Here is a 111777-nt window from a genome sequence, read left to right as displayed (position 1 = left end):
GGGCGTCAGGATTGAGGGCACGCACGACCTTGAGCACGAGGTCGCGTTGATGGGGCGTGACGTCCGAGACCTTGTTGACGATCACAACGTCCGCAAACTCGATCTGGTCGGTCAGCAGGTCGGCCAGCGTTCGCAAGTCGCCATCACCCGCCGTCTCGCCGCGGTCGGAGAGGACATCGCGGCTGCCGAAATCCCTCACAAGGTTGATGGCATCGACGACCGTCACCATCGTGTCGAGCCGCGCCACATCCTCAAGCGCGCGGCCCTCCTCATCGCGGAACGAGAATGTCGCCGCGATCGGCAGCGGCTCGGCGATCCCGGTCCCCTCGATCAGCAGGTAATCGAAACGTCCTTCGGCTGCGAGGCGACGAACCTCGGTCAGAAGGTCGTCGCGCAACGTGCAGCAGATGCAGCCATTGGTCATTTCGACCAGTGTCTCCTCCGTTCGCGACAGGTTGGCGCCGCCATCCCGCACCAGGTCTGCGTCGATGTTCACCTCCGACATGTCATTGACGATGACGGCCACCCTCCGACCCTCGCGATTGTTGAGGATGTGGTTCAGCAGCGTCGTCTTGCCGGCGCCGAGGAAGCCGGAGAGGACGGTGACGGGGAGGCGGTGCTCGCGCGACATTCGGCGTCTCATGAGTAATGTTACAACATAACATTATGGGTGCGGGGCGGGCTTGGCAAGCGCCCCATCGGCTTCTCCACGGCTGTTCGGCGTGGAAACCGGGCCCATCGCTTGACTCCGGCGCGCCCCGATGCCAGTCCCGCGCACCTTGTCTGAAGGGCGTCGCGAGGACCGGTCCATGTCAGCCGCATTCACCTTTCCCGGCCAGGGCAGCCAGGCCGTCGGCATGGGCAAGGCCCTTGCCGAAGCCTTCCCCGTCGCCCGCGCGGTTTTCGACGAAGTCGACGCCGCCCTCGGCGAGAAGCTCTCCGCGATCATGTGGGACGGGCCGGTCGAGACCCTCACCCTCACCCAGAATGCCCAGCCGGCGCTGATGGCCGTCTCGCTCGCCACCATCCGCGTGCTGGAAGCCGAGGCCGGTCTCGACCTGAAGCGTGACGCCGCCTTCGTCGCCGGCCACTCGCTCGGTGAGTATTCCGCGCTCGCCGCCGCCGGCACCTTCTCCATCGCCGATGCGGCGCGGCTCCTGCGCATCCGCGGCAACGCCATGCAGGCCGCCACCCCGGTCGGCACCGGCGCCATGGCCGCCATTCTCGGCCTTGAGTTCGATGCCGTGGCGGCGGTGGCCGCCGAGGCCGCGCAGGGCGAAGTGTGCCAGGCCGCCAACGACAATGGCGGTGGCCAGGTCGTCATCTCCGGCCACAAGGCGGCCGTGGAGCGGGCCTGCGAACTCGCCAAGGCCAAGGGCGCCAAGCGCGCCATTCCCTTGCCCGTCTCCGCGCCGTTCCACTGCGCGCTGATGCAGCCGGCCGCCGATGCCATGGCCGAGGCCCTCGCCAAGGTCGAGGTTCGCGCCCCCGCCGTTCCTGTCGTCGCCAACGTGCTGGCGGCGCCCATCACCGATCCGGCCGAGATCGTCCGCCGTCTGGTCGAACAGGTCACCGGAACGGTGCGCTGGCGTGAATGCGTTGCCACCATGGCCGGGGCCGGCGTCACCACCTTCTACGAGATCGGGTCGGGCAAGGTGCTCTCCGGCCTCGTCAAGCGCATTGCCGACGGCGCCACCGGCACCGCCATCGGCACGCCCGACGACGTCGCCGCCTTCAAGGCCGCGCGCGGCTGACCGCCCTTCACGGAGCCAGGATCATGTTCGACCTCACCGGCAAGACCGCCCTCGTCACCGGCGCCACGGGCGGCATCGGCGGCGCCATCGCCGAGGCGCTGCATGCGCGCGGCGCGACCGTCGCCCTCTCCGGCACCCGGCGCGAGAAGCTGGAGGAATTTGCCGGCAAGCTCGGCGAGCGCGCCCATGTCGTGCCGACCAACCTGTCCTCCATCGAGGAGGTCGAGGCTCTGGTGCCAACAGCGGAAAAGGCCATGGGAGGCCTCGACATCCTCGTCAACAATGCCGGCATCACCCGCGACAACCTCTTCATCCGCATGAAGGACGAGGAGTGGGACCAGGTCATCGCGGTGAACCTCACGGCGACGTTCCGCCTGACCCGCGCCGCCGCCAAGCTGATGATGCGCAAGCGCTGGGGCCGCATCATCTCCATCACCTCGGTGGTCGGCGTGACTGGCAATCCAGGCCAGGGCAACTACGCCGCCTCCAAGGCCGGCATGATCGGCATGTCGAAGTCGCTCGCCGCCGAGGTCGCGAGCCGCAACGTCACGGTGAACTGCCTTGCTCCCGGCTTCATCGAGACGGCGATGACCGACGTGCTGAACGACAAGCAGAAGGAGACGATCCTCTCGCGCGTGCCCGCTGGCCGTCTTGGCCGCGCCGCGGAAATCGCCGCCGCCGCCGTCTATCTGGCCTCGGAAGAGGCTGCCTACGTCACCGGCCAGACACTTCATGTGAATGGCGGTATGGCTATGATCTGATTGAGCTTTTGACGTTTGGGGGCACCCGCTGGCAAAACCCTTGGGCCTGTGATAGAGAGCCTTGGGTTCGGCAGGGGGGCTTCCCAGACGATCCGGAATTCACGGCGGAGCGGCACGCCACCTGCACACCATACGACAGCCGCACACCGCATCCGATCGAGAGCGGTGGCTCACCATCGGATGAAACGAGGATAATTCAATGAGCGATACCGCTGAACGCGTGAAGAAGATCGTCGTGGAACAGCTCGGCGTCGAGGCCGAGAAGGTCGTCCCCACCGCGAGCTTCATCGACGACCTCGGGGCGGACAGCCTCGACACCGTCGAGCTCGTGATGGCGTTCGAGGAGGAGTTCGGCGTCGAGATCCCGGACGACGCCGCCGAGACGATCCTGACCGTCGGCGACGCGATCAAGTTCCTCGACAAGGCGACCAACGCCTGATCTGAGCGACAGTCGACATCGATTGTGACGACCGAAGGGCCGGGGAGCTGAGAGCGTCTCCGGCTTTTCTTTCACCGGGGCGGAAAACGGGGTGGCATGATGATGCGGCGGGTGGTTGTGACCGGCATGGGGCTCCTGACCCCGCTCGGCTGCGGTGTCGAGGAAACCTGGTCGCGGCTGATCAAGGGTGAGAGCGGCGCCAAGAAGGTCGAGCATTTCGACGTCTCCGACATCGCCGCCAAGATCGCCTGCCAGATCCCCCGCGAGGGCGCCGGCGCCTTCAATCCCGACGACTGGATGGAGCCGAAGGAGCAGCGCAAGGTCGACGAGTTCATCGTCTTCGCCATGTGCGCCGCCAAGCAGGCTCTCGACGATGCCGGCTGGCACCCGAAGACCTCCGACGAGCAGAACACCACCGGCGTCCTCATCGGCTCTGGCATCGGCGGCATTGACGGCATCGCGGAAGCCGCCCTCATCCTGCGCGACAAGGGTCCGCGCCGCATCTCGCCCTTCTTCATCCCCGGCCGCCTCATCAACCTCGCCGGCGGCTATGTCTCCATCGCCCACGGCCTGAAGGGCCCGAACCACGCGGTGGTCACCGCCTGCTCCACGGGCGCCCATGCCATTGGCGACGCCGCCCGCCTCGTCGCCTTTGGCGATGCCGATGTCATGGTGGCCGGCGGTACCGAATCGCCGATCAGCCGCCTCTCGCTCGCCGGCTTTGCCGCCTGCCGCGCGCTTTGCACCACCTTCAACGACGAGCCGACCCGCGCCTCGCGTCCCTATGACCGCGACCGCGACGGCTTCGTCATGGGCGAGGGCGCTGGCATGGTCGTGCTGGAGGAATACGAGCACGCCAAGGCGCGCGGCGCGAAGATCTATGCCGAGGTCATCGGCTACGGCCTGTCGGGCGATGCCCATCACATCACCGCCCCGTCCGAGGATGGCGACGGCGCCTATCGCTGCATGTCCGCGGCCATCAAGCGCGCCGGCATCACCGCCGCCGACATCGATTACATCAACGCCCACGGCACCTCGACCATGGCCGACGGCATCGAACTCGGCGCCGTCGAGCGCCTGGTCGGCAATGCCGCCTCGAAGATCTCCATGTCCTCGACCAAGTCGTCGATCGGCCATCTCCTCGGTGCCGCCGGCGCGGTGGAGGCGATCTTCTCCATCCTCGCCATCCGCGACCAGGTCGCACCGCCGACGCTGAACCTCGACAATCCCGCCGTCGAGACCGCGATCGACCTCGTGCCGCATGCGGCGCGCAAGCGGTCGATCGAGACCGTGCTGTCGAACTCCTTCGGCTTTGGCGGCACCAACGCCTCGGTCATCTTCCGGGCCGCGGCATAAGGCGGAAACCCGCCTTTCGCCACATTCCCTGCGCATCACTCACCCCGGTGATGCGATATCCCGAGCCGAGCGCAGCGACATGAGCGATACCCCCGGCAACGCCCCGCAGAACGGGCCCCGCCAGGCCATGAAGTCGCCCCGGGCGGCCCTTGAGCCGGAAGCGGCCCCGCCGCCGCCGCCGGCCTCGCGCCATGCGCGGAATCAGTGGGTCGTCATCGGCAATCTCATCGTCACCATCGCGCTGGTGGTGCTGGTCGGCGGCATGGCCGCCTTCCTCTATGCCCGCCAGGCCTTCATCGCGCCCGGACCGCTGCAGCAGGACCGTGCCGTCTTCATCGAGCGTGGCTCGACTGCCGAGACCGTCGCCCAGACGCTGGAGCGCAACGGCGTCATCGACAGCGCGCTGCTCTTCTCGGCCGCCGTCCAGCTCTATGGGGTGCGCAGCGACCTGAAGTGGGGCGAGTATCTCTTCCCCAAGGGCGCCTCGACCGCCGAGGCCCTCGCCATCGTGCTCGAGGGCAAGGCCATCGAGTATCGCGTCACCATTCCCGAGGGCCTGACCTCCGAGCAGATCGTCGGCCGCCTGCGCGACAACGACGTGCTCACCGGCGAAATTGCGCGCATCCCCCGCGAGGGCTCGCTGCTGCCCGACACCTACCGCTTCACCCGCGGCACGACCCGGCAGCAGATCGTCGACATGATGACCCGCGAGCAGCAGCGTCGCCTGCAGGAAATCTGGGCGCGCCGCCGGCCCGACCTGCCGCTGCGCACGCCGGAGGAACTCGTCACGCTCGCCTCTATCGTCGAGAAAGAGACCGGCAAGGCGGAGGAGCGCCCGCGCGTCGCCGGCGTCTTCATCAACCGCCTGACCCTGCCGCGCCCGATGCGCCTGCAGTCGGATCCGACCATCATCTATGGCATTGTCGGCGGCCGCGGCGCCCTTGGCCGGCCCATCAGCCAGTCCGATATCCAGCGCCTGACGCCCTACAACACCTATCAGATCGACGGCCTGCCCCCGACCCCGATCGGCAATCCCGGCCGTGCTGCCATGGAGGCCGTCGCCAATCCGGCTCGGCACCGCGAGATCTTCTTCGTCGCCGACGGCACCGGCGGCCACGCCTTCGCCGAGACGCTGGAGCAGCACAACCGCAATGTCGCCAACTGGCGCCGGATCGAGCGCGAACGCGGCGAGGCGGCGAGCACTGGCGGCGGCACCGCGCCGCCGGCGGCTGCAGCCGACGCGGCTCCCGCTGCACCCGCGACGCCGCCGCGCACGACGCGTTGATGCCCTGCGGCGCTTGACCGCGGAGCGCCCGGACCGTAACGCCGTGCTGACCGGTTGAGCCAGAGGATTCCATGGCCCTGTCCAGCATGACGGGCTTTGCCCGAGCCGAAGGCGTGACGGGAGCGGCCGTCTGGGCCTGGGAGATCAAGTCGGTCAACAGCAAGGGCCTCGACGTGAAGCTCCGGCTGCCCGGCAGCATCGAGGCGGCCGAGCCGGCGATCCGCCAGGCCGTCGCCGCCGCCGTCTCCCGCGGCTCGATCTTCGCCTCACTCTCCGTGAAGCGCGAGGGCGCCACCAGCGAGGTCCGGGTCAACGAAGCGGTGCTCGCCCAGGTCGTCGAGGCCGCCCGCCTTGTCGCTGAGAAACTCGACGCCCGCGCCCCCGCCATTGACGGCCTCCTCGCCATCAAGGGCGTCATCGACGTGGTCGAGGCGGAGGAGACCGAAGAGGAGCGTGCCGCGCTCGTCGCCGCCATCCTCACCGGTCTCGACACGGCGCTTGCCCGTCTCGTCGCCATGCGGCGCGAGGAGGGCAGGGCGCTGGAGGCCGTGCTTGTTGCCCGCCTCGACGAGATCGCCGCCCTCAAGGCCGAGGCTGAGGACAATCCCTGCCGCCGTCCGGAGACGATCCGCGCCCGTATCGCCGAGCAGATCGCAGCCCTCCTCGAGCCCGGCCGCAATTTCGATCCGGACCGCCTGCATCAGGAGGCGCTGATGGTCGCCTCCAAGGCCGATATCCGCGAGGAGCTGGACCGGCTCGACGCCCATGTCGCCGCCGCCCGCAAGCTGCTCGCCGGTGGCGGCGCGGTCGGCCGCAAGCTCGATTTCCTCGCCCAGGAATTCAACCGCGAGACCAACACGCTCTGCTCGAAGTCCAACGACGTGACGCTGACCTCCACCGGTCTCGCGCTCAAGGCGGTGGTCGAGCAGTTCCGCGAGCAGGTCCAGAACCTGGAGTAGCCATGGCCGATCCCGTCACGGCCCGCCGCGGCCTCATGCTCATCCTCACCTCGCCCTCCGGCGCGGGGAAATCGACCCTGACGCGCCAGCTCCTGCAGGAGGAGACGGAGATCGCCCTGTCGGTCTCGGTGACGACGCGCGCCCGCCGCAAGGACGAGATCGACGGCGTCCACTACCACTTCGTCGACCGTCCGGCTTTCGAGCGGATGCGCGAGGCGGGTGACCTCCTCGAATGGGCCGAGGTCCACGGCAATTGCTACGGCACGCCCCGCAAGGCGGTGGAGGACGCGCTCGCCGCCGGCAAGGACGTGCTCTTCGACATCGACGTCGCAGGTGTCCGCCAGCTTGCCGCCATGGTGCGCGAGGACATGGCGACGGTCTTCCTGCTGCCGCCCTCGGTCGCCGAGCAGATCGCCCGCCTCAAGCGCCGCGCCAGCGATGACGACGCGGCCATCCTCAAGCGCCTGCGCACGGCGCGCGACGAGATCGGCCACTGGGCGGATTTCGACTACATCCTGGTCAATGACGATCTCGGCCGCGCCTTCGCCGAGCTGCGCGCCATTCTCCACGCCGAGCGGCTGAAGCAGCGCCGCCGCCCGAAGCTCGAGGCGCTGATCGCCGAACTCGGACGGGATCTCGACGTGATCCTGGGGAACGGCCGTATTCCCAGCTGACCGCGTTCACCCAGCGGTAAGCTGGGCCAGCCTGCAGAAATCGGCGATGGTGAGGTTCTCCGCCCGCTCGGTCGGGTCGAGCCCCGCTTCCTCGATCAGCGGCATCGGGTCGCGACCGAGGCCCTTGAGGCTCTGGCGGATCATCTTGCGGCGCTGGCCGAAGGCGGCGAGCGTGACGCGCTCCAGCGCCTTGACCGGGCAGGCGAGGGGCTCTGGCCGCGGCACGAGATGCACCACGGTCGAGGTGATCTTCGGCGGCGGCACGAAGGCTGACGGGGCGACGTCGAACACCATCTTCGCAGTCGTGCGCCAGCCCGCGAGAACGCCGAGCCGGCCATAGGCCTCCGCGCCCGGCGGGGCGACGATGCGCTGTGCCACCTCCTTCTGGAACATCAGCGTCAGCGACTGATACCAGGGCGGCCAGGCCTCGCCGGTCAGCCAGCCGGTGAGCAGGCTGGTGCCGACATTGTAGGGCAGGTTGGCGACGATGCGGGCCGGCGCGCCGCCGGCCAGCGCGGCGAAATCCACCTTCAGCGCATCGCCCTCGATGACCTCGAGCCGGCCCGGATAGGCGGCCGCGATCTCGGCAAGGGCGGGAAGGCAGCGCGCATCGCGCTCGATGGCGATGACGCGGGCGCCGCCTGCGAGCAGGGCCCGTGTGAGGCCGCCGGGTCCGGGACCGACCTCGACGACGGTCGCACCCTCCAGCGGCCCGGAGGCCCGTGCGATACGGCTCGTCAGGTTGAGGTCGAGCAGGAAGTTCTGGCCGAGCGCCTTCTTCGCCATCAACCCGTGGCGGGCGATCACCTCGCGCAGGGGCGGCAGGTCATCGATGGCGCTCAAGCCGCACCCTTCCGTGCCGCGAGCCGGCCCGCCAGGGCAATCGCCTGGATCATGCTGGACGGCCGCGCCGTGCCGGTGCCGGCGAGCCCATAGGCCGTGCCGTGGTCCGGCGAGGTCCGGATGAAGGGCAGGCCCAGCGTGATATTGACGCCCTCGTCAAAGGCGATGGTCTTCACCGGCGCCAGCACCTGGTCATGATACATGCCGAGCACGGCGTCGTAGGTCTCGCGCGCCGCCGGATGGAACAGCGTATCGGCGGGATGCGGGCCGGTGGCCGCGATGCCGATGCGGTTGAGCTCGGCGACGGCGGGGGCGACGATCTCGATGTCCTCGCGGCCGATCAGCCCGCCCTCGCCGGCATGGGGGTTGAGGCCGCAGACTGCGAGGCGCGGGCGCGCGATGCCGAACCTGGCGACGAGGTCGTGGGCGACGATAGCGCCGGTCTCGACGATGAGATTGGTGGTCAGCCGCTCTGGCACGGCCGCGAGTGGGATGTGGATCGTGACCGGAACGACGGCGAGGCTCTCGCTCCAGATCATCATGACCGGGCGCACCGGCCCGACGCGGAAGGTGCGGGCGAGCTCGCCGAGGAATTCGGTGTGACCGGGATGGCTGAAGCCGGCGGCGGCCAGCACCGCCTTCGAGATCGGCGCGGTGACGATGGCGCCAGCCCGACCCGCGCGGATATGCTCGACGCCGGTGCGGATTGCCTCGATCACCACGCCGCCGGTCTCCGGCGTCGCCTGGCCCGGCCGGTCGTCGATGCCCTCGCCGATGTCGAGCACGGGCAGGCCGAAGGCGAAGGTGTCGTACGTCTCCTCGGGCAGGCAGGGCACGATCGGCACGCCGATGCCGAGCCGGGCGGCGCGCGACTCCATCAGGGCGGCGTCACCGATGACGTAGAAGGGCGGCAGGCGATGGCTCGCCCTGTCCCGCCAGGCCATGAGGGCGATGTCCGGACCGATGCCGGCCGGCTCCCCCATGGAGATGGCGAGGGGTAGCTGCATCAGGATCAGCGGCGCGGCGCGTCGCGGCCGTCACGGTAATTGATGACCGCGTTCTGGCGCAGCCGCGCCAGATAGGCCTCGGAGATGCGCCGCATCTCCGCCGTGGTCATTTCCTCGCGCACCTGGTTGCGCGCGGCGGTGTCGCTGGTGCTCGCCTCCTCCTTGGAGCAGACGGCGATCATCTCGATGCCCTGGCTGGTGCGGCTCGGCGGCGTGAGCTTGCCCACCGCCGTCTGGTCGAGCAGCTGGCGGAAGGCCGGGCTAAGGTCCGAGCCGAGGCGGCGGAACTGCTCGCGCGACGCCGAATCCGGCAGGCGCGAAACCTGCTCCATGTCTGTGGCGCAGCTGGAGAAACGGGCGCGCAGGGCATTCGCCTCGCCCATGCGGCGCTGCACGACGGCTGGCGGCGCATTGGCTGGCACCAGCAGCACCACCGGCCGCAGCACGTAGTTCATCGGGCGGGCGGCGCCCTGGCGCCGGTTCAGGGCGTCGACGAGCTGGGTATCGGTGATGAAGATGGTGCGACCATACCGGGCGCCGATGAGGTTCGACCAGGAGAGGTCAGCGCGCAGCTTGCCCCTGTAGACGCGCGGCTCGATCCCCTGCGAGCGCAGCACCGCGTCGAAGCCGCGCGGATCGATGCCGGACCGCTGGGCGACCTGGGCATAAGCCTGCTCGACCTGCTGCTCGTTGGCCTCGACGCGGAAGCGGCGAGCCTCGGCGAACTTGATGCGGTCGTTGATCAGGTCCTGGAGCGCCTGCTCGGCGGAATGCGGCCGGCCCTCGCGGATCTGCAGCAGCCGCTGGCGCTGCGGGATGTCGAAGCTGGTGATCGGGATGCCACCGATCGTCGCGATGACGCGGCCCTCCTGGGCGCGGGCCGGGGACGGGGCGCCAATGCCAGCGGTGAGCGCCAGGGCAAGGGCGGTGATGGCGAGGGGCCGGAAAGGCAAGGGTCGCACGGACGACATGGCGGGCGCCTCCTTGGACGTTGACGGGTCACGAGCCTGCTGCCTCGCCCAAGAGGGTGGCGCAATCAGGGCAGGCGGTTCATTGCGAGGGGGGATTGAACCAGTTCGAGACGTTCTGCGACAGCGTCAGCTCGCCGATCGTCCGCAGGTTGAACCGGAACATGAAGCGGTGGACGTCGCGCGTCGAGGTGACGGCGCCCTGCGTCACCACCTCGGCGGCGAAGTCACGGGAATAGTAGAAGCCGAGCTGCATGGCATCGTCGAGATAGTTCACGCCGACGGTGAGACCCTCAACCTTGTTCTTCTCGGCAAGGTCGGCGACGCCGGTTGCCGCGAGGTTCTGCCGCTGGAAGGCAAAGCGCGCCGCACCATAGACCGTGAGGGTCTGGGTGAGCGAATAGGACATCGCGGCGCCGACCGAGCTGCGCGCCACCTGGTAGCCGAGCAGCGGCTGCGGGGCGAGATAGCCGAAGGTGCCGGTCAGCGCGAAATCGCCGAAGCGGCCGGTGGCGTCGAACTCGCCGCGCTGAATGGCGAAGGTCCGCTCGTCGAAGCGGCCGCGGGCCGAGAGACGGAAGTTGCGGTCGATCTGGTACTGGATGCGCGCCACATAGTCGGACCGCGGCTTGTCGAGGCCCGAATTGGCACCGGTCGAGGCCATGTCGTTGATGGCGCCCGAGGTGAAGGAGTTGATCCCGAACAGGTGGAGCGACTGGCCGAACAGCACGTTCACCGTCGAACCGTTGGTGAAGCGGTGGGTGAGGTTGAGGCCGTAGTTCATCCGGCCGCCGCCCTCGACGCGGTCCCAACCCGAGAACTTGTTGGCCTGGAACAGGTTGGTGTCGTCGAAGACGAGGCTCTGGGCATCCTCGTTGGGGATGTTGCCGATATTCGTCTCGTTCGGGCGGGCGATGAACTGCACCACCGGCTCGATCGTGGTCGTGCCATAGGGGTTCGCGGCGATCCACGGATAGCGGTAGGTGATGCCGACCGTCGGCATGAAGCGCGTGTAGACGCGGTCGTCCTGGGCGAGGCGCGAGAACGAGCCGAGGACGGCGCTGTTGTCCTTCAGCTGATGATAAGTCACGTCGCCGCGAGCCGAGACGAAGGGCTCCCAGACCTGGCCCATGCCGTCAATGATGCGGCGGCGCCAGGCGACCTCGGCCGAGGCGCGCGAATAGAGGCCGTCGATGCCGTTCACCAGGCAGTTGGCGGGCGTGACGCTGTTGGCAACATTGCGGTTGCAAACAACAAGGGGATCAGCGAGCGGATTGCGCCGCGACGCATCCGCTGCCTCGCGCGTAAGGCTGACGACGCTGGTGCGCCAGGACACCTCGCCGCCGGCCACTGACTGGTCGAGCACCTTGAAATAGTCGAGCACCGGATGGGTGGTCGGCAGGATCTTGTTGTCGGTGTCGGTCGCGGTGATGCCGACATAGCGCGTCGTCGACAGGTCGAACCAGCTGCGCGGGCCCTGCCCACGCAGGAACAACCTGGAATTGGCCTCCGTCTGGCCCGGCAGCATCAGCGAGTAGTCCCGCAGGAAGGCCGTGTCGGACATCAGGTTGAGGTCCCAGCCCACCGACCAGCGCTCGGTCAGCCGGTAGATGCCGGTCGTGTGGATGATGCCGCGGAACTCGCGGTTGCCGACCTCGTTCGTGCCGTTCGAATAGGTGAAGACGCCCGGATCGTTCTGGCGGATGCCGGCGGCGCGGATCGTGTAGTAGCCGCTCTCGAAGCCATGCCGCCACTCGACGACAGGCATGAAGCCCTGCCGGGCGTAGTAGCGCGGCGCAATGAGCAGGTCGTAGTTCGGCTGGATGTTCCAGAAATAGGGAACCTCGACGCCGATGCCGGTGCGGTTGGAGCCGGAGATGCCGGGCATGAGGAAGCCGGAGGCCTTGCGGACGGTCGGATCCGGTGCCCAGAAGCGCGGCATATAGGCGATCGGGATGCCGAACATCTCGAAGCGGCCATCCTCGAAATAGATGGTCCGCTCGGATTCCCGATGGATGATCCGCTTGGCCTTGATCGTCCAGGTCGGCGGCTTCGACTGGTCGGCGCGGCAGGAGTCGCACGCCGTGTACGTCGCCCGCTCGAAGATCGTGGTGTCGCCGTTCTCGCGCGTCACCTCCGCCGCGCCGATGAAGCGGCGGTCCGGCGTCTCGATGTTCAGCGAGCGCACGAAGCCCTGCGTGAACTGCTGGTCGAACTCCATGTCCTGCGCATGGGCAATGACGCCCGATGGCTCGGTGATGCGCACATTGCCGGTCGCCCGGACGCGGCCCGACCGCTGGTCATAGGTGACGACGTCGGCCTCGATGGTGCGGCCGTCATAATAGATCTGGACGCTGCCGCGGGCTGAAACCCGGCCGCTCTGCTCCTCGTAGACCATCTGCCCGGCATTGACCTGCATCGGCGCGCCGCGCTCGGTGCGGGTGAAGCCGAGACCGGCGCCGGGGGCGACCGTTGCGGGAGCTACCGGAGAGCGAACCTGCGGCTGGTTCTGGATCTGCGTGGGGTCGAGGATGAAGAGACGGCGTTCCGCCGGATCGGCGGCGTTCTGCGCGCGCGCGGGTGCAAGTCCGCCCGCTGCGGCGGCCAGCACCATCAGGCTGGCGGCCGCAGTCAGGGCAGAGCGGGCGATTCGGGTCGTGGAAGCCTTAGGGCGGCTTGCTGAGCGAAGCATCAGCCGTCCTCCTGCTTCAGTAGAACCATGAAACCCATCAACGCACCGATGAATGCCGGCGACCACGCGGCCAGGACCGGGGGCACGAGATTCGAGCGCCCCAGATTGCCCGCGAGTTCGGAACCCACGTAAAGCAAAAATCCGGCGACCACGCCACCGAGAATTGTCCGGCCCAATCCGCCGAGGCGCGCGAACCGCAAGGACGCTGCGGCAGCCACCAGCACCATGGCCACCAGGAGGAGGGGCCGGGCGAGCAGGAGCTGGTACTGAAGCTCGAAACGGGCCACTGGCAGGCCGGAGCGGCGGGCGAGTTCGATGAACTGTGGAAGCTCCCAGAACGACACCTGCTCGGGCATGACGAAGCTCTGCCGGACCTGCTCGGCGGTCAGCCGCGTCGCCAGCCTGTAGGTGTCATGGTTCACCGGCTCGGCGCCGACCGGCGTCACCCGCGCCCGGTTGAGCAGCCAGTAGCCATCGCCGAGTTCGGCCCCGTCGGCGTCGATGCGTTCCTTGAAATGGCCGTCGGTGTCGTAGACGAGGATGCTGACACCGCTCAGCCGCTGGCCGCGATCCATGGCCGAGGCGGCGTTGATGACGGCCTGGCCGCCCGGTGTAGCCTGGCGGAGCCAGAAATTGGTGCGCTGTTCCGACAGGTTGCGCCCGAAAAGCTGCGACTCCAGCCTCACGCCGCGTTCGCGGAAGTCCGAGGCGACGGGGTTGTAGACCAGGGCGGCGAAGACGCCGAGCAGCAGCGCCACGACGATGGCGGGCGAGAGGAACTGCCAGGCGGAGAGCCCGGCGGCCCGGGCGACCACCAGTTCCAGCTTCCGCGACAGGCCGAGGAAGCAGAGCATCGCGCCGACCAGCACGGCGAAGGGCAGCACGATCTCGATGAAAGCCGGCACGCGGTAGATGGTGAGGAGGGCGACGAGATGGGTCGGCGCCCGGGTCGGGTCCTCGACGCGGCGCAGCTGCTCGACGAAATCGACGATCAGAACCAGGCCCGCCGTGCCGAGGAAGGTCCCGCCCACCGAGCCGAGGAACTTCCGGGTCATGTAGCGGGAGAAGGTCGAGATCATCAGGCGCCGCCCCCGGCCGTGCGGGGCGTCACCAGGCGCATGAGGCGTTCGCTGAGCTCGCTCGACAGGCGGTTGAGCGCCTCTGGCGTCCGGACGCGGATCCAGCCGAGGGACACCGCCCCGAAGAACAGGATGGTAGCGATCGGCAAGAGATAGACGAAAGGTACGGTGCCGGGTCGCGCCGCTACGAGGCCGGACACGGCAAAGCCGCCGCCGCGGACGGCAGCCATGATGGCGATCGCCCCGGCGATCGCGGCACCGCGGCTTTGCCGCGTGGTGCGAGCCTGTCCCAGCATGGCGAACGCGATACACATCATGGCCAGTGGGTAGAGCGGCGCGGCGAAACGGTCGTGCAGCTCCTGACGGAACCTGCCCCGCCACCGCTCCAGCATGGGATCGGCAGGGTTGGGGTTCATGAGCTCCGACGTATAGCGCTCGGAAGGTCTATAAATCGTTTCGGCGGCCTGGGTGAGCTGCGACAGGTCGAAAGCATAGCGGTCGAAGACGACGATCGAGGTCGCCCCGTCGCGCATGTCGCGGCGCTGCAGGTTGCCCGTCTCCAGCACGAAGAACGTGCCCTGCGGCTGCTCGGTGATGACCCCGCGCTCGGCGACATAGGTCATGTGGACCTGTGGGTCCCGCGTGTCGGAGACGACGATGCCGAGCAGCACGCCGCCCTGTGCGCGGTCGCGGATGTGGAAGGTCAGGCCGCGATCCGCCTGGGTGAACTGGCCGGGGCGCACGATGGCGCTGAGCATGTTGGCCTGCACCTGGGTCAGAAGCAGGCGGAAGTAGCGGATGGAGGAGGGGGTCAGCCACAGCGACAGCGAGCCGACGAAGACCATGACGATGGCGGTGAGCATCAGCAGCGGTTTGGCGATGCGCCAGGGCGGAACGCCCGCCGCCGACATGACGATGAGCTCGGAATCGCCGTTCAGCTTGTTCAGCGTCTGCATGACCGCGATGAACAGCGAGATCGGCGCGATCAGCGCCAGGAGCACGGGAATGCCGAGACTGGTCATCAGGAAGAACAGCGCGATGGTCTGGCCGCTGTTCGTCACAAGGTCGAGCTGGCGCAGCACCTGGGTGATCCAGACGACCAGCGTCAGGATGAACAGTCCGCCGACAAAGGCCAGCGCCGCCTGGCGGAAAATGTAGCGTTCGAGGGATCCCATACCCGGCCCATGCTGCCGCGGGGGACCGCCAACCCCGCCGGAACTCAACCTCCCAGCCAGTAGAGCCCGAACGTGGCGCCGGCAAGGTCGCCCGAAGGCATGACGGCGATTCCCTGCGGCGCGTCTCCCTTGGGCCACAACGTCGCGATAGTGTGAACGCGACGGGATTGCGCCCGATTCGTCCGATCAGCAAGTTCGAGCCCATGCCAGACAGCCTGAAGATCCAGTTCGCCTCCCTTTCCGCCGAGACCGAGGGCGTCGTCGTCGCCCTTGTCGGCTCCGATCTCGCCGTGCCGCCACGCGCCGCGCGCCTTCTCGACAAGGCGGGTGATCTCGTCGAGCGTGCCGCAAAGGCCGACGGCTTCAAGGGTAAGCCCGCCAGCTTCCTTGACATCCTCGCGCCCGAGAAGGTCGCAGCGACCCGCCTGCTCTTCGCCGGGATCGGCAAGGGCGATGGCTGGTCGGAGCTTGATGTCGTGAAGCTCGGCGGCGCCATCTGTGGCCGTCTGCCGGATGCCGCGACCGAGGCGACCATCATGGCCGAAACTGCGGCGGGGCCGCTGTCGGCCGACCAGGCCGCGGACCTCGCGCTCGGCCTGCGCCTACGCTTCTATGCCTTCGACCGCTACAAGACGAAGAAGAAGGACAGCGACGAGGGCGTTCGCAAGCGGACCGTGACCATCCTTGTCTCCGACGAGAAAGGGGCCCGGAAGGCCTTCAAGGCCCGCGAGGCGATCGCCGATGGCGTCGATCTCGCCCGCGACCTCGTCAACGAGCCGCCGAACGTGCTCTTCCCCACCGCCTTCGCCAAGCGCGCCGGCGAGCTCGAGAAGCTCGGCGTCGAGGTCGAGATCCTCGGCGACAAGGAGCTGAAGAAGCTCGGCATGGGCGCATTGCTGGCGGTCGGCCAGGGCTCGGCCCGGGAAAGCCATGTCGTCATCATGCGCTGGGAGGGCGGCAAGGACGGCGAGGCGCCGGTCTGCCTAGTCGGCAAGGGCGTCTGCTTCGATACCGGCGGCATCTCGCTGAAGCCCGGCGAGGGCATGCAGGACATGAAGGGCGACATGGGCGGCGCCGCCGCGGTGGTCGGCGCCATGCACGCGCTCGCCGCCCGCAAGGCCCGCGTCAATGTCGTCGGCCTCATCGGCCTCGTGGAGAACATGCCGGACGGCAATGCCTACCGCCCCGGTGACATCCTCACCTCCATGTCCGGCCAGACCATCGAGATGATCAACACCGACGCGGAGGGACGCCTCGTCCTGGCTGACGTGCTCTGGTACGCCAAGGATCGCTTCAAGCCGAAAGCGATGGTCAATCTCGCGACCCTCACCGGCGCGATCATGGTGGCGCTCGGCCAGGAACATGCCGGCCTCTTCGCCAATGACGACGACCTTGCTGGCAAGCTCTCCGCCGCCGGCCTTGCCACCGGCGAGAAGGTCTGGCGGATGCCGCTGACGGCCGAATATGACAAGCTGATCGACAGCCAGTTCGCCGACATGAAGAACACCGGCGGCCGGCATGGTGGCGCCATCACCGCCGCCCAGTTCCTCCAGCGCTTCGTCGGCGACACGCCCTGGGCCCATCTCGACGTCGCCGGCACGGCGATGAACTCGATCAAGGGCGATCTCAACCGCTCCTGGGGCGGCGGCTGGGGCGTGCGCCTGCTCGACCGGCTGGTGGCAGACGGCTACGAGCGGTGAGGGCCGGCCGCAGGGCCGTGAGCCATGCATAATCGCGGGGACTCGTGACCGACATCCTGTTCTACCATCTGCAGAACCAGCCGCTCGAAAGGGTCTTGCCGGTGCTGCTCGAAAAATCGGTGGAACGCGGCTGGAAGGTCGCGGTCGAGGCGGCCTCGCCCGAGCGGGTCGAGGCGCTCGATGCGCTGCTCTGGACCTATGACGATGCAAGCTTTCTCGCCCATGGCACCGACCGCGAGGCCGATGCGGCGGCGCAGCCGATCCTGATCACCGCCGGGCCGACGCGCGCCAATGGCGCCAGCGTGCGCTTTCTCGTCGTTGGGGCGCCGCTGCCCGAGGATGCCGGCACCTACGAGCGCATCGTCCTGATGTTCGACGGCAATGATCCCGACGCGGTCGATCGCGCGCGCGAGGCTTGGAAAGTCGCCCGCGCCGGCGGCCATGCCTGCACCTACTGGCAACAGGACGAAACCGGCCGCTGGAGCAAGAAGGCGTGACCGGCGAGGTCTCGCCGGGCGATGCCGACGCAGCCCCCGGTTTCATCGATCATGCCGCCCGCAGCGAATTCGCCCGCCTCGCGGCGGTGATCTTCCTCACCGCCATGACCAACCAGCAGTCGGTGCTGCTGGCCGTGGTCTGGGAGGATCTCGGCTTCTCGCCCCGCGACATCGGCCTGCTCATCGCCATCTATGGCGTGCCGCTGGTGGCCATGAGCCTGTTCTCCGGCCCGCTCGCCAACCGCATCGGTATCCTGCAGACGGTCAGGATCGGCGCGGTGCTCACCGTGGTCGGTTTCGTCAGCCTCTATCTGACCCACGAGAGCGTGATCGGCTCGCTCGCCTCGCGGCTGATCCAGGGCACGGGCTTCGCGCTCTTCCACGCGCCAGTCATGACCTATGGCTCGACCCGGCTGACCCGCGATCGCTTCGTGCGCCTCTTCGGCCTGCTCTCGGCCATGGCCCCGCTGCCCTATGCCTTCGGCCCCATCCTCGCCGAGTTCCTCTATCACTGGCTCGGCCACAACGGCTATTTCCTCGCCGGCGCTGTGCCGGGCCTCCTCGGCCTGCCGCTGCTCTGGACGCTCCGGCCCGTCGACAAGACGGAGGGGCCGGTCGGCGGCATCCTCGGCCTGCTGGCGAGCCGCCGCATCTGGCCGCCGCTCGTCGCGGCCATCGTCTATGGCTACATGTTCGGCTTCATCAGCGCCTATGCCGCGCCTTTCCTGGTGGAGCGCGGCATCGTCGTCGGCGCCTTCTTCACCGCCTTCACCGTGTCGATCTTTGCAGTGCGCTTTGGCGGCCTCGCCCTGATCGAGAATGTCGATCGCCGGCTGGTGGTGGCGGGTGGGGCTGTCCTCCTCGCGACGGGCCTGACCATGGTGGCGCTCGCCACCAGCCTGCCCGGCGTCGTTGCGGCCGGCTTCGTTTTCGGCCTCGGCCATTCGATCGGCTTTCCCGTCCTCTCCGCCTGGATCTGCGACGGCACCCCGCCTGAGCAGCGCGCCACGCCCATGGCCGTGTTCAACGCCACCTTCTTCGCCGCCATGACGGTCATCGCCCTGCCGGCGAGCCTTGCCATCGCCCAGGTCGGCTACGTTCCCGTCATGGTGACGCTCTCGGTCTCGAGCCTCGGGCTCGCGGGCCTCCTCGCCATCGCCTGGTCGCGGCGTTTTCGACGCTAGGGCTGGCGCTGCTGACAGGCTGCTGTCACAACGATGTCAGCAGCCCTCCGGCAACCTGCGCCCATGAGACCATCAGACCGACTCTTCCAGATCATCCAGATCCTGCGCCGCTCGCGCCGACCGCTGACGGCCGAGGCCATCGCCGCCGAGCTCGAGACCTCCAAGCGCACGATCTATCGCGATATCTCCACGCTGATCGGCCAGCGCGTACCGATCCGTGGCGAAGCCGGCCTCGGCTATGTGCTGGAGGGCGGCTTCGACCTGCCGCCGCTCATGCTGACATCGGACGAGCTGGAGGCCGCTGCCCTCGGCGCCCGCTGGGTGCAGTCGCGCGGCGATCCGGCACTCTCCCGCGCCGCCGCCGACCTCATCGCCAAGCTCGCCGCCATCGTGCCGGAAAAGCTGCGCGACGTGGCGCTCGACCCTGTTTCGCGCACCGGCCCAGCCTGGGAGCCGACCGAGGACCGCATCGACCTCGCCAAGGTCCGTGGCTGGATCCACGAGGGCAAGAAGATCGCCCTCGGCTATAACGACGAGCAGGGCAGGGCGACCGAGCGCATCATCTGGCCGGTGGCCGTGGGCTATTTCGACAGCGTGCGCCACCTCATCGCCTGGTGCGAGCTGCGCCGCGACTTCCGCTCCTTCCGCTCCGACCGCATCGCCTCGGCGAGTTTCCTCGAGGAGCGCTATCCCGAACGGCCGAGCGTGCTGCGCGCCAGGTGGCGCAAGACGATCAAGGAGAACTGACGGGTCAGTTCAGCCCCCCGCCGCCTCCAGCGCGGCGCTGGCCTCGAGCCAGGCCTCCTCCGCCTCGGCGAGCTGCTTCTCGCGCAGGCCCCGCGTCTTGGCGGCCTGGGCGGCGCTGTCGGGGTGAGCCTCGAAATAGCCGGGCTGGGCGAGGATCCGGTCGATCTTGTCGATGTCGCCGCGCAGCTTCTCCATCGTCGCCTCGACCTCGGCGACGCGTTTCGCCAGCGCCTTGGCCTCGCCGCGCGCCGCCGCCTGCGGCTTCGCTGCGGCCGGCTTCTCGGGCTTGTCACCGGCAGGGGCGGGGCCCGACAGCACGATCTTGCGGTAGTCGTCGAGATCGCCGTCGAAGGTCTTCACCGTGCCGTCGCGCACCAGCCAGAGCCGGTCGACGGTCGCCTCCAGCAGATGCCGGTCGTGCGAGACGATCATCACCGCGCCCGCATAGCCGTTCAGCGCCTCCACCAGCGCGGCGCGGCTGTCGATGTCGAGATGGTTCGTCGGCTCGTCGAGGATGAGCAGGTTCGGCCCGTCGAACACGGCGATGGCGAAGAGCAGGCGGGCCTTTTCGCCCCCCGAGAGCGAGGAGACCTTGGTGTCGGAGCGCTCGCCGGAAAAACCGGCGCGGGCACAGGCCGCACGCACCTTCGCCTCCGGTTCGTCCGGCATGAGGCGGCGCAGGTGCTGATAGACGCTCTCGGCGGGGCGCAATTCGTCGAGCTGGTGCTGGGCGAAATAGGCGATCTTCAGCTTGTCGGCGCGGACAAGGCGCCCGGCCATCGGCTTCAGACGGTCGGAGATCAGCTTGAGGAAGGTCGACTTGCCATTGCCATTGGCGCCGAGCAGGCCGATCCGGTCGTCGTCGTCGATCCTGAGGTCGAGGCGACGCAGGATGGGCGAGCCCTCCTGGTAGCCGACCGACACGCCTTCCAGCGTGATGATCGGCGGCGAGGCCTTGCGCTGCGGCTCGGGGATGATGAAGGGCGGCACGTCGGTTTCGACGATGGTCGTCACCGTCTCCATCTTCTCCAGCATCTTGAGGCGCGACTGCGCCTGCCGCGCCTTGGTCGCCTTGGCGCGGAAGCGGTCGACGAAGCTCTGGAGATGGGCGCGCTTGTCTTCCTGTTTCTTCGCCGCCTTTTCGCGCACCGCGATCTCGATGGCGCGCGACTTGGCGAAGGTCGTGTAGGAGCCCTTCCAGAGCTGCAGCTTGCCCTGGTCGAGATGGAGGATGTGCTCGACGGATGCGTCCAGCAGGTCGCGGTCGTGGCTGATGAGCAGGACGCTGTGCGGGTAGCGCGCGAGATAATCCTGCAGCCAGAGCGTGCCTTCGAGGTCGAGATAGTTGGTGGGCTCGTCGAGCAGCAGCAGGTCGGGGGCGGTGAACAGCACCGCAGCCAGCGCCACGCGCATCCGCCAGCCGCCGGAGAAGTCCGAGCACGGCCGTGCCTGCGCCGCCGTGTCGAAGCCGAGGCCGGCGAGAATGGCCGCGGCCCGCGCCGGTGCCGAATGGGCGTCGATGTCGACGAGCCGCGTCTGGATCTCGGCGATGCGCTGCGGATCGGTTGCCGTCTCGGCCTCCTTGAGAAGCGCGGCGCGCTCCTTGTCGGCCTTCAGCACGAACTCCAGAAGGGAATCCGGCCCGCCGGGGGCCTCCTGCGCGACGCCGCCCATCCGCGCCCGCGACGGCAGCTTGATCGTGCCGGAATCGGCGCCGAGCTCTCCCTGGATGACCTTGAACAGCGTCGACTTGCCGGTGCCGTTGCGGCCGAGGAAGCCGATGCGCGCATCCGGCGGCAGCATCACCGAGGCATTGTCGATGAGCACGCGGCCGGCCACCCGCACGGTCAGGTCGTTGATCTGCAGCATGGGGGGCTTTTGGCGGAGCGGGCCGTCCGATGCAAGCGCAGGCGGTTGGCGCTCATCAACCCAGCTTCGCGGAGGTGCAACGATTCTCGGGCTGTCCCAGGATGGCGGCTGGCGTCTCCTGCCACGTCAACACAGGGAGAACCCGCATTCCTGTCCCATCCCCGGTGTTATGATGAAGGCGACCCAGCGGCTACAGCCGGGCGAAGGCAAACGCATCGAGAGGACGGGGACATGGCATCATCCACCAACAAGTACATTGCCGAATTCATCGGCACCGCCGCGCTGGTCATCATCGGCTGCGGCGTCGTCACCCTCGGCGGGCAGGGGGCCGTGTTCGGCGCCGGTCAGCCCACCTCCGCGCTCGCGACCCTGCCGATCGCCTTCGCCTTCGGTCTCGCCATTGTCGCCATGGCCTATGGCATCGGGCCGGTCTCCGGCTGCCACGTCAATCCGGCCGTCACCGTCGGCGTCTGGATGGCCGGCCGCATGCCGACCTCCGAGGTGCCCGGCTACATCGCCGCGCAGGTCGCGGGCGCCATCGTCGGTGCGGCTGTTCTCTATATCGCCCTCGCCGGCAAGGCCGGCGGCTGGGATGTCACCGCGGCGGGGCTCGGACAGAATGGTTGGGACGCGGCCAAGGGCTACGGCACCGGCTCGGCCATGATCGGCGAGTTCGTCGGCACCTTCCTGTTCCTGGTGACCATCCTCGGCGTGACGTCGAAGGCCGGCTCGCCCGCGATGGCGGGCCTTGCCATCGGCCTGACGCTCACCGCCATCCACCTGCTGCTCATCCCCGTGACCGGCACCTCGGTGAACCCGGCGCGCTCCATCGGCCCGGCGCTCTTCGTCGGCGGCCAGGCCATCGCCCAGCTCTGGCTGTTCATCCTCGTGCCTCTCGTCGCGGCGGCGGCGGCCGGCGCGCTGTTCAAGGCCAAGATTCTGGAGGCCTGACGCCTCCCGAAACGGACGAGGCCCGCCACCGATACATCCTCGGTGACGGGCCCGTACCCGCGCGAGCCGGGTTGGGTGGGGCGACAAGGGGCCCGCGCGACTACTCAGGAAGGCTCAGCGGCAGATCCGGACGTGCCGGACCTCGGGGCCCCAGGGCGTGTCGACCCAGCGGCGCTCGCGCCAGCAGGTCGGCGCCACATAGGCGGGGCGATAGGGACGGTAGAAGCCGTAACCGTAGGGCGGCGGCGGACGGTGCCAGCGCGGGCGATCCCAGCCCGGGCGATCCCAGCCCGGGCGGCCCCAATGCGGCGGCGGGCCGCCCCACTGGACCGGGGTCGCTCCGAAGCCGATGCCAATCGAGACCTGGGCCTTGGCATCATTGGGCGTGGCGGTGACCGCGCCGAGGGCGGCGAGGCCGGCGAGGGCGGACAGAACCATGCGGCGCATCGTGCATCTCCAGTGGCTCGGATCACCTGGGTCCGGAGAGCCCGGTGGCGTCCCCGCGGTGACCATGGAGCGGACATTGCCCCCCAGCCTCTGAACCGGCTCTGATCCCTCTCTTCATCCAGCGTTCAGCTGCGACGCCCTGCGGCGATGCCGGCCACGACGTCGCCACCGCTGGCCCGTTGCGGGCGCGCCGGCCCGCTGCTATGAGCGCGCCCACATCCCGCCGACCCGTTCCCAAGGAGCCATCATGGCCATCGAGCGCACCTTCTCCATCATCAAGCCGGACGCCACCAAGCGGAACCTGACCGGCGCCGTGAACGCCGTCATCGAGAAGGCCGGCCTGCAGATCGTCGCCCAGAAGCGCATCCGCATGTCGCTGCCCGAGGCCCGCAAGTTCTATGCGGTCCACAAGGAGCGTCCCTTCTTCGGCGAACTCGTCGACTTCATGGTCTCGGCCCCGGTGGTCGTGCAGGTGCTCGAGGGCGAGAACGCCGTCGCCAAGTACCGCGAGATCATGGGCGCCACCAACCCGGCCCAGGCCGCCGAGGGCACCATCCGCAAGCTCTACGCCGTCTCGGTCGGCGAGAACTCGGTGCACGGCTCCGACTCCGTCGACAACGCCAAGATCGAGATCGCCCAGTTCTTCTCCGAGAACGAGATCCTGCCGGCCTGATCCGGTTGTCCGGGCGGCCTTCAGGCCCCCGGATGGTCCACAGCTATGCGGAAGGCGGGCTTGAGGCCCGCCTTTTTCGTTGGCTCCGCTTTCTGTAGTCTGGCGTCGTTCCAGCCTGCCGCTGAGCCCCCGGAGCCCGCATGAACGCACCGCTGCGTGTCGATCGCCTGAAGTCGACCTGCCCGCACGACTGCCCGTCCGCCTGCTCGCTTGAGGTGGAGGTCATCGACGGCAAGACGATCGGCCGCGTCCATGGCGATCCCGACCAGAGCTACACGGCAGGCGTCATCTGCGCCAAGGTGGCGCGCTATGCCGAGCGCATCCACCACCCGGACCGGCTGCTCCACCCGCTGATCCGCAAGGGCCCGAAGGGCTCCGGCACCTTCCAGCGCATCTCCTGGGACGAGGCGTTGGCCATGACCGCCGAGCGCTTCCTCGAGGCCGAGAAGCGCTTTGGGGCCGAGACGGTCTGGCCCTACTACTATGCCGGCACCATGGGCTTCGTGCAGCGCGACGGCATCAACCGCCTTCGCCACGTGAAGAAATATTCCGGCTTCTACTCGACCATCTGCACCAACATGGCCTGGTCCGGCTTCATCGCCGGAACCGGCCGCCTCGCCGGCGTCGATCCGCGCGAGATGGCCAAGGCCGACGTGGTGGTGATCTGGGGCACCAACCCGGTCTCCACCCAGGTCAATGTCATGACCCATGCCATGAAGGCGCGAAAGGAGCGCGGCGCCAAGATCGTCGTTGTCGACGTCTATCGCACCGACACGGTGAAACAGGCCGATCTCGGCCTCGTGGTGAAGCCGGGCACCGATGGTGCGCTCGCCTGCGCGGTCATGCATGTGCTTTTCCGCGACGGCTATGCCGATCGCGATTATCTCAATGCCTACACGGACGTACCGGCCGAGCTTGAATCGCATTTGCAGAGCCGCACGCCGGAATGGGCTGCCGCCATCACCGGCCTGACGACGCAGGAGATCGAGGCCTTCGCCAAGCTGGTCGGCGAGAACAAGAAGACCTTCTTCCGCCTCGGCTATGGCTTCGGCCGCCAGCGTAACGGCGCGGTGAACATGCACGCCGCCTCCTGCATCCCCGCCATCACCGGCGCCTGGAAGCACGAGGGCGGCGGGGCCTTCCACAACAACGGCGCCATCTATCATTGGCGGAAGTCCCTCATCGAGGGCCTCGAGGCCAAGGACCCCGCGGTGCGGATGCTCGACCAGTCGCGCATCGGCGCGATCCTCACCGGCGAGGCGAGGGCGCTGCGCCGCCCTGACGGGTCGGAAGGCGCGCCGGTGACCGCGCTGCTCATCCAGAACACCAACCCGGTGAATGTCGCGCCCGACCAGGCCAAGGTCATCGAGGGCTTCGCCCGCGACGACCTCTTCACCGTGGTCCACGAGCAGTTCATGACCGACACGGCGAAGATGGCCGATCTCGTCCTGCCTGCCACCATGTTCATGGAACACGACGACCTCTACCAGGGTGGCGGCCACCAGCACATCATGCTCGGCCTCAAGCTGGTCGATGCGCCCGGCGAATGCCGCTCCAACCACGAGGTCATCACCGATCTGGCCGGTCGGCTGGGTGCGCAGCATGACGGCTTCGCCATGACGCCGCGCGAGATCATCGACTGGACCTTGCAGAAATCCGGCTGGGGCACGTTCGCCGAGCTGGAGGTGACCAATTTCCGTGACGTCCAGCCGAAATTCGAGGAGGCGCACTATCTCAACGGCTTCGCCTATGGCGACAGGAAGTTCCGCTTCAAGCCGGACTGGCCCAACGTGCCCTATGCCAGTATCGGCACGATGGGGCCGGTCGAGACGATGCCGTCGCTGCCCGACCACTGGGCCGTGACCGAGGAGCCGGACGCGACCTATCCGTTCAAGCTCGCGACCTCACCGGCGCGCTCTTACCTCAACTCGTCCTTCGCCGAGACGCCGTCGTCGCGCAAGCGCGAGGGCCGGCCCGAGGTGATGATCAATCCCGCCGATGCCGGGCGCCTCGGCATCGACCACGGCGCCAGGGTCCAGGTCGGATCGCCGCGCGGCACCGTGATCCTCCATGCCCGCATCACCGACCAGACCCGGGCCGGCACCCTCGTCGCCGAAGGTCTCTGGGCCAATGCCGACCATGAGGGCGGCCGCGGCATCAACATGCTGACCGGCGCGGATGCGGTCGCCCCCTTCGGCGGCGCGGCATTTCACGACAACAAAGTGTGGATACGGCTTTACTGAGAAAGTTGACGCTGCGGCAATAAACGCTGGCTAAAATGACGCTAGGGTAACCGGCGATTACGTGAAATCGGGGTCTTCGACTCAAGTTTTATTTGGGTCTTAATCATCCGTTGGGGGCTGGTGATTATCCTGCCCTCATTCGGCCCTCACGAATGATTGCCCCAATGCGTATGGTTTCTGACATTGCCGCCTTCGACGGCGCCGAACGGCGTTCGGAGCCGCGCGTCATCATGAGCCTCGCCGGGACCTGCTCGCTCTCGGCATTGCGGGACGAGGCCGGTCAGCGGCGCGAGTTCCCCTGCCGCGCCATCAACATGTCGAGCCGCGCGCTGATGCTGGCCGCTCCGGTCAAGGCGACGCTCAACGATCGCGCCATCGCCTACATCCCGAGCTTCGGCAAGCTGTCGGGCCGCATCCTTCGCGTTCTCGACGGCGGCTTCGTCATGAGCCTCACCGTATCCGAGGGCGAGCGGGGGAGGATTTCCCGCCACCTCGACTGGATGCAGGAGCACCAGGCCCATGACACCCACGACCTGCGCCTCGCCGCCCGGATCGTGCCGCTGGAGCCCTTCGCGCAACTGGCCTTCGCCGATGGCACGATCCTGTCCTGCCTGATCATGGACATGTCGCTGACCGGCGCGGCGATCTCCGCCGACATGGTGCCGGCCATCGGGACGGTGCTGGCGGTTGGGAAGATCCCGGGACGGGTGTGCCGCCATTTCCCCGAAGGCTTTGCCGTCGCCTTCCTCAAGGAGCAGGAGCCGGGCGCGCTCGAGCACCTGATCTTCGCGCGCTGAAGGCTCAGAGCAGGCTGTACTCGGTCGCGATCATCCGGAGCGCTGCCGGATAGATGCGGTGCTCGACGGCGAGAACCCGCGCGCCCAGCGTCTCCGCCGTGTCGCCGGGCAGCACCGGCACCGCCTCCTGCAGGATGATCTCGCCCTCATCCATCTCCGGCGTGACGAAATGCACCGTCGCGCCATGCTCGGTGGCACCGTCCGCCAGAGCCCGCGCATGGGTGTCGAGGCCCTTGTAGGCGGGAAGGAGGGCAGGGTGGATGTTGATCATCCGCCCGCCCCATTGGCCGACGAACCAGGGCGTGAGGATCCGCATGAAACCGGCAAGGCAGACGATGTCGATGCGCTGCGCCTCCAGCACGGCCTGCATCGCCCGCTCGAAGCCCTCGCGGTCGCGGGGATAGGCCTTGCTGTCGATGGTGGCGGTGGCGATGCCATCGGCCGCGGCGATGGCGAGGCCGCCAGCGCCGGGCACGTTCGACAGGACCAGCGCGATCTCGGCCGGGTAGTCCGGCGCCTTCGCGGCGGCGATCAGCGCCGCCATGTTCGAGCCGCGCCCGGAAATGAGGACCGCGACGCGTTTCCTCGTCACGACGACAGCGTCCCCGTGAAGGTGACGCGCGGCTCGGCCGCAGCCTTGGTGATGTGGCCCAGCACCGCCACGGTCTCGCCGGCGAGGCGGAAGCCCTCGGCAACCCGGTCCGCATCCCCCGCTGCCACCACGACCACCATGCCGATGCCGCAGTTGAAGGTGCGCACCATCTCGGATTCGACAATGCCGCCGACCTCGGCCAGCCAGCCGAAGACTTTCGGCATGGTGACCGCCGAAAGATTGATCGCTGCCCCAAGGCCGTCGGGCAGCACGCGCGGGATGTTGTCGACGAAGCCGCCGCCGGTGATGTGGGCGAGGGCCTTGATGGCGCCAGCGGCGCGGTGGACGCCGAGCACGCTCTTCACATAGATGCGGGTCGGCTCGAGCAGCGCCTCGCCGAGGTTGCGCGACGGATCGAAGGGCGCCGGCGCGTCCCAGGCGAGGCCCGACCGCTCGACGATGCGGCGCACCAGCGAATAGCCGTTGGAATGGACGCCGGACGAGGCGAGCCCGAGAACGACGTCGCCTTCGACAACGCCCCGCGGCAGCAAGGTGCCGCGTTCCGCCGCGCCCACCGCAAAGCCCGCGAGGTCGTAGTCGCCATCGGCATAGAGGCCGGGCATTTCTGCCGTCTCGCCGCCAATCAGCGCGCAGCCGGCTTGGCGGCAGCCGATGGCGATGCCCTTGACCACCTGCGCGCCGGCCTCCGGCGACAGCTTGCCGGTCGCGAAATAGTCGAGGAAGAACAGCGGCTCGGCGCCCTGCACCACGAGGTCGTTGACGCACATGGCCACGAGGTCGATGCCGATCGTGTCATGCTTGCCCGTCTCGATGGCGATCTTGATCTTGGTGCCGACGCCGTCATTGGCCGCGACCAGCACCGGGTCCTTGAAGCCCGCCGCCTTCAGGTCGAAGAGACCACCAAAGCCGCCGATTTCGGCATCGGCGCCGGGCCGGGCGGTTGCCCGCACCAGCGGCTTGATCATGTCGACCATGCGGTTGCCGGCATCGATGTCGACACCGGCCTCTGAATAGGTCAGGCCGCTGGGGCGGGAAGGGGTCTCGGTCACGGCATTGTCTCGCTGATCGTGCCCGATTAGCCCTTGCCGGGCCGCCCCGCAACGGCCAAGCCGCGTGAACGCGTCTTTTCCCCGCCGTCGTAGGTCCTTCGCCGCACCACTTTATCTGCGGGATTGACGCTGCCGGCCCGTCGTCGCATGACCGGTGGAGGAGACACAGGGCATGACAAAGTCGATCACCGACGATCTCAAATCCGGCGCGCTCGTCTATCACCGCCTGCCGCGGCCGGGAAAACTGGAGATCCGCGCCACCAAGCCGCTCGCCAACCAGCGCGATCTGGCGCTCGCCTATTCGCCGGGCGTCGCGGCGGCCTGCGAGGCCATCGTCGCCGATCCGGCCCAGGCGGCCGAACTGACCGCGCGGGCGAATCTGGTCGCGGTCGTCTCCAACGGCACGGCGGTGCTCGGCCTCGGCGACATCGGTCCGCTCGCCGGCAAGCCGGTCATGGAGGGCAAGGCGGTCCTGTTCAAGAAATTCGCCGGCATCGACGTCTTCGACATCGAGATCGATGCCCGCGAGGTCGACCGCATCGTCGATGTCGTCGCGGCGCTGGAGCCGACCTTCGGCGGCATCAACCTCGAGGACATCAAGGCCCCCGAATGTTTCGAGGTCGAGAAGCGCCTACGCGAGCGCATGGGCATCCCGGTCTTCCACGATGACCAGCACGGCACCGCCATCATCGTCGCCGCCGCGGTGACCAACGCGCTCGAGCTCATGGGCAAGTCCATTGGCGACGTGAAGATCGTCGCCTCCGGCGCGGGTGCCGCCGCGATCGCCTGCCTCAACCTCTTGCGCGAGCTCGGGGCCAAGACCGAGAACATCTGGGTCACCGACATCGAGGGCGTCGTCTACAAGGGTCGTGAGAAGCTCATGGACCCCTACAAGGCGGTCTATGCCAAGGACACCAACGCCCGCACGCTCGGCGACGTCATCGGTGATTCCGACATTTTCCTCGGCCTCTCGGCCGCCGGCGTGCTGAAGCCCGACATGGTCCAGCGCATGGCCAAGGGCCCGCTGATCATGGCGCTGGCCAATCCCAATCCCGAGATCATGCCGGAGGAGGCGCGCGCCGCCCGCCCCGATGCGATGATCTGCACCGGCCGGTCCGACTATCCGAACCAGGTCAACAACGTCCTCTGCTTCCCCTATATCTTCCGCGGCGCTCTCGATTGCGGCGCGACCGCCATCAACGAGGAGATGAAGCTCGCCGCCGTGCGCGCCATCGCCGGCCTTGCCCGCGAGGCCCCCTCCGACGTCGTCGCCCGCGCCTATGGCGGCGAGGTCGGCACGTTCGGTGCCGGCAACCTCATTCCCTCGCCCTTCGATCCCCGCCTCATCCTGCGCATCGCGCCGGCTGTCGCCCGTGCCGCCATGGAAACCGGCGTCGCCACCCGCCCGATCACCGATTTCAAGGCCTATGAGGCCGAACTCTCCCGCTTCGTCTTCCGCTCGGGCCTCTTGATGAAGCCGGTCTTCGACAAGGCGCGGCAGAACCCCAAGCGCGTCATCTATGCCGAGGGCGAGGACGAGCGCATCCTGCGGGCCGCCCAGGTCGTGGTGGAGGAGGGCCTCGCCTTCCCCGTCCTCATCGGTCGCCCGGCCGTGGTCGAGCAGCGGCTGGAGCGCTTCGGCCTGTCCATCAAGGCCGGCAAGGATTTCGAGCTGATCGATCCACAGTCCGACCCGCGCTACCGCGACTATGTCGCGACCTACCATGACCGCACCGGCCGCAAGGGCGTGACGCCCGATGCGGCGCGCACCATCATCCGCACCTCGACCTCGGCCATCGCCGCCACGGCCTTGGAGCGGGGCGATGCCGACGCGATGATCTGCGGCGTCGAGGGGCGCTTCAACACGCATCTGCGGCATATTCGCCAGGTGATCGGCCTCAAGGCCGGTGCGAAGGGCCTCGCCGCCCTGTCGCTGCTCATCACCTCCAAGGGCCCGCTTTTCCTCGCCGACACCCATGTCACGGTCGAGCCGACGGCGGCCGAACTCGCCGACATGGCCTGCACGGCGGCCGAGCACGTGCGTCGCTTCGGCCTGGAGCCGAAGATCGCCCTGGTCTCCCATTCGGAATTCGGCAGCTACGATGACGAGCACGTCGAGCGGCTGCAGGCGGCGCTGAAACTCATCTGGGAGAAGGCGCCCGATCTCGAGGTCGATGGCGAGATGCATGCCGATTCCGCGCTGCTGCCGGAACTGCGCGAGCGCGTCTTCCCGAAATCGCGTCTGACGGGTGTCGCCAATGTGCTGATCATGCCGAACATGTCGGCGGCGAACATCGCCTTCCATGTGATCAAGGTGCTGGCCGATGCGCTCCCCGTCGGGCCGATCCTGGTCGGCCAGGCGCGCCCCGCCCATATCGTCACCCCGTCGGTGACGGCGCGCGGCGTCGTCAACATGACCGCCCTCGCGGTGGTCGAGGCCCAGGAGCGCGCCGAGGAGGCCGGTCGCTGATCGTGGGCCCTGCGCGCCGTTCCGCACCATGCCGACGCGGCGGGCAACCGGTCTTGCGCTACCGCCGCTATGCGTGTGTGGATTCCCGTCCCTCGCGTGGCGCTACTCATTGACCTGACGTCAAGAAATACACCGTTAAGCCGGTCCTTCTACAGTCCTTCAAGTCTTACGCATCTCGGCCACTGAATGCCGGGTTCGTGGCATTCGAAGGGATGATCGTGGGAACGGTCGCGGGGCGCAGAGGCCTGGTCTGGTTGGCAGCCGCGTTCGTCGCGGTCCTGAGCCCGGTTGCCGCCTATCTCGGCTCCCAGATCTGGCTCGCCCGCAGCCTGACCGCCACAATCGACACCCGGGCGGGATTGGTCCTGGAGCGGATCGAGAACTCCCTGGAGCGTGCGACCACCGCTCTGCGAGAAGCCCATACACGCAATCTCTATTCCTGCGGTGCGCCGGAGAAGGAGGCGCTGCGCCTGCTCGTCTTCGAGTCGCCCATCCTCAAGGAGCTCGCGGTCCTCGGTCCCGACGGACGGCTCCTGTGCAACAACATCGGCAGCCTTGTGCAGATCTCGCCGGGCTCGACCGCCTATCCAACCCGCGAGCCCGGCCTCGATCTGGCGGTGGCGCTGACCCGTGGCCCCTATGGCCGGGCGCTCCGCCTCCAGATGACCGCGCACACCGGGGACCGCCTCGGCGGCCTTATCGCCGTCGGCCTCTTCGTGCCGAACTCGGATATCCTGCGTTCCAATCTGGGCGTCGGGATCGATATCGAACTCGTTCCCGGCGGAAGGCTGGTCAATATCCGCGGGCCGGGTGCCGTGGCCGGGAGTCCGGACGTCCGCGTCGTCAAGCTCTCCGAGCGTTACCCGATCAAGGTCGAGTACTACGCTTCCGAAGGCGCCTGGGTGAAGGAGAAGGGCTGGATTGTGACAGCCTCTGCCGGCGCCGGTGGCGGTATTGGCCTGCTTTTGGCGCTCCTTCTGCTGGTCGGCGGTCGCGAACGCGGGCCCATGGCCGACATGCACCGCGCCCTGCGCAACGGCGAATTCATCCCGCATTACCAGCCGATCATCGATCTCGACACTGGCCGCATCCTCGGTTGCGAGGTGCTGGTGCGCTGGCGCAAGCCCGACGGCCGCCTCATCCCGCCCGGCGCCTTCATCGGCGAGGCGGAGCGGACCGGTTTCATCTTCCCCATGACGCTCGCGGTCATGCGCCAGGCCGCGGCCGAGCTCGGCCCGACCTATGCCGCGCGGCCCGAGCTCAAGTGCGGCTTCAACCTCTGTGCCGCCCATTTCCGCGACCAGACCATCGTCAGCGATGTGGCGGCGATCTTTTCCCGGTCCGACGTGGCGCTGTCTCAGGTGCTGCTGGAGGTCACCGAGCGCGACCCGCTGCCGGACATGGACGCGGCCCGCCAGATCATTGCTCGCTTCCAGGAGATGGGCGTGCGCGTGGCGCTGGACGATGTCGGCACCGGCCATGGCGGCATGAGCTACCTCTTGAAGCTGCGCGTCGACGTGATGAAGATCGACAAGCTTTTCATCGATGCGCTCGGCAGCGAGCGCCAGTCCACAGCCATCGTCGACAGCCTGATCGACCTGGCCGCCCACCTCAACATGGAGGTCGTGGCCGAGGGCGTGGAGACCTTCGACCAGGTCGAGGCGCTACGCCGCCGTGGCGTCCGGGCCGCCCAGGGCTATGTCTTCGCCCCACCGCTGCCCGGCTCGTCCTTCTGCCAGCTTGTCCAGGCCATGGAGCCTGTCGCCATGCCACAGCCGCCCGTGCGCAAGGCGCTGCGGGGCTGAGGCCAAGGGCAGGGGCCGTCTCCCTCAATCGACAATCCGCGTTCGCAGCGCCAGCGCCGATGGGGCCGCGCCATCATTGTCCTTCCGTGCCCGCCGAAGCACGAAGGCTCGTTGTTCAACGACGCTTCGTCATTGGCGATGATCGGCGTGTGGTGGTTCGCCCCTCACCCGTCCCTCTCCCCGCAAGCGGGGAGAGGGGGCACCAACGTCGTGCTGCGGTTGACGGCGGTTGTGCCTGGCGCTTGGCGACAGAATGGATCGCGACGTCGAAGTCGCCCTCTCGCCGCTTGCGGGGAGAGGGAAGGGTGAGGGGCCCTCGCCGCACCATCGACAGCCCTTCAGCGCCGCTACACCCCAATCGCTTGAATCGGAATCAGAACTTCCGCCGGCCCGGCTAAGTCGCTGATCCGACTCACCCTTCGCCGGTGAATCGGAATCTCAACGACAACCCTGGCCCTCAGCCGCCGCCGCGCCGGAGGTCGGCCTCGATGCGCAGGCCGGAGCCGCCGCCGAGCCGGGCGCGATAGACCTGCACGTTCTCCATCACCCGCTGCACGTAGTTACGTGTCTCGGAGAAGGGGATGCGTTCCACCCAGTCGACCGGATCGACACGGGGATCACGCGGATCGCCATATTTCTGGATCCACTCGCGGGCCCGGGCCCGGCCGGCATTGTAGGCGACGAAGGTGAGTATGTAGCTGCCGTTGAACTCGGCCGCGAGCTCGCCCAGATGCGCTGCGCCGAGGCGGGCATTGTAGGCGGGATCGGAGGTCAGCCGGCCCTGGTCGAAGGGCAGGCCGTGGTTGCGTGCCGTCGCCCGCGCCGTCGCCGGCATGAGCTGGAGCAGGCCCCGCGCCCCGGCATGGCTGACGGCCCGGTGGTCGAAGGTCGATTCCTGCCGGGCTATGCCATAGACGACCGCGCGGTCGATCTCCGGGCCGACATGGGTATAGGCGGGGATGCCCATGGTCGGGAACGCCTGCTGGTCGAAGGGCAGGCCGCGATTGTTGGCGAGCTTGCCGAGGGTCAGGACGCCCTTGGCGTCGCCCGCCCGCGCCGCCACCTCGGCAGCCGCGTGGAGGGTCCCCTGGTCGGAGGCGCGCTGGCCGAGATCGGCAAGGATGGCGCGGGCGAGGTCCTTCTCGTCGATGCGGTAGAGCATCTGCAGCGCCCGCGCATAGGCGCCGCTCGACGGCGTCGTGTCCGACGGCCGGCGGATCGGCAGGTCGGACAGGCCAAGCTTCGCCCGGGCGAGCTGGCCGTAATAGTGCGTGGAGTGCCGGGCCGCCTCGGCGTAATGGGTTCGCGCCGCGCCCTGCGAGCCGGCCGCCTCCTGCGCCCGGCCGAGCCAGTACTGCGCCCGCGACTGCGACATGGGTGTCGTTGCCGCCTGCCGCGCAGCCTCGAAATGCCGCACGGCCGTGCCGGGATCGTTGAGGAAGCGCAGCGCCAGCCATCCGGCATGGAACTCGGCGTCCACGCGGCCCGGGCCGGAGCGTACCGCATGGGTCGCCGCCACCTGATAGGCCGTGCGCGCCTCGCCGGCATCGAGCAGCTTGCGCACCATGGCGCGGCGCTCGGTCCACCAGTCCTCAGCCGAGCCGAGTACGGCGGGATCGCGCGGTGCGCCGACCAGAATCTGCGCCGCCTCGCCGGCGCGGTCCTCGCGCCGCAGCCACTGGGCGCGGGCGAAGAGATAGGCGGGGTCGCGGTGCAGCGAGGCCGGCACCTGGGCCAGCAACGCGCCGCCATTGGCCTCCTGCTCGCCGATGGCGAGGAAGGCGCGGGCCAGGGCCGGCTGGCCGCCGCCGAGCCGCTGGGCGGCGCGCAGGGCGGTCGCCCGCTCGCCGGAATGGAGCATGCGGTCGAGCCGCATCTTGTGGTCGCCGGCGGAGATCTGGCCGCCGAACTCCGCCAGCACCCGGTCCTCGACATCGGCGGACAGGTCGTTGCCGTGCCAGGTCTCGCGGATGAGGCGGACGGCGCGGGCCTGGTCTCCGCCGCGCTTCAGCGCGATGGCGAGCGCCACGCGCCCTTTGGCCGAGGTCGGCTGGCGATGGGCGAAGAACTGGCGAACCGTTGCCGCATCGGCATTGTTCTCCAGCAGCGAGCCCTCGGCGCGCATCCGGATGCGCTGGCTCGCCGGAAAGCTCGGATTCGCCTCGATGAACGCCGAGAGCCGGGCGAAGCCGACGGAATCGTTCGAGCGCAGGATCATCCACTCGGCCAGCGCCTTGGCCACGGGATCGCGGATCTGGTCGCGGGCCGCGGTGGCCTGCTCGACCCGGTTCGACCGCGCGGCCGAAGCCACCTGCCTGAGCGCGCCGATCTCGGCCTCGCTCGCCGTGCCGCCGGACGGCCGCCAGACCTGCTGGGCCGGCGAGATCGCGCCGGTGGTCTCCGGCGTCTCGGCACTGGCGACGGTCACCGTGCCGGCCTGATCGGCTGAGGCCTCGCTCTTGGCGCAGGCGCCGACCAGCAGCGACGACAGCGCGACCCCCGCCAGGAAGCCGAGGCGTGGCACGAGGGGGGCGACGGGAACAGGCGGCACGACGCCGAAAACACGAACGGGCATGGGCAAGGTCCGTCCTGATACGCAACGCGGAGCGGCCTCATCCCATGGGACTGTGGCCTTGAAGAGGTGGTTATCAGGCCGTTTTCCTTGACGCTTCCTTGACGGACCGGGGGCGAACCGGCCGGCGTGGTTAAGCAGGCGTTGACGATGCCACGCCGCAGCCGGGCTTGCAGAGCGTTACGCTCCGTGGTACATAGGACAGTATTCCCATAAATGGGTCTGCTGGTCGCAGGCCCTCTGGTCGCTCAGAACACCGCGTGGTCGCCGCGGTCGATGGCGGCGTCGCCTTCGATCAGGCGGGCATAGAAGTCGATCAGGGTTTCGGTTCCGGTGGAGGGGGTGGCCGCGGCGTCGTACCGGCCGGTTGCCGGATCGAGGACGAGCATCGATTCCGTCGCGTAGTAGCGCCCGATGCGGGCGAGTTCGGCCTTGTCGGCGAGGGCGGGGAAGACACGGCCGAGCGTGCCCAGCCCCCACACGATGCCATCGAGCAGACCGACCGGCACCTGCCGGAAGCGCGGTTCGCGGCCGAGCAGGCGGAACAGCGCCTCGCCCTGCTGGCGCGGGGTGATGGCCTCGCCCGGCCCGCCGATGGGGAGGATGCGGTTGTGCCGGCTCGTATTGGTGAGGCAATCGGCGATGAAGCGCGCGAGGTCGCCGTCGCTGATCGGCTTGCAGGCGGTGAGGCGGCCGTCGCCGAAGACCAGGAAGGGCTTGCCGGCACGGACCCGGTCGACCTGGCCCGACAGCGATTTGAAGAAGGCGGTCGGCCTGACGATCGACCAGGTGAGACCGGAGGCGATCAGCTCCGCCTCGAAGGCGAGCTTGGCCTTCTGGAAGGCGAGAAGCGGCTTCTGCACGCAGATGGCGGAGAGAAGCACGACCTGGGTGACGCCGTGCTTCAGCGCCGCCGCGAGGGCCACGGAATTGGCACGGTGATCGATGGCGGCGGCATCAAGCGGCGCCCCGGTGCGCGAGGCGAGGCAGGTGACGAGGGCATCGAAGGTCTCGCCGCGAAAGCCGTCCTGGGCGAGGGATGCGGGGTCGGTCACGTCGCCGAAGCGCAGCGTCGCTCCGTCGAGCAACCGGGCGCTGTCATCGGCGCCAAGGGTGCCGCCGGCCCCCGCGCGCGGCCGGACGAAACAGACGACCTCGTGGCCGTCCGCGATCAGCGTGCGGGCCGTCGCCCGGCCGATCGTCCCGGTGGCGCCGAGCAGCATGACGCGCTTGCGCGTCAGGGGCGGGGAGGGGGCAGAAGCGGTATCGTCCATCGGAGACCGGTCTTGCGGATCGGAGAGGCCTGCGCCCCATCCATCCGTGGCTGTCGCGGGCGAGCCTACGACAGGGCAGACCTGCGGGCCAATCGCCGTTGCCGCCGCGACGGCCGGTTCGTGAGGACCGTCGCGGCCATGGTCCTCGCCCTCCGCCCTTGACGTTGCCGCCGTTGCAAGGCTTTGTGGCCGCCCTTCCGCGCGCGGGGTGAAAGCCCGTGCCATCCGACCGTTCCGGAGTTCTCCGATGACCCACCTGTTCAAGGGATCGCTGCCCGCCCTCGTCACCCCGTTCAAGGACGGCAAGGTCGACGAGAAGGCCTTCCGCGCCCATGTGAACTGGGTGATCGAAGAGGGCTCCCACGGCATCGTTCCCGTCGGCACCACCGGCGAGAGCCCGACGCTGACCCATGACGAGCACAAGCGCGTCGTCGAATGGGCGGTGGAGGAGGCGCGCGGCCGCGTGCCTGTCATGGCAGGTGCCGGCTCGAACAACACCGTCGAGGCGATCGAGTTCTCCAAGCACGCCGAGAAGGTCGGTGCCCAGGGCCTGCTGCACGTCACGCCCTACTACAACAAGCCGAGCCAGGAAGGCCTCTACCAGCACTTCAAGGCTATCGCCGCTTCGACCGCGCTGCCGATCTTCATCTACAACATCCCGCCGCGCTCGGTGGTCGACATGTCGGTGGAGACCATGGCGCGCCTTGCCGAGATCAAGAACATCGTCGGCGTGAAGGATGCGACGGCGAAGATCGACCGCGTCTCCGCCCAGCGCCAGGCCTGCGGCAAGGACTTCATCCAGCTCTCCGGCGAGGATGGCACGGCGCTCGCCCACATGGCCCATGGCGGCCATGGCTGCATCTCGGTGACAGCGAATGTCGCCCCGCGCCTCTGCGCCCAGTTCCAGGAAGCCTGCCTCGCTGGTGACTATGCCAAGGCGCTGGAGATCCAGGACAAGCTGTTCCCGCTGCACCAGGCGCTCTTCGTCGAGCCGAACCCGGCGCCCTCGAAGGCCGCGCTGAACATCCTCGGCCGCATGTCCGACGAGGTCCGCCTGCCCATGGTGCCGGCCTCCGCTGCCACCCGCGCGACGGTGACGGCGGCGCTCGTCCATGCCGGCCTGATGAACTGACGGGGGCCCTCCGCAACCGTCATGGCCCCCAAGAATGAGCCGAAGATCAAGGTCGTCGCCGAGAACCGGCGCGGCCGTTTCGACTACGAGATCCTCGACACGTTCGAGGCCGGCATCCAGCTGACCGGCACCGAGGTCAAGTCGCTGCGCGCTGCCAAGGCGACGATCGCCGAGAGCTATGCCGGGCCGAACGGGGAGGAGTTCTTCCTCTTCAACTGCAACATCCCGGAATATCTCCAGGCCAACCGCTTCAACCATGAGCCGAAACGGCCGCGCCGCCTTCTCCTCCACAAGAAGGAGATCGGCCGCCTGATCGGCGCCGTGCAGCGCGACGGCCTGACCGTCGTGCCGCTGAAGCTTTATTTCAACGAGCAGGGCCGCGCGAAGCTGCAGATCGCGCTCGCCCGCGGCAAGAAGCTCCACGACAAGCGCGACACCGAGAAGAAGCGCGACTGGCAGCGCGACCAGGCGCGGATCTTGAGGGACCGGGGGTAGCGGGCGGGTCGTCCCACCCTTGCTCCCGCGCGCTGCCTCCGCTCAACTCCCCGAGGAGAACCGCCATGGCCTACAAGCTCGATCACGTCGTCATCCATGTCAGCGACTGGGAGCGGTCGAACGCCTTCTACCGCGACGTCCTGGGGGCCGAGGTGGTGCCGCGCGGCGCCGGCTTCGCCTACAAGATCGGCGACATCCGCCTGAACTGCCACGGACCGGGCATCGGCCACGTCAATGCGGTCGCGAAGGTGCCGGTCATGCCCGGCAATTCCGACATTTGCTTCGAATGGGAGGGACCGATCGCCGGCGCCGCCGCCCATCTTGCCGCCCGCGGCGTGCCGGTCGAGCTCGGCCCTGTCGCCACCAACGGCGTGCGTGGGCCGGCGACCTCCGTCTATTTCCGCGATCCCGACGGCTCGCTGCTGGAATTCCTCAGCTATCACGGCCACTGACGCCAAAAACCCCGGCCGCACGGCGACCGGGGTTCGCGGACAGTGCCGGCGGCAGGGCAGAAGGGGGGAATCCCGCCGCCGCCCGACATCGGGTCAGCGGCAGGATCGCGTCAGGCGGAGGCCTTGGCGAAGTTGGCGGCGGCCTTGTCCCAGTTCACCACGTTCCACCAGGTGGTGACGTAGTCCGGGCGACGGTTCTGGTACTTCAGGTAATAGGCGTGCTCCCACACGTCGATGCCCATGACCACGCCCTTGACGCCGTCCATCAGCGGGTTGTCCTGGTTCGGCGTCGAGACGATGGCGAGCTTGCCATCGCGGCCAACCACCAGCCAGCCCCAGCCCGAACCGAAGCGGCCGACGGCGGCCTGGTTGAACTGCTGGCGCATCTTGTCGAGGTCGCCAAACGTGGCGGTGATGGCCTGGGCGAGGGCACCCGAGGGCTGCTTGGCGCCGCCGGGGGTCATGATGTCCCAGAAGTGGGTGTGGTTCCAGTAGCCGCCGAGCGTGTTGCGCACGCCCATGCGCAGGTTCTCCGGCACGTCGGCGAGGCCGCGCAGCACCTTCTCGGTGTTAGCTGGGGTGAGCTCGCGATAGGTCTGCGCGGCGTTGTTGATCGTGGCGAGGAAGGCCGCGTGGTGGCGCGTGTGATGGATCTCCATCGTCATCTTGTCGATGTGCGGCTCCAGCGCGTCATAGGCATAGCCGAGCGGCGGCAGGGTGAAGGGGCCGGGGGCGGCCTGGGCGAAGACCTTGTGGCTGGCCGGGATGGCCATGGTGGCGCCGACGGCGGCGGCCGTGCCGGCGAGCTTGAGAAGATGGCGACGGTTCATGGGACGCTCCCTTGTGGGTCAGACCTGCTGCGTGGCGGTCATTGCGGCAACACCTGGGCCGCCACTGACGGATGCACAGGGGCTATCACGAGGCCGTGATCTCGGCGGGTCGCGCTGCCGTCAGGAGAGGATCGCGCCCCAAGGCAACCACGGTAGCACGGCGTCGCTGGCAATGGCCACGGCGACGATCCCGAAGCCCAGCGAGACCGGCGGCCAGCGGTCCAGCAGCGCCAGGATCAGGCCGGGCAGGACCAGGGTCACGAGGTAGATCGTCGCGAGAATGGCGCCGAGCATGTGGAAGCCGTCGCCCCGCGATGCGGGCGTCATGACGGTCGCGACCATCGCAGCCGCCCAGAACAGCACCCCGAGACCCGCAAGGACGAGGCTGGCGATGCGAAAGGGGCGGCGGAGAGCGGAGGAGGGCGACGGCGACATGGTGGTCTTTCACGGGACGGCCGCGTCCGGCGCGGCTTTCCTCAGTCGCGGCGACCGCGCCGAAGGTTCAGCCGGCCGCGTCTAGATGGCGCCTGACGGTCCCGAAGACCGCGCGGAACATCTCCGGCGTCAGCACGCCCGTGTTCGTGTTGTAGCGCGAGCAATGATAGCTGGAGAAGACCGTGACCGACCCGACCCGGTGCATGCCGCCATGGGTGAACGGGACGCGCGAGGGGCGCTCGCCCAGCGCCCGCACTGCGCTGTCATGGCCGATCTTGCCGAGCGTCACCACGGCGGTCAGCCGCGGCATGGCGGCGATGGTGGCGGCGAGGAAGCCGCGGCAGGTGGCGATCTCCTCCGTCGTCGGCTTGTTCTCCGGCGGCACGCAGCGCACGGCATTGGTGATGCGCGTGTCGATGAGGGTCAGGCCGTCGTCCGGCCGCTCGTCATAGGTGCCGCTGGCGAAGCCGAAGCCGATGAGCGTCTCGTAGAGGAGGTCGCCGGCCCAGTCGCCGGTGAAGGGCCGCCCCGTGCGGTTGGCGCCCTGCAGGCCGGGCGCGAGGCCGACAATGAGCAGCCGCGCGTCGTCGGTGCCGAAGCTCGGCACCGGCGCATTGTGCCAGTCGGGATGGGCTGCCCGCTGCCGGTCGCGAAATACGACGAGGCGCGGGCACGAGGGGCAGTCACGCCCCGGGTCGCACGGCGACATGCCGGATCAGCGGTCGGCGAAGTCGTCGCTGGCGACCGGGGTGGTGGCGGCGATCGGCCGGGCCGGGCGCGGCCGCTCGCGGATGAAGCCCGGCGTGTCGGTCATCGGCGCACGAACCGGGCGCTCGGACGGGTCGCGGCCGATGCGCTGGCCGAGCTGGGCGAGGTCGATGAACTCGTCGGCCTGGCGGCGCAGCTCGTCGGCGATCATCGCCGGCTGCACGGCAACCGTGGAGACCACCGAAACCTTGACGCCACGGCGCTGCAGCGCCTCGACCAGGTAGCGGAAATCGCCGTCGCCGGAGAACAGCACGATATGGTCGACCCGCGCCGCGATCTCCATCGCGTCGACGGCGAGCTCGATGTCCATATTGCCCTTCACCTTCCGCCGGCCGGTGGAATCGGTGAACTCCTTGGCCGTCTTCGTCACGACGGTGAAGCCGTTATAGTCGAGCCAGTCGATCAGCGGGCGGATCGACGAGTACTCCTGATCCTCGACCAGGGCGGTGTAATAGTAGGCGCGCAGCAGATATCCCCGGGCGCGAAATTCACCCAGCAGACGTTTGTAGTCGATATCGAATCCCAGCGTCTTTGCCATGGCGTAAAGGTTGGCACCATCGATGAAAAGCGCGATGCGCTCGTTTCCGTTCGACATGACGTAACGTCCTATTGCAATCCGGTATGTGCCGAAATCAGCTTGAGGGTGATGAATGACTGCGAAGTGTGGCGGTCGGGGCGTCGAAACACACGAGGATGTCGATAGTTTGGAACGATCCTAAGTCCATAGCTCCATCCTATATCAAGACGATTCTTCGGAAACAATCTGCCAAAAAATAATCTGTTGGAACTAAGGATTGCTGCGTGGGTGACCTGTTCCGTCACGGAAAGCCGGGCAAGTCGCGGCATCTGTGGCCCGTCGCAAGAGGCCCGCGTCGCCGGTCTGCTTGCCCTTCTGTCCTGCCGTCTTGTGTTGGCTCCCCTGAATGGGTATACACCCGCTCTTTCCGGACAACCGCCTGCATGCAGGCTTCGTTCCACCCCTGCCGAAGGATGATCGATGGCTCGCGTCACCGTCGAGGATTGCATCGAGAAGGTCGACAACCGCTTCGAGCTGGTGCTCGTCGCCAGCCACCGCGCGCGCATGCTCGCGGCCGGCGCGCCGATCACCATCGACCGTGATCGCGACAAGAACCCGGTCGTGGCCCTGCGCGAGATCGCCGATGCCACCGTCTCCCCCGATGACCTGCGCGAGGACCTGATCCATTCGCTGCAGAAATATGTCGAGGTCGACGAGCCCGAGGCCGACACCGTGCCGATGATCGCCGCTGCCGGCAGCGCCGCCGACGACGTCGATGTCGCCATGGACCGCATGAGCGAGGAAGACCTGCTGCGCGGCCTCGAGGGGCTGAAGCCGCCGGAGGACACCGACGACGACGAGGGCCTCTGAGCCCTCTCGCCTGTCGCGAGACCATCAGGGCGGCCGAAAGGTCGCCCTTTTCGTTTGGGCCATCCCGTCGCGCCGACCGTGCCGCCCGCTCACGCCAGCGTGCGCTGTCCTTGTCTCCCGCGGCCTTGCCGCCCCCGTGCCTGCCGATGCTATCGTGACGGGCTTGCGACACGAATCCCGGAAGGTCCGTCCACCCCACCATGATGCGGCAATATGAGCTGGTGGAGCGCGTCAAGCGCTACAATCCCCGGGCCGACGAGGCCCTGCTCAACCGCGCCTATGTCTATGCCATGCTGGCCCACGGCACGCAGAAGCGCGCCTCGGGCGATCCCTATTTCTCTCATCCGCTCGAAGTCGCGGCGATCCTCACCGACCTGAAGCTCGACGACGCCACCATCGTCGCGGCGCTCCTGCACGACACGATCGAGGATACCGCCGCCACCAAGGACGACATCCGCGAGAAGTTCGGCCCGGCCATCGCCGAACTGGTCGATGGGCTCACCAAGCTAAAGAAGCTCGACCTCGTGTCGAAACAGGCGGTGCAGGCGGAGAACCTGAGGAAGCTCCTCCTCGCCATCACATCCGACGTGCGGGTGCTCCTCGTGAAGCTCGCCGACCGGCTCCACAACATGCGCACGCTGCACTATGTGCCCCCCGCCAAGCGCACCCGCATCGGCCAGGAGACGCTGGACATCTATGCCCCGCTCGCCGGCCGCATGGGCATGCATGACATGCGCGAGGAGCTGGAGGACCTCTCCTTCCGCCAGATCAATCCGGAGGCCTATGAGGCGCTCGACCAGCGCCTGTCGCGCCAGCGCGACGCGGTGGCCCGCGTCGTCGAGGAGATCGAGACCCAGCTCACCCGCAAGCTCGCCGGCGAGGGCATCAGCGCCGAGGTCACCGGCCGGCTGAAGAAGCCCTATTCGATCTACCGCAAGATGGAGCGCAAGGCCGTCTCCTTCGAGCAGCTCTCCGACGTCGTCGCCTTCCGCATCCTCGTCGACACCATCGCCGACTGTTACCGCGCGGTCGGCATCATCCACACGACCTGGCCCGCCGTGCCGCAGCGCTTCAAGGACTATATCTCGACGCCGAAGGGCAACGACTACCGCTCGCTCCACACCACCGTCATCGGCCCGGAGAGCCAGCGCGTCGAGATGCAGATCCGCACCCGTCAGATGCACGAGGTGAACGAATACGGCATTGCCGCCCATGCCCTCTACAAGGATGGCGACGCCGACGCCGCCCATGCCTTGGAGAGCCGCGCCTATGCCTGGCTGCGGCGCACCGTCGATATGCTCGCCCATGGCGACAATCCGGAAGAGTTCCTCGAACATACCAAGCTCGAGCTCTTCTCCGACCAGGTCTATTGCTTCACCCCGAAGGGCCGGCTCATCGCCCTGCCGCGCAAGGCCAATTGCATCGACTTCGCCTATGCGGTGCATACCGACATCGGCAACCAGTGCTCGCGCGCCCGCATCAACGGTGTCGAGCGCCCGCTCGTCACCGAGCTGCAGAACGGCGACGAGGTGGAGATCATCACCGATGCGGCGGCGACCCCGTCGCCCGCCTGGGAGAGCATCGTGGTGACGGGCCGGGCCCGTTCCGCCATCCGCCGGGCGACGCGCGCCGCCACCCGCAACCAGTATCTCGAGCTCGGCCGCCGCATCGTCCAGCAGCTCTTCGCAAGAGCCGGCAAGCCCTTCTCCGACGAGACGGTGAAACAGGGCCTCAAGCGCCTCGCGCGCTCCTCCATCGACGACGTGTTCTGGGCGGTGGGCCGCGACGAGATCCCCGCCGACGACGTGCTGAAAGCGGTGCATCCGGACTTCAAGAGCGAGGTGCCGCTGGGGCCGAAGCCGACCGCCGAATGGTTCGGGGTGGGCAAGGACACCTCGCTGAAGTTCCAGGTGCCGGAAACGGAGGGTGCCATCCCCATCCGCGGCATCAATTCCGACCTGCCGGTGACCATCTCGCGCGAGGGCGGCGCCGTGCCCGGCGACCGCATCGTCGGCATCCTCACGCCGGGGGAGGGGATCACCATCTATCCGATCCAGTCGCCGGCGCTCGCCGCCTTCGACAACGAGCCGGAGCGCTGGCTCGACGTGCGCTGGGACATCGACGAGGCGCTCCGCACCCGCTACCCCGCCCGCATCGCGGTGAAGTCACGCAACGCGCCGGGTTCGCTCGCCGCGGTGACGCAGGTCATCGCCGACAATGACGGCAACATCGACAACCTGCGGATGCAGCGCTCGGCCGCGGATTACACGAACGTGGTCATCGACCTGGAGGTCTGGGACCTCAAGCACCTCAACGCGATCATCGCGGGGATCCGGGACCTGCCGATCTCGGCCGAGGCCGGGCGGGTGTTTGAGTAGCATCTGCTGCTTTTGACCTTAGTCTCTGGGGATGGTCGGTATATCGGGCGGACCTTGATCACCTAAGTTTCTTCACAGGCATTAGGTGCATGTGTTGCAAAATGCTCGCAAATGTTGAAGTCTGTCATCCACTTAGGAGTGGGTATGATGGCGCGACTCCATACGACCAAAATGGAAGCGGAAGTTGGTGATTTGCTGTTGGACCGAGAGAATCCGCGGACCGGCACAGTGGCAAGTCAATCTGAAGCACTCGAAGCAATTGTACGACTGAACTTCCACCATTTCCGAAACATGATGCTCAGCATCAAAGCCAATGACCTAGATCCTGGTGACAGCTTCTATGTGATTGAAAATGAGGAAGAAAGCGACAGCTTTGTTGTTGTTGATGGGAATAGGCGGCTTGCTGCACTCAAGGTTTTATACAATCCAGCACTGCTAGACGGAACACGCCTTATCGACAGCACAAAGAAGCGCCTCAAAGAGGCGGCAGTTGGATTTTCCCCCGTACAGCCCCTGAGTTGCGTTCTGTTCGAAAGTCGCGCTGACGCCAACGAATGGATTGAGCGTCGGCATGGTAAAAATTTGGAGGGTGAAGGTCGAATTTCGTGGGGTTCCCTTGAGAGTGACAGATTTCAGAAAGATAGAACTGTTCTTGATGTAATTAGTTTTGTCGAGAGAAATTCTCTATTCGAAGAATCCGAATGGGTTCGAATAAGAAAAAGTGTCGAGAAAAACCCAACCACGCTCCGGCGTTTTCTTGTCTCGAAGGCGGGGAAGCAGCATATCGGATTTGTTGAGGACCATGGTGGAAATGGTCCAGCGTTCCGCCGTGACCCGAAATTCGTCTTATCAGTACTTAGTAAGATATTCAGTGACATCGATGCTGGTGATGTGAATTCACGTAGTTATAATAAAGCGTCAGAGATTGCAGAGTATTTTTCGTTGCTGCCGACTGAACTGTCGGTAGAAGGGCAGAGCGAAACGACAGCGAGCTTGTTTGCGCAAACGAGTATAAAAGATGGAGCTATCCGTCCGCGTCTCGCCCCTCAGTCTGTCAGTCCTACGCAGGTCAAAACCAAAAAAGTCACCCCCCTCCGCCAGACCCTTGCGCCGAATAGGCATACGTTCGCGGAGCCGGCAAATGAAAAAGGCAAACAACTCCTCAGGGAGGCTAGTAAACTCAAACTCCGAGAGACGCCGCTTGGATGTGCTTTTCTGTTTCGCGCTTGGCTGGAGTTCACCGTGGAAACGGAGATGAGGCAGAGCGGCTTATCCGATAAAGACGCCTCGGGTGAAACATTAGACCTAAAGGGCCGATTCGGTGTAGTCTTCCAGCACTTGATTGCTGCAAAGGGACGTTTGACAAAGCCTGGCGACCTCACGCCCATCAAGATGATTTTGACAACGAAGGGTGGGGCAATGTCATTTGGTGCGTTGAACGGTTATGTACATAGTCATTTTCAAAAACCGTCACCAGATGATATCAGGAATGCGTGGGATAGCGCGATCCCGCTCTTCGTCGCCGTTTATGGAGTCCATAAATAATGACTCCTAGAATGCCATCCCCTTCCGGCCACTTTTCCCCTTTGCGCTATCCGGGAGGTAAGGGAAAGCTTGCGCGTTTTGTGGCCGACGTAATTAAATCTAACCGTCTTTGTGACGGCGCCTACGTGGAGCCATATGCTGGCGGTGCGGCGGTCGCAATGGAGCTTCTTCTCACCGGGGTTGTCCGTCGAGTTGCGATCAATGATCTCAATCTTGCCATCTACGCGTTCTGGAACGCTGTTCTGAATGATGCAGATGGGCTGATAAGTCTTATCCGGGACACACCAGTAAACATGGAGACGCGAGACCGCGCGAAGAAAATCTTTGCAACTGCCCAGGAAGTCAGCCTTGAACTTGGGTTTGCAACGTTTTTCCTGAACCGCACTAACCGATCGGGTATCCTCAACGGGGGAGCGATCGGTGGTGCGAAACAAGCAGGCGTGTGGAAAATTGATGCTCGGTATAACAAGGATGCGCTGATCGATCGAATACTCAATATTAATCGAATGCGTAGATTCATTGCACTGAGCAACATCGACGCGATCGATTTTATGCAGCAGGCGGCGCCTAAATGGCCTAGAAAAACGCTAGTTTATCTTGATCCACCATATTACGAGAAGGGGCGCGATCTTTATTACAATTTCTACAAACATGAGGATCACGCCAACGTAGCTTGCGCAGCACGTGATCTTGGCAATGTGTGCTGGATTGTATCGTACGATGATGTTGCGCCAATACATGGGCTCTACGGTAATACAAATTGCTTGCGTTATTCAATTGGGTACAGTGCGCGGGAGAAGTTAAGGGGCGTGGAGGCGATGTTCTTCAGTCCTGGGCTTGCCATCCCCGAGGTGTCTGGTTCTATGATTGAGCTGGATTGCAGCGCCGAGGCAGTTAGGCCGGGAGCTCTAGCAACTGGCTCATAGGCGAGCATGCTTGGATATCTTGGCTCCTCCTGAGGCCGGCCTTCCGCATTGGGCGTGCGTGATCGCGGCAATTGACTCCTCCCCCCAATCGTCGTCTCTCCCCGTCGAACCACGACGGACAAACAGCCCATGACCCCTGACGACGTGCTCGCCGAGTTCCGCGCCGCCGGCGCCCTGCTGGAGGGCCATTTCATCCTCTCCTCGGGGCGGCGCAGCCCGGTCTTCCTGCAGAAGATGTTCGTCTTCATGGACCCCGAGCGCACGGCGAAGCTCTGCGCCGCGCTGGCCGTGAAGGTGAAGGAGCGCTTCGGCCGCATCGACTATGTCGTCTCGCCCGCCGTCGGCGGCATCGTGCCGGGCTACGAGACCGCCCGCCAGCTCGGCGCCAAGGCCATCTTCGTCGAGCGCGAGAACGGCGAGTTCAAGCTGCGCCGCGGCTTCGAGATCCCGCCCGGCGCGCGCGTCCTCGTCGTCGAGGACATCGTCACCACGGGCCTGTCCACCCGCGAATGCCTCGCCGCCATTGCCGGCCATCCCGGCGAGACGGTCGGCGCCGCCGTTCTCGTCGACCGCTCCGACGGCAAGGCCGATGTCGGCGTGCCGCTGGTCTCGCTGCTCTCCTGGTACGTGCCGGACTATGCCCCCGACGCCCTGCCGCCGGAACTCGCCGCGCTGCCCGCCGTGAAGCCCGGCTCGCGCGGCATTCAGGGCGCGCAGAATCCGGGTGCCAAGGCATGAGCGCGCCCGCGCCCGCCGACGAGCTCTCGCCCGGCCGCACGCGCTCGCTGGTCGGGCTCTTCGTCGTACTCCTCGGCCTCGTCATCATGGTGCCCAATGCCTTGCCGGTCTGGGTCTACTGGCAGGCGAGCCGCGAGGAGGCCGTCATCGCCCGCTGGACGGGCTCGAACGTCGTCTCCTCCTCGCGCGACACGGTGGGCGTGCCGACCTTCGTCTATGAGCGCCGCATCGGCCCGATGGTGCAGGAATGCCGCGTGCCGCTGGTCCAATATCGCCACGCGCCGAACGGCAAGCCGGTGCATGAGAGCCTGCGCATCGTCCCCGGCACCCGCTGCGAGGACATGGTGGTGCTCGACGACCCGCCGCGCGAGCGCGTGCCGCTGATCCTGCTCGGCCTCGCCATTGCCGGCGTCGGCATCTGGCTGACGCTGCTCGCCCGCAAGAAAGGGCAGGCGGCGTGATCATCGGTATCGGCTCCGACCTCTGCGACATCCGCCGCATCGAGAAGAGCCTCGAGCGCCATGCCGAGCGCTTCACCCACCGTCTCTTCACCGATGTGGAGCGGGCGAAGGCGGAGGGGAGGGCCCACCGCGCTGCCACCTATGCCAAGCGTTTCGCCGCCAAGGAGGCCTGCGCCAAGGCGCTCGGCACCGGCATCCGCCGCGGCGTTTTCTGGAAGGATATGGGGGTGGTCAACCTCCCCTCCGGCGCGCCGACCATGGCGCTGACCGGCGGCGCCGCCGAGCGTCTCGCGGCCATCACGCCGGCCGGCCACCGCGCCGTCATCCACCTCACCATCACCGACGACCACCCCTGGGCGCAGGCCTTCATCGTCATCGAGGCGCTGCCGCTCGCCTGAGGTGCCGCGGCTGAACACCTGTTCACGGCGGTGCCACGGTGCCGCCTTTTTGCATTCAGATGCCGTTCAAGGCGGAACCTCTACACCTGTCCCCACGTTCTTGAGACATCCGCAGTCGAGGCGCATCGCGCCACGAGATCCTCAGAACCGAAAGGGGCAGTCCCATGATTTCCCGCAAAGTGAAGGCCGCCATTGCTGCCGGCATCGTCGCCCTCGGCACCGCCGCCGCTGTTGCGCCCGCCGAGGCGCAGTACTATCGCCGCCATTATCACCGCGACAATGGCGCGGCCATCGGCGCCGGCATCGCGCTGGGCATCATCGGCCTTGGCGCCGCGGCGATCGCTGCCGACCAGCGCCGCCAGGCCTATGAGAACAGCTACTACGCGCCGCGCTACGGCGCCTATGGCTATGGCGGCGGCTACTACGCGCCGCGCCAGCGCTATTACGAGGAGCCGGCCTATGTCTACGAGCGCCCGCCGGTGCGCTATCGCCGTGGCCCGGCGGTGGACGAGCGCTATCCGCACACGTTCCGCGACTATCGCTGATCGGCGCTGAGCCGATGAACGCGGCGGCCCCCTCGCGGGGGCCGTTGGCGTTTCACCCCGCCAGCGACAGAACCAGCGGGATCGTCACCACGGCAATCAGCGTCTGCACGGTGAGGATCTCCGCCATGAGCGGCGCGTCGCCGCCCATCTGGCGGGCGAGGATGTAGGAGCCGGACGCCGTCGGCATGGCGGCGGAGAGGATCGCGACCTTCAGCGTCACGCCATCGACGCCGAGCGCCATGGCGATGGCCGCGACCATGGCCGGCATGAGCGCGAGCTTCAGCCCCGTGGTGATCCAGGTGATGGCGCGCGGCCGCATCGCCGCCTTCACGTCGAGACCCGCGCCGACCAGCAGGAGGCCGGTGCCGAGCGCCGCCGCGCCGAGGATATCCCCGAAGCGCATGGCGATCATCGGCAGCTTCAGGCCGGACAGGTTGATGACGATGCCGATCACCGAGGACCAGATGAAGGGATTGGAGATCAGCGCCTTCAGCGTCGGCCCGAGGACGATTGGCTTCCCTTGAGCGTGACGCTGCAGCATCACCACCGCCAGCACATTGAGCAGCGGGATCATCGCCGCCACCGAAATGGCGGTGAGCGTCAGGCCAAGCTGGCCATAGAGCGAGCCCGCCGTGGCGATGGCGACGAAGGAATTCCACCGCGTCGCGCCCTGGAACACCGAGGTGAAGGCCGGCCCGTCCATGCCGAGCGAGCCGGCAAGCACCGGGCGCAGCACGAGGAGGATCACCGTCATGGCGAGGATGGCGGCGATCAGCGACAGGCCCATGGCCACCACCGGCACCGTGCCGAGATCGGCCTTGGCCAGGGTCATGATGATCATGGCCGGGAAGAAGACGTAGTAGGTGGCGCGCTCGAGCCCGCGCCAGCCGGCCTCGTCGGTCAGCGGCATGACCTTGAGATAGGCGCCGAGCACGATGAGCAGGAAGACCGGGGCGAGGCTGGAAATGAGCAGGGACATGGCGGGCGTCTTCGATCACGCCGGCGCCGGTCGCGCAACCACGCGCCGCGCATGAGGGGGTGCGCGAAAGGGGGAGGGGCGGTGCTGGCCCCCGCTCACTTCTCCAGGAAGTCGAAGTCGCAGCCCTTGTCGGCCTGGGTCACGTGGTCGAGGTAGAGCTTGCGGTAGCCGCGCTGGCGCTGGCGCATGTGCTTCGGCTTCTTCCACGACTTGCGTCGCTCCGCGAGTTCGGCCTCGCTCACCAGCAGGTCCACCCGCCGGTTCGGCACGTCGAGGCTGATGCGGTCACCGGACCGCACCAGCGCCAGCGGCGAGCCCTCCGCCGCCTCCGGTGTCACATGCAGCACGATGGTGCCATAAGCCGTTCCCGACATGCGCGCATCGGAGATGCGGATCATGTCCGTCACGCCCTGCTGCGCCAGCTTCTTCGGGATCGGCAGCAGCCCCGCCTCTGGCATGCCCGGATGGCCCTTCGGCCCGGCATTGCGCATGACGAGGATGTCGTCGGCGGTGACGTCGAGATCGGGATCGTCGATGCGGTTGGTCATGTCCTCGACATCCTCGAAGACGACGGCGCGCCCCGTATGCACCATCAGCTTCGGCGTCGCCGCCGCCGCCTTGATCACCGCCCCGCCGGGAGCGAGCGAGCCGCGCAGCACCGCATGGGCGCCGGTCTTCTTCAGGGGCTGCCCGAGCGAGCGGATGATGGTCTGGCCCGGCACCTCCTCGGCGCGGTCGGCCCAGTCGCCGAGCCGCTCGCCGGTGACGGTCGGCGCGTCGAGGTCGAGATGATCCTTGAGCTCCTTCAGGAGCCGCGGCACGCCGCCCGACCAGTGGAAATGCTCCATGTAGTTGGAGCCGGCGGGCTTGAGGTCGAGCAGCACCGGCACCTCGCGGCCGATCCGGTCGAGCTCGTCGAGGTCCCAGCTAAGGCCAAGGCGGCCGGCGACGGCGGCCAGATGCACCACCGCATTGGTCGAGCCGCCGATGGCCTGCAGCACCACCATGGCGTTGCGCAGCGAGGCCTGGGTCATCACGTCCCTGGGCTTGCGGCCTGACGCGGCGAGCTTCACCGCCTCGCGGCCGGACGCCTCCGCCGCGCGGATGCGGTCGGCATGGGTCGCGGGGATCGTGCCGGTATGCGGCAGGGCCATGCCGAGGGCTTCGACGAGGCAGCCCATGGTCGAGGCCGTGCCCATCACCATGCAGGTGCCGACGGTCGGCGCGAGACGCTGCGACACCGCCTCGATCTCCGCCTCGTCGATCTTGCCGGCGCGGTGCATGGCCCAGAGGCGGCGGCAATCGGTGCAGGCGCCGAGCACCTCGCCCTTGTAATGGCCGACCAGCATCGGGCCGGTGATGAGCTGGATCGCCGGCACATCGGCCGAGGCCGCGCCCATGAGCTGGGCCGGCACGGTCTTGTCGCAGCCGCCGATCAGCACCACCGCGTCCATCGGCTGGGCGCGCACCATCTCCTCTGTGTCCATGGCCATGAGGTTGCGCAGGAACATCGAGGTGGGGTTGGAGAAGCTCTCGTGGATCGAGACGGTGGGGAAGGCGAAGGGCAGGCCGCCCGACAGCATGACGCCACGCTTCACCGCCTCGACCAGGGCGCGGACATTGCCGTGGCAGGGATTGTAGTCCGACGAGGTGTCGGTGATTCCGATGATCGGCCGGTCCAGCGCGTCGTCGGAGAAGCCGGCGGCCTTGATGAAGGCCTTGCGCAGGAACAGCGAGAATCCCGCATCGCCATAGGCGGTGAGCCCCTTGCGCATGCCGCGGGCGGCCTTCGGGCGCTGCGTCGTGGTCTTGTTCGTCGTAGCCTTGGATGTCGGGCTTTTCGCCATGGTCGTTCACTCCCTGGCGCGCACCAAAGCACGCGGCAGGGAGAATCGGGAGGCCGCTCTGCGAAGGTCAGTCGCGCGATGGCGGGGAGGGGGCGTCCTCCAGCGCGCGTGCGACCGTCTCCGGCGCGTGGTCGATCACGCGCAGCAGGGCTGTTGCGATCCGATCCGGCCGCCGCCGCTTTTGCTCCCAGTCGCGGACGGTTGCTGGCGACAGGCCAAACCGGCGGGCGAAACGATCCTGGGACAGGTTCAGCCGCTTGCGGATGGCGGCCACGTCGATCTCCTCGATCGGGATCTCGCGCGCCGGCGCCATCTCGCCGCGCGCAATGGCTTCCGCCTCGCGGGCGCTCTGGATCAGCGTCTCTCCAAACCGTCCCATCAGTCTCTCCCTCGCCGGCTTCGCCAGTTCGCGGCGATCCGCGGCAACAGCGCTGCCAGCGCATTCCGTTCGGCCCGGGTGAGGTTGGCTTTCTCCCCCTTGCCATAGACCGTCAGCAGGAAGACCGGCACATCCACCCCGCCGAAATAGTGGACGGTGCGATAGCCGCCGCTCTTGCCCGCTCCGCGCCCGGCAAAGCGCAGCTTGCGAGCTCCGCCCGTTCCCGGGATCAGGTCGCCCGCCATGGGCTCCGCGGCGATGACGGAGGCGATGTGCAGCACCTCGTCGTCGGTCAGCCCTGCGCGCCGCGCCTCACTTTCGAAGGTCGGGGTCAGCAGCACCGTCTGCATAGACGCATTATACGGCAGGGCCGTATATCAATCAAGGTGGACCGGCGCGCCCCTTGCCCCGCTTCCCCGTCTTTGCCATCCCTGTCTTATGTTCTGTTTTGCCTATGGCACCAACATGAGCCTGCCGGACATGGCGCTGCGCGCGCCGGGCGCTTACGCCGCCGGCCTCGGCCGGCTGGACCGCCAACGCCTCGTCGTGACGGCCGCCGGCTATCTGGCGGTCAAGGCTGCGCCCGCCGGCGCCGTGCATGGCGTCGTCTGGCGCCTCACGCCCCGCGACCTCGCCCGGCTCGATGCCTATGAGGGCCTCGGACCCGGCCGCTATCGCCGCCGGCTCATGCCGATCCGCATGACGGGTGGCGCCCGACGCTGCTTCGTCTACCATGGGGCCGGGATGCGCGAGGGGGCGCGTCTCCATCGCCGTCCTTACCTGGAGGCCGTTCTCGGCCCGGCAATGACCTGGAACCTGCCCGCGTCCGCACAGGCCGGGCTTCGCCGTCTCGCGCGGCGTGGATGTCGAGGGTGACCCCGCATGAGCCTTCTCGCCCATCTCCTGTCGCGCTTCGTCCGCAACGGCCGGCTGACGGTGATCCACCACGACGGCACCACCGAGAGCTTCGGCTCAGGGCTGGACGGGCCGCTGGTCACCGTGAAGCTCCATGACGAGAAGGTTCAGCGCCAGCTCTTCTTCAATCCAGAGCTCGCCTCGGCCGAAGCCTATATGGACGGCCGGCTGACCATCGAGGAGGGCGGCCGGGTCCTCGACCTGCTGACGCTGTTCTCGGTCAACCGCGCCGGCCTTGGCTCGCACCCCGTCCAGCAGGCCCTGCGCAAGGTCTGGCGGGCGCTGAAGCGGCGGCAGCAGTCGAACAAGGTCGGCGAGGCTGCGGCCAATGTCTCCAGCCACTACGACCACCCGAGAGCCTTCTACGAGCTCTGGCTCGACGAGACGATGAGCTATTCCTGCGCCTACTTCGCGCGGCCGGACATGGCCCTGAAGGATGCGCAGATCGCGAAGATGCGCCATATCGCAGCGAAGCTGCAGATCGAGCCGGGCATGACGGTCGCCGAGATCGGCTCGGGCTGGGGCGGGCTTGCGACCTATCTCGCCGCCGTCTGCGGGGCCAAGGTCACCGCCATCAACGTCTGGCCCGACCAGCTCGCCGCCTCGAAGGAGCGTGTGGCGTCCGCCGGCGTCGCCGACCGCGTCACCTTCTTCGAGAAGGACTATCGCGAGCTCACCGGCACCTTCGACCGGGTCGTCTCGGTCGGCATGATGGAACATGTCGGCGTCGCCCATTTCGACGACTATTTCGCGACCGTGAAGCGTCTCTGCGGCCCCGGCGGCTATGCCATGATCCACGCCATCGGCCGCATGTCGCCGCCCGGCACCACCGCGCCCTTCATCCGCAAATACATCTTCCCCGGCGGCTATGTGCCGGCGCTTTCCGAGGTCTTCGCCTCCACCGAGCGCTGCGGCCTCTGGGTGGACGATTGCGAGGTGCTGCGCCTCCACTACTACTGGACGATCAAGGCCTGGCGGGAGAATTTCGAGGCCGTGCGCGACCGGGTCGTCGCCATGCAGGGCGAGCGCTTCGCCCGCATGTGGGAGTTCTATCTCGCGGCGGTGGAGCTCGGCTTCCGCGACGGCTCCAACATGGTCTACCAGCTCCTGCTCTCCGAGAAGCGCGATGCCGTGCCGGTAACGCGCGACTTCATCACGGCAGCCGAAGAGGGCCTGAAGGCGCGGGAGGGCGTGCTGCCGTGGTAGCCGAAGCATTTTCAAGCGACGTGGGTACCGGTTCGCGTGAAGACAATGCGAGGCAATGAGATGCCGCTCCACCTGAAATTTGCAGGCATCGTCCAGGGCGTCGGCTATCGCCAGTGGTTCCGCCGGCAGGCGCTGGCCCGCGGGCTGTCGGGCTGGGTGCGCAACCGCGCCGACGAGACGGTCGAGGCGGTGGTGGAGGGCGACGCCGTGGCGGTCGAGGACCTCGTCAGGGTGGCGATGGCAGGTCCCCTGGGCGCCAAGGTCGACCGTATCGACCGGCGTCCGGCGACGGCGGAGGAGGCGGCGGGCGTGACGGCTGGTGAGGTGGAGATTCGGCCGACGATGTGAGGGGCAGGGCTCCCGAAAGCCGCCTCAGGCGCCCTTCGACCACACCTTCTCTTCCGTCCAACCCAATTCCGCGAACTCCGCCGCCCGCAGGTCCGCTTCTCCCACGGAGAAGAACTCGTCGAGCTGCGGCGGTTTCACTGCCGTTCCCACTAGCATCGCATGGGCCTGGCCGCGATGGTGGATCTGGTGCTGGAAGAGATGCATCAGCAGCCGGTCGCGCCGCTCCACCTGCATCCTCACGACGCGGTTGACGCGCACCTCGCCGTCGAGCGCGGCCTCGGTGAGGGCCTCGCAGACCGCGATCAGCCGCCGGTCCACCGCCGCCTGTTCACGCGTCAGATCGGCAAGCAGCGGATGCGGAATCCGGTTCTCCCAGGCCTTCGGCCCGAGCATCCCGCCCTCCAGCGCGTCCACATAGAACCAGTCGATGACGAGGATGTGGTTCAGCGTCGCTGCAAGGCTCGGGAAGAAGCCGGTGCGCTCGGCCGCGAAGTCCTCAGCGGACAGGCCTTGGCAGGCCGTCAGCAGGCGATGGTTCGCCCAGGCGTTGTTATGGGCGAAGGCGCGGAAGGTCTGGACGGCTGAGGCGGTCATCGGCGGCTCCTTGCGGACACGCAGCGGAGATCAACCCTCCACCGCCACGGTCGGTCCGAAACGATCCTCGAAGGCGCGCCGCAGGATGGCATCAACCTCGGGCAAGGTGACCGGCAGGCCGAGATCGACGAGGCTCGTCACGCCATAGCGCGGATCGACGATGCCGCAGGGGACGATTCCGTCGAAATGCGAGAGCTCCGGCTCGACGTTGAGCGAGATGCCGTGGAGTGTCACCCAGCGCTTCACGCGGATGCCGATGGCGGCGATCTTGTCCTCGACCTCCGCGCCCTTGTCGGGCCGCTTCACCCAGACGCCGACGCGATCCTCGCGCCGCTCGCCGCGGATGTTGAAGGCATCCAGCGTGCCAATGATCCAGTCCTCCAGCGCGGCGACGAAGACCCTGAGGTCCCGCTTGCGGCGGTTGAGGTCGAGCATGACATAGGCCACCCGCTGGCCCGGCCCGTGATAGGTCATCTGCCCGCCGCGACCCGCTTCGAAGACGGGAAAACGCGCATCCACCACGCTGTCGGCCTTGGCCGAGGTTCCGGAGGTATAGAGCGGCGGGTGTTCCAGCAACCAGACGCGCTCGGCAGCCCGTCCTTCGGCAATCGCCGCGACATGGGCCTCCATGGCGGCGAGGGCCTCCTCGTAAGGGACGAGACGGTCCGACACCACCCATTCCACCGGCGGCGCATCGGCAGGCGCGGCCATCGCCAGCACCAGATTGGAACGGTCGTTTACCACTCGTTCACCATGTTGGGTCAGGGTATCGGCGTCCCCGGACAGTGCATGCGGCAACAGGTGCTATGGCTCAGCTCGATACCGTCTCCGTCGATATCTCCGTCGTCCTCGGGACGACGGTCATGCCGATCCATCAGATGTTGCGCATGGCCCGCGGCGCCATCATCGAACTCGATGCCACGGAGGACGACGAGGTGCAAATCCTCGCCAACGACATGCCCGTCGCCCGTGGCCAGGTGGTGATCAACGGCAACCGCATCGGCGTGCAAATCACCGAAATGCTGCCCCGGCCGATCGATCTCCGGTAATAGTTGACTCTGTCAAGTGATTGCTCCAGCCTTCCCCTGAGAGGAAGGCCATGTCCCCATCACCCGACGCGCAGATCGCCGCGATCCGCGGCTTCAACCGCTTCTACACCCGCGCCATCGGCCTTCTCGGCCATTATCTCGGCGGCCCCTGGTCGCTGACGGAGGCGCGCGTTCTCTACGAGCTGTTCACGCGTGATGGCCTGACGGCGCGCGATCTCGGCGCGGAACTCGGTCTGGACGCCGGTTACCTCTCGCGCATCCTCGGCCGCTTCGAACGGGACGGCCTGCTCGTGCGCAGCCCCGCGCCGGAGGATGGGCGGCGGCAGGTCCTGGCGCTCACCGCGGCGGGCCGGGCCGCCTTCGCGCCCTATGACCAGGCCTCGCGCGACGAGGTGGCGGGCTTGCTGGCCCGCCTCGGTCCCGCCGACCGCGACCGGCTCGTCGGCGCCATGACCGAGATCCAGGGCGTCATGGCGGGGGAGGGGGCCGCGGTCACGATCCGCCGCCACCGCCTCGGCGACATGGGCGCGATCATTGCCGGGCAGGCCCGCGTCTATGCGACGGAGTATGGCTGGAACGACGAGTTCGAGGCCCTGGCCGCCGAGATCGGCGCGGCGTTCCTGAAGTCCAACGATCCCGCCCGCGAGCGCGCCTTCATCGCCGAGCGGCGCGGCGAGGTGGTCGGCTCGGTCTTTTGCGTCGATGGCGGGGAGGGGGTGGCCAAGCTCCGGATGCTCTATGTCGATGCCTCGACACGCGGAACGGGGCTCGGAAAGCGTCTGGTTGCCGAGTGCATCGCCTTCGCCCGCGAGGCCGGCTATCGCGGCATGACGCTCTGGACCAATGACTGCCTCACCGCAGCCCGGGGCATCTATGTGGCAGAGGGCTTTGTGCTGGCCTCCGAGGAGCGGCACCAGTCCTTCGGGGTGGATCTGGTCGGGCAGAACTGGACACTGGATTTCGGAGCCTCATGAGCCTTGGCGCGGGACGGGCTTCTCTCGGAAGCCCCTTCACTCCCCGAAATCTCCATAGCCCAGCCGGTCGAGGAACCCCTGGAGGATGTAGGCCGCGGCCATCTTGTCGACGAGCTCGGCGCGCCGGGCGCGCGAGGCATCCGCCTCGAGCAGCGTCCGCGTCACCGCCGCCGTCGACATGCGCTCGTCCCAGAAGACGATGGGCAGCTCGGTCTTCGGCAGGAGGTTGCGCACGAAGGAGCGGGTGGACTGGGCCCGCGGCCCCTCGGTGCCGTCCATGTTCTTCGGCAGGCCGATCACCAGGGCGCCTGCATCGTGCTTGGCGGCAAGGCCGAGCAGCGCCTCCACGTCGGGCGTGAACTTCACCCGCTTGATCGTCTCCAGAGGGGTGGCGATGGTCCAGTTCACGTCGCAAAGCGCGAGGCCGATGGTCTTGGTGCCGAGGTCGAGGCCCATGAGCCGGCGTCCGGGCGCGACAACGGCCCTGAGGTCCGGCGGTTCGACAATGGCCATGTGAGGTACGGTCCTTCGGGTGCATTGAGGGCGTCACGCAGCACCCTATACTCCCCCGCGAACCGCTCTCCCATCCCTCCTCACGAGGACTGATCCCATGAAGCTCACCTGGTTCGGCCATTCCGCCTTCCGCCTCGAATTCGGCTCCTCCGTGGTGCTGATCGACCCGTTTCTGACCGGCAATCCGAGCTTCACCGGGGACCGCGCCGCCGCCATCGCCGGCGCGACGCATGTCCTCGTCACCCACGGCCATTCCGACCATGTCGGCGACACGCTCTCGATCGCCGCCGAGACCGGCGCCAAGGTCGTGACCAACTACGACCTGTGCATGTATCTCGCACACAAGGGCCTCAAGGCCTTCGACCCGATGAATTGCGGCGGCACCACCGACCAGGGCGACTTCACCGTCACCCTCACCAACGCGCTGCATTCCTCCGCCGATTTCCATGACGGGGTCAGCCATGCGCTCGGCAATCCGAACGGCCTCATCATCAAGCAGAAGGGCGGGGCGGTACTCTATGCCATGGGCGACACCGACATGATGCCGGACATGGGCCTCATCGCCGAGTACCACAAGCCGACCCATGCGCTGGTGCCGGTCGGCGACCGCTTCACCATGGGCGGCGATGCCGCCGCCTTCGCCTGCAAGAAGTTCTTCCAGTTCGACACGGTGGTGCCCTGCCACTACGCGACCTTCGGCCTGCTCGACCAGACCGCCGACACGTTCGTGGCGGGCATGGCCGGCTCGAAGACCAAGGTGGCCGTGCCGAAGTCGGGCGAGAGCGTGACGTTCTGAGGCATCATTGCCGCGCCCGCGTGTTTCGCGAGGGCAACCATCGTCATGCCCGGGCTTGGCCCGGGCATCCAAGACTTGAGGATCGTGTGACGGCTTGAGCGGCCCGCAGGCCCCGCCTCAGCGGAAGCCGCGGATCATCTGCATGAACCGAGCCTGCTCGGACGCATCGTCCTTGAACAGGCCGGTGAAGCCGGTGGTGATGGTCGAGACACCCTGCTTCTGCACGCCGCGCATCGACATGCACATGTGCTCGGCCTCGACCAGCACGGCGAGACCGCGCGGCTTCAGGCTCTCCTCGATGGCGCCGACGATCTCCGCCGTCATGTTCTCCTGCGTCTGCAGGCGCCGGGCATAGATATCGACGACCTTAGCGAGCTTCGACAGGCCGACCACGCCCTCGCGCGGATAATAGGCGATATGCGCCCGGCCCATGATCGGCACGATGTGGTGCTCGCAGTGCGAGAAGAACGGGATGTCGCGCACGAGGACGACGTCGCCATAGCCGCCGACCTCCTCGAAGACCGTGCCGAGTTCCTTGGCGGCCGACTGGCCGTAGCCGCGGAAGAGATCCTCCCAGGCCTTGACCATGCGGCGGGGCGTGTCGATGAGCCCCTCGCGGTCCGGATTGTCGCCGACCCATTCGATGAGGGTCCGCACGGCGGCTTCCGCCTCTTCACGGCTGGGACGGCGGCGGCGCGGCGACTCATGCCCCTTCGACATGGGAAGGGACGTCACGACGGCATCCATGAGGCTTCTCTCCGCTTCGGGAACGTTTTCTGCTACGCCACTGGAGAACGTTCCGGATCGACTTCCGCGCACATCGCAAAGATGCGGCAGGTTGTCGCATGCGGGGGCGTTTCCAGGGTCCCGGCGTTACCCGCCGGCCTTTATTGACCTGACGCGACACATATATGATGGGAGGGCCTGAACGCTCCATGAACGGGTGTTCATCTTCCCGCGGGGCCATCGTGCCCTGATCGCCAGATGGTTTTGGCCGGAGGGCCGGCACGTGCTCGACGACGTCTACAACGCCCGCATCCTGGAACTGGCGGCCTCGATCCCGCGTCTGGGCCGGCTGCCGCAGCCCGATGGCTCGGCAACCGCCCATTCGCGCCTCTGCGGCTCCACCGTCACCGTCGACGTGGTGATGGATGGCGACCGCGTCGCCGACTTCGCCCATGACGTGAAGGCCTGCGCCCTCGGCCAGGCCTCCTCGTCGATCATGGCGCAGCATGTGGTCGGCTCCACTGCCGCCGAGCTGAAGGACCTGCGCGACGCCGTGCGCCGCATGCTCAAGGAGAACGGCGCCCCGCCCGCCGGCAAATGGGCCGATGTCGCGGTGCTGGAGCCGGTGCGCGACTTCAAGGGCCGCCATGCCTCGACGCTGCTGACCTTCGACGCGGTCGTGGAGGCTGTCGGCAAGGCGACGGCTGCGCGCGCGCAAGCCGCGGAATGAGCCGTCCGGCATGAGTCGGGATCGGGATCTCGACGCACTCTTCAACGACTGGCGGCCGCCGCGCTGGCCGCGCCTTGCCGCCCACGGCCTCCTGCGCACCTACCAGCTCACCATCTCCATGCTCGTCGGCCGCTGGTGCCGGCACATGCCGAGCTGCTCGGCCTATATGGACGAGGCGGTGATGCGCCATGGCCTCTGGGCCGGCGGATGGATGGGTCTCGCCCGGCTCTGCCGCTGCCATCCGCGCGGCACGTCCGGCATCGACAATCCGCCGATTGTCCTGCCGGAGAAGGCCGCCTGGTGGAAGCCGCTCGCCTATGGCGACTGGCGCTGGCGCCGCGGCGGGCCGGTCTGTGAGGCGGTGGACGCGGGCGAGGGGCGCTGATCGCGCCTCAGCGACGGAATCGCAGATCCAGCCCCTGCGCCTTCCATCCCGCCTCGATGGCCTCCATGTCGGCCGCCCCGGACGGATTGGCCTTGGACGGCGCCCAGCCGCGGCGCGGCGGAGAGGTCTGCCGCCAGATCCCGAGCAGCCGGTCGAGTTCCGCCAGTGGATCGGCGTGGTCGTCAACCCTGAGGTTCAGGTCGGGAAAGTCCTCGGTGGTGGTCACCAGCATGGCGGCGGACTGCCTGCCGCGCCGGTCGCCGCCGGCGGCTTCTCCCGCCGCCATGGCGGCCATCATGCGACCCGCGAGGTCCTCGCCGCCCGCCTCATAGGTTTGGAGCGTCGCCGCCACCACGTCGGGGCCCGCCAGCATGTTGCCGGCGACCGAGACATGCGGCGCGGTCGCCTCGCCGCACCACTCCACACAGTTGCGCCCGGTCCAGACGGCGGTGCGGCCCTGCGCATCGACGCAATGGACCTGCCGGAGGTGCCGGCCCCCGTCAGCGGCAAGCGCCTTCTCGATGGCCTCGGCCGGCGTCAGGCCCGCCTCCAGGGCGTCGAGGATGGCCGGGCCGAGATAGCGGTTGGTCATGGACTGGGTCGAGACCGCCCCGACGCCCGACCGCAGGAAGGGGCAGCTCGCCCCCACCGCGAAGGCGCAGGTTGCGACGGCGACGCCGAAGGCGCCGCTCGCCGGGTCATGGGCGACGATCGACCAGGTCATGGCGCCTCAGCGCTTCTCGACGTTCCACAGCGCCAGATTGCCGGCGGCGAGCAGGCCGACAATGTTGGTGCGATAGGCGGACGGCTGCAGGTACTGGCCGAGCTGGATATGGGTCGGATAGTCCGCCACCCGCCGCTGCACGGCTTCCGCGATCGCCTTCTGCTTCGCCGCATCCGTCTCCCGCGCATAGGCGTCGCGCAGCCGCTCGAGTTCGGCGTCGCAGGGCCAGCCGAAGGCGGCCCGCTCGCAGCTCGCATTCAGGAAGCTTGTGGAGGCGGGATCCAGCACGTCGATGGACCCCCACGACGTCAGGAAGGCGCTCCAGCCGCCGGCGGTCGGCGCGTCGCGACGGGCGCGGCGGGCGACCAGCGTCTGCCAGTCCATGGCCTGCAGGTCGACGCGCAGGCCGATCCGCTCCATCAGCGCCTTGGCGACGGGGGCAAGGTTCGACAGCGAGCCGATATCGGTGGACTGCAGCAGCACCACCGGCGAGCCGTCATAGCCGGCCTCCTGCACGAGCGCGCGGGCGCGGGCGATGTTGCCCTCCAGTCTGTCGGCAAAACCCGCCTCGGTCGAGAGTGGCGAGCCGCAGGGGAAGAGCGACTTGCACAGCACGTAATAGTCGGGATCGCCGATGGTCGAGCGCAGGAAATCCTCCTGGTTGAAGGCGATGGCGACCGCCTGGCGGATGCGGGCATTGTCAAAGGGCTTGTGCAGCACGTTGAAGCGGAAGGCATATTGCCGGCCCATCGGGGCCATGACCTTCAGCGCGATGTTGCTGTCGCCCTTGAAGAGCGGCAGGAGGTCATGCGGCGGAGCCTCGATATAGTCGATCTCGCCGCGCTGCAGCGCGCTCACCTGGGTCTGGGCATCGGGGATCCAGATCCATTCGACCCGGTCGACCTTGACGACCTTGCCGCCGGCGATGCCGGACGGCGGCTCGGCGCGCGGGCGGTAGCGGGGATTGCGCACATAGACGGCGCGCTCGCCGGGCTTCCACTGGTCGCGCAGGAAGATGAAGGGGCCGGAGCCCGTCGCGTCGGTGATCTGGGTGTTCGGATCGGTCTCGGCGATGCGCTTCGGCATGATGAAGAGCACGTTCGACGCCGGCTTGCCGAGCGAGGCGATGACGAGGCCGTAGGGTTCCTTCAGCTTCAGCACGAAGGTCTTCGGCCCCGAGGCAGTGAGCTCTGCCGTCACCGCCATGAGCTTCTGGCCCATGCCGTCGCGGGCCCCCCAGCGGCGGATCGAGGCGATGCAGTCCTCGGCCGTGACCGGCTGGCCGTCATGGAATTCGAGGCCGTCGCGCAGCGTGAAGGTCCAGGTCAGCCGGTCATCGCTGACGGTCCAGCTCTCCACCATCTGCGGCTTCACCTCGAGCTTTTCGTCGACCGCGAAGAGCGTGTCATAGACCATGAAGCCGTGATGGGTGCTGATCAGCGCGGTGGTCCAGATCGGATCGAGGATGCGCAGGTCCGAATGCATGGCCGCGCGCAGCACCGACTGCGCCTGCGCCGCGGGGGGCGCCAGCGCCACGCCCGCCAGCAGCGCCACACCCGCGATGGCGCGTCCGATGCGCCCCATACGATCCGACCAGCCCATCACCCGCCTCGCCTGTGCCGACGCCCGTCCGATACCGGATGTCCCTAAGGCAGGCTCGCCGAGAACAGGGGGCGCGGCAAGCAGGTTGGCGGGCAGGGCAGTCGTGCAGGATCGCCGGTGCGAAAGGCTCGCTCAGGGGTCGCGGGTGAGGATGGCGTGGCGGTCGAGGAAGCCTCGGGTGGGGAAGAAGCCCTCGTAGCGTTCGCCGTCGAGGAAGGTGGCAAGGCCCGGGTCGATTCCCATCTCTCCGAGATAGGCGCGGATGCGGATGAGCACGCCCGCCACCAGCCGCTGCCGCATGGCCTCGGGGAAGGGCTCGCCCGCCGGCCCATCGAAGGCGATGGGGCTGATCGACAGTTCCGCCCCCGGCGCCATCGCCCGCTCCGTGCCGCCCATCAACAGGTAGAGGCAGGCGCCGTGGCACTGGCCGTCGAGGGCGGGCGCGGGCAGGGCGCCCGCCCGGTCGGTGCGCGCCACCATGGTCGTGAGCCCCGCCCGGCGCACCTGGCGGCCGAGCGCCATGGCCGCCTCGACCACGCCGCCCTCCGACTGGATGAGCAGCGGCGGCCTTGCGCCATCGAGCCGCTTCGCGAACTCGAAAAAGGCGATGGGCGTGTCGGCGACGATAACGCCCTCGGCGGCGATCCAGCGGTCGCAGCCCGGCCCGCAGGCCCCTGCCTCGCCGGTGACAAGGCTGAAGGTCATGGCGGGGACGTTGGCGGGCGCGGTGGGCAGCACCGACTCGGCCGAGGGCGGGGCCGGGATGTGCTGTGCGCCGGCCGGCCTGGCCGCGGCGGCGACGAGCAGAAGAAGGGCGAGTCGGAGGCCGCGGCGCATGGCGCGAGCCTGAAGCTGGCCAGCCCTTACCGCAACCCCGCGCCCCTCCCGCATTGCCCTTGCTGCCTCGCTCGGTTATGCGATCCCACCGGCCGGGATCCGGATGCCGCCTCTGTCAGCGGCAACTCCGTGTCCAGGCCGCATCCATGCACCAGACCACCCCTTACCTGCTCTGTCGGCAGGAGTGAGCGGAGAGAGACATGCCTGTCCTGACCTTCCCCGATGGCGCCCAGCGGTCCTATGACGCCGGCGTCTCCAGCCTCGACGTCGCCAAGGCCATCGCGCCGTCGCTCGCCAAGAAATCCATCGCCGCCAAGCTCGACGGCGTCGTCGTCGACCTCGCCGATCCCATTCCCGGCGATGCCCGCATCGAGTTCATCACCCGCGAGAGCCCCGAGGCGCTGGAGCTGATCCGCCACGACGCCGCCCACGTGATGGCGGAGGCGGTGCAGAGGCTCTGGCCGGGCACCCAGGTGACCATCGGCCCGGTCATCGAGAACGGCTTCTATTACGATTTCTTCCGCAACGAGCCCTTCACTCCGGAGGATTTCGCGGCGATCGAGGCGGAGATGCGCAAGATCATCGCCGCCAACAAGCCCTTCACCAAGCGCGTCGTGTCGCGCGACGAGGCCGCGCAGATCTTCCGCGACAAGGGCGAGGCCTTCAAGGTCGAGCTGGTGGAGGCGATCCCCGCCGGCCAGGAGATCAAGCTCTACGACCAGGGCGGCTGGTTCGACCTCTGCCGCGGGCCCCACATGGCCTCGACCGGCCAGATCGGCAATTCCTTCAAGCTGATGAAGGTGGCCGGCGCCTATTGGCGCGGCGATTCCAACAATCCGATGCTCACCCGCATCTATGCCACCGCCTTCCGCACCGACGAGGAACTGAAGGCCTATCTCCACATGCTGGAGGAGGCCGAGAAGCGGGACCATCGCCGGCTCGGCCGCGAGATGGACCTGTTCCACTTCCAGGAGGAGGGGCCGGGCGTCGTCTTCTGGCACCCCAAGGGCTGGTCGATATTCCAGACCCTCGTCGCCTATATGCGCCGCCGCCTTGCCGAGCACGGCTATGACGAGGTGAACGCGCCGCAGCTCCTCGACAAGTCGCTGTGGGAGACCTCGGGCCACTGGGGCTGGTATCGCGAGAACATGTTCGCGGCCCAGTCCGCCGGTGACGAGGCCGAGGACAAGCGCTGGTTCGCCATCAAGCCGATGAACTGCCCGGGCCACGTGCAGATCTTCAAGCATGGCTTGAAGTCCTACCGTGATCTACCGATGAAACTTGCGGAATTCGGCGTCGTCCACCGTTACGAGCCCTCGGGCGCGCTGCACGGCCTGATGCGCGTGCGCGGCTTCACCCAGGATGACGCCCACGTCTTCTGCACCGACGAGCAGCTGGAAGCCGAGTGCATCCGGATCAACGACCTGATCCTCACCACCTATGCCGATTTCGGCTTCGACGAGATCGTGGTGAAGCTCTCCACCAGGCCCGAGAAGCGCGTCGGCGCCGACGCGCTGTGGGACCGCGCCGAGAGCGTCATGGGCAAGGTGCTGGAGAAGATCGCCAGCCAGTCCGGCGGCCGCATCAAGACCGCCATCAACCCCGGCGAGGGCGCCTTCTACGGCCCGAAATTCGAGTATGTGCTGCGCGACGCCATCGGCCGTGACTGGCAGTGCGGCACCACCCAGGTGGACTTCAATCTCCCCGAGCGCTTCGGCGCCTTCTATATCGGTGCCGACGGCGACAAGATCCCGCCGGTCATGGTCCACCGCGCCATCTGCGGCTCCATGGAGCGCTTCATCGGCATCCTCATCGAGAACTATGCGGGGGCCTTCCCCTTCTGGTTCGCGCCCAAGCAGGTGATGGTCTGCCCCATCACCTCCGAGGCGGACGATTATGCGGTGGAGGTTCTCGGCGCCCTGAAGAAGGCCGGCCTCAAGGCCGATGCCGATCTCCGCAATGAGAAAATCTCCTACAAGGTGCGCGAGCACTCGCTGCAGAAGATCCCGGTGATCCTCGCGGTCGGCAAGAAGGAGGCGGCCGATCGCACCGTTTCGGTCCGCCGCTTCGGCAGCCAGGCGCAGGAGGTGATGGGCCTCGACGCGCTGGTGGCCCAGCTCGCCGACGAGGCCACCCCGCCGGACGTGCGCCGCGCGCGGGCGATGGGGTGAGGGCGGGAGGGTGGCGTCTGCCGCTCGTTCGACCTGAAGCATTCCTCTCGGCATCGTCATGCCCGGCCTTGTGCCGGACATGACGGTGAGGGCGGTGCCAGTCCGCGGCAGGCAGGGAGTGCGTCCTTCGAGGCTCGCTCCGCTCGCACCTCAGGATGAGGTGGGGAGAGACTGGCAGATCGCTGGTCCGATGCCGTACGATCGCGCTGTCCGGCTGCATCCTTCACCGCTTTTGCATCCGCCCCGCAGAGGTCTTGGCCTTCTGCCAATCGCCACCTTCCTCATCCTGAGGTGCGAGCGTAGCGAGCCTCGAAGGACGCACTTGGCTTCTGCAACGCGCTCATCTCGGCGTGGCCACATGAGAACGCGGATTCGTCGGACCTCCAGCCGCCGCCCTACCGCGCCACGACCTCGACGTTCAGGTCCTTGCCGGCTTCGACATTGAACCGCCGGTTGAATACACGGCCCTCGTGGCGGGCAATGGCGAGATACTCGCCCTCCTGCAGCACCATGGAGGGATAGGCGCCGATCGATTCCTTGATGACGTCGCCGCCCGGCGTCAGCACCGTCCAGGCGGCATTGCCGATGGGATCGCCGCCTTCGCGCTGCTGCACGAGTTTCAGGTTCACGTTCGCCGCGCGGTGCTGGATCGTCGCATCGGTCACCTGTCCGGCGCGGATGCGGATGTCGGCGCGGATCGTGGCGTTGGCGTCGCCATAGGTCGAGACCACGTGATAGGTGCCCTCGGCGAGAGCCACGAGGTCGCCGGCCGGCACCTGCCGCATGACGAGGCGCGGCTCGCCGCCGTCGAACAGCCCGCCGGCATAGATGTCGAAAGACAGGCGCGCATTGCGGATCTGCGCCTCGCCGACGCGGCCGACGAGCCGCACGGCCCCGGCATTCAGGACGATGCTGTCGCGCAGGGGCTCGCCGGTGATCCTCAGGCGGCGCGTCTGCGCGAACGTGCCGAAGGCGACATGCAGGATGTAGGCGCCCGGCCGCAGCGCGAAGACCGGGGCGGGGTCGCGCGATTCGGCGACGAGAGCAAAGGCGCCGTTCGCCTCGGGCTGGTCGGCGAAGACGCGCCAGTGCAGGCCCTCGCGGACATATTGCCCGCCCTGCCGGAAGCGCGCGTCGAAGGCAACCGCGGTGCGGTCGGCGAACTGGGGCGGCAGGGCCGGCGTGCCCGGCACCCCCGGTGCACCGGGGATCTGCGGGATCATCAGCGGCGAGATGCCCATTTGCGGTGTGAAGGGCGTCGCCCCGTCGGGGAGCGTGAAGAACGGCGTCGCGGCGCCGCCCGGCATGTGGCGGCGGCGGCGCTGCGGTTCGGGCGCGACGCTCGGCAGTTCGGTGGACGGAGCCGGCCCGATCCGCGGCAGGGTGGGCCGGTCGAGCGACTGCGCGAGGGCAGGAGCCGTCGGCAGGCCGAGGCCGGCGGCCACCGCCAGCGCGATCAGGAGAGGTGAGGGGCTGCGGCCGGCCGTCATGACGCCTTCAGGTGGCGGGACAATGTGGCTCTTTTTGGTGTGGGAATGCCGGCGGAGCAAGCCCTCCCTGCGCTGCAGGTCGAGGCCACCCGCTTCGTCGTTGACCGGTCCGTTCCGCTGTCCCCTTGGCGAAAGGGCCGAACTGGCCTAGGTGAGCCTCGCCGTCCAGGGGATCCCATGTCCGCGCCAGCCGCCGTCAACACCGCCCTCGTCGCCCATCTGAAGACCCGCCGGTCCACGCCCTTCGTCCTGATGCAGGGCCCGGGGCCGGACGATGCCACCCTCGACGCCATTCTGGAGATCGCCGCGCGCGTGCCCGACCATGGCAAGCTCGCGCCCTGGCGCTTCATGGTCATCGGCCCGGATGCGGGAAAAAGGCTCGGCGAGGCGCTGGAGCGCATCGTCGTCACCGATGATCCAGCCACCGACGACAAGCGCCGCGACATCGAGCGCGGTCGTTTCCTGCGCGCGCCTCTCTGCGTCGCCGTCATTTCGCGCGCCGCCCCGCATCCGAAGATCCCCGAATGGGAACAGGTGCTCTCGGCCGGCGGTGTTTGCCTCAACCTGCTCCATGCCGCCGCGGCTTTCGGCTTCGGCGCCACCTGGATCACCGAATGGCCGTCCATGGATCGCCGGTTCCTCGACCATCTCGGCCTCGAAGCCCACGAGACCATCGCCGGTTTCGTCCATATCGGCACCGCCAGCGCCCGCGCCGAGGAGCGCGTGCGCCCCGACATGTCCGCCATCATCACGCGCCTCTGACCCGGCCGCCTCGAGGAACACCCCATGCACTACAACGTCACCGCCGCCGATCACGGCCTGCCGCACGACCCGTTCAAGGCCATCGTCTCGCCGCGCCCCATCGGCTGGATCACGTCGATGGACAAGCAAGGCCGCATCAACTGCTCGCCCTATTCCTTTTTCAACGCCATTTCCGACCGGCCGCACATGGTGGCCTTCGGCTCCGGCGGCATGAAGGACGCCCGCGCCTTCGCCGAGGAGACCGGCGAGTTCACCTGCTCGTTCTGCTCCTGGGACCTGCGGGACGCGATGAACATGACCTCCGCGCCGCTGCCGCGCGGCGAGAACGAGATGAGCTTCGCCGGCCTTGAGGCCGCGCCGTCCGTCCACGTCAAGCCGCCGCGGGTGAAGGCCGCCCCGGCCGCTCTCGAGTGCAAGTGGATCCAGACCGTGCCGCTGACCTCGCTGGAGGGCGTCACCACCTATTTCCTCGTCATCGGCCAGGTGGTCGGCATCTACATCGACGACGCCTTCATCGAGAATGGCATCGTCAACACCGGCAAGATGCATCCCGTCATGCGCGGCGGCTACGACCAGTATTTCCAGGTCGGCGAGGAGCAGATGTTCAAGATGACGCGGCCCCCGGGCGGCGGCAACTTCAACGAGCGCCGCTGAGGGGTGGCTTTCACCGGCGCTTGATCCCGGCGCCGCGCCGCGCCACCATCGTGCCTTCCGAACCCGCCCTACGCCGGAGGCACGCACGATGATCAGAGGGATCTTGACCCGAAGGATGATGCTGGCTGCCGCGGCCCTCGCGGTGGCCGGAACGCTCGGCGCCAGCTATTCGCTGGCCCAGGAGAAGCTGAAGATCGGCTTCGTCTATGTCGGCCCGGTCGGTGACCATGGCTGGACCTACCAGCACGATATCGGCCGCCAGGCGCTGGAGCGCCAGTTCGGCAACCGCATCGAGACGACCTTCGTCGAGAAGGTGGCCGAGGGCCCGGATGCCGAGCGCGTCATCGAGCAACTCGCCCGCACCGGCCATCGCCTCGTCTTCACCACCTCGTTCGGCTTCATGGACCCGACCGAGCGCGTCGCCCGCCGCCATCCGAACGTGCGCTTCGAGCACGCCACCGGCTTCAAGCGCTCGGCGAACCTTGCGACCTATGCCGGCCGCTTCTACGAGGGCCGTTACATCCTCGGCCAGATCGCCGCCCGCATGTCGAAGACCGGAACGATCGGCTATATCGGCTCCTATGCCATTCCCGAGGTCATTTCCGGCATCAATGCCTTCATGCTCGGGGTGCAGTCGGTGCGCCCGGACCTCAAGATCAAGATCGTCTGGGTGAATTCCTGGTACGACCCGGGCAAGGAGGCGGATGCCGCCAAGGCGCTCGCCGACCAGGGCGCCGACATCCTCGCCCAGCACACCGATTCGCCCGCCGCCATGCAGATCGCCGAGCAGCGCGGCATCCTCGCCTTCGGGCAGGATTCGGACATGATCCGCTTCGGGCCGAAGGCGCAGCTCACCTCCATCGTCAATGACTGGGCGCCCTATTACATCCAGCGCGTCCAGGCGATGCTGGATGGCAGGTGGACCTCGGGCGACACCTGGGGCGGCCTCAATACCGGCCTCGTCCACATGGCGCCCTATACGAACATGCCGGCTGACGTGAAGGCCATGGCCGAGGCGACGGAAGCCGCCATCAAGGCCGGCACGCTCCATCCCTTCCGCTGCCCGATCGTGCGCCAGGACGGCCACACCGTGGAGTGCAAGGGCAACGGCGTCCTCGCCGACGAGCAGATCCTCGGTATGAACTTCTACATCCGCGGCATCGAGGACCGCGTGCCGAGCGCCAACTGACTTGAGCTCAGCCAGGCCCAATGGCCGCGAGCCGCATCAGCGGCTCGCGCAGCGCCGCATAGGCCTCGGGCCCGAGATGGCCCCGCATCCGGTCGACATGGGCCTGCGCGGTGCGGTGCAGCTCGGCGAGCAGCGTCTCGCCCTCCGCCGTCAGCGTCAGGCTCATCGAGCGTCGGTCCGTGGGCGAGGGCGTGCGGGCGACGAGGCCGCGCTCCTCCATCCGGCGGATCTGCGGCACAAAATTCGTCTTCTGGATGCCGAGGCTCTCGGCCACCTGGCTCTGGCCTGCGCCGGAATTGCCGCCGATCACGGTGAGCACCGCATAATCGGCAGGGGAGATGCCATGGGCGGCAAAACCCGTCATGATATCGGCGAAGACTGCCAGCTGGGCGCGCCGCAGCAGGTAGCCGACATGGCCGTCGAGGGGTCCGAGATCCAGAGCCATGCCGCTCCTCGCAAATGGTGGGGCAGCCGAACCGCGGCAGCGCCCTGTCCATTCCTGTCCGCTTCCAGGGGCCATTGACAAGGGCAGGCGATCTAGAAAATAGTTATGAGAGATAACTAATCGCCGCGAAGGCGAGACCAGCCCGAGGGAGGGCGCCCTGGCCGAACCGAACCCTGCATCGGGACTGTCGCTGTCGATCGAAGGCGCGGTCGCCATCATCCGCCTGTCGCGGCCGGCGAAGCGCAATGCGCTGTCCGAGACCATGGTCGCTGGGCTCCGCGATCTGTTCGCCTCTTTTCCGACTTCGGTCCGCGCCGTCGTCATCCATGGCGAGGGCGAGCATTTCTGCGCCGGCCTCGACCTGTCGGAGGTCGGCGGCGAACCGGATCTCGCCGGCGGCATCGCCCATTCGCTCGGCTGGCACCGCGCCTTCCAGGAGATCGAGTTCGGCCGCGTGCCGGTCTTCTCCGTGCTCCACGGCGCGGTGGTCGGCGGTGGCTTCGAGCTCGCCGCGGCGAGCCATATCCGCATCGCCGAGCGCTCGGCCTTCTTCGCACTGCCCGAGGGCCAGCGCGGCATCTTCCTCGGCGGCGGTGGCTCGGTGCGCATTCCGCGCCTCATCGGCGTGCCGCTGGTCCAGGACATGATGCTCACCGGTCGCTCGCTCTCCGCCGAAGAGGCGAGGGGGGCGGGCGCCTGCCAGTACCTCGTCGACGACGGCACCGGCCTCGCGCTCGCGAAGCAGCTCGCCGCCAAGGCCGCCGGCAATGCCGACATGACCAATTTCGCGGTCATCCACGCCCTGCCGCGCATCGCCGAGGCCGATCCCTCGATCGGCTACCTCACCGAGGCGCTGATGGCCTCCACCGCGCAGAACATGCCGGAGGCCAAGGCGCGGGTGCGCGACTTCCTGTCGAAGCGCGCCGCGAAGGTTGCCCGTCCCGACTGACCGCCGGGCGCCCGCGCCCGCGACACGTGCATCCCCATCAACCGCCTCGTCAGGCCCGAAAGGGCCGCCCCCCGGGAGGCTCCGCATGGCCCTCGCCGCCTCGTTCGACGCTCCGCCCGCCGCCGCCCCGGATGCCTGGCATCGCCTCGGCCGTCTCGACCCCGTCGTCGAGGACCGGGCCGACGGCACGCGGCTGGTCACCGTCCGCCAGGGGCTCGACCCCTATCCGCGCGCACTGCCCGACCGGCTCGTGCACTGGGCCGCCGCTACCCCCGATCGCATCTTCCTGGCCGAGCGCGGTCCCGACGGCGCCTGGCGGACGCTGACCTTTGCCGACTGCCTCACGCGGGTGCGCCGCATTGCGTCCGGCCTTATCGGCCTCGGCCTTTCCGCCGAGCGGCCCGTGGCGATCCTCTCCGGCAACGGCATCGACCATGCCCTCATGGCGCTCGCCGCCATGACGATCGGCGTGCCCTATTGCCCGATATCGCCGCCCTACAGCCTGGTGGCGAAGGACTTCTCCAAGCTCTCCTACTGCCTCGAGCTCCTGACCCCCGGCCTCGTCTTCGTCGCCGATGCCAAACCCTTCCGCGCCGCGCTGGCCGCGGCCGCCGCGCCGGACCGGCTCATCGTCGCCGCCACCAATGCCGACATGGCCGGCGTGCGGGACCTGTCGAGCCTCGAAGGCCCGGTCGACGATCCCCGCGTCGATGCCGCCTTGGCCGCCATCGGGCCGGACACGATCGCCAAGTTCCTGCTGACCTCCGGCTCCACCGGCGAACCCAAGGCGGTCGTCAACACCCAGCGCATGCTCATGGCCAACCAGGTCATGCTGCTGCAGTGCTTTCCGTTTTTGGCCGAAACCCCGCCGGTCTTCGTGGACTGGCTGCCCTGGAACCACACCTTCGGCTCCAACCACAATTTCGGCATGGCGCTGACCCATGGCGGCACGCTCCACATCGACGAGGGCAAGCCGGTCGCGGCCGGTATCCTGCCGACCGTTCGCAACCTCCGCGAGGTCGCGCCCACCGCCTATTTCAACGTGCCCAAGGGCTACGAGGCGCTGCTGCCGCATCTCGAGGCCGACCGCGCCTTCGCCCGCCACTTCTTCAGCCGCCTGGAAATGCTGTTCTATGCGGGGGCCGGCCTCGCCCAGCCGGTCTGGGACGGCTACCTGAAGCTTGCCCGCGAGGTCGCCGGCCGCGATATCCCCTTCGTCACCGGCCTCGGCGCCACCGAGACCGCGCCGTCCGCCATCATGAACCTGCGCGCCACCGGCCAGGCCGGCGCCATCGGCCTGCCGATGGTGGGCGTGACGCTGAAGCTCGTCCCCGCCGGCACCAAGCTCGAGGCGCGGGTGAAGGCCGAGACGGTGACGCCCGGCTACTGGCGCCGCCCGGACCTCACCGCCAAGGTCTTCGACGACGAGGGCTATTACTGCTTCGGCGATGCCGTCGCCTATGCGGACCCCGACGACCTGTCCAAGGGCTTCCTCTTCGACGGGCGCCTGTCGGAGGACTTCAAGCTTGCCACCGGCACCTGGGTCAGCGTCGGCCCGCTCCGCCACGTCGTCAATTCAGCGCTCGATCCGCTGATCCGCGACACGGTCGTGACCGGCCATGACCGCGACGATATCGGCATGCTGCTGGTCCCAGATGCCGAGGCCTGCGCCCGCTTCGCCGGCCTCAAGTCGAATGATCCCGGGCTCTACGCCCATGAGGGCCTGCGCGCCGAGCTCGCACGCCGCCTCGGCGTGCTGGCGGCAGCCGCCACCGGCTCCTCGAACCGCGTCGCCCGCGCCCTCATCCTCACCGTGCCGCCCTCGCTGGAAGCCGGCGAGCTCACCGACAAGGGCTCCATCAACCAGCGGGCGGTGCTCACCCGCCGCAAAGACCTGGTCGCTGCCCTCTATGCCGAGCCGCCGGGCGAGGCCATCATCCGACCCGACAGCCGTGCAGGAGAGACCCCATGAAGGTCGAGGACCTCGTCGCCATCGACATCCATACCCATGCAGAGGTCTCCTGCCGCCAGGAGCCCGATCCCTACTGGGCGCCCTTCGAGGAGGCGGCGGGCAAATATTTCAAGGTCGGCAAGCGGCCGACCATCGCCGAGACCATCGCGCACTATCGCAAGCACAAGATCGGCCTGGTCATGTTCACGGTCGATACCGAGGCGCAGATCGGCAACCGCCGCATCTCCAATGACGAGATCGCCGAGGCGGCGCGCGACAATGCCGACATGATGATCGCCTTTGCCTCCATCGACCCGCACAAGGGCCGTCTTGGCGCGCGCGAGGCTGAGGAGCTCATCAAGGGCGGCATCGTCAAGGGCTTCAAGTTCCACCCGACCTGCCAGGGCTTCTATCCCAACGACCGCATGGCCTATCAGCTCTACGAGGTCATCGCCCACTACAAGATGCCGGCCATCTTCCACACCGGCCATTCCGGCATCGGGACGGGCATGCGCGGCGGCGGCGGCATGCGGCTCAAATATTCGCAGCCGATCCATGTCGATGACGTCGCCGTCGATTTCCCGGACATGACGATCATCCTCGCCCATCCGTCCTGGCCCTGGACCGACGAGGCGCTGTCGATGGCGCTCCACAAGCCCAACGTCTACATCGACCTGTCGGGTTGGATGCCAAAATACTTCCCGCCTCAAATTGTCCAATATGCGAACAGCCAGTTGCGCACCAAGATGCTGTTCGGTTCGGATTTTCCGCTGATCCCGCCGGAGCGCTGGCTCGCCCAGTTCACCGAGGTCGGCTTCAAGCCCGAAGTGCATGACCTGATCATGAAGCAGAACGCCATGCGGGTGCTCGGTCTCGCTGCCTGAGACCGGCCCGCTACGAGGAAACGTCACGGGCACCGTGACCGGCCATGAGAAGCCGGCAGGGGCCCCCCAGAGGAAAGACACCATGACCACCAAGACCAGCATTCGCCTCAGCCGCCGCCACGCGCTCGGCCTCGCCGCCGGCGCGCTCGCCGCCTCGACGCTGCCGGCCCCGGCCCAGATCGTCCGCGGTGTCGGCCGCATCATCGTCGGCTTCCCCGCCGGCGGTCCCACCGACACATTGGCCCGCCGCCTCGCCGAGAGCCTTCGCGGCGGCCTGGCCGAGAGCTTCGTCGTCGAGAACCGGCCCGGCGCCTCCGCCCGCCTCGCCATCGCGGCGCTGATGGAGGCCGCCCCCGATGGCCGCACCATGCTGGTGAGCCCGGATGCCATGTTCACCATCTATCCGAGCGTCTACAGGCGCCTCGCCTACAATCCGGCGACCGATGTGACGCCGGTGACGCCGGCCACCTACGCCACCTTCGCTCTCGCCGTCGGGCCGATGGTGCCCGCCGAGGTCCGCGACGTCGCCGGCTTCGTCGCCTGGGCCAGGGCCAATGCCGACAAGGCTGCCTTCGGCTCGCCGGCTGCCGGCTCCACGCCGCACTTCATGGGCGAGCTGCTCATCGCCTCGGCCGGTGTCCAGCTGCGGCACGTGCCGTATCGCGGCTCGACCCCGGCGATCCAGGACCTCATCGGCGGCCACATCGCCTCGACCATCACCCCGATCGGTGACTACCTGCCGCATGTCGCCGGCGGCGTGCTGCGCGTCATCGGCGTCGCCGACCGCGAACGTTCGGCTTTCCTGCCGAATATTCCGACATTCACCGAGCAGGGCCTCGGCCGCGTCGTCGGCCGCGACACGTTCGGCTGCTTCATGCCCAAGGGCACGCCGGCCGATCTCGCCGGCCAGGTCGCCAACCTTGTTGCAGAGGCGGTGAAGGTGCCCGCGACGCGTGACGCGCTGCGTGCCGTCGGCCAGCAACCCTTCTCGCTGACGCCGCCTGAATATGCCGCCTACCTGGAAGGCGCCCGCGCCGCCTGGGCGCCCATCGTCAAGGCCTCCGGCTTCTCGCTGGACGAATGAGCCGAGAACGCAAGGGGACGGGGACCTAGATTCCCGTCCCGTCGATCATCGTCTCGCCGCCGATATGCTGGCGGATGCCGGCGACGAGGCCGGTATCCGCCGCCACCGCGCGCTTGCGCGGCCGGGGCGCATCGAGGACATGGTCGGCAACGACCCGGCCGGGCGATCCCGCCAGGACCACCACGCGGTCAGCGAGATAGGTTGCTTCCTCGATGTCGTGGGTGACGAAGAGGATCGTCTTGCCCGTCACCTGCCAGATGCGGACGAGTTCGTCCTGCAAGCCCTCGCGGGTGATCGCGTCGAGCGCCGAGAAGGGCTCGTCCATCAGCAGAACTTCCGGCTCGACCGCGAGGGCCCGCGCCAGCGAGACGCGCTGACGCTGGCCGCCGGAGAGCTGGTGAGGCCAGCGCTCCGCGAGATGCTTCAGCCCGACAATGTCGAGCGCCGCCTCGGCCTTGGCCCGCCGCTCCGCCTTCGACAGGCCGCCGCCCTCGAGGCCGAAGGCGACATTGTCGGCGACAGAACGCCAGGGCAGGAGACGCGAATCCTGGAAGACCAGGGCGAGCGGCTGGCGCTGGCCCGAACGCGTCGCGATCGTCACCTCGCCGGCGCTCTTGGCGGCAAGGCCCATGAGCACGCGCAGCAGCGTCGACTTGCCGACGCCGGAGGAGCCGACGATGGCGATGAAGGCGCCGCGTGGCACGGCGAGGTCGAGGCCGCGGAGCACCTCATTCGTCTCGCCATCGCGGGTGAAGGACAGCGACAGGCCGCGGATGTCGATCACGCTTTCCATCGGAGCACCCATCCCTGGATCGCGACGAACAGCGTGTCGAGCAGGCCGTAGAGCGCCGCCATGGTCAGCATGTAGACGACGACGATTTCGGTCGCGAGCAGGCTCGAGGCCTGGATCATCCGCTGGCCGAGTCCGGGAACGCCGAAGATCTCCGCCGCCACCACCGCCATCCAGGCCTGGCCGAGGGCGGTGCGCACGCCGACGAGGATGCCGGGCATCGCCGCCGGCAGCAGGATCTTGAACAGGCGCTCCCAGGCCGAGCGAAAGCCGAAGGCATCCGCCACCTCGATGAGGTCGCGGTCGACGCCGCGAATGGCGCCGTGGGCGGCGAAGAAGACGATCCAGAACACGCCGATGGCGATGATGAACACTGCCGAGGAGGGGCTGACGCCGAACCAGATGATGGCGAAGGGCACCCAGGCGAGGCCGGGGATGGGGCGCAGTACGCGCACGACCCAGGAGGTCATGTCCTCGGCGAGCTGCGACATGCCGGTGGCGATGCCGAGCACGAGGCCGAGCACCGAGCCGAGGACCAGGCCGATCGTGTAATGGCCGAGGCTCGCCCGGACCGCGCTCGCCCAGGCGCCGGACTGGATCTCGGCCCAGAAGGCGGCGGGAATGACGCTGGGGGTCGGCAGCAGCATAGGGTTGACGAGCCCGAGCCGTGGCAGCGACTCCCACAGGGCGAGGAACAGAGCGAGGCCGAGTGCGGCGAGGCCGATGCGTCGCACCGCCGCCAGCGTTGCGGGCGGCGCGACCTTTCGCGCCGGCGCGGTGAGGGTGGTGTCGGTCACGGCGGGCTCCCTCGCGGCGACGATCAGGTCGCCGACGGCGCCTTCTCGAAGAAGCGCGTGTCGAACACGCCGTCGAGCGACACCGACTCGCGCAGCGAGCCGAGCTTCACCTGATAGTCCTGCATCGCCTTGGTCGGCTGGATGATGGCGCGCGGGTCGATGGTGAACTTCGATGCCGGCGACTTCAGCGCCGCCTTGATCGTATCCAGGTCCACGATGCCCTTGGCGAGGTTCGCCGCGACATGCGGCGCCGCCTTGTCGGGATCGCGGGTGAGCAGGGCGCCGGCGCGCACCAGGCCGTTCACCAGACCCTGCACCCTGTCCTCGTTGCGGGCGAGGAAGGCGCTGGAGATGGCAACGACCGTGCCGGGCTGGCCGGGGAAGAGCTCATCGCCGACCGCGACCAGCTTGATGGCCGGGTTGCGCCGCTGGACGATCGACAGCGCTGGTTCGCGGATCGTCGCACCCTCGACGGCATCCGCCAGCACGGCCTGCTGGGTTGCGTCGATCCCCATGGCGACCACCTCGACATCGGCCTTGTCGGCCTTGATCTGCTCCCACAGCCAGTATTGCAGCGTGGTGTTCGGCACCGAGCCGGGCGGCTGGGTGGCGAGTTGCGCCGGCTTGCCGGTCTGGATGCGATAGGCGCGCAAGGCCTCGGCATGGCTGGTGCCGGGCTTGAAGAAGGCAGCGAGCCGCGGCGTCGCGACGAAGACGTTCTCACCGGTCGCCGTGCTCGCCACGACCTTGACCTCGACGCCACGGGAGCGGGCGACGCCGAGCGGGGCGACGCCTGCGACATAGATGTCGATCGTGCCGGAGGCGAGGGCCTGGATCATATTCGGCCCCGACTCGAAGGTCGTGTAGGCGAAGTCGAGACCGGCCTCGCGGGCCCAGCCTTCGCGGTCCGCGACGAAGATGGGCGCCGCGCCGACGATGGGGATGACACCGACGCGCGCGGCGACGCGCTGGGCGAGGGCCATGCGCGGCAAGGCGGGGGCGGCGAGGGTCGCCGCGGCGGCGGCGAGCAGTGTACGGCGGGGGAAGGTGATGGACATGGCCGATCCAGACAGGTGGCAACCCTCGCGGGTGGAGCCATTGAGATAAAAAATTTCTCCAAAAGGCGCAACAAGACCCGTAAAAAAAGAAAAAATATAATGCATTGAGCGGAAATGAAGGAGGATATGGCGTGTCATCAAGCCGGGGCGGAACGCCGTCGTCGCGCTGCGGTGTCAACCAATCCGCAAGGACACCGCTCTAAGTTGAGGGTGGCGCCTCCGGCGGCGCCGCGGAGCCCGCCATGCTCACCGATTCCGGCGCGACCCTCTTGGCGATTTACAGCGCCCATCTCCTCAGCCCCTCCATGCTGGCGGTGCTCGGCTTCGTCACGGCTTTCACGGTGATAGCCCTTGCCCTCGGCTGGCGCGCCCGCGTGCTCTCGCCGCTCGCCCTGCGCAATTCCGCCGCCTCGCTGGCGACCCTCGGCGTCAACATCCTGATGGCCCCGGTGGTCTATGTCGGCGCCGGCCTCGTCGCCTCCGGCTATGCGAGCCTTGGGATTCCCGCCATCCCCGCGAGCGCCTGGGACGGCGTGCCCTGGATCGTCATGGCGGTGGTCGGCGTCCTCGGCAAGGATTTCTCGGACTATTGGTGCCATCGCGCCCTGCACACGCCGCTCGGCTGGCCGGTCCATGCGGTCCATCATTCCGACACCCACGTGAACGGCTTCACCGCCTTCCGCGTCCACCTCCTCGAGGTGCTGACGATGAAGGTCTTCTACATCGTCCTGCTCACCTGGATCGGCATCCCGCCCGGCGCGATCGTCGCCGCCTATGTGGTCGCCTCGCTCCACACCGCCTATGTCCATCTCGAGCTCGACATCGACCATGGGCCGCTGAACTGGCTTGTCGCTTCGCCGCGGTTTCACCGCTGGCACCATGCCGACGAGCCCGAGGCCTATGGCAAGAACCTTGCGAACATGATCCCGCTCTGGGACCTGATGTTCGGCACCTATCACCGCCACGATTCCTGCGACGCGGCCATGGGCGCGGTGCGGGACGGCGTGCCGGACACCGACGCGGCAAGGCTCATCACGCTGCCCTTCGCGCTCTGGTGGCGGCAGGGCAGGGCGGCGCTTTCGGGATGGTGGCTGCGGCGCGGCCAGGCCTCCTGACGCCTTAATGCGCCGGCTCGGCGCACAGGCCATGATCGGCCAGCACCTCGATGACCCGGCATTCACCGATGGCGCCGTGCGGGCCGAGCTCGACCATGCGGGCGATCTCGCCGCGCAGGGCGGTCAGCCGGCTGATGCGGTCATCGATCTCCGCGAGGTGGCGCCTCGCGATGGCGTCGGCATCGGCGCAGGGCCGGTCCGGCTCGCCCGAAAGGGCGATGAGCTGGCGGATCTCCTCGATCTCGAAACCGAGATTGCGCGCATGGCGGATGAATCCCAGCCGCTTCAGGTCCGCGGCGCCATAGCTGCGCCGCCCTGAATCCGTCCGCGGCACCGGCGGCATGAGGCCGATCTGCTCGTAGTAGCGGATGGTCGGCACCTTCACCCCGGTCCGCTTCGACAGGGCTCCGATGGTCAGGTCACGCATGGCTGCTCTCCGCTTGATCCTCCAGTGACTAGAGGATCTAGGGGCTAAGGCGACAGGATCCAAGCAGGAACAGTCCCATGTCCGCACCCGCCACCTCACCCGCCGGTTTCGACGGCACCGATCCGCGCTATCGCACCGTTCTGTGGATCGTCATCGCGATCAACGGCCTGATGTTCGCGGTGGAGACTCTCGCCGGTCACCTCGCGGGCTCGCAGGCCCTGAAAGCCGACGCTCTCGATTTTCTCGGCGACACGCTGACCTATGGCCTGTCGCTCGCCGTCATCGGCAAGCCGCTGCGGGTCCGTTCGGCCGCGGCCCTCGCCAAGGGTGTGAGCCTGCTCGTCATGGGTCTCTGGGTCTTCGGCTCTACCCTCTGGCAGGTGCTGGTTCTTGGCCTGCCGCGCGCCGAATTCATGGGGATCGTCGGCTTCCTGGCGCTCGCCGCCAATCTTGCCAGCGTGCTTCTCCTCGCCCGCTACAAGGACGGTGACGCCAATGTCCGCTCGGTCTGGCTCTGCTCGCGCAACGACGCCATCGGCAATGTGATCGTCATGATCGCTGCCGGCCTCGTCTGGTGGCTCGCCAGCCCCTGGCCGGACCTCGCGGTTGCCTTCGTCATGGCCGGGCTCTTCCTGCATTCGGCGGCGCTGATCCTCGGCCAGGCCTGGGGCGAATGGCGCAGCGGCATCGACCGCGGCGCGCTGATGGGGCACGGCCACGATCACAGCGGGGATGGCGGGCATCATGACCGGCACGATCATGATCACGCCGGTCATCGCCACTGACCATTCGGCCGGCGTTCATCCACGGGCCATCGTGGCGACATGAAGCTGGGGAGAATGGCGGCGCTCAAGGAGGTCCGCCATGCGAACCCGTCTCGTGCTCGCCACCCTCGTCCTGGCGGCCGCGCCCGCCCTCGCGCAGGCGCCCGCCGCCCAACCGTCCGCGGCGAATGACGGCCGCTTCGTCCTGCGCGACATGCCGGACGGCCTTTTGCGCATGGACAGCCGCACCGGGGCGATCTCGCTCTGCACCCGCAGCGGTGGCTCACTCGCCTGCCGGCTGGTGCCCGACGACCGGGCGGCGCTGGAACAGGAGATCGAACGGCTGAAGGCCGAGAACGAGACGCTGAGGCGGGGCGGGTCGGCGACCGCGCGTCCGGGCGATCCCGGCCAGTCGCTGACCCTACCGAGCGATCAGGAGGTCGACCGGGCGCTGAGCCTTGCCGAGCGCATCTGGCGGCGGCTGCGCGGCATGATCCGCGAGAGCGAGACCGATCCGCCGGCCGATCGCCGCCTCTGATCAGGCGGCGCCCTTCAGCGGCGGCTTGTCGAGGCCCTTCGGCGACAGGGTGAAGATCTCCACGCCGTCCTTGGTCACGCCCACCGTGTGCTCGAACTGCGCCGAGAGCGAGCGGTCGCGGGTGACCGCAGTCCAGCCGTCGGAGAGCACCTTCACGTGCGGGCGGCCGAGGTTCACCATCGGCTCGATGGTGAAGATCATGCCCGGCTTCAACTCGCTGCCCTCGCCGGGCTTGCCGAGATGGACGATGTTCGGCTCGTCGTGGAACAGCTTGCCGACGCCATGGCCGCAGAAGTCGCGCACCACGCTCATGTGCTGCGGCTCGACATAGCTCTGGATGGCATGGCCGATGTCGCCGACCGTGTTGCCCGGCTTCACGGCGGCGATGCCGCGCAGCAGCGATTCATAGGTCACGTCGATCAGCCGCTCGGCTCGCCGCGGGATCTCGCCGATGCCGTACATGCGCGAGGAATCGCCATGCCAGCCGTCGAGCACGAAGGTGACGTCGACATTGACGATGTCGCCGTCGCGGAACGGCTTGTCGTTGGGCATGCCGTGGCAAACCACGTGGTTCAGCGAGGTGCAGCAGGAATATTCGTAGCCGCGATACATCAGCGTCGCCGGATAGGCGCCGTGATCGAGGCCGAACTCGAAGACGAGCTGGTCGATGCGGCTGGTGGGCACGCCTTCGCGCACCTCGTCCATCAGCATGTCGAGGCACTCGGCGACCAGCCGGCCCGCCTTGCGCATGCCGGCGAAGGCCTCCTCGCCATAGAGCTTGATCTGGCCGTTCTTGCGCATCTGCGCCGAACCGGCCTCCACATAGGTGACCACGCAGCAATTCCCTTGGATGAAATCAGCCGGGAACATAAGGCAATCCGGCCCCCGCGCAAGGCGGGGCCGGTCATGTCAGGCACAAGCGGCGGCAAGGCGGCCGCTTGGCGTCAGTCCAGAAGGTTCACGCCGTTCCAGCGCGCCACTTCGTCGGAGAGCATCGGCACGTACTTGCCGCCATTGCCCTGCGCCTCGGCCATGGCGAAGTAGTTCTTCACCGCGTTCCCCATCGGATTGGCGATGCCGGCCGCCTGGGCCATGTTGGCGCAATAGCGCATGTCCTTGTGGGCATTGGCGAGGGTGAAGCGGTGGGCGTTCTCGTCCCGCTCGATGACGTATTTGAAGAAGGTCTGGTAGAAGCCGCAATCCATGCGGCCGCCCGAGAGCACGGCGTTCATGGCCTTGGGCGCGACACCATTGGCCTTGGCCACCGCCAGCGCCTCGGCATAGAGCGCCGCATAGCCCATCGACACGAAATTGTTGACGATCTTCATGGTGTGGCCGGCGCCCGTCGGGCCGACATGGACGATGCGGCCGGCGAAACAGGCGATGACGTCGTGGACGCGGGCAAGGTCCGCTTCCGCCCCGCCGGTCATCACGTCGAGCTTGCCCTCCCAGGCCTCCTTCGGCGTGCGCGACAGCGGCGCGTCGAGGAAGGTCACGCCGAGCGGGGCGAGTTCCTCGGCGAGGCGGCGGGTGAGGGTGGGCTCCGAGGTCGAGCAGTCGATGATGGTCAGCCCCGGCTTCGCAGCCGCCCGGACGCCGTCCGGGCCGTTCACCACCGCCTCGACCTGCGGCGCGCCGGTGACGCAGATGATGACAACGTCGCTGGCTGCAGCCACCTCGCGGGCGTTCCTCGCCTCCGTCGCCCCGCGCTTCACCAGGTCCTCGACCGGTTCGCGGTTGCGGTTGGCCATGACGGTGAGGGGATAGCCCTTCTCGACGATGTTCTTCGCCATTCCATGGCCCATCAGCCCGACGCCGATGAACCCGATGCGCTGCTTGGTCATGTGATCCTCCCGTGACCTTTGTTTTGCAGCGAGCCTAGACCGCCCCCATCGAAGGGACGAGAGCCAAAACGATTGAATTCGCTGTTCAAAACTTGAAATGAAGATTTAGATCGATGCGGGGAGGGCGGCCCATGGACGACGCCTCGCATCAGCATCCCGTGCATCCGCTGCCGCCCGGCCGGGTGACATTGCAACAGATCGCCGAGAGCCTCGGTGTGTCGACCGCCACCGTCTCGCTGGCGCTGCGCGCCAGTCCGCTCGTCGCCGAGGCGACGCGGGAGAAGGTCCAGGCCGTCGCCCGCGAGCTCGGCTATGTCTACAACCGCTCGGCCGCCAGCCTGCGCACCGCCCGCACCAACATGATCGCGGTGGGGGTCAACGACGTGGTGAACCCCTATTTCGGCGAGATTCTCGCGGCGATCGAGGAGACCCTCGCCGGTTCCGGCCACACGGTCCTCCTCGGCACCTATTCCGACGATCCCGCCAAGCAGGACCGCGTACTGGAGACGCTGAAGGAATACCGGCCGGACGGCATGATCCTCTGTCCCGCCAATGGCGCCGGCGGCGAGGCGCTGTTGCGCATCGCCCGCGCCGGCATTCCCGTCATCCAGATCACCCGCGAGATCGAGGGTATCGGCCTCGATGTCGTCGCCTCCGACGACGTCGCCGCGACCCGGCTTGCCCTCGACCATCTCCACGGGCTCGGCCACCGCAGGATCGCCGTGGTCGGCGGCAACGACACGATGTCGACGGGCCGCAACCGTCGCAGCGCCTACCGCGCCTTCCTCACCGAAATGGGCCTGCCTTTCGATCCCCAACTCATGGTGACGGGGCTGGGTACGCGCGATACGGGCTTCACCGGCATTCAAGCGCTGCTCGACCTTGCTGATCCACCGACAGCCGCCGTCTGCATGAACGACCTCATCGCCTTCGGCGTGATGATGGGCCTGCGCCAGCGCGGCCGCGAGGCGGGCCGCGACTTTTCCGTCGTTGGCGCCGACGATGTCCGCGAGGCCGCCATGTGGGCGCCGGGTCTCACCACGGTCTCGACCCATCCCAGCGAGCAGGGACGCCGGGCCGGCGAGCGCGTTCTGGTGCGTACCGTGAACCCGGCCCTGCCGCCGGCCCGCATCATCCTGCCGCCGACGCTGGTGGTGCGGGGCAGCACCGGGCCTCTCGCCCCCTGAAACGCATCATGCCCGGCGCAGGGCCGGGCATGACGGGCGGAACGGGGGCTGATTCCACCAGACGATCTCGTCGTCAGAAGGTCTTTTGCGTCAGAAGGTCTTGGCGAGCGCCTCGGCCTTGGCCTTCACCTCGGAGAGCGAGGCTTCCGCCGAATCCGGCATGCCGGTGTTGATCACCTGCAGCGAGTGGATGGTCTCGAAGCCGAAGAACTTCAGCATCCACTCCACATAGGGCTTCTGGAAGTCGATCGCCTCGGCACCGGTGCCCGGGCCATAGGCGCCCATGGAGGCAGTGACGACGAGGGCGGGCTTGCCCTTCACCAGGCCGAAATAGCCCTGGTCCGGCGACCAGCCGAAGGTCTGGCCGGGCTGGGCGATCACGTCGATATAGTGCTTCAGCACGTAAGGTACGCCGAAGTTCCACATCGGGGTGGCGATGACGATCTTGTCGGCCGCCTTGAAGTGATCGGCGGCGGCGACGATCTTCGCCCAGGCCTGGGCCTGCTCGGCGGTGAAGTCCTTGCCGCCCATGACGGCATATTTGGCATCCAGCGTCGCGCCGTCGAAGGCCGGCAGGTCGGCCGCCCAAAGGTCGAGCGTCTCGACCGTGTCGCCGGGATGAGCGGACTTGTAGGCGGCGAGGAAATGCTCGGCTGCCTGGGTGGAGAAGGAGCGGCCCTTGCGGGGGCTCGCCTCGATGAAGAGCACTTTGGCCATGGAATTGTCCTCTGGAGGGTGGGGGGCAGGACGACGCGCGCCGGCCGGGGCCGACGCGCCGATGTGGGATCAGGCCATGCGGACCTGGGCCGGAGCCTCGCGGCGCCAGAAGGCGAGCGGGCCGGAGCGCAGGGCGAGGGCGCCGTCACCGGCCAGCGCATGGGCGATGGAGGCGACGATCAGGAAGGCGGGATATTCCCAGCCGCCCTTCGGCGCGGAGAAGACCCAGCCGTTCGGCAGGTGGACCATCAGCGCGCCGAGCATGATCGGCAGCAGCAGGACCGAGACATGCCGGCCATAGATGCCGGCGAGGATGAGCACGCCGCCGCCGATCTCGGCGACGATGATGGGCAGGGCGAGGACCGGCGGCAGGCCGAGCGAGCCGAGGAAACCGGCAAAGCCCGGGACGGTGAAGACGACGACCTTCAGGAGGCCGTGGGTGATCCACATCAGGCCGAGCGCGACGCGCAGGACGAGGAGGCCGTAAGGGGCGGTCTGGGTATCGGACATGGGGGCACCAGGGGGTGGAGGCGATGAGGAGGCAGGTGGGCGGGCCGTTTGGAGGAGCGACCCTTGCCGTGAAGAATGGGTGGGCGGATGTCGCAAGTAAATTGACGAGACCGCAATGATTTGCTTGCATGCACGCAAGCGATTGGAGCCTTGACCATGCCGCAGCCGCTCGTCTCCTGGGACGACTACCGGACCGTCCTTGCCGTCTCGAGCGCCCGGTCCCTCGCCGGCGCGGCGGATCTCCTCGCGGTGAACCAGTCGACCGTCTTCCGTCGCCTCGGCGCCATGGAGGAGCGGCTCGGCGCCCGCCTGTTCGAGCGCAGCCGCACCGGCTATTCGCTCACCGCGGCGGGCGAGGAGATGGTCAAGCTCGCCGAGCGCATGTCGGAAGAGATCATCGACTTCGAGCGCCGCCTGACCGGGCAGGACCTGCGCCCTCAGGGTGAGGTGCGGGTGACGACCAACGACACGCTGGTCGTCCATCTGCTCACCCCCATCTTCGCCTCCTTCCGCAAGCTCTATCCGGAGATCTCGCTGGACGTCGTCGTCGGCAACCAGTCGCTGAACCTGTCGAAGCGGGATGCCGACGTCGCCATCCGCGCCACCTCCGATCCGCCGGAGACGCTGGTCGGCCGGCGGCTGGCGGCGATTCCCTGGGCGATCTATGGCGCCAGCAGCCTTGGGCTGACGACGCTCGACCCGGTCGACTATCGCTCGCATCCCTGGATCGGCCTCGGCGACAACCTGTCGGGCCTGAAGCCCAGCCGCTGGCTCACCCAGCATGTCGGCGAGGACCGCATCGGCTGGCGGATCAACACCGTCCTTGGCCTGGCCGAGGCGGTGGCGGAGGGCGCCGGCCTCGGGCTGCTGCCCTGCTTCATCGCCCGCACGATCCCCAACCTCGTGCCGCTCTCGGATCCGATCGGCGACAGCCCCGGCGCCCTGTGGATCCTGACGCATCCAGACCTGCGGGCTACCGCCCGCGTCCGCGTCTTCATGGACCATGTTGGCTCGGAGATCGCCAAGCGGCGGCCGGAGATCGAGGGGATTGGCCCGAAGGCCTGATTCTCAGGTGTGGGCGAGGATCGAGGCGACGATCTCGCGCGTCGCCTCGGGACGGCCGAGCTGACGGGCGGCCTCCGCCATGGCGTCGAGCCGCGGGCGGTCAGTGGTCATCAGGGCCGCCGCCTCGGCTGCGAGACGCCCGACATCAGGCTCGAACAGGCCGGCCCCGGCATCGACCACGTGGTCGACATTCGCCCCCTCCTGTCCGGGAATGAAGCCGTAGAGGATCATCGGCAGGCCGCGAATGCTGGCCTCGGCGATGGTGCCGGGCCCGGCCTTGGTGATGAGCAAGTCGCAGGCGCCCATCAGGTCGCTCATCCGGTCGACAAAGCCGAGCGGCGTCACCGGAACCGGCCACCAGTTCGCTTCGAGTTCGGCCTTGAGCTTCGCATTGCCGGCACAGACCACGGCGACCTGCGCCGCAGGTGACGCGTTGCCCGCAGGGACGAGGGCGGCCGCGATGGCCTCGGCAATGGCGGCGATGGGGCCAATGCCGCCGCCGCCGCCCATCACGAGGATCGCCGGGAGGTCAGGATCGAGCCCGAAGCTGCGCCGCGTCTCGCCGCGGTCGGCGGGCGCTCGGGCAAAGTCCGCCCGCACCGGCAGGCCAAGGGCATGCAGCCGCTCGCGGGACAGCCCACGCCGCAGCGCCACCTCGATGGCGCGCGCCGTCGGCAGATAGACGGCATCGTTCTGCCGGTGCAGCCAGGACGGATGAATGCCGCCGAGATCGGTGACGACGGTGACGTAGCGGCTGTGCGGGGCGATGCGGCGCAGCACAGGCACCATCAGGTCGTTGACCAGCGGATGGACGGAGATGACGAGATCCGGCTGGGTCGTGCGGATCAGCGCCTCGAGCCGCGCCTTGGACAGACGCCGCACCACGGCCGCCGTCGGCCGCGCCACCGGCCCGAGCGCCGTCATGCGCCACATGGCGTGCCAGACGCGCGGCGTGCGGTTCACCACCGTGTCGTAGGTCGCTGGCATCCGCGAGAAGGGGAAGGCGAGGTGGTCGGTCAGCATATCGACGATGGTGACCTTGCTGTCCGGCCGCTGGCGCAGCAGCTCCGCCTCCAAGGCGCGCGCGCTCGCAAGATGACCACCGCCGGTGCGGCTCATCAGGATCAGCACCTGGAACGGCCGGCCGGCCGGAGCCGTCGTCGGTCGGGGAAGGGCGGTCGGATCGTTCAAGCGGAGCCTCCGGCGCCGTCTCTAGCCGCTGTGCGTCAGGAAGGCGAGGGCGGCGGCGTCGCAGCTTTCGCCATCAGCGTCGGTGATCGCCGGCCGGACAAAGGCTGACTTGTCCGCATCGGCCGCCTCGCCCATAAGGTTCACACCAGCGCGAAGGAAACTGCCATGGCCGTCCTGCCCACCGCCGCCGACGTCGCCGACGCCGCCCGTGTCATCGCCGGTGTCATCCGCCGCACGCCGCTCGTCACCTCCCACGAGCTCGACGCCATCACCGGCGCCCGCGTCTTCCTCAAGGCCGAGCCACTGCAGCGCACCGGTTCCTTCAAGTTCCGCGGCGCCTACAACCGCCTGTCGCGCATCCCGGAGGATCGCAAGGCCATCGGCGTTGTCGCCATGTCCTCCGGCAACCACGCCCAGGGCGTCGCCACCGCCGCCAAGCTCCTTGGCATCCGCGCGACCATCCTCATGCCGAAGGACTCGCCGGCCCTGAAGCGCGAGCGGACCGCCGCCGCCGGCGCCGAGGTCATCCTCTTCGACCGCGAGAAGGACGACCGCGAGGCCATGGCCCGCGACATTGCCGCTGCCCGCGGCGCTGTCGTCGTGCCGCCCTATGACGATTTCTACATCATGGCGGGCCAGGGCACGGCCGGCAGCGAGATGATGGACGACCTTGTCGCCCAAGGGCTTGCCCCCGATTCAGTGCTGGTCTGCTGCTCCGGCGGCGGCCTGCTCGCCGGCGTTGCCCTCGCCGTCCACGAGAAAGCCCCGAAAGCGAAGATCTACTCGGTGGAGCCGGAGGGCTTCGAGGACCACGCCCGCTCCTTCGACAGCGGCGAGCGCGTTGCCAACACCCGGCGCGGCGGCTCGATCTGCGACGGACTGCTCGCAGCCATGCCGGGCGAGCTCACCTTCGCCGTCAACAAGCCTCTCGTCGCCGGCGGTCTCGTCGTCACGGAAGACGAGGTGAAGCGTGCGGTGGCCTTCGCCTTCCGCGAGCTGAAGCTGGTGGTGGAGCCGTCGGGCGCCGTGCCGCTGGCAGCGCTGCTCGCAGGCCGGCTCGACGTGAAGGGCCAGGTCGTCGGCGCGATGGTGTCGGGCGGCAACGTCGACCCGGCGCTCTTCGCCACGCTGGTGGCCTGAGACCGCGCCACCGGTGCGACCCTGACGGCGATCAGCTCGTCAGGGCGACCTTCTCGACGAAGTTGAGCTTCTCGATCTCCTCGACCGCGCCGAGGCCCGGCGCGAGTGGCGCATCGGTGCGCGGCGCCCGCGGCGTTTCGGCCAGCGGGCGATCGTCGGTCGAGAGGGCGGCAGCGGCGGTGGCGCGGGCGGTCGCGGGCACGTCCTCGATCGCGGGCATGGCCGGGGCCGGCTGCGCCATCACCGGAGCGGCGGGCGCAGGGGCCGGAGCCGGTTCGGGAGCCGGAGCGACGGCAGCCCGGGGCACCTCAGCCTGGGACACCTCAGCCTCTTGCCCATCGGCGAAGAGACCATCGTCGAGCATCATGTCGACATCGGACTGGACGAGGCCCTCACCGGGCTTGGCCGGCCCATTGAGCAGCGCGGCTTCCTCGCTGACCGGCTTTGTCGCCTCGTTCATCAGCGAAGGGGCCGCCGACGACGGGGCCACCAGCGGCTCTCCCCAGATCGCCATCATCGTGTCGATGCGCTCCTCGAGGAACCGCAGCACGTTGATGACCTTGCGGGTGCGCTGACCCGTGATGTCCTGGAAAGAGCAGGCCGTGTAGATGTCGGTGGTCTTGGTGTCGATGAGGTCGCAGACCTCGTTCTCAGCGCCCATCTCGCGCAGCGTCCAGGCGATCTCCTGGATTGTCTCGGCAGCCGACAGGATGTCGCCGGTGGCCGTCTCGGTGGCCTGGACGATGGCGTCGAGCTCGACCGAGGCGTCCTCGAAATGGCCGGCCTGGGTGGTCGCGCCTTCCGGCTTGATGGCGGCGATCTCGGCCTTGGTGCGGGCGATGGCATGGGCCATCTCGCGGATGTCGAGGCGCACGCGTTCAAGGTCGCCTGAGGGCCTGGCGCTCATCGCGCCCTCGAGCCGGCCGATGGCATCGAGCACGGCGCCGGTATCGGCGTGGCGGTTGCGCCGGGCATATTCGGCGAGGAACCAGCGCCCACGCGCCGTCTCCATGACGGCCTGCTCGATGGCCTCATAGTCGGCCTCGACCAGCGAGCCCTGGGGGCGCGTGGCAGGCGGTTGGATCACGTCGGTCATCCGGAAGCGCGCTCTCGCAGGACGGGTGGGGACGGTCTAGAACAATGGCGACAGCCGATTCTCACCGAAAATCTTAATGGTCCGTGTCCCCATTACCAAATCGGACGATTCCAGGCGCTTTGCGACGCGGCTGTCGCTGTTTTACGCCGCCATGTTCATCGGGTTCGGCCTGCACCAGCCGTTTTTCCCGGTCTGGTTGAAGACCAAGGGCCTCGCCGACGCGCAGGTCGGCATGATCCTCGCCGGCGGCCAGCTCGTGCGGCTCCTCGCAACCCCCGTCGTCACCTATCTCGCCGACAAGGCGGGGACGCTGTCCTACGCCATCGCCATCTGCTGCTTTGCGACCGCCGTCGCCTTCATCGGCGTGGCGCTCGCCGACGGCTTCACCATGATCCTGATCGGCGTGATCCTGACCGGGCTGGTCTGGAGCCCGCTCGTGCCGCTGACCGATGCCTATGGCCTCGCGGGTGTCGCGCGGCGGACGCTCGACTATGGCCGCATCCGCGTCTGGGGATCGGTCGCCTTCATGGCGGCGAACATCGCGGGCGGCATCATCCTCACCATCATCGCCCCCGAATGGATCGCATGGATGATCTGGGCGAGCCTCGTGCCGCTCGCCATCGCCTCGATCATGCTGGTGCACGACCGTCCCGAGCGCTCGGTCGCGCCCTCGGGACCCGGTTTCTTCAACCAGCGCTTCGTGCTGATCATGATCGCCGCGGCGCTGCTCCAGGGCAGCCACGCCGTCTACTACGGCTTCGCATCCATCCACTGGAAGGCCATCGGCTATTCCGGCTTCACCGTCGGCACGCTCTGGGCCATCGCCGTCCTCGCCGAGATCGTCATGTTCTGGGTGGCGACGCGCTTCACCAAGGACTGGCGGCCGACCACCTTCCTGCTCATTGGCGGGGCGGGCGGCCTGCTGCGCTGGATCGTCATGGCGCTCGATCCGCCGCTGTGGATCAACGCCCCGCTGCAGCTTTTGCACGCCGCCGGCTTCGGCCTGGTCCACCTCGGGACCATGTCCTATCTCGCCGCGCGCTTGCCGCCGCATCAGCGGGCGAGCGGGCAGGGGACGGTGTCGGTCGCCATCGGTGGATCCATGGCGCTGTCGACGCTGATTGCCGGCTATCTCTATGCCCGCACCGGCGTCGGCGCCTATGTGGCGATGGCCGGCCTCTGTGCGGCCGGCATCCTCGTCACGGCGGTGGCGCGGGCCATGCCGGTTCCGCGCCCCGCCGCCCCCGTTCAGCCCCAGAGCGAGGGGGCGGGCGGATAGACGGTGGCGCCCTCGTAGCGCAGGCCCTCCGGACGGTCCTCTTTAAGCAGCAGCGGCCCATCGAGATCGACGAGGAAGGCGCGCTGCGCCACCAGCGTCGCCGGCGCCATGGACAGCGACGTGCCGAGCATGCAGCCGGTCATGATCTTGAGCCCAAGCCGCTCGGCCTCCGCCACCAGCAGCAGCGCCTCGGTGAGGCCACCGGTCTTATCGAGCTTCACGTTGATCGCGTCGTACTTGCCGGCGAGCTTGGAGAGCGAGGGCCGGTCGTGGACGCTCTCGTCGGCGCAGATCGGGATCGGTCGGCGCACGTGCCTCAGCGCCTCGTCGTCGGAGGCGGGCAGGGGCTGTTCGACCAGCGCGATGCCGAAGCGCTCGCAGACCGCAAGGTTCGATTCGAGATTGGCCGGCGTCCAACCCTCATTGGCGTCGATGACGAGGGTCGCCTGCGGCACCGCCGCGCGGATGGCGGCGAGCCGGTCGGCATCGCCCGCGCCGCCGAGCTTGATCTTGAGGTGCGGGCGGCCACAGGCCGCGGCGCGCTCGGCCATCTCGGCGGGGGCGCCCAGCGAGATCGTGTAGACGGTGGTCAGCGGCTTTGGCGCGGGGAGCCCGGCGAGCTCCCAGGCGCGCTTGCCCGAAAGCTTCGCCTCGAGATCCCACAGCGCGCAGTCGATGGCGTTGCGGGCGGCACCCGCCTTCATCGCCGCCATCAGCCCTTGCCGATCAAGGCCGTTGTCCAGCGCGTCGGACATGGCCTCGATGTCGGCGGCAACGCCGTCGACCGATTCGCCATAGCGCGGATAGGGCACGCATTCCGCCCGGCCGATGGCCGAGCCCTGGCGGATCTCGCAGACGACGACCACCGCCTCCGTCCGCGAACCGCGGGAAATGGTGAAGCTGCCCGCGATCGGCCAGCGCTCGGTGCGGACGGTAAGCTCACGCGATGTCATGGCGATGCCTCAGTTCGCCTTGCGGGCGGGCTTCTTCTTCGGCTTCGGCTCGGGCTCGCCATAGAGCTCGGCGAGGGCATCCACCAGCGGCTCGACGCCGAAACGCACCGGGTCGGTCGCCGGCAGCTCATATTCGCGCGACAGGCGGTCGAGATAGGTGAAGGCCTGGTCCTCCGAGAGGTGCTCGGTGTTGATGGACAGGCCCGTGCAGATGATCGCCGGATTGGTCAGGCGGCCTAGATTGACCGTCTGCTCGATGACCTCGTCGATGGAGGGCAGGGGCGTCTGGACGCCGCGCATCGTGCGGCGGGTCGGCTCATGGCAGACGATGAAGGCATCGGGCTGCGCGCCATGCAGCAGGCCCAGCGTCACGCCGGCGAAGGAGGGGTGGAACAGCGAGCCCTGGCCCTCGACCACGTCCCAGTGCAGCGGATCGGCGGCAGGGGTCAGCCACTCCGCCGCACCGGCGATGAAGTCGGCCACCACGGCGTCCACGGCAACGCCGCGGCCGGAGATGAAGATGCCGGTCTGGCCGGTGGCGCGGAAATCGGCGTCGAAGCCGCGGTCGCGCATGCCCTTTTCCATGGCGAGGGCGGTGTACTTCTTGCCGACCGAGCAGTCGGTGCCGACCATCAGCAGTCGCTTGCCCGAGCGCAGCCCGCCCTTGCCCGTCGGGAAAGTCTGGGTCGAGTGGCGCACGTCGTGGAGCTGGCGGCCGTGCTTCTTGGCGGCGGCGGCGATCTTCGGGATCGACGACAGCTTCACATGCAGGCCGGTCGCGACGTCCATTCCGGCCTCGATGGCGGCGACTATGCTGTCGATCCAGTGGTCGGGCAGGACGCCGCCGGCATTGACCACGCCGACAACGAGCGTCTTCGCCCCGGCCTTGGCACCCTGGGTGATTGTCAGGTCCTTCAGGCCCGTATCAGCCTTGCAGCCCTCGAGGCGGACCTGGCCGACGCACCAGTCGCGGCGCCAGTCGACGATGCCCTGCGCGGTCTTGGCGGCGAGCTGGTCGTGAACATCCCCGAGGAAAAGGAGATAGGGCTTGGCGAGTTCCATGGGGCAGCCTGCACAAGAGAGACGAGAGACGGCGACCTCGACGGCGCCGGGCGGGACCTTTATGGAAGGTGTGGCGTCGCCTGTGAAGCGGAGCGGGCGCATGCGACTTATCGAAATTCGCGCTTCGGTCGCCGTGCGGCGGCCTGGACGCGCCGCCGACGAGGACGCCCGTGGCGCATGCTGAACTCGCGACGAGGGTCGACGGCAGCCGCCTGACCGTGGCGCTCGCCGGAGCCTGGACGGCCGAGACCGCCGGCGACATGGAGCCGCAGGTGACGCGGCTCCTCGCCGAGGCGGGGACGCCCGCCGCCGTCAGCCTCGACCTCTCCCGCGTCTCGCGCCTCGATACGCTCGGCGGCACGCTGGTGCGCGGCATCGAGACCGGATTTGGCGCGCGCGGCGTGCCCGTCGACCGCTCCGGCCTGGATGGCGCGACGGCAACGCTCTATGCCGACATTGCCGAAGGTCTGGCCACTGCTCCCGAGGCGCCGCCGCGGCCCCGGCCGGCCCTCGCGCTCGCCGTCGACAAGGTCGGCCAGCAGATGGTCGAGGCGGGCCGCGACCTCGTGGCGCTCGCCTCCTTCCTCGGCGAGGTTGTGCTCGCGGCCGGGAGCATCTTCACCGGCCAGGGACGCTTCCGCCTGCCGGCCGTGGTCACGCAGATGGACCACATCGTCTTCCGCGCCGTGCCCATCATGGCGCTGATCACCTTCCTCATCGGCGGCATCATCGCCCAGCAGGGCATCTTCTTCTTCCGTGATTTCGGCGCCGACACCTATGTCGTCGACCTCGTCGTCATCCTGACACTGCGCGAAATCGGCGTGCTCATCGTCTCGATCATGGTGGCGGGCCGCACCGGCTCGGCCTTCACCGCCGAGATCGGCTCGATGAAGATGCGCGAGGAGATCGACGCGCTGAAGGTGATGGGCCTCAATCCCGTCGAGGTCCTGGTCCTGCCGCGGATGATCGCCCTCATCGTCGGCCTGCCGATCCTCACCTTCGTCGGCGACCTCTCCGCGATCGCTGGCGGCGCCATGGTCGCCAACATCTACGGCAACATCCCCTTCGACATCTTCCTGTCACGCATGCAGGAAGAAGTGTCACAGCGCCACATCTGGGTCGGTCTCGCAAAAGCCCCCTTCATGGCGCTGATCATCGGCCTCGTCGCCTGCATCGAGGGCATGCGCGTCAAGGGCTCGGCCGAAAGCCTCGGCCAGCAGACCACCGCCTCGGTGGTGAAGGCCATCTTCCTCGTCATCGTCATGGACGGGCTCTTCGCCATGTTCTTCGCCAGCCTCGGCTACTGAGACAGGACGATGGACGCACCCGCAACCGACTCCATCATCTCGGTCCGCGATCTCGCCATCGGTTTCGGCGATCGGCTCATCATCGACGGCCTCGACCTCGACGTTCAGCCCGGCGAGGTGCTGGGTGTCGTCGGCGGCTCCGGCACCGGCAAGTCCGTGCTCACCCGCTGCATTCTTGGCCTCGTACCGAAGCGGCGCGGCACGATCGAGGCCTTCGGCCAGAACCTCGACGGCCTGTCGCGCGCCGAGCACAAGGCGGTGGAGCGCCGCTGGGGCGTGCTCTTCCAGCATGGCGCGCTGTTCTCCTCGCTGACCGTCAAGCAGAACATCCAGGTGCCGCTGCGCGAGTATCTCAAGCTGTCCGAGCCGCTGATGGACGAGATCGCCCGGCTCAAGATCGCCATGGTCGGCCTGCGACCCGACGCCGGTGACAAATTTCCCTCCGAACTGTCGGGCGGCATGATCAAACGCGCGGCGCTGGCGCGGGCCCTCGCGCTGGACCCCGAGATCGTCTTCCTCGACGAGCCGACATCGGGCCTCGACCCCATCGGCGCCGAGGAATTTGATACGCTCATCAGGACCTTGCGGGACACCTTGGGGTTGACGGTGTATATGGTGACCCACGATCTCGATAGCCTGGCGCGAATCTGCGACCGCATCGCAGCCCTTGCGGAGGGCCGGGTGATTGCCACGGGCACAATGGCGGACATGCTCCGCCATCCCCATCCGTGGCTGCGGAAATATTTCGGTGGCGAGCGCGCCCGCGCCGCCGGGGTCAGGGCCTGAGGACGACCTGCGGACATGGAGACCAAGGCCAACACCACATTGATCGGCCTGTTCACCCTCGGGATCATGGCAGCTTTCGCCTTGTTCCTGTGGTGGTTCCTCCGCGTCAGCGATCGCCAGGATCGCGAGGATTTCCGCATCGTCTTCTCGGGCGCGGTCGGCGGCCTGCGCACCGGCTCGCCGGTCTATTTCAACGGCATCCGCAAGGGTGAGGTTCGGCGCATCGACATCGACCCCAACGACCCCCGCAAGGTCGTCGCCGTCGTCGCGTTGCAGCCCGGCACGCCCATCTCCAGCGCCACCCGCGCCGGCCTCAACGTGGCGCTGCTCTCGGGCATCGCCTCGGTGAACCTCGCCAATGGCCCGGAGCCGGCACGGCCACTGCAGCGCGAGGCCGGCGTGCCGCCGAAGATCGGCCCGGATGTGCCCGGCGGCTCCGACATCATGTCGGGCGCCCAGCAGACCATGAACACCCTCAATGGCCTCGTCGAGCGCCTCGACCGCCTCGTGGCGGAGGGGCAGGGCTCGGTCCAGCGCAGCCTGAACAATGTCGAGCGCTTCACCGCCGCGCTCGGCGACAATTCCGACGGCATCCGCGACTTCCTGGGCCAGGTGGGCGACGCCTCCAGGCAGATCGCCGCGCTGACCCAGCGGCTCGACCGGGTGACGGCCCAGGTCGAATCGATGATGGAGGGTGCCCAGCCCGGCCGCATCACCTCGATCCTGAAGAACATCGATGAGCTGACCGGTGGCCTCAACGCCCAGAGCCAGAACCTCGCCGACCTGTTGCGCGACGCCCGTACGGCGACCAATTCCCTGACCCAGACGCTCGGCACCGTGAACGAGGTTGCCACCACCTTCGACGTGCGCGCCCTCAACCGGACGCTGGCCGGCGCCGACCGCGTCATTCAGTCGCTCGACAGCGAGCGCATCGGCCGGGCCATGGCGAATATCGACCGCTTCACTCAGGCGCTCGGCGACAATTCCGCCAATGTCGATGCGCTCCTGAAGAACGCCACCGAGGTCTCGGGCAAGCTCAACGGCATGGCCGACCGCCTCGACACGCTGCTGAGGAGCTTCTCTGGCGACGGGGGCAACGGCATGTTCGCCGAATTCACCGCGACGGCGCGGTCGATCCGAACGCTGGCCGAACGCCTCGACACCCGCACCGCGCAGCTGTCGACCTCTATCTCCGGCTTCACGGATCGGACGATCCGCGATATTCAATCCCTGTCGGCCGACGGCCGGCGCACGCTGTCGGAACTGGAGCGGACATTGCGGTCCCTGGAGCGCAACCCGCAGCGGTTCATCTTCGGCGGCTCGGGCGTGCCCGAATACAATCGCCGCTAGGGCGGAACTGAGGTTCGGGTTTGCGCAACGGCAGTGGACATCCGGGTCATCGGCGGGCGGGACGCTTCGCGGTCACCGCCCTTGCAGGCCTCGTGCTGCTGGCGGGCTGCTCGTCCTCCAATGTCCCTCGCGCCTTCGACATCACCGCCCCATCGACCTTTCCGGCCCGCGCCGGCGCGGTGCGCGGCCAGCTGATCGTTGTCGAGCCCAAGGCCATTGCCAGCCTCGACACCGAGCGCATTGCCGTGCGCGGGCCTGGTGGCGCCTATTCCTATCTGTCAGACGGGGCCTGGGCCGACCGCCTGCCGAAGCTGCTGCAGGCCCGCCTCATCCAGGCCTTCGAGAATGCCAACCGGCTGCGTTCGGTCGGCCGGCCCGGTGACCGCCTCGCCTCCGACTGGCAGCTGATCGCGGACGTGCGCTCCTTTGAGGTCGTCGCCGGCGGCGCGACGGAGGTCGTGGTCGAACTTTCGGTGAAGCTGGTCAATGACCGCTCCGGCCGCATCCTCGCCGGCCGGGTCTTCACCGGCCGCGCCCCGACCGCCGGCATCGATGCCGGCAATGTCTCCGCTGCCTTCAACACCGCCGTCCAGGGTGTGCTCGGCGAGATCGTCATCTGGGCGACCGGCCAGGTCTGACCCGTCCACGCCGCGCCCTGAGTGCGGCGACCTTTTCCTTCACCAGTCCGGCCCAACGAAAAGGGCGCCTCGCGGCGCCCTCGTCATGTTGGCCTGTCGTGCCGGCGTCAGTCGAACCTTCCGCTCGCATGGGCGAGCAGGGTGAAGACCTTGCCCGTCTCGGAGGTCAGGTAGGAGCGGGCGAGGCTGCCGTCGCGATCGTTGCGGTCGACGTCGCCGAGGAGGCGCTGGAACTCGTCGATGTACCGATCGACCGTGTCACGGAAATCCGTGTCGCGGCGGTAGCGGCGGCGCAGCTCGTCGAAAGTCTGCTGGCCCTGCGTCGTGTAAAGACGGCGCGAGAAGACATTGCGCTCGCCACGGCGCCAGCGGTCCCAGAGCTCCGCAACGGCGTCGTGATTGACCATCCGTGCGATGTCCGAGGACAGCGCGTCGAGATTGTCGAGGGCCGCCGGCGGCGGGTTGCGGCGCGGGGCCGGGCGCAGCGGCTGATCGGAGCCGTCCTCGGTCGAGGCGCGGGCGAGCAGGTCCGACAGCCAGCCACCGGACCGGTCGGCGGCCTTCGGAGCCTCGGCGCGGGCAGGGGCCTCGCGGCGCGGCTCGGCCGGACGGTTCTCCGGCGGGCGTGCCTCGGGAGCGCGCGTCTCAGGAGCACGGGTCTCCGGCAGGCGGGCCCGCGGGGCCTCGCGCACCGGCTCTGGCCGCGGCTCGGGACGGGCGACCTCGGCGACCGTGCCGCGCAGGGCCGGGGCCGGCTCATCGCGGCTGGTGCGGCGGCTCGGGGCAGCCGGTTCGCTCACGTCGAAAGCACGTCCGGACTTGGCGACGATGTCGTTGAGCTCGGCCAGCGCCTTGATCTGGTCGGCGACCACCCGGCGCATGGCCGCGGTGTTCTCCTGCGTCTCCTTCGGGATCTCGACCATGCCGCGGGTGAGCTGGTCGCGGGTCTCGGCGAGTTCGCGCTGGATCTCGTTGCTCATCGCCTTCATGCCGGCGGTGAGCGTCTCAAACCGCTCGGCAGCCTCGCGGAACAGGCCGTGCATCTCCTGCGTCGCCTGCTCGTAAGCCGAGCGCATGGCATGGGTGGTGCGCTCGCGCTCCTTGCCGGTGGCGAGGCGAAGCGCCTCGGCCTGCTCGCCGATGGCCTGGGTCGTCTGGTTGGTCGATTCGACTAGCACCCGGCCGATCTCGCGGGCGCGGCTCTCCGCCGTGCCGAGATTGTCGTCCAGGAGGCCGGTGAAGCTCTTCACCAGATTGTCCATGTCCTCGGTCTTCGAGGCGAGATGCGTCACCAGCGCCTCGATGAGTTCGCGGCGCGCCTCGAAGGAGGCGTCGAGACGCTGCTGCATCTCCTCCACCTGTTCGGCGGCCGCGCCGAGGAGGCGGGCCTGGCCGTCGAAGCGCTCCGAGAGGGTCGACACGTCGCGCAGGACCGTGCCGGCCACCGTGGTGAGCTGGCTGATCTGGCCGTTGAGCATGCGGGTCGAGGTGTCGGCGGCCGTCGAGGCGGTCTCGGCGGAAGCGGTGAACTGGCCGATACGCTCGCCAAGTTCGGCATTGACGGCGGCGAGCGACTGCTCGGTGCGTGTGGCGATCTCGCGCAGAGAGCCGTTGGTCTCGCCGAGGCGCGAGAGCAGCGAGGCGATCTCCGAGCGCAGCTGCTCGTTGGTCGCGGTGAGGGTCACGACGCTCTCGCGGGTGCCCGCATCGATCTCCGAGCGAACGGTCTGCGAGCTTTCGGCCAGCACGCGGGCCGCTTGCTCGCTGGAGTCGGTGATGCCGCGGGTAACGTCAAGGCCGGTCTGCGACAGGACACGGGTGATCTCCGCGCCCTTCTGGCCGATGACCTCGGCGATGGCGCCGCCGCGGTTCTCCAGCGCACGCACCACGATGTCGCCCACACGGCTGACCTCATTGGTGATCTGCATGCCGTTGTCGCCGAGGCGGGTGACGAGGGTGTTGCCGCGATCGTCGAGCAGCGCGGCGAGCTCCGTCGAGCGGGCGCCTAGGACGGCGTTGATCTCGTTGACGCGGGTTGACAGGCCCTGGGTGATGTCGCTGGAGATGACGGACAGGGTCCGCTCCACCTCGTCGGCATTGGCACGCAGGGTCTGCGTCACCGCCTCGACCTTCTCCGTCAGCGTCTCCGCAATGTGCGAGCCGCGGGCATCGAGGGTCTGCGACACGGTCTCCAGGCGGCCGACCACGACCTCCTCGAAGCGCGCGACGCGGGTGTCGAGCGTCTCGGCCACCTCGAGGGCGCGGCCGCCGAGGGTGCGGTTGATCTCGTCCGCCTTCTCCGACAGCGTCGCGGCGATGACGTCGGACTTGGCAGTGAGGGTGTAGGTGACCTCGTCCGCCTTGTCGGTGAGCAGACGGGTGATCTCTCCGGACTTGGCGGCGAGGGAGTATGTCACGTCTGCCGATTTGTCGGAGAGGATGCGGGTGATCTCCTCGGACTTGCTCGCCAGCGTCGAGGCGATCTCGTCGGACTTGGCGGCGAGGTTGCTGGCGATCTCGTCGGACTTGGCCGCGAGGTTGGTGGCTATCTCGTCGGATTTGGAGGTCAGGTTGTAGGTGATCTCCGCCGACTTGTTCTCCAGCGCCTCGGTCACCGCCTTGCCGCCCTCGCCGAGCACCTTGGCGAGTTCGAGCGTGCGATTGGCGAGGGTCTCGTTGAAGGCCTGGGCGCGGGTGTCCAGCGCCTGGTCGATGCGGGCGAGGCGGCCGTCGAGCGATTCCGAGATCTCCGCCGACTGCTGGGCGACCCGCTCGGCGAACTCGCGGCTGTCGGCCGCGATGCGGTCGGCGAGCGCGGTGCCCTTGCCGGCGATGGTCTCGTCCAGAACGGCGATGTGGCCGGTCAGCTTGTGGTCGAGCAGGGCGGCATGGTTCGCAACCTGCTCGGTGAGCGTCGAGGTATGGGTGCCGACGCGGCTCTCGAAATCGGCGGTCAGGCGGCTGACGCTGTCCTCGATGTTGAGGGCGTGGCGGCCGACCGTGTCCTCGATGGTCGCGGCATAATGGGCGACGCGGCCCTCGAAGGACGAGGTGTGACGCACGATCGCGTCCTCGAGCTGGGTCGCATGGGCGCCGACGCGGGTGTCGAAGCCGGAGGTATAGCGGATGAAGGCGTCCTCGAGATGGGCCGCCTGCTCGGCCATGCGCGTGTCGAAGCCGGAGGTGTAGCGGCTGAACGCATCCTCCATCGACGTGGCATAGCCGGCGATGCGGCTCTCGAAGCCGTTGGAGTGGCGGGCGACCGCCTCATCGAGGGCGACGACATTCTGCGAGATGCGGGTCGCGACATGCTCGCCATGGGCGGTCGCGGCCTCGGTGACCTCGCCGGCGACGCGCTGCAGCTCGCGGGTGACGGCATCGCCACGGGCGGCGAGGGTGTCGGTCACATGGTTGCCGATGCTCTCGATGCGCATCGTGAGGTCCGCGCCCTGGGTGGCGAAGGACGACAGGACGCCGGTGCCGGCGAGTTCGATCTCCTCGCGCAGGCTGGCAGTCCGCTCGGAGATGGCCGTGGTGACCGTCTCGCTGGCGCGGTGCAGCGCCAGCTGGACGTCCTGGGCCTTCTCCGTCAGGCTCTCGACCACCTGGATGCCAACGTCGCCGATGGCGTTCTTGGCCTCGGCGGTGCGCTGGGTGATGGCCTCGGCGATGAGCTGGCCGGTGACCGCGAGGCGCTTGTCGAGCTCGTCGCCATGGGTGGTGACGGTCTCGTGCAGCTTGTCGCCGGTATCGGCGATGCGGTCGGCGAGGGCGCCGCCGCGCACCGTGATGGTCTCGGCCACGTAGCTGCCGGTGGTCTCCAGCTTGCCGACGACCTCCGAGCCACGCTCGGTGAGTTCGCCGACGAGACGCTCGCCGGTATCGCGCAGGCGGGTGGTGACCTCGTTGCCGCGCAGCGACAGCTCGGAGACGAAGGCCTCGCCGGTCTCGCGCAGCGTCGTGGTGACTTCGCCGCCGCGGGTGGCGAGTTCGTAGACGAGGGTCTCGGCCGTCGACTTGAGGACGGCGTTGACCTCGCCGCCGCGGGTCGACAGTTCGTAGACAAGGCTCTCGCCGGTGTCCTTCAGGCGGCTGGTGACCTCGTTGCCGCGTAGCGACAGCTCGTCGATCAGCGTCTCGCCGGTCTCGCGCAGGGTCGAGGAGACGTAGCCGCCGCGCTCCGACAGCTCGCTGATCAGCGCCTCGCCGGTCTCGCGCAGGGTGCCGGCGACCTCGCCGCTGCGGGCCGCGAGCTCGCCAATGAGCGTCTCGCCGGTGGAGCGCAGGGTCTGCGACACCTCGCCGGTGCGGGCCGACAGCTCGGCGACCAGGCTCTCGCCGGTGTCCTTCAGCCGCGCCGACACCTCGTCCGAGCGGGACGCGATGGCCTGGGTGATCTCGGCGCTGGTCAGCGCCAGGTGGTTGGTCATGGCCGTGCCGGTCTCGGACAGCTTGGCGGCCATGCTGGTGCCGGTCTCGGCCATCGTGACGGTGACGATGTTGCCGGTGTCGGTCAGCACCGAGGTAACGCGGTCGCCCGTGGTCGAGAGGGCGCGGGTCACCTCGTCGCTGGTCGAGGCGAGGCGGTCGACGATGTCGGCGCCGCGCAGCTGGATCTGGTCGATCATCGTGTCGCCGGCGCGGCCGAGGGCGAGGGTGATGGCCTCCGCCTTCTCGCCAAGCGAGGAGGTCACGCGCATGCCGCTCTCGTCGATACGGCGGCTCAGCTGCTCGCTGGCATCGGCGATCTGGCCAGCGACCTGCTCGTGTACGCCGGTCATGGCGGAACGGACGCGCTCGGCATTGGAGACGATGGCCTCGCGCTGGTTGACGAGCTCCTCGATAAGGGCGCGCACGCGCAATTCGTTGTCGCTATAGGCGCGCTCGAGCGAGGCGACCTCGTTATGGACGAGCGTCTCGAGCTCACCGGCGCGGGCGAGGGCCCGCTCCACGCCATCGCCCATGGCGGCGACCTCGCGGCGGATGGCCTGGCCGACCGAGACGACGGCCTCGCGGGCGACCGTCTCCGGCTCGGCGAGGCGCAGGGCGACCTCGCTCATGCCCTGGGCGACGATGCGCATTTCCTGCGAACGGCGGATCAGTGCGCCCATGACGAAGAAGAAGAGAACAGGCAGCAGCAGGACGGCGGCCAGCGTCAGGGTCTGCGGCGCCATCGGGTCGGGCAGCGTGCCGCCATAGGCACGGAAGGTGATGAACAGGCCACCGCCGAGCCAGAGGGTGGAGAGAAGGGCGGCGATCCACAACGGCGCGGAAGAGGGGCGGCGCGACAGGCGCTCCAGCATCTGCGCGAGGTCGCGGCGGTCATCATTTGCCGGCGGCTGGCTCGGCGAGACGACGCCCTCGCTGCGGCGGCTGTCGGCGAAGAGGTCGTCATCGACCCGCATGGCATCGCCGTTGCGGGGAGCGCCACCGCTGGTCCGGCCCGCCTTGGACGGGTCCTCGTTCGCCAGGTTCAGAGCATCCTGGATGGCCGCGAGAGCCGCTTCGGCCGGATCCTGAGCCTTCTTCGGAGTGTTCGCCATGGTGTCGCCCGCATCCTTACTGACTGCCGACCGTCGATCCACCGGCCTGCGCCACGTCCCAGGTGCCTCTCGGACGCAACCACCACCAGTGGCAGACAACAGTCCGCCGCACCGTGTAATCTACCGGGGGGCCCTAAGGAATGAAACCGTAGGCGCGTGCAGTTTGAGATTCATCGTTAACGGATGAGTAACCATGACTGACCCATCGACCCGCGTGCCGGGACGCCGGCGCCCCGCTGCCGCAGCGTCCACCGCCCTTCAGCCGACCGATGCGCAGCGCCGCTGGCTGCTGCGGGGCGTGGACCAGCCCGGTGGAAAACTGCCGCTCTTCGATCCACAAGGCCGCACGGTGCCGAAGGCGACCATCCGTTCCTGCCTCGATGCGGGCTGGGCGGCGCCCTGGTTTGCCAATCCGACCAAGCCCGACTGGCTCGTCTGCCGCCTCACCGCCGAGGGTTATCGCGCCGTTGGCAAAGAGCCGCCGACCGGCGCCTGAGGCCGCCCGCGCCATTTACGAAAGGTCAACCGCGCCTCGCGAATCCGTGTCTTTCGCCGGTCGTCTTAACCGCTGTTTCGCCGCTCGCCTGCCAAGGTCGGGCCACAGGGAGAGGGGAGGACATACCTCCTCCGGGACAAAACGGCCGCAACCCTGCGGCTGCGGTCAATCAGGGGACACTATGACCATGGCGCGTATCATGTCGGACGACCATCTTGGCGGGGCGATGCCCGTCGATCTCACCCATCTGTCGCGGCAGACCTTCGGCGACCACGACCTCGAGCGCGAGGTTCTCGCCCTCTTCGAGCGTCAGTCGCGCACCATGCTGGAGCGGCTGCGCAATGCCACCAGTGCCAAGACCTGGGCCGAGGCCGCCCACACGCTGAAGGGCTCGGCCCTCGGCATCGGCGCCTTCGGCGTCGCCCAGGCGGCCGAGGCGGTCGAATGCGACCAGGTCGATCATCTCTCCTCGCGGGCCTGGGACGACCTCGCCCGCCTCGAGCAGGCGGTCACCGAGGCCAATGGCTTCATCGCCAACCTCTTGAAGGCCGCCTGAGCGACCGGATCATCGGCGCTGCGGCGATCCGCCATGTGACGGGACCACTGGCGCGCCGCCGGGGCATTCGCTAAGGACTGGCGATCATCGACCGCCGCGCTGCCGTGCGGCGGTTTCGCTTTGTGCGCGCCGGCTGGCATCGGCGCAGCGTGAGGGACGGGACTCCATGCCTGAGATCACTTTCATCGACCACGGCGGCGAGAAGCGCGTGGTGAACGCCGCGACAGGCTCGACTGTCATGGAGGCGGCCATCAAGAGCGGCGTGCCCGGCATCGTCGCCGAATGCGGCGGCGCCTGCGCCTGCGCCACCTGCCACGTCTATGTCGACGAGGCCTGGACCGCCACCACTGGCCAGCCCTCGCACATGGAAGAGGACATGCTGGACTTCGCCTTCGACGTGAAGCCGACCTCGCGCCTGTCCTGCCAGATCAAGGTGACGGATGCCATGAACGGCCTCGTCATCCACACGCCGCCCCGCCAGGGCTGACCCGTCGCGGGCGGCCTGCCGCCGCCCGCCGCATGGCGCGCATGTGCCGCCCGGGCTTGGCTCGGGCGCCGGACCCGCGAGAAGCCGGGGGACGTGAGCGGAGAAGAGCGCCATGACCGCGCCGGGTGCGCCTCCCGAGACCGCCGACCGGCCGCTTCCCGCCATCGCCGCGCAATTCGTCTGCTTCACACTGGTCTCGATCGCCGACGCGATCCTGAAGATCATCGTCACCGAAGCGCCGAGCTGGCAGATCATGGCCATGCGCTCGGCGTCCAGCCTGCTCATCCTTACGCCGATCATCCTGGTCCAGATGGCGCGCGGCCGGGCGACCCTGCGCACCGGCCGTCTCAAGGCCCATATCCTGCGCGCGGCGCTCTCGGCCGTCTCGGTCTTCGCCTATTTCGAGGCACTGCGGGAACTCGACCTGCCGGTCGCCACCGCCATCCTCTTCGTCACGCCCTTCTTCGTGGTGATGCTGTCGGGCCTCGTCCTGCGCGAACATGTCGGCCTCAACCGCTGGATCGCGGTGGCCATCGGCTTTGTCGGTGCCCTCGTCATCATCCGCCCGGGGCCTGAGGGCGTCTCGTTTGCCGCCGTCCTCGCCGTGGTCTCGGCGGCGACCTGGGGCGCCGCCATGGTCGCCATCCGCGCCCTCGGCAAGACCGAGGGGACGCTCTCCATCCTCTTCTACTTCAACCTGTTCATCTGCCTGATCGCGCTCGCCTTCGCCCTGCCGGGCTGGCAGCCCGTGCCGCCGTGGCTCGTCGCGACGATCCTGCTCAACGCCGCCATCCAGCTCGTCGCCCAGTCCTTCATGCTGATGGCCTTCCGTTTCGCCTCCGCCTCGGTCTCCGCGCCGGTGCAGTATACCCAGCTCCTCTGGTCGGTCGCCGCCGGCTGGTTCGTCTTCAACGTCTTCCCCGGTCCCCAGGTCTTCGCCGGGGCCGCCATCATCGTGGCGAGCGGGCTCTATCTGATCTGGTCGGAACGTCGTCCGCGCCGACCGTCGTGAGGCCGTCACCCTTGCCGGCGAGGAGGCGAGGGGGCACATGAGGGCGGACGAGGACATGATGCGACGGCTGATCCTGCTCAGACACACCAAGTCGGACTGGCCGCCTGGCATGGTCGACCATGACCGCCCGCTCGCCACCCGTGGCCGAAGGGCGGCGCCGCTCCTCGGCCGTTGGCTCATCAGCAACGGCTACGTTCCTGACCGCGTCATCGTCTCTACCGCCGAGCGCACCCGCGAGACCTGGGCGCTCGCCAGAGCCGGCCAGACCCAGCTGCCGCCCGGCGAACCCGAACCGCGCATCTACGAAGCGCCGCCCTGGCAATTGCTGAACGTCATCCGCGAAACCGGGGACGACGTCGCCACTCTGCTTCTCGTCGGCCACAACACCGGCATCGAGGACCTCGCAGCCGGCCTCATCGCCGCCGGTCCCGAGGACCAGCGGCGGCGCCTGTCGCGCAAGTACCCGACCGGCGGCCTCGCGATCATCGACTGCGCGGCGCATTCCTGGCGCGATGTCGGAGCGGGCTCCGGCACGCTGGTCGCCTTCATCGTCCCCCGCGACCTCGATCCAGAGGCCGAGTGATGGTCTGGACCGGCTGGGTGAACGAGACGCGGCTCGCCGCCAGGTCCATCGCGGCCTATGCGACCGACTGGGCTAGCCCGACGCTCCGCCTCGGCGTCACCGGCCTGTCGCGCTCTGGCAAGACCGTCTTCATCACCGCGCTCGTCCATGGCCTTCTCACAGCCTCGCGGTGGCCGGTCTTTGAGGCGCAGGCGCAGGGCCGCATCGCCCGTGTCCGCCTGGAGTCGCAGGCCGACGACGGCATTCCGCGCTTTCCTTACGAGGAGCATCTGGCGACGCTCACCGCCCGCCGGGACTGGCCGGAGGGGACGAAACGCATCAGCGAGATCCGCCTCGCCATCGACTTCGCATCCAATGCCGGCCTGATGCGCGGCAGCAGCAAGACGCTCACGCTCGACATCGTCGACTATCCCGGCGAGTGGCTGCTCGACCTACCGCTGCTCGGCCAGACCTATGCGGACTGGTCGCGTCTCTCCATCGAAGCCGCCCGCCGGGCGCCGCGTGCCACGCTCGCCGCCGAATGGCTCGCGGCCACCGCCGAGTCCGAGCCTTTCGGCCGGGGTGGGGAGGCTGAGGCCCTGCGCCTCGCCGACAAGTTCACCCGCTATCTCAAGTCCTGCCGCGACGAGCGCGTCTCGCTCTCGACCCTGCCGCCTGGCCGTTTTCTGCTGCCGGGTGAGATGGAAGGCTCGCCTGCGCTGACCTTCGCGCCCCTCGACCTTTCGGGGCGAGTCCCCCCCGCCGATAGCCTCGCCGCGCTGATGGAGCGGCGCTTCGAGAGCTACAAGCGGCTGGTGGTGATGCCCTTCTACACCCGCCATTTCGCCACGCTCGACCGCCAAATCGTGCTGGTCGACGCGCTTGCCGCCCTCAATGCCGGTCCCGCGGCGCTGGCCGATCTCGAAGTGGCGCTTGCCGACGTCCTGACCGCCTTCCGGCCGGGCGCCAACTCGATCCTCTCGTCCATGCTGGGACGCCGGATCGACCGCATCCTCTTCGCCGCCACCAAGGCCGACCATCTCCACCAGACCAGCCATGACCGTCTGGAGGCGCTGTTGAGGCGGCTCACCGACCGCGCCATCCGCCGCGCCAGCTTCGCCGGCGCCGGGGTGGAGGCCGTGGCGCTCGCGGCGCTCCGCGCGACGCGGGAGACGACCGTCACGCGCCGCGGCGAGAGCCTGCCCTGTATTGTCGGTACGCCGCTGCCCGGCGAGCGGGCGGGTGCCGAGACCTTTACCGGCACCGAGGAGGTCGCCGTCTTCCCCGGCGCGCTGCCGGCCGACCCGACCATCCTCTTCGACGGCCCCGACGCCTTCCGCGGCGAGGACTACCGCTTCGTCCGCTTCCTGCCGCCGAAGGCCGATCCCACCCAGGCCCTGCCGCATATCCGGCTCGACCGCGCGGTGGAATTCCTCATCGGAGACCGCCTGGCATGACCCGCGGATCCCAGCCGAAACCCGAGGTGTTCCGCCTCGACGCCGAGGCGGTCGAGATCGCGCCGCCCAGCGACGCGCCGGTGCCATCGCGCACCGTGCCCGAGCCTGCGGAGGCCTTGGCTGCACCGCCGCCGCAGCCGGCGAGCTGGTGGGCCCGGCTGTTCTGGACCGGCCTCGGCGGCCTCGTCACGCTCGCTTTCGGCCTCGCCGTCTCGGCGCTGATCGACGACCTGTTCACACGTGCCGCCTGGCTCGGTTGGGTCGGCGTCGCGGCGCTGGCGCTGTTCCTTGTCGGCGGCCTGGCGCTCGCCATTCGCGAGCTGGTGGCACTGCGCAGCCTTGCCCGCCTCGACGACCTGCGCGATCGGGCCGCCGCCGCTCTGCTCGCCAGGGAGGACCGCGCTGCGGGCAAGGTCGCCGATGATCTCCTCGCCGCCATGGCCGGCAATGCCCGGACCGCGCGCGGCCGGGCGACCGTCGCCGCCGCTTTCTCCGATGGCATCGTCGACGGGCTCCAGCGCCTTCGCATCGTCGAGCGGGAGCTGCTGGAGCCTTTGGACCGCGAGGCGACGCGGCTCGTCGCCGAGGCCGCCCGCCGTGTCTCGGTCGTGACGGCGGTGAGCCCGCGCGCTGCCATCGACCTCGCCATGGTCTTCGCTACCGCCGTGCGCCTCATCCGCCGCATTGCCGAGCTCTATGGCGGCCGGCCCGGCACGCTCGGCATGTGGAAGCTGCTTCGCCATGTCCTTGGCCATATGGCGGTGACTGGCGGCATGGCGGCCGGCGACACGATCCTCGACCAGCTGGTGGGGCAGGGGCTCGCCGCCAAGCTCTCCGCCAAGCTCGGCGAGGGCGTGCTGAACGGGCTTCTGACCGCTAGGCTCGGCATCACCGCGATCGCGGTCACCCGGCCGCTGCCCTATATCGGCGCGCCGAAGCCGGATCTCCGCGACCTCGTCGGCGATGCAGTGATCTGGCGTGGCGAGGCCAAGCAGCCGCCGCGGGCTTGACCGGCGTCAAGGCGGTGGGCTCCGGCCGGTGCTTCCATTCTCCCATCCAAGGGAGACCCGCCATGTTCCACACCATCCTTTGCCCCGTCGACCCCGCCGAGCTCGGCCTCGAGAGCAAGGCTCTCTCCGTCGCCAGGCAGCTCGCTGCCGAGAGCGGCGCCTCGATCACGCTGCTCGCGGTCGTCCCGGACATGCCGGTGATGGCCGCAGAATACCTGCCGGCCGATTTCCACGCCAAGCAGATGTCGGAGGCCGAGCAGACGCTGAAGGACCTCGCGGTGAAGTCCGGCCTGCCGCAAAACCTGGTGCGGACGCGGGTCCGGCTCGGCCGGCCCTATCACGAGATCCTCGAGGAGGCGGAGGCCTCCCATGCCGATCTCATCGTCATGGCCTCGCACCGTCCGCGGCTCGCCACCTATCTGCTCGGCTCCAACGCCGCGCATGTCGTGCGTCACGCCCAGTGCTCGGTGATGGCGCTCAGGCCCGAGGCGGCTTGACGGACGGCAGGAGGTCGGCCGGCAGCGCGAGCGGATCGAAGCGGCCCGGACGGTTCTTCCTTAGCCACAGCGACATCTGCCAGATGGTGTAGCCGCCGATGAAGGCGACCAGGGTGAGCATGCCCCAGTTGGTCGGCTTCAGCGCCGCTAACGCGAGATAGGCGAGCGACACGGCGAGGCCTGCCGTGATCGCCGCCACAGCGAGATAGCGCCAGGCCGGTTCGCCGGCGATGAACTGCGCCTTGGGCGAGGCCTTGGCGATGGCCGGGCAGAGCCGCCGCACGAAGGCGGCGTAGGGCGCGTCATGCGCCTCGACGTCGACCATGCCGCGCCAGGAGATGTTGGAGAACCAGATGCGCTTGCCGAGCCGCTGGCGCAGCTCGATCCGGTAGCGGCTGGTGTAGAGATTGGCCGGGCGGAAGACGAGCCTGACGCTCTCGATCTGGTGCAGCGGCAAGCTGCCCGATACGCGCCCGTCGGACCAGGCGATCTCGCGGTCCTGCAGCGTGAAGACGATCTCCGGCCCGATCAGCTTCGGCTTGTGGCGGAAGATCGGACGATCCTCATGGTCGCGCCAGAGGCCGTCATCGGCAGCGGGGGGCATGTCGTTCGCAAGGCGGGCGGCATCTGTCATGGGCGCGTCTCTACACGTGACGCGGCCGGCGCGGAAGCCGGGGCGCGTCCCTGCGTAACCTTACCGCACGACGACGAGCCCCGCAGGGCCGTCCTGCACGTGCCAGAGGGGGCTCGCCCCTTGCCTGCGGGGGGACGCGAAGCCATGATCCGCCGCGTGTTTTCGCCTTCGCGTCGGGAGTGCTCCATGAAGGCCATCATTGTCGGCGGCGGTGTCGGGGGACTGACCACCGCGCTCATGCTCACCGCGCGCGGCATCGACTGCGAGGTCTATGAGCAGGCCTCCGAGATCCGCGAACTCGGCGTCGGCATCAACACGCTGCCCCACGCCATCAAGGAACTGGCCGGGCTCGGCCTGTTGCCGCGGCTCGACGACGTTGCCATCCGCACCCACGAACTCATCTACACCAACCGCTTCGGCCAGGAGATCTGGCGCGAGCCGCGTGGGCTGGAGGCCGGTTTCGACGTGCCGCAATTCTCCATCCACCGCGGCCGCCTGCAGACGGTCATCTACCAGGCCGTGCGCGCGCGCCTCGGCGAGAGCCGTATCTTCACCGGCCACCGTCTCGGCGCCTTCAAACAGGACGAGAGCGGCGTCACCGCCTGGTTCTTCGACCGCGAGGGCCGCCATGTCCGCACCGCCACCGGCGATGTGCTGATCGGCGCCGATGGCATCCATTCCCTTGTCCGACGCTCGCTTTTCCCCACCGAAGGCCCGCCCGCCTGGAACGGCATCATGCTGTGGCGCGGGGCGGTGGACTGGCCGGATTTCCTCACCGGCCGTTCCATGGTGATTGCCGGCGGCATGAGCGCCAAGCTGGTGATCTATCCGATCGCCGAAGGTCTCGCCCCCGGGCGCAAGCTCACCAACTGGGCCATCGCCGCCAAGATCGGCGAGAACAACGCCACGCCGCCGCGCCGCGAGGACTGGTCGCGCCCCGGCCGGTTCGAAGACATCATGCCCTACCTCAAGCGCTTCACGCTTCCCTACGTGGACGCGCAGCGGATGATCGAGGCGACGCCGGAATTCTGGGAATATCCGATGTGCGACCGCGATCCGCTGCCGCGCTGGAGCCACGGCCGCGTGACCCTGCTGGGGGACGCCGCCCATCCCATGTATCCGGTCGGTTCCAACGGCGCCTCGCAGGCGATCCTCGACGCGCGCTGCCTCGCCGACCTCCTTGTCTCGGCCGAGCATCCGGCCCAGGCGCTCTGGGCCTATGAGCAGGAGCGCCTGCCGATGACCGCGCAGATCGTGCGGATGAACCGCAAGGGCGGCCCGGAGGGCGTCATCGACGCTGTCGAGGAGCGCGCGCCGGATGGGTTCAGCGACATCGACACCGTGCTCTCCTTCGAGGAGCGCAAGGCCATCGTCCGTGGCTATGCCTCGACGGCGGGCTTCTCGCAGGACAAGGTCAACCGCAGGGCAGCCTGACGGGGAGGGCGGAATGGCGGCGCAGCTCAAGGGCTTCAGCGCCGTTTTCACCGTCCGCGACGTGGCGGCGAGCCTTGCCTTCTACCGCGACCGGCTCGGTTTCCGGCTCGAGTTCGGCATGGGCGAGCCGCCGACCTATGCCATCATTGAGCGCGAGACCGTCTCCCTGCACCTGATGCCGGCCAGCCAATCGCCGGATGGCCTCGGCACCTCGTCGATCTATGTCTATGTGGACGATGTCGACGGGCTCCATGCCGGGCTCGTCGCGATGGCGTGTCCCATCAGTTTCGGCCCCGAGGACCTGTCCTATGGCATGCGCGAAATCGCCGTCCGCGATCCTGACGGCAATCGCATCACCTTCGGCGCGCCGCTGCCAAAGGCCGGCTGATCGTCCGGTGCGGTGGCGGCCGTGAGCGCCACACGGATGCGCGAGGCGGCCTTGCTCCTCATGGGCTGCGGCCTCTGCCTCGGATCTACCTTCCCGCTGCAGAAGCTCGCGGCCGCGGCCGGCGTGCCGCCGGCCTCATGGGTCTTCGCCTCGACGTTGGGGGCGAGCCTGCTGCTGACCCTCGGCGCCGTCCTCAAGGGCAGGCCGCCTTCCGGCGCGCACCGGCTTTACTACCTCATCGCCGCGCTGGTCTCCTTCGTGCTGCCGAACCTCATCGTCTTCATCGTTATTCCGAAGATCGGCGCAGGCCTCACCGCCGTGATGTTCGCGCTCTCGCCGATCCTGACGCTGACCGTGGCCTCGCTGGTGGCGCGCCGTCTGCCGGCTGCCCTCGGCGTCGTCGGCATCCTCGTGGGCCTTGCCGGGGTCCTCGTCATCATCGCCTTCCGGGGCGATGCCAGCAGTGCGGAGGCCCCTCTCGGCTGGGTGCTGCTCGGGCTGATGATCCCGGTTTGCCTCGCCTCCGGCAACGTCTACCGCTCCCACAACTGGCCGGCCGGTGCGGATTCGCTGTCGCTCGCCTCGGCCATCAACCTCGTCGCGGCGGGGCTGCTCTTCAGTGCGGTCTTCGCGTCGGGGGAGGGAATGACGGGCCTTGCGGCGGTGGCGTCGGTGCCCCTGCTCATCGCCGCCCAGGTGGTGGCGACGGGGGCGAATCTCGCCATGTTCTTTCGCCTGCAGCAGGTCGGCGGGCCAGTCTACCTCAGCCAGATAGTCGATGCGGTTCCGGCACGTTCCGCCACCCTCCGCCACGCTCTCCATTGATCGCGTAATTCCAGCGTTCTCCTGTCGGTGACGCTCGCTCTCTCTCCGCGTCCCTCGGCTGGCATCCAGCCACGAATATGGTATCTCCGATGGTAGGAGGTGCCCGATACCATGACGGACCAGACGAAACCCGCGCTGCGTACCATCAAGAGGAAGAGAGACGGCCTCACCGACGCCGCCCTGCGCGCGCTCCGGCCCGAGGGCGACAAGCCCCGCAAGGTGGCCGACAAGGACGGCCTCTACGTCCTCGTCACAAAGGCCGGCGGCCGACTGTGGCGCTGGACGGCCCGGATCAACGGGAAGCAGGACGACATCAGCTACGGCGCATATCCCGATCTTTCGCTCGCGGCGGCGCGTGAGAAGCATCAGGAGGCCCGGCGCCTCGTCGCCCAGGGCATCCACCCGCGCCGCCATTGGGAGGAGGAGCGCAAGCGTAAGGAGGCCGAGCAGGCAGCGCGAGACGCCTCCACCTTCAAGGTGCTCGCCGAGGGCATCATCGCGAAAAAGAAAATCCGCGCCTCGACCCGCGAGCAATGGCATTACCACCTTGCCCGGCTCGACCCGCTGTAGATAGGCGTGGAATAAGGACCCCGTTTTCGGGGTGATCGGCGTCCAAACGGGACCCCCGCGATGTTGGGTCCACAGTGCCTCCGGGTTGATCGGAGGCGAGTTTGGGATGCTGGTTGTGGAGACGATTGCGAAGATC

111 protein-coding genes (1 of these 111 only partly in view) are annotated in these 111777 nt (G+C 68.2%); 67 read left to right on the top strand and 44 right to left on the bottom strand.

Going from position 1 to position 111777, the window contains the following annotated elements; all coding sequences use genetic code 11:
* Positions 1-631, bottom strand: partial view of a zinc metallochaperone GTPase ZigA gene (zigA, locus tag O9344_RS10205; protein WP_298476124.1) — the 5' portion only. 593 nt of this gene lie to the left of the window's left edge; the window shows 631 of its 1224 coding nt (coding positions 1-631); it begins with the start codon at positions 629-631; its stop codon lies off the left edge, out of view.
* 178 nt (positions 632-809) lie between these two features.
* Here zigA and fabD point away from each other — a divergent pair, with 178 nt between their 5' ends.
* The 7 genes from fabD (at position 810) to gmk (ending at position 7228) form a co-directional block, all read left to right on the top strand.
* Positions 810-1754 carry an ACP S-malonyltransferase gene (gene fabD / locus O9344_RS10200; protein ID WP_298476120.1) on the top strand — a complete coding sequence of 315 codons (945 nt, stop codon included), beginning with the start codon at positions 810-812 and terminating at the stop codon, positions 1752-1754.
* A 23-nt stretch (positions 1755-1777) separates the two neighbouring features.
* Positions 1778-2515 (top strand): 3-oxoacyl-[acyl-carrier-protein] reductase, encoded by a 738-nt coding sequence (fabG, locus tag O9344_RS10195; RefSeq protein WP_298476117.1) that lies wholly within the window; start codon positions 1778-1780, stop codon positions 2513-2515.
* Between the two features lie 199 nt (positions 2516-2714).
* Entirely contained in the window at positions 2715-2954 is a 240-nt protein-coding gene (locus O9344_RS10190; protein WP_298476114.1) for an acyl carrier protein, read from the top strand.
* Between the two features lie 102 nt (positions 2955-3056).
* Positions 3057-4310, top strand: coding sequence for a beta-ketoacyl-ACP synthase II (gene fabF, locus O9344_RS10185; protein WP_298476336.1), 1254 nt, complete (start codon positions 3057-3059; stop codon positions 4308-4310).
* Between the two features lie 79 nt (positions 4311-4389).
* Positions 4390-5595 (top strand): endolytic transglycosylase MltG, encoded by a 1206-nt coding sequence (gene mltG / locus O9344_RS10180; RefSeq protein WP_298476111.1) that lies wholly within the window; start codon positions 4390-4392, stop codon positions 5593-5595.
* A 71-nt stretch (positions 5596-5666) separates the two neighbouring features.
* On the top strand, positions 5667-6554 hold the full coding sequence (locus tag O9344_RS10175; RefSeq protein ID WP_298476109.1) for a YicC/YloC family endoribonuclease: 888 nt from the start codon (positions 5667-5669) through the stop codon (positions 6552-6554).
* A 2-nt stretch (positions 6555-6556) separates the two neighbouring features.
* Positions 6557-7228 carry a guanylate kinase gene (gene gmk, locus O9344_RS10170; RefSeq protein WP_298476107.1) on the top strand — a complete coding sequence of 224 codons (672 nt, stop codon included), beginning with the start codon at positions 6557-6559 and terminating at the stop codon, positions 7226-7228.
* A 6-nt stretch (positions 7229-7234) separates the two neighbouring features.
* Here gmk and rsmA read toward each other — a convergent pair whose 3' ends face one another.
* The 6 genes from rsmA to lptF all read right to left on the bottom strand — a co-directional run bounded on the left by rsmA (position 7235) and on the right by lptF (position 14992).
* Complete coding sequence (gene rsmA, locus O9344_RS10165; protein WP_298476104.1) at positions 7235-8071, bottom strand: 16S rRNA (adenine(1518)-N(6)/adenine(1519)-N(6))-dimethyltransferase RsmA; 837 nt, start codon at positions 8069-8071, stop codon at positions 7235-7237.
* Complete coding sequence (gene pdxA, locus O9344_RS10160; RefSeq protein WP_298476101.1) at positions 8068-9078, bottom strand: 4-hydroxythreonine-4-phosphate dehydrogenase PdxA; 1011 nt, start codon at positions 9076-9078, stop codon at positions 8068-8070. The genes rsmA and pdxA overlap by 4 nt, the downstream gene beginning before the upstream one ends.
* Before the next feature lie 5 nt (positions 9079-9083).
* A complete protein-coding gene (locus tag O9344_RS10155; protein WP_298476098.1) occupies positions 9084-10049 on the bottom strand; it encodes a SurA N-terminal domain-containing protein in 966 nt (321 codons plus the stop codon).
* A gap of 79 nt (positions 10050-10128) precedes the next feature.
* A complete protein-coding gene (locus O9344_RS10150) occupies positions 10129-12738 on the bottom strand; it encodes an LPS-assembly protein LptD (RefSeq protein WP_298476095.1) in 2610 nt (869 codons plus the stop codon).
* A complete protein-coding gene (gene lptG / locus O9344_RS10145) occupies positions 12738-13817 on the bottom strand; it encodes an LPS export ABC transporter permease LptG (protein ID WP_298476092.1) in 1080 nt (359 codons plus the stop codon). The genes O9344_RS10150 and lptG overlap by 1 nt, the downstream gene beginning before the upstream one ends.
* Complete coding sequence (gene lptF / locus O9344_RS10140; RefSeq protein ID WP_298476089.1) at positions 13817-14992, bottom strand: LPS export ABC transporter permease LptF; 1176 nt, start codon at positions 14990-14992, stop codon at positions 13817-13819. The genes lptG and lptF overlap by 1 nt, the downstream gene beginning before the upstream one ends.
* A 203-nt stretch (positions 14993-15195) precedes the next feature.
* Between lptF and O9344_RS10135 the strand changes: the two genes are divergently transcribed.
* From O9344_RS10135 to O9344_RS10120, 4 genes are all read left to right on the top strand, one after another.
* Entirely contained in the window at positions 15196-16692 is a 1497-nt protein-coding gene (locus tag O9344_RS10135; protein ID WP_298476086.1) for a leucyl aminopeptidase, read from the top strand.
* A gap of 44 nt (positions 16693-16736) precedes the next feature.
* Positions 16737-17189, top strand: coding sequence for a DNA polymerase III subunit chi (locus O9344_RS10130; RefSeq protein WP_298476084.1), 453 nt, complete (start codon positions 16737-16739; stop codon positions 17187-17189).
* Complete coding sequence (locus O9344_RS10125; protein ID WP_298476081.1) at positions 17186-18373, top strand: MFS transporter; 1188 nt, start codon at positions 17186-17188, stop codon at positions 18371-18373. The genes O9344_RS10130 and O9344_RS10125 overlap by 4 nt, the downstream gene beginning before the upstream one ends.
* A gap of 63 nt (positions 18374-18436) precedes the next feature.
* On the top strand, positions 18437-19120 hold the full coding sequence (locus O9344_RS10120) for a YafY family protein (protein ID WP_298476078.1): 684 nt from the start codon (positions 18437-18439) through the stop codon (positions 19118-19120).
* Positions 19121-19129: 9 nt separating this feature from the next.
* Here the strand turns inward: O9344_RS10120 and O9344_RS10115 are convergent, their stop codons facing one another.
* Positions 19130-20989 (bottom strand): ABC-F family ATP-binding cassette domain-containing protein, encoded by a 1860-nt coding sequence (locus O9344_RS10115; RefSeq protein ID WP_298476073.1) that lies wholly within the window; start codon positions 20987-20989, stop codon positions 19130-19132.
* Between the two features lie 231 nt (positions 20990-21220).
* Between O9344_RS10115 and O9344_RS10110 the strand changes: the two genes are divergently transcribed.
* Entirely contained in the window at positions 21221-21940 is a 720-nt protein-coding gene (locus O9344_RS10110; protein ID WP_298476070.1) for an aquaporin, read from the top strand.
* Positions 21941-22054: 114 nt separating this feature from the next.
* Here O9344_RS10110 and O9344_RS10105 read toward each other — a convergent pair whose 3' ends face one another.
* Positions 22055-22378 (bottom strand): hypothetical protein, encoded by a 324-nt coding sequence (locus tag O9344_RS10105; protein WP_298476067.1) that lies wholly within the window; start codon positions 22376-22378, stop codon positions 22055-22057.
* Positions 22379-22634: 256 nt separating this feature from the next.
* Between O9344_RS10105 and ndk the strand changes: the two genes are divergently transcribed.
* The 3 genes from ndk to O9344_RS10090 all read left to right on the top strand — a co-directional run bounded on the left by ndk (position 22635) and on the right by O9344_RS10090 (position 26100).
* Positions 22635-23060 carry a nucleoside-diphosphate kinase gene (gene ndk, locus O9344_RS10100; RefSeq protein ID WP_298476064.1) on the top strand — a complete coding sequence of 142 codons (426 nt, stop codon included), beginning with the start codon at positions 22635-22637 and terminating at the stop codon, positions 23058-23060.
* A 140-nt stretch (positions 23061-23200) separates the two neighbouring features.
* Positions 23201-25303 carry a molybdopterin oxidoreductase family protein gene (locus O9344_RS10095; RefSeq protein WP_298476061.1) on the top strand — a complete coding sequence of 701 codons (2103 nt, stop codon included), beginning with the start codon at positions 23201-23203 and terminating at the stop codon, positions 25301-25303.
* Between the two features lie 164 nt (positions 25304-25467).
* The gene (locus O9344_RS10090) at positions 25468-26100 is read left to right on the top strand and encodes a PilZ domain-containing protein (protein ID WP_298476058.1); all 633 of its coding nucleotides are present in this window, start codon (positions 25468-25470) and stop codon (positions 26098-26100) included.
* 4 nt (positions 26101-26104) lie between these two features.
* Here O9344_RS10090 and purN read toward each other — a convergent pair whose 3' ends face one another.
* Both purN and purM read right to left on the bottom strand, forming a co-directional pair.
* Positions 26105-26692, bottom strand: coding sequence for a phosphoribosylglycinamide formyltransferase (gene purN / locus O9344_RS10085; RefSeq protein ID WP_298476055.1), 588 nt, complete (start codon positions 26690-26692; stop codon positions 26105-26107).
* Positions 26689-27762, bottom strand: a complete 1074-nt coding sequence (purM, locus tag O9344_RS10080; RefSeq protein WP_298476053.1) for a phosphoribosylformylglycinamidine cyclo-ligase — start codon at positions 27760-27762, stop codon at positions 26689-26691. The genes purN and purM overlap by 4 nt, the downstream gene beginning before the upstream one ends.
* A gap of 172 nt (positions 27763-27934) precedes the next feature.
* On the opposite strand from purM, the gene O9344_RS10075 reads away from it, so the two are divergent.
* Entirely contained in the window at positions 27935-30232 is a 2298-nt protein-coding gene (locus tag O9344_RS10075; RefSeq protein WP_298476050.1) for an NADP-dependent malic enzyme, read from the top strand.
* A 254-nt stretch (positions 30233-30486) separates the two neighbouring features.
* Positions 30487-32037 (top strand): EAL domain-containing protein, encoded by a 1551-nt coding sequence (locus O9344_RS10070; protein ID WP_298476047.1) that lies wholly within the window; start codon positions 30487-30489, stop codon positions 32035-32037.
* Between the two features lie 457 nt (positions 32038-32494).
* On the opposite strand, the gene O9344_RS10065 is transcribed toward O9344_RS10070, so the two are convergent.
* Positions 32495-34612, bottom strand: a complete 2118-nt coding sequence (locus O9344_RS10065) for a lytic transglycosylase domain-containing protein (RefSeq protein ID WP_298476044.1) — start codon at positions 34610-34612, stop codon at positions 32495-32497.
* Between the two features lie 245 nt (positions 34613-34857).
* The gene (locus tag O9344_RS10060) at positions 34858-35829 is read right to left on the bottom strand and encodes an NAD(P)H-binding protein (protein WP_298476333.1); all 972 of its coding nucleotides are present in this window, start codon (positions 35827-35829) and stop codon (positions 34858-34860) included.
* 301 nt (positions 35830-36130) lie between these two features.
* On the opposite strand from O9344_RS10060, the gene dapA reads away from it, so the two are divergent.
* The 3 genes from dapA to O9344_RS10045 all read left to right on the top strand — a co-directional run bounded on the left by dapA (position 36131) and on the right by O9344_RS10045 (position 37962).
* The gene (gene dapA, locus O9344_RS10055) at positions 36131-37015 is read left to right on the top strand and encodes a 4-hydroxy-tetrahydrodipicolinate synthase (RefSeq protein WP_298476041.1); all 885 of its coding nucleotides are present in this window, start codon (positions 36131-36133) and stop codon (positions 37013-37015) included.
* A 21-nt stretch (positions 37016-37036) separates the two neighbouring features.
* Positions 37037-37510: an SsrA-binding protein SmpB gene (gene smpB, locus O9344_RS10050; protein WP_108174221.1), complete on the top strand. Its 474-nt coding sequence runs from the start codon at positions 37037-37039 to the stop codon at positions 37508-37510.
* 65 nt (positions 37511-37575) lie between these two features.
* Positions 37576-37962 (top strand): VOC family protein, encoded by a 387-nt coding sequence (locus O9344_RS10045; protein WP_298476036.1) that lies wholly within the window; start codon positions 37576-37578, stop codon positions 37960-37962.
* 110 nt (positions 37963-38072) lie between these two features.
* On the opposite strand, the gene O9344_RS10040 is transcribed toward O9344_RS10045, so the two are convergent.
* The 4 genes from O9344_RS10040 to O9344_RS10025 form a co-directional block, all read right to left on the bottom strand.
* A complete protein-coding gene (locus tag O9344_RS10040; protein ID WP_298476034.1) occupies positions 38073-38792 on the bottom strand; it encodes a superoxide dismutase in 720 nt (239 codons plus the stop codon).
* Positions 38793-38912: 120 nt separating this feature from the next.
* Entirely contained in the window at positions 38913-39227 is a 315-nt protein-coding gene (locus O9344_RS10035) for a hypothetical protein (RefSeq protein WP_298476031.1), read from the bottom strand.
* A 67-nt stretch (positions 39228-39294) separates the two neighbouring features.
* A complete protein-coding gene (locus O9344_RS10030) occupies positions 39295-39936 on the bottom strand; it encodes a uracil-DNA glycosylase (protein ID WP_298476029.1) in 642 nt (213 codons plus the stop codon).
* Between the two features lie 6 nt (positions 39937-39942).
* Positions 39943-40590 (bottom strand): NYN domain-containing protein, encoded by a 648-nt coding sequence (locus tag O9344_RS10025; RefSeq protein ID WP_298476027.1) that lies wholly within the window; start codon positions 40588-40590, stop codon positions 39943-39945.
* Positions 40591-40992: 402 nt separating this feature from the next.
* Here O9344_RS10025 and rpoZ point away from each other — a divergent pair, with 402 nt between their 5' ends.
* The 8 genes from rpoZ (at position 40993) to O9344_RS09985 (ending at position 48373) form a co-directional block, all read left to right on the top strand.
* A complete protein-coding gene (gene rpoZ / locus O9344_RS10020) occupies positions 40993-41382 on the top strand; it encodes a DNA-directed RNA polymerase subunit omega (protein WP_298476024.1) in 390 nt (129 codons plus the stop codon).
* Positions 41383-41582: 200 nt separating this feature from the next.
* Positions 41583-43760 (top strand): bifunctional (p)ppGpp synthetase/guanosine-3',5'-bis(diphosphate) 3'-pyrophosphohydrolase, encoded by a 2178-nt coding sequence (locus O9344_RS10015; protein WP_298476020.1) that lies wholly within the window; start codon positions 41583-41585, stop codon positions 43758-43760.
* Between the two features lie 144 nt (positions 43761-43904).
* Positions 43905-45305 (top strand): hypothetical protein, encoded by a 1401-nt coding sequence (locus O9344_RS10010; RefSeq protein WP_298476017.1) that lies wholly within the window; start codon positions 43905-43907, stop codon positions 45303-45305.
* A gap of 11 nt (positions 45306-45316) precedes the next feature.
* A complete protein-coding gene (locus O9344_RS10005) occupies positions 45317-46231 on the top strand; it encodes a DNA adenine methylase (protein ID WP_298476014.1) in 915 nt (304 codons plus the stop codon).
* A gap of 129 nt (positions 46232-46360) precedes the next feature.
* Complete coding sequence (pyrE, locus tag O9344_RS10000; protein ID WP_298476011.1) at positions 46361-46969, top strand: orotate phosphoribosyltransferase; 609 nt, start codon at positions 46361-46363, stop codon at positions 46967-46969.
* Positions 46966-47430: a hypothetical protein gene (locus tag O9344_RS09995; protein WP_298476008.1), complete on the top strand. Its 465-nt coding sequence runs from the start codon at positions 46966-46968 to the stop codon at positions 47428-47430. Before pyrE ends, O9344_RS09995 begins: the two co-directional genes overlap by 4 nt.
* Positions 47427-47828 carry a holo-ACP synthase gene (gene acpS, locus O9344_RS09990; RefSeq protein ID WP_298476005.1) on the top strand — a complete coding sequence of 134 codons (402 nt, stop codon included), beginning with the start codon at positions 47427-47429 and terminating at the stop codon, positions 47826-47828. The genes O9344_RS09995 and acpS overlap by 4 nt, the downstream gene beginning before the upstream one ends.
* Before the next feature lie 164 nt (positions 47829-47992).
* A complete protein-coding gene (locus O9344_RS09985) occupies positions 47993-48373 on the top strand; it encodes a hypothetical protein (RefSeq protein WP_298476002.1) in 381 nt (126 codons plus the stop codon).
* Positions 48374-48425: 52 nt separating this feature from the next.
* On the opposite strand, the gene O9344_RS09980 is transcribed toward O9344_RS09985, so the two are convergent.
* The 4 genes from O9344_RS09980 to O9344_RS09965 all read right to left on the bottom strand — a co-directional run bounded on the left by O9344_RS09980 (position 48426) and on the right by O9344_RS09965 (position 51928).
* A complete protein-coding gene (locus O9344_RS09980) occupies positions 48426-49352 on the bottom strand; it encodes an AEC family transporter (protein ID WP_298476000.1) in 927 nt (308 codons plus the stop codon).
* Positions 49353-49447: 95 nt separating this feature from the next.
* On the bottom strand, positions 49448-51127 hold the full coding sequence (locus O9344_RS09975; RefSeq protein ID WP_298476329.1) for an IlvD/Edd family dehydratase: 1680 nt from the start codon (positions 51125-51127) through the stop codon (positions 49448-49450).
* Between the two features lie 139 nt (positions 51128-51266).
* On the bottom strand, positions 51267-51578 hold the full coding sequence (locus tag O9344_RS09970) for a helix-turn-helix domain-containing protein (protein WP_298475997.1): 312 nt from the start codon (positions 51576-51578) through the stop codon (positions 51267-51269).
* Entirely contained in the window at positions 51578-51928 is a 351-nt protein-coding gene (locus O9344_RS09965; protein WP_298475994.1) for a type II toxin-antitoxin system RelE/ParE family toxin, read from the bottom strand. The genes O9344_RS09970 and O9344_RS09965 overlap by 1 nt, the downstream gene beginning before the upstream one ends.
* On the opposite strand from O9344_RS09965, the gene O9344_RS09960 reads away from it, so the two are divergent.
* The 3 genes from O9344_RS09960 to O9344_RS09950 are packed head-to-tail and all read left to right on the top strand — an operon-like array spanning position 51822 to position 54047.
* The gene (locus O9344_RS09960) at positions 51822-52454 is read left to right on the top strand and encodes a gamma-glutamylcyclotransferase family protein (RefSeq protein WP_363321932.1); all 633 of its coding nucleotides are present in this window, start codon (positions 51822-51824) and stop codon (positions 52452-52454) included. The two genes, O9344_RS09965 and O9344_RS09960, sit on opposite strands and share 107 nt — an antisense overlap.
* Before the next feature lie 6 nt (positions 52455-52460).
* Positions 52461-53699 (top strand): cyclopropane-fatty-acyl-phospholipid synthase family protein, encoded by a 1239-nt coding sequence (locus tag O9344_RS09955; protein WP_298475986.1) that lies wholly within the window; start codon positions 52461-52463, stop codon positions 53697-53699.
* A gap of 60 nt (positions 53700-53759) precedes the next feature.
* Complete coding sequence (locus tag O9344_RS09950) at positions 53760-54047, top strand: acylphosphatase (protein WP_298475983.1); 288 nt, start codon at positions 53760-53762, stop codon at positions 54045-54047.
* Positions 54048-54071: 24 nt separating this feature from the next.
* Here the strand turns inward: O9344_RS09950 and O9344_RS09945 are convergent, their stop codons facing one another.
* Together O9344_RS09945 and lipB are read right to left on the bottom strand one after the other, a co-directional pair.
* A complete protein-coding gene (locus O9344_RS09945; protein WP_298475980.1) occupies positions 54072-54641 on the bottom strand; it encodes a DinB family protein in 570 nt (189 codons plus the stop codon).
* Between the two features lie 30 nt (positions 54642-54671).
* Entirely contained in the window at positions 54672-55352 is a 681-nt protein-coding gene (gene lipB, locus O9344_RS09940) for a lipoyl(octanoyl) transferase LipB (RefSeq protein ID WP_298476326.1), read from the bottom strand.
* Positions 55353-55447: 95 nt separating this feature from the next.
* On the opposite strand from lipB, the gene O9344_RS09935 reads away from it, so the two are divergent.
* Positions 55448-55690 carry a FliM/FliN family flagellar motor switch protein gene (locus tag O9344_RS09935; protein ID WP_298475977.1) on the top strand — a complete coding sequence of 81 codons (243 nt, stop codon included), beginning with the start codon at positions 55448-55450 and terminating at the stop codon, positions 55688-55690.
* 50 nt (positions 55691-55740) lie between these two features.
* A complete protein-coding gene (locus O9344_RS09930; RefSeq protein ID WP_298475975.1) occupies positions 55741-56664 on the top strand; it encodes a helix-turn-helix domain-containing GNAT family N-acetyltransferase in 924 nt (307 codons plus the stop codon).
* 36 nt (positions 56665-56700) lie between these two features.
* Here O9344_RS09930 and ruvX read toward each other — a convergent pair whose 3' ends face one another.
* On the bottom strand, positions 56701-57177 hold the full coding sequence (gene ruvX, locus O9344_RS09925) for a Holliday junction resolvase RuvX (protein ID WP_298475972.1): 477 nt from the start codon (positions 57175-57177) through the stop codon (positions 56701-56703).
* Positions 57178-57274: 97 nt separating this feature from the next.
* Here ruvX and O9344_RS09920 point away from each other — a divergent pair, with 97 nt between their 5' ends.
* On the top strand, positions 57275-57973 hold the full coding sequence (locus O9344_RS09920; protein WP_298475969.1) for a metal-dependent hydrolase: 699 nt from the start codon (positions 57275-57277) through the stop codon (positions 57971-57973).
* A gap of 117 nt (positions 57974-58090) precedes the next feature.
* Here the strand turns inward: O9344_RS09920 and folE are convergent, their stop codons facing one another.
* The gene (gene folE, locus O9344_RS09915) at positions 58091-58720 is read right to left on the bottom strand and encodes a GTP cyclohydrolase I FolE (RefSeq protein ID WP_298475966.1); all 630 of its coding nucleotides are present in this window, start codon (positions 58718-58720) and stop codon (positions 58091-58093) included.
* A 262-nt stretch (positions 58721-58982) separates the two neighbouring features.
* On the opposite strand from folE, the gene O9344_RS09910 reads away from it, so the two are divergent.
* Together O9344_RS09910 and yidD are read left to right on the top strand one after the other, a co-directional pair.
* The gene (locus O9344_RS09910; RefSeq protein WP_298475963.1) at positions 58983-59429 is read left to right on the top strand and encodes an iron-sulfur cluster assembly scaffold protein; all 447 of its coding nucleotides are present in this window, start codon (positions 58983-58985) and stop codon (positions 59427-59429) included.
* 10 nt (positions 59430-59439) lie between these two features.
* Positions 59440-59814, top strand: coding sequence for a membrane protein insertion efficiency factor YidD (gene yidD / locus O9344_RS09905; protein ID WP_298475960.1), 375 nt, complete (start codon positions 59440-59442; stop codon positions 59812-59814).
* Positions 59815-59821: 7 nt separating this feature from the next.
* Here yidD and O9344_RS09900 read toward each other — a convergent pair whose 3' ends face one another.
* The 3 genes from O9344_RS09900 to O9344_RS09890 all read right to left on the bottom strand — a co-directional run bounded on the left by O9344_RS09900 (position 59822) and on the right by O9344_RS09890 (position 62977).
* Complete coding sequence (locus O9344_RS09900; protein ID WP_298475958.1) at positions 59822-60538, bottom strand: DUF1028 domain-containing protein; 717 nt, start codon at positions 60536-60538, stop codon at positions 59822-59824.
* A 6-nt stretch (positions 60539-60544) separates the two neighbouring features.
* Positions 60545-62140, bottom strand: a complete 1596-nt coding sequence (locus O9344_RS09895) for an ABC transporter substrate-binding protein (RefSeq protein ID WP_298475955.1) — start codon at positions 62138-62140, stop codon at positions 60545-60547.
* Between the two features lie 132 nt (positions 62141-62272).
* Complete coding sequence (locus O9344_RS09890; protein WP_298475952.1) at positions 62273-62977, bottom strand: hypothetical protein; 705 nt, start codon at positions 62975-62977, stop codon at positions 62273-62275.
* A gap of 200 nt (positions 62978-63177) precedes the next feature.
* Between O9344_RS09890 and thrS the strand changes: the two genes are divergently transcribed.
* Positions 63178-65148 (top strand): threonine--tRNA ligase, encoded by a 1971-nt coding sequence (gene thrS / locus O9344_RS09885; RefSeq protein WP_298475950.1) that lies wholly within the window; start codon positions 63178-63180, stop codon positions 65146-65148.
* 395 nt (positions 65149-65543) lie between these two features.
* Here the strand turns inward: thrS and O9344_RS09880 are convergent, their stop codons facing one another.
* Positions 65544-66638, bottom strand: coding sequence for a hypothetical protein (locus tag O9344_RS09880; protein ID WP_298475948.1), 1095 nt, complete (start codon positions 66636-66638; stop codon positions 65544-65546).
* Between the two features lie 177 nt (positions 66639-66815).
* Between O9344_RS09880 and O9344_RS09875 the strand changes: the two genes are divergently transcribed.
* From O9344_RS09875 to O9344_RS09865, 3 genes are all read left to right on the top strand, one after another.
* On the top strand, positions 66816-67400 hold the full coding sequence (locus tag O9344_RS09875; RefSeq protein ID WP_298475945.1) for a nitroreductase: 585 nt from the start codon (positions 66816-66818) through the stop codon (positions 67398-67400).
* Between the two features lie 24 nt (positions 67401-67424).
* Positions 67425-68054 (top strand): flavin reductase family protein, encoded by a 630-nt coding sequence (locus O9344_RS09870; RefSeq protein WP_298475942.1) that lies wholly within the window; start codon positions 67425-67427, stop codon positions 68052-68054.
* 103 nt (positions 68055-68157) lie between these two features.
* The gene (locus O9344_RS09865; RefSeq protein WP_298475940.1) at positions 68158-69243 is read left to right on the top strand and encodes a BMP family ABC transporter substrate-binding protein; all 1086 of its coding nucleotides are present in this window, start codon (positions 68158-68160) and stop codon (positions 69241-69243) included.
* Between the two features lie 7 nt (positions 69244-69250).
* Here the strand turns inward: O9344_RS09865 and O9344_RS09860 are convergent, their stop codons facing one another.
* Positions 69251-69688 carry a MarR family transcriptional regulator gene (locus tag O9344_RS09860; protein WP_298475937.1) on the bottom strand — a complete coding sequence of 146 codons (438 nt, stop codon included), beginning with the start codon at positions 69686-69688 and terminating at the stop codon, positions 69251-69253.
* A gap of 157 nt (positions 69689-69845) precedes the next feature.
* On the opposite strand from O9344_RS09860, the gene O9344_RS09855 reads away from it, so the two are divergent.
* The 4 genes from O9344_RS09855 (at position 69846) to O9344_RS09840 (ending at position 74556) form a co-directional block, all read left to right on the top strand.
* Positions 69846-70637, top strand: a complete 792-nt coding sequence (locus tag O9344_RS09855; protein ID WP_298476323.1) for a crotonase/enoyl-CoA hydratase family protein — start codon at positions 69846-69848, stop codon at positions 70635-70637.
* 85 nt (positions 70638-70722) lie between these two features.
* Positions 70723-72609, top strand: coding sequence for a feruloyl-CoA synthase (locus tag O9344_RS09850; RefSeq protein WP_298475934.1), 1887 nt, complete (start codon positions 70723-70725; stop codon positions 72607-72609).
* Positions 72606-73472 (top strand): amidohydrolase family protein, encoded by an 867-nt coding sequence (locus O9344_RS09845; RefSeq protein WP_298475931.1) that lies wholly within the window; start codon positions 72606-72608, stop codon positions 73470-73472. The genes O9344_RS09850 and O9344_RS09845 overlap by 4 nt, the downstream gene beginning before the upstream one ends.
* An 82-nt stretch (positions 73473-73554) precedes the next feature.
* Positions 73555-74556, top strand: a complete 1002-nt coding sequence (locus O9344_RS09840) for a tripartite tricarboxylate transporter substrate-binding protein (protein ID WP_298475928.1) — start codon at positions 73555-73557, stop codon at positions 74554-74556.
* A gap of 25 nt (positions 74557-74581) precedes the next feature.
* Here the strand turns inward: O9344_RS09840 and O9344_RS09835 are convergent, their stop codons facing one another.
* The 3 genes from O9344_RS09835 to O9344_RS09825 form a co-directional block, all read right to left on the bottom strand.
* Entirely contained in the window at positions 74582-75349 is a 768-nt protein-coding gene (locus tag O9344_RS09835; RefSeq protein WP_298475925.1) for an ABC transporter ATP-binding protein, read from the bottom strand.
* Positions 75337-76080 (bottom strand): ABC transporter permease, encoded by a 744-nt coding sequence (locus tag O9344_RS09830; protein WP_298476320.1) that lies wholly within the window; start codon positions 76078-76080, stop codon positions 75337-75339. Before O9344_RS09830 ends, O9344_RS09835 begins: the two co-directional genes overlap by 13 nt.
* 86 nt (positions 76081-76166) lie before the next feature.
* Entirely contained in the window at positions 76167-77126 is a 960-nt protein-coding gene (locus O9344_RS09825; protein ID WP_298476318.1) for an ABC transporter substrate-binding protein, read from the bottom strand.
* Between the two features lie 317 nt (positions 77127-77443).
* Between O9344_RS09825 and O9344_RS09820 the strand changes: the two genes are divergently transcribed.
* A complete protein-coding gene (locus O9344_RS09820; protein ID WP_298475922.1) occupies positions 77444-78316 on the top strand; it encodes a sterol desaturase family protein in 873 nt (290 codons plus the stop codon).
* A 4-nt stretch (positions 78317-78320) separates the two neighbouring features.
* Here O9344_RS09820 and O9344_RS09815 read toward each other — a convergent pair whose 3' ends face one another.
* Complete coding sequence (locus O9344_RS09815; protein WP_298475917.1) at positions 78321-78743, bottom strand: helix-turn-helix domain-containing protein; 423 nt, start codon at positions 78741-78743, stop codon at positions 78321-78323.
* Positions 78744-78820: 77 nt separating this feature from the next.
* On the opposite strand from O9344_RS09815, the gene O9344_RS09810 reads away from it, so the two are divergent.
* On the top strand, positions 78821-79528 hold the full coding sequence (locus O9344_RS09810) for a cation transporter (protein WP_298475914.1): 708 nt from the start codon (positions 78821-78823) through the stop codon (positions 79526-79528).
* Positions 79529-79607: 79 nt separating this feature from the next.
* Entirely contained in the window at positions 79608-80045 is a 438-nt protein-coding gene (locus O9344_RS09805) for a hypothetical protein (protein WP_298475911.1), read from the top strand.
* Here O9344_RS09805 and map read toward each other — a convergent pair whose 3' ends face one another.
* Both map and O9344_RS09795 read right to left on the bottom strand, forming a co-directional pair.
* On the bottom strand, positions 80046-80846 hold the full coding sequence (gene map / locus O9344_RS09800) for a type I methionyl aminopeptidase (RefSeq protein ID WP_298476314.1): 801 nt from the start codon (positions 80844-80846) through the stop codon (positions 80046-80048).
* A 143-nt stretch (positions 80847-80989) separates the two neighbouring features.
* Complete coding sequence (locus O9344_RS09795; RefSeq protein WP_298476311.1) at positions 80990-81967, bottom strand: NAD(P)-dependent oxidoreductase; 978 nt, start codon at positions 81965-81967, stop codon at positions 80990-80992.
* 53 nt (positions 81968-82020) lie between these two features.
* On the opposite strand from O9344_RS09795, the gene O9344_RS09790 reads away from it, so the two are divergent.
* A complete protein-coding gene (locus tag O9344_RS09790) occupies positions 82021-83076 on the top strand; it encodes a LacI family DNA-binding transcriptional regulator (RefSeq protein WP_298475907.1) in 1056 nt (351 codons plus the stop codon).
* Between the two features lie 90 nt (positions 83077-83166).
* Here O9344_RS09790 and O9344_RS09785 read toward each other — a convergent pair whose 3' ends face one another.
* A complete protein-coding gene (locus O9344_RS09785; protein WP_298475904.1) occupies positions 83167-83793 on the bottom strand; it encodes an NAD(P)H-dependent oxidoreductase in 627 nt (208 codons plus the stop codon).
* 69 nt (positions 83794-83862) lie between these two features.
* The gene (locus O9344_RS09780) at positions 83863-84303 is read right to left on the bottom strand and encodes a DoxX family protein (RefSeq protein ID WP_298475901.1); all 441 of its coding nucleotides are present in this window, start codon (positions 84301-84303) and stop codon (positions 83863-83865) included.
* A gap of 156 nt (positions 84304-84459) precedes the next feature.
* Here O9344_RS09780 and O9344_RS09775 point away from each other — a divergent pair, with 156 nt between their 5' ends.
* Positions 84460-85368 (top strand): LysR family transcriptional regulator, encoded by a 909-nt coding sequence (locus tag O9344_RS09775; RefSeq protein WP_298475898.1) that lies wholly within the window; start codon positions 84460-84462, stop codon positions 85366-85368.
* Between the two features lie 3 nt (positions 85369-85371).
* On the opposite strand, the gene O9344_RS09770 is transcribed toward O9344_RS09775, so the two are convergent.
* Positions 85372-86559 carry a glycosyltransferase gene (locus O9344_RS09770; protein WP_298475895.1) on the bottom strand — a complete coding sequence of 396 codons (1188 nt, stop codon included), beginning with the start codon at positions 86557-86559 and terminating at the stop codon, positions 85372-85374.
* Between the two features lie 165 nt (positions 86560-86724).
* Here O9344_RS09770 and O9344_RS09765 point away from each other — a divergent pair, with 165 nt between their 5' ends.
* Positions 86725-87699 (top strand): threonine/serine dehydratase, encoded by a 975-nt coding sequence (locus tag O9344_RS09765; protein ID WP_298475892.1) that lies wholly within the window; start codon positions 86725-86727, stop codon positions 87697-87699.
* Positions 87700-87730: 31 nt separating this feature from the next.
* Here O9344_RS09765 and O9344_RS09760 read toward each other — a convergent pair whose 3' ends face one another.
* The gene (locus O9344_RS09760) at positions 87731-88786 is read right to left on the bottom strand and encodes a hypothetical protein (protein WP_298475889.1); all 1056 of its coding nucleotides are present in this window, start codon (positions 88784-88786) and stop codon (positions 87731-87733) included.
* A gap of 85 nt (positions 88787-88871) precedes the next feature.
* Between O9344_RS09760 and O9344_RS09755 the strand changes: the two genes are divergently transcribed.
* Positions 88872-90074, top strand: coding sequence for an MFS transporter (locus O9344_RS09755; RefSeq protein WP_298475886.1), 1203 nt, complete (start codon positions 88872-88874; stop codon positions 90072-90074).
* Here the strand turns inward: O9344_RS09755 and dgcA are convergent.
* Positions 90044-91027, bottom strand: coding sequence for an N-acetyl-D-Glu racemase DgcA (dgcA, locus tag O9344_RS09750; RefSeq protein ID WP_298475882.1), 984 nt, complete (start codon positions 91025-91027; stop codon positions 90044-90046). The genes O9344_RS09755 and dgcA overlap by 31 nt on opposite strands.
* Before the next feature lie 9 nt (positions 91028-91036).
* Positions 91037-92089: an N-acetyltransferase DgcN gene (gene dgcN, locus O9344_RS09745; protein WP_298475879.1), complete on the bottom strand. Its 1053-nt coding sequence runs from the start codon at positions 92087-92089 to the stop codon at positions 91037-91039.
* 170 nt (positions 92090-92259) lie between these two features.
* On the opposite strand from dgcN, the gene O9344_RS09740 reads away from it, so the two are divergent.
* Genes O9344_RS09740 through O9344_RS09725 form a run of 4 tightly spaced genes read left to right on the top strand, consistent with a single transcriptional unit; the run spans position 92260 to position 96170 of the window.
* On the top strand, positions 92260-93396 hold the full coding sequence (locus O9344_RS09740) for an ABC transporter permease (RefSeq protein WP_298475876.1): 1137 nt from the start codon (positions 92260-92262) through the stop codon (positions 93394-93396).
* 9 nt (positions 93397-93405) lie between these two features.
* A complete protein-coding gene (locus O9344_RS09735) occupies positions 93406-94182 on the top strand; it encodes an ABC transporter ATP-binding protein (RefSeq protein ID WP_298475873.1) in 777 nt (258 codons plus the stop codon).
* A gap of 15 nt (positions 94183-94197) precedes the next feature.
* Entirely contained in the window at positions 94198-95532 is a 1335-nt protein-coding gene (locus tag O9344_RS09730; protein WP_298475870.1) for an MlaD family protein, read from the top strand.
* A gap of 20 nt (positions 95533-95552) precedes the next feature.
* Complete coding sequence (locus O9344_RS09725) at positions 95553-96170, top strand: ABC-type transport auxiliary lipoprotein family protein (RefSeq protein WP_298475867.1); 618 nt, start codon at positions 95553-95555, stop codon at positions 96168-96170.
* Between the two features lie 107 nt (positions 96171-96277).
* On the opposite strand, the gene O9344_RS09720 is transcribed toward O9344_RS09725, so the two are convergent.
* Positions 96278-101713, bottom strand: a complete 5436-nt coding sequence (locus O9344_RS09720) for a hypothetical protein (protein WP_298475864.1) — start codon at positions 101711-101713, stop codon at positions 96278-96280.
* Between the two features lie 193 nt (positions 101714-101906).
* Between O9344_RS09720 and O9344_RS09715 the strand changes: the two genes are divergently transcribed.
* The 8 genes from O9344_RS09715 (at position 101907) to O9344_RS09680 (ending at position 107790) form a co-directional block, all read left to right on the top strand.
* Entirely contained in the window at positions 101907-102209 is a 303-nt protein-coding gene (locus tag O9344_RS09715; RefSeq protein WP_298475860.1) for a hypothetical protein, read from the top strand.
* A gap of 187 nt (positions 102210-102396) precedes the next feature.
* Complete coding sequence (locus tag O9344_RS09710; RefSeq protein ID WP_298475857.1) at positions 102397-102765, top strand: Hpt domain-containing protein; 369 nt, start codon at positions 102397-102399, stop codon at positions 102763-102765.
* A 166-nt stretch (positions 102766-102931) separates the two neighbouring features.
* Positions 102932-103252 carry a 2Fe-2S iron-sulfur cluster-binding protein gene (locus O9344_RS09705; protein ID WP_298475854.1) on the top strand — a complete coding sequence of 107 codons (321 nt, stop codon included), beginning with the start codon at positions 102932-102934 and terminating at the stop codon, positions 103250-103252.
* 112 nt (positions 103253-103364) lie between these two features.
* Entirely contained in the window at positions 103365-104264 is a 900-nt protein-coding gene (locus tag O9344_RS09700; protein WP_298475851.1) for a DMT family transporter, read from the top strand.
* A 55-nt stretch (positions 104265-104319) separates the two neighbouring features.
* Entirely contained in the window at positions 104320-104847 is a 528-nt protein-coding gene (locus O9344_RS09695) for a histidine phosphatase family protein (RefSeq protein ID WP_363321931.1), read from the top strand.
* Complete coding sequence (locus O9344_RS09690) at positions 104847-106283, top strand: YcjX family protein (protein ID WP_298475848.1); 1437 nt, start codon at positions 104847-104849, stop codon at positions 106281-106283. The genes O9344_RS09695 and O9344_RS09690 overlap by 1 nt, the downstream gene beginning before the upstream one ends.
* The gene (locus O9344_RS09685; RefSeq protein WP_298475845.1) at positions 106280-107293 is read left to right on the top strand and encodes a TIGR01620 family protein; all 1014 of its coding nucleotides are present in this window, start codon (positions 106280-106282) and stop codon (positions 107291-107293) included. Before O9344_RS09690 ends, O9344_RS09685 begins: the two co-directional genes overlap by 4 nt.
* A gap of 62 nt (positions 107294-107355) precedes the next feature.
* Positions 107356-107790, top strand: coding sequence for a universal stress protein (locus tag O9344_RS09680; RefSeq protein WP_298475843.1), 435 nt, complete (start codon positions 107356-107358; stop codon positions 107788-107790).
* On the opposite strand, the gene O9344_RS09675 is transcribed toward O9344_RS09680, so the two are convergent.
* Positions 107771-108424 (bottom strand): hypothetical protein, encoded by a 654-nt coding sequence (locus O9344_RS09675; RefSeq protein WP_298475840.1) that lies wholly within the window; start codon positions 108422-108424, stop codon positions 107771-107773. The genes O9344_RS09680 and O9344_RS09675 overlap by 20 nt on opposite strands.
* A 186-nt stretch (positions 108425-108610) precedes the next feature.
* Here O9344_RS09675 and O9344_RS09670 point away from each other — a divergent pair, with 186 nt between their 5' ends.
* The 4 genes from O9344_RS09670 (at position 108611) to O9344_RS09655 (ending at position 111641) form a co-directional block, all read left to right on the top strand.
* Positions 108611-109858 carry a flavin-dependent oxidoreductase gene (locus tag O9344_RS09670; protein ID WP_298475837.1) on the top strand — a complete coding sequence of 416 codons (1248 nt, stop codon included), beginning with the start codon at positions 108611-108613 and terminating at the stop codon, positions 109856-109858.
* Positions 109859-109871: 13 nt separating this feature from the next.
* Positions 109872-110246, top strand: a complete 375-nt coding sequence (locus O9344_RS09665; RefSeq protein ID WP_298475834.1) for a VOC family protein — start codon at positions 109872-109874, stop codon at positions 110244-110246.
* Between the two features lie 21 nt (positions 110247-110267).
* The gene (locus O9344_RS09660) at positions 110268-111071 is read left to right on the top strand and encodes an EamA family transporter (RefSeq protein WP_298475831.1); all 804 of its coding nucleotides are present in this window, start codon (positions 110268-110270) and stop codon (positions 111069-111071) included.
* Positions 111072-111182: 111 nt separating this feature from the next.
* Complete coding sequence (locus O9344_RS09655; RefSeq protein ID WP_298475829.1) at positions 111183-111641, top strand: Arm DNA-binding domain-containing protein; 459 nt, start codon at positions 111183-111185, stop codon at positions 111639-111641.
* The last annotated feature ends 136 nt before the right edge of the window (positions 111642-111777 follow it).

The sequence above is a fragment of the Phreatobacter sp. genome (assembly GCF_027532945.1).
Classification (GTDB): Bacteria; Pseudomonadota; Alphaproteobacteria; order Rhizobiales; family Phreatobacteraceae; genus Phreatobacter.
This window is presented reverse-complemented; position numbering and strand designations above follow the sequence as displayed.

Coding starts and splice junctions, on each gene's coding strand:
- pdxA (WP_298476101.1), bottom strand. CDS start 9,078: ATGCAGCTACCCCTCGCCATCTCCATGGGGGAGCCGGCCGGCATCGGT.
- ruvX (WP_298475972.1), bottom strand. CDS start 57,177: ATGGCCATTGTCGAACCGCCGGACCTCAGGGCCGTTGTCGCGCCCGGA.
- dapA (WP_298476041.1), top strand. CDS start 36,131: ATGACCCACCTGTTCAAGGGATCGCTGCCCGCCCTCGTCACCCCGTTC.
- O9344_RS10025 (WP_298476027.1), bottom strand. CDS start 40,590: ATGTCGAACGGAAACGAGCGCATCGCGCTTTTCATCGATGGTGCCAAC.
- O9344_RS10075 (WP_298476050.1), top strand. CDS start 27,935: ATGACAAAGTCGATCACCGACGATCTCAAATCCGGCGCGCTCGTCTAT.
- O9344_RS09665 (WP_298475834.1), top strand. CDS start 109,872: ATGGCGGCGCAGCTCAAGGGCTTCAGCGCCGTTTTCACCGTCCGCGAC.
- O9344_RS09930 (WP_298475975.1), top strand. CDS start 55,741: ATGTCCCCATCACCCGACGCGCAGATCGCCGCGATCCGCGGCTTCAAC.
- O9344_RS10150 (WP_298476095.1), bottom strand. CDS start 12,738: ATGCTTCGCTCAGCAAGCCGCCCTAAGGCTTCCACGACCCGAATCGCC.
- O9344_RS09685 (WP_298475845.1), top strand. CDS start 106,280: ATGACCCGCGGATCCCAGCCGAAACCCGAGGTGTTCCGCCTCGACGCC.
- O9344_RS09965 (WP_298475994.1), bottom strand. CDS start 51,928: ATGCAGACGGTGCTGCTGACCCCGACCTTCGAAAGTGAGGCGCGGCGC.
- O9344_RS09820 (WP_298475922.1), top strand. CDS start 77,444: ATGCTCACCGATTCCGGCGCGACCCTCTTGGCGATTTACAGCGCCCAT.
- O9344_RS09825 (WP_298476318.1), bottom strand. CDS start 77,126: ATGGCCCTCGCCCAGCGCGTCGCCGCGCGCGTCGGTGTCATCCCCATC.
- O9344_RS09755 (WP_298475886.1), top strand. CDS start 88,872: ATGGTCCGTGTCCCCATTACCAAATCGGACGATTCCAGGCGCTTTGCG.
- O9344_RS10135 (WP_298476086.1), top strand. CDS start 15,196: ATGCCAGACAGCCTGAAGATCCAGTTCGCCTCCCTTTCCGCCGAGACC.
- O9344_RS09730 (WP_298475870.1), top strand. CDS start 94,198: ATGGAGACCAAGGCCAACACCACATTGATCGGCCTGTTCACCCTCGGG.
- O9344_RS09980 (WP_298476000.1), bottom strand. CDS start 49,352: ATGTCCCTGCTCATTTCCAGCCTCGCCCCGGTCTTCCTGCTCATCGTG.
- O9344_RS09890 (WP_298475952.1), bottom strand. CDS start 62,977: ATGCGCCGCGGCCTCCGACTCGCCCTTCTTCTGCTCGTCGCCGCCGCG.
- fabF (WP_298476336.1), top strand. CDS start 3,057: ATGCGGCGGGTGGTTGTGACCGGCATGGGGCTCCTGACCCCGCTCGGC.
- O9344_RS09775 (WP_298475898.1), top strand. CDS start 84,460: ATGCCGCAGCCGCTCGTCTCCTGGGACGACTACCGGACCGTCCTTGCC.
- O9344_RS09880 (WP_298475948.1), bottom strand. CDS start 66,638: ATGACGGCCGGCCGCAGCCCCTCACCTCTCCTGATCGCGCTGGCGGTG.
- O9344_RS09655 (WP_298475829.1), top strand. CDS start 111,183: ATGACGGACCAGACGAAACCCGCGCTGCGTACCATCAAGAGGAAGAGA.
- dgcN (WP_298475879.1), bottom strand. CDS start 92,089: ATGGAACTCGCCAAGCCCTATCTCCTTTTCCTCGGGGATGTTCACGAC.
- gmk (WP_298476107.1), top strand. CDS start 6,557: ATGGCCGATCCCGTCACGGCCCGCCGCGGCCTCATGCTCATCCTCACC.
- folE (WP_298475966.1), bottom strand. CDS start 58,720: ATGGATGCCGTCGTGACGTCCCTTCCCATGTCGAAGGGGCATGAGTCG.
- O9344_RS09690 (WP_298475848.1), top strand. CDS start 104,847: ATGGTCTGGACCGGCTGGGTGAACGAGACGCGGCTCGCCGCCAGGTCC.
- O9344_RS09765 (WP_298475892.1), top strand. CDS start 86,725: ATGGCCGTCCTGCCCACCGCCGCCGACGTCGCCGACGCCGCCCGTGTC.
- O9344_RS09975 (WP_298476329.1), bottom strand. CDS start 51,127: ATGCGCAAGGGGCTCACCGCCTATGGCGATGCGGGATTCTCGCTGTTC.
- O9344_RS10015 (WP_298476020.1), top strand. CDS start 41,583: ATGATGCGGCAATATGAGCTGGTGGAGCGCGTCAAGCGCTACAATCCC.
- O9344_RS09895 (WP_298475955.1), bottom strand. CDS start 62,140: ATGGGCTGGTCGGATCGTATGGGGCGCATCGGACGCGCCATCGCGGGT.
- O9344_RS09970 (WP_298475997.1), bottom strand. CDS start 51,578: ATGGGACGGTTTGGAGAGACGCTGATCCAGAGCGCCCGCGAGGCGGAA.
- O9344_RS10005 (WP_298476014.1), top strand. CDS start 45,317: ATGCCATCCCCTTCCGGCCACTTTTCCCCTTTGCGCTATCCGGGAGGT.
- O9344_RS09985 (WP_298476002.1), top strand. CDS start 47,993: ATGATTTCCCGCAAAGTGAAGGCCGCCATTGCTGCCGGCATCGTCGCC.
- O9344_RS09805 (WP_298475911.1), top strand. CDS start 79,608: ATGCGAACCCGTCTCGTGCTCGCCACCCTCGTCCTGGCGGCCGCGCCC.
- smpB (WP_108174221.1), top strand. CDS start 37,037: ATGGCCCCCAAGAATGAGCCGAAGATCAAGGTCGTCGCCGAGAACCGG.
- O9344_RS09845 (WP_298475931.1), top strand. CDS start 72,606: ATGAAGGTCGAGGACCTCGTCGCCATCGACATCCATACCCATGCAGAG.
- O9344_RS09860 (WP_298475937.1), bottom strand. CDS start 69,688: ATGGCTCTGGATCTCGGACCCCTCGACGGCCATGTCGGCTACCTGCTG.
- O9344_RS10120 (WP_298476078.1), top strand. CDS start 18,437: ATGAGACCATCAGACCGACTCTTCCAGATCATCCAGATCCTGCGCCGC.
- O9344_RS10105 (WP_298476067.1), bottom strand. CDS start 22,378: ATGGTTCTGTCCGCCCTCGCCGGCCTCGCCGCCCTCGGCGCGGTCACC.
- O9344_RS09680 (WP_298475843.1), top strand. CDS start 107,356: ATGTTCCACACCATCCTTTGCCCCGTCGACCCCGCCGAGCTCGGCCTC.
- O9344_RS09715 (WP_298475860.1), top strand. CDS start 101,907: ATGACTGACCCATCGACCCGCGTGCCGGGACGCCGGCGCCCCGCTGCC.
- O9344_RS09700 (WP_298475851.1), top strand. CDS start 103,365: ATGACCGCGCCGGGTGCGCCTCCCGAGACCGCCGACCGGCCGCTTCCC.
- O9344_RS10190 (WP_298476114.1), top strand. CDS start 2,715: ATGAGCGATACCGCTGAACGCGTGAAGAAGATCGTCGTGGAACAGCTC.
- O9344_RS09810 (WP_298475914.1), top strand. CDS start 78,821: ATGTCCGCACCCGCCACCTCACCCGCCGGTTTCGACGGCACCGATCCG.
- O9344_RS10175 (WP_298476109.1), top strand. CDS start 5,667: ATGGCCCTGTCCAGCATGACGGGCTTTGCCCGAGCCGAAGGCGTGACG.
- O9344_RS10110 (WP_298476070.1), top strand. CDS start 21,221: ATGGCATCATCCACCAACAAGTACATTGCCGAATTCATCGGCACCGCC.
- O9344_RS09950 (WP_298475983.1), top strand. CDS start 53,760: ATGCCGCTCCACCTGAAATTTGCAGGCATCGTCCAGGGCGTCGGCTAT.
- map (WP_298476314.1), bottom strand. CDS start 80,846: ATGCGCAAGAACGGCCAGATCAAGCTCTATGGCGAGGAGGCCTTCGCC.
- O9344_RS10090 (WP_298476058.1), top strand. CDS start 25,468: ATGCGTATGGTTTCTGACATTGCCGCCTTCGACGGCGCCGAACGGCGT.
- mltG (WP_298476111.1), top strand. CDS start 4,390: ATGAGCGATACCCCCGGCAACGCCCCGCAGAACGGGCCCCGCCAGGCC.
- lptG (WP_298476092.1), bottom strand. CDS start 13,817: ATGATCTCGACCTTCTCCCGCTACATGACCCGGAAGTTCCTCGGCTCG.
- O9344_RS09790 (WP_298475907.1), top strand. CDS start 82,021: ATGGACGACGCCTCGCATCAGCATCCCGTGCATCCGCTGCCGCCCGGC.
- O9344_RS09875 (WP_298475945.1), top strand. CDS start 66,816: ATGTCCGCGCCAGCCGCCGTCAACACCGCCCTCGTCGCCCATCTGAAG.
- thrS (WP_298475950.1), top strand. CDS start 63,178: ATGCCTGTCCTGACCTTCCCCGATGGCGCCCAGCGGTCCTATGACGCC.
- O9344_RS09840 (WP_298475928.1), top strand. CDS start 73,555: ATGACCACCAAGACCAGCATTCGCCTCAGCCGCCGCCACGCGCTCGGC.
- O9344_RS10010 (WP_298476017.1), top strand. CDS start 43,905: ATGATGGCGCGACTCCATACGACCAAAATGGAAGCGGAAGTTGGTGAT.
- O9344_RS09995 (WP_298476008.1), top strand. CDS start 46,966: ATGAGCGCGCCCGCGCCCGCCGACGAGCTCTCGCCCGGCCGCACGCGC.
- O9344_RS09670 (WP_298475837.1), top strand. CDS start 108,611: ATGAAGGCCATCATTGTCGGCGGCGGTGTCGGGGGACTGACCACCGCG.
- rpoZ (WP_298476024.1), top strand. CDS start 40,993: ATGGCTCGCGTCACCGTCGAGGATTGCATCGAGAAGGTCGACAACCGC.
- O9344_RS10155 (WP_298476098.1), bottom strand. CDS start 10,049: ATGTCGTCCGTGCGACCCTTGCCTTTCCGGCCCCTCGCCATCACCGCC.
- O9344_RS09710 (WP_298475857.1), top strand. CDS start 102,397: ATGGCGCGTATCATGTCGGACGACCATCTTGGCGGGGCGATGCCCGTC.
- O9344_RS09870 (WP_298475942.1), top strand. CDS start 67,425: ATGCACTACAACGTCACCGCCGCCGATCACGGCCTGCCGCACGACCCG.
- lptF (WP_298476089.1), bottom strand. CDS start 14,992: ATGGGATCCCTCGAACGCTACATTTTCCGCCAGGCGGCGCTGGCCTTT.
- O9344_RS09920 (WP_298475969.1), top strand. CDS start 57,275: ATGAAGCTCACCTGGTTCGGCCATTCCGCCTTCCGCCTCGAATTCGGC.
- O9344_RS09955 (WP_298475986.1), top strand. CDS start 52,461: ATGAGCCTTCTCGCCCATCTCCTGTCGCGCTTCGTCCGCAACGGCCGG.
- O9344_RS09850 (WP_298475934.1), top strand. CDS start 70,723: ATGGCCCTCGCCGCCTCGTTCGACGCTCCGCCCGCCGCCGCCCCGGAT.
- O9344_RS09960 (WP_363321932.1), top strand. CDS start 51,822: ATGGGCTCCGCGGCGATGACGGAGGCGATGTGCAGCACCTCGTCGTCG.
- O9344_RS09900 (WP_298475958.1), bottom strand. CDS start 60,538: ATGACCTGGTCGATCGTCGCCCATGACCCGGCGAGCGGCGCCTTCGGC.
- ndk (WP_298476064.1), top strand. CDS start 22,635: ATGGCCATCGAGCGCACCTTCTCCATCATCAAGCCGGACGCCACCAAG.
- O9344_RS09720 (WP_298475864.1), bottom strand. CDS start 101,713: ATGGCGAACACTCCGAAGAAGGCTCAGGATCCGGCCGAAGCGGCTCTC.
- O9344_RS09785 (WP_298475904.1), bottom strand. CDS start 83,793: ATGGCCAAAGTGCTCTTCATCGAGGCGAGCCCCCGCAAGGGCCGCTCC.
- O9344_RS09935 (WP_298475977.1), top strand. CDS start 55,448: ATGGCTCAGCTCGATACCGTCTCCGTCGATATCTCCGTCGTCCTCGGG.
- yidD (WP_298475960.1), top strand. CDS start 59,440: ATGAGTCGGGATCGGGATCTCGACGCACTCTTCAACGACTGGCGGCCG.
- O9344_RS09945 (WP_298475980.1), bottom strand. CDS start 54,641: ATGACCGCCTCAGCCGTCCAGACCTTCCGCGCCTTCGCCCATAACAAC.
- lipB (WP_298476326.1), bottom strand. CDS start 55,352: ATGGCCGCGCCTGCCGATGCGCCGCCGGTGGAATGGGTGGTGTCGGAC.
- O9344_RS09835 (WP_298475925.1), bottom strand. CDS start 75,349: ATGGAAAGCGTGATCGACATCCGCGGCCTGTCGCTGTCCTTCACCCGC.
- O9344_RS09675 (WP_298475840.1), bottom strand. CDS start 108,424: ATGACAGATGCCGCCCGCCTTGCGAACGACATGCCCCCCGCTGCCGAT.
- O9344_RS10040 (WP_298476034.1), bottom strand. CDS start 38,792: ATGAACCGTCGCCATCTTCTCAAGCTCGCCGGCACGGCCGCCGCCGTC.
- O9344_RS10035 (WP_298476031.1), bottom strand. CDS start 39,227: ATGTCGCCGTCGCCCTCCTCCGCTCTCCGCCGCCCCTTTCGCATCGCC.
- O9344_RS10030 (WP_298476029.1), bottom strand. CDS start 39,936: ATGTCGCCGTGCGACCCGGGGCGTGACTGCCCCTCGTGCCCGCGCCTC.
- fabD (WP_298476120.1), top strand. CDS start 810: ATGTCAGCCGCATTCACCTTTCCCGGCCAGGGCAGCCAGGCCGTCGGC.
- O9344_RS10095 (WP_298476061.1), top strand. CDS start 23,201: ATGAACGCACCGCTGCGTGTCGATCGCCTGAAGTCGACCTGCCCGCAC.
- pyrE (WP_298476011.1), top strand. CDS start 46,361: ATGACCCCTGACGACGTGCTCGCCGAGTTCCGCGCCGCCGGCGCCCTG.
- fabG (WP_298476117.1), top strand. CDS start 1,778: ATGTTCGACCTCACCGGCAAGACCGCCCTCGTCACCGGCGCCACGGGC.
- O9344_RS10045 (WP_298476036.1), top strand. CDS start 37,576: ATGGCCTACAAGCTCGATCACGTCGTCATCCATGTCAGCGACTGGGAG.
- O9344_RS09695 (WP_363321931.1), top strand. CDS start 104,320: ATGATGCGACGGCTGATCCTGCTCAGACACACCAAGTCGGACTGGCCG.
- O9344_RS09735 (WP_298475873.1), top strand. CDS start 93,406: ATGGACGCACCCGCAACCGACTCCATCATCTCGGTCCGCGATCTCGCC.
- O9344_RS09705 (WP_298475854.1), top strand. CDS start 102,932: ATGCCTGAGATCACTTTCATCGACCACGGCGGCGAGAAGCGCGTGGTG.
- O9344_RS09780 (WP_298475901.1), bottom strand. CDS start 84,303: ATGTCCGATACCCAGACCGCCCCTTACGGCCTCCTCGTCCTGCGCGTC.
- O9344_RS10115 (WP_298476073.1), bottom strand. CDS start 20,989: ATGCTGCAGATCAACGACCTGACCGTGCGGGTGGCCGGCCGCGTGCTC.
- O9344_RS09815 (WP_298475917.1), bottom strand. CDS start 78,743: ATGCGTGACCTGACCATCGGAGCCCTGTCGAAGCGGACCGGGGTGAAG.
- dgcA (WP_298475882.1), bottom strand. CDS start 91,027: ATGACATCGCGTGAGCTTACCGTCCGCACCGAGCGCTGGCCGATCGCG.
- O9344_RS10065 (WP_298476044.1), bottom strand. CDS start 34,612: ATGCCCGTTCGTGTTTTCGGCGTCGTGCCGCCTGTTCCCGTCGCCCCC.